The organism is Roseixanthobacter finlandensis (genome assembly GCF_043195105.2).
In the GTDB taxonomy this organism is placed as follows: Bacteria; Pseudomonadota; Alphaproteobacteria; order Rhizobiales; family Xanthobacteraceae; genus NCEH01.
The window spans coordinates 684386-799728 of sequence record NZ_CM195536.1; the positions used below are offsets into that span (position 1 = coordinate 684386).

Consider the following 115343-nt stretch of genomic DNA (forward strand, 5'->3'; position numbering starts at 1 on the left):
ACCGCCTTGTCCTGGTCGGCATCGGCGAAGACGATTTGGGGCGATTTTCCGCCCAGTTCGAGTACGCAGGGCACATGATTTTCCGCTGCCGCCCGCTGCACCAGCGTGCCCACTTCCGGTGAACCGGTGAACGATAGGAAATCGATGCCCGGATGGCGCGCAAGCGCCGCTCCGGCTTCCTCGCCGAGGCCCGTCACCACGTTGATGACGCCTGCCGGAAAGCCGATTTGGCGGGCCAATTCGGTCAGCCGCACGCAGGAAAGCGAAGCTTCCTCGGCGGGCTTGAGGATCGTGGTATTGCCCGCCGCCAGCGAGGCGGCGAGCGTGCGGCCGAACATGGAGGCGGGATAATTCCAGGGAATGATGTGGCCCGTGACGCCGCGCGGTTCGCGCAGCACCATCACCTGATAACCGGCCAGGAACGGAATCGCCTCGCCGTGGATCTTGTCGGCCGCGCCTCCGTAATATTCGAAATAACGGGCGGTCACGCGGATATCATTGCGCGCCAGCTTCATGGGCTTTCCGGTGTCGGCAGCCTCGATTTCCGCCAATTCTTCCAGATTATCGAGGATCAGCAGGCCGAGCCGGCTGAGCAGACGCCCGCGTTCCAGCGCCGGCGTGGCGCCCCACACCGTTTGGAAGGCATTGCGGGCGGCTTTGACCGCCAAGTCGATATCCGCTTCCCCGCCACGCGCGATGTGCCCGATGGTCGCCCCGGTGCTGGGGTCCAGCACCGGCAGAACTTCCCCCGAAACAGGGGCGATCCACCGGCCGTCGATAAAGACCTGTTCGTGGTCCATACGCATCCTCCCGAATTATCATTCTTTCGTTTTGCGGATGCTCCTACGCGGGTGGTGTATTCGACAATCCTGAAAAACAAGAAGGACCATTCAGAAAAGCTGAATGATGCGTATCCTTCGCGAGTTGGCAGGTCTTCATCGGGCTACGGCGCGCCATACCGGCGCAAAACGGCACGACTGCGGTGCGCCGAGCGCTCGCGGGCTCAGAAATTGGACCTCGGGGGCGCTCTCATCCGTCGGAACCTATCCCGGCGCGTGCGCAGGAGCGTCCCCGCGGCCTTCGCCTCAGTTACCCTGAAAGTGCGGCGGGCGCTTTTCCGCGAAGGCGGCCATGCCTTCCTTCTGGTCCTGCGTCGTGAAAGCGTGGCGGATCGCCCGGCGCTCGACCTGCAATCCGGCCGCGAGCGGCGTGTCGTAAGCGGCGAGAACGGCTTCCTTCAAAAGGCGCGCGGCAATCGGCGGCTTGCTGGCGATGATGCGGGCAAGTTCGCATGCCCGCTCAAGGGCTCGGCCTGCCGGAACGACTTCCGCCACGAGCCCGGCCGTGAGCGCGGCCGCCGCGTCGATGGGCTCGCCGGTCAGCATCAGCTTCATGGCGAGCGACTTGCCGGCCACGCGCGTCACGCGCTGGGTTGCGCCGTCGCCGGGCAGGATGCCGATGTTGATCTCGGGCTGGCCGAAACGGGCGGTCTGCGAGGCAATGATCATATCGGCCAGCATCGCGAGTTCATGGCCGCCGCCGAAGCAGATCCCCTCGACCGCCGCGATCAGGGGCTTCGGGAAGGCCGCGACCGCATCCCACGCCGCCTGACGGCCGGCGTGTTCCAACGCGGCAAAGCCCCAGGCCTGCATCTCGGTGATGTCGGCGCCGGCGCAGAAGAATGTCGGCCCGCCAGTTAGCACCAAGCAGCGGACTTGCGGGTCGCTAGCGGCCTGCGCGCAGAGGCCGGCGAGTTCGATCAGCAGCGCGCGGCTGAGGGCGTTGCGCTTCTGCGGACGGTTGAGCGTGACCACCATCACCCCGTCGCGCGGCGGCTCTGCCAGCACCAGCGGGTCGGACTGAGTTGATGGTCGGGTAAGCGTCTGGGGCATGGCCGGCCTCCGGAATCGATTTCATGAAAACGTTTTCTGAATCGCTATACCAGAACAGCCGGGCCGAGGTACAGCCTCGTCATGCGCGGGTGAGGCGCCTCGGATTGGTGGTGCGGGCCTTGGCGGTGGTCCCGCGGATCACGATCCGGAACGGCAGATCGGTGACGAGGGGTATGGGCAGGCCGGCGATGGCATTGATGAGATGATCGGCAGCGCCCCGGCCAATCTCCGCGGCCGGAATGCTCACCGTCGTCAGCGGTGGCTCGAGCTGGGAGGAGAGTTCGATATCGTCGAAGCCGGTGATGGACAAGGCGGCGGGAACGGGGATGCCCATGGCCCGTGCCTCGGTCATCGCACCCACCGCCAATGTGTCGGTGGTGCAGATGATCGCAGTGATCTGCGGATGCGATTTCATCAATTGCTGCAAGCCCATGCGCCCCTGCACGAGGGAATGTTCGGCCTTGATGAGGCGGCTCTTCGGCAATGTGACGCCGGCTTCTTCCAGGGTCTTCAGGATGCCGGAGAGGCGGGCGCGGGAGCGGTCGTTGGCGGCGGGGACATTGGCGATGATCCCCACCTCGCGATGCCCGAGGCCGATGAGGTAGCGCGTCATCTCTCGCGTCGCCCCCTCATTGTCGATGCCGATGGCGGGGGTGCCCCGCTTGGAATGGGAGACGTAGGTAATGACGACGGGGATACCGTGCTTCTTGATGAGGGCATGAACCTCGTTGGAAGATGAATCGCCGACAAGGACAATGGCGTCCACGCCGCGCTCGATAAGCGCCCGGACTTCCTGCAATTCCTTCTTCAGATCATACTGAGAATTGGCCAGAAGCAAAGTATAGCCGTGTTCGCTGAGGCGATTTTGCAAAGCCTCGACCCCCTCGGCGAAGATGCTGATGCCGAGTGTGGGCACGACAGCGCCGATGGTATGGGTGCGGCCGGACTTGAGGGCCCGCGCGGCGGCGTCCCGGGTGTAGGACAGGCTGGCCACCGCTTGCGACACCTTATCGCGCAGTTCCGGGCGGACGATGCTCGGATGGTTGAGCACCCGCGAGACGGTTGCGAGCGAAACTCCGGCGAGCTTTGCGACGTCTTCCAGCTTCGTCTTATGTTTAATCAAGGAATACGCCCCTTAAAATCGCAGTTTCCGCCGAAGTTTCAAAACCTTTCGAGATTCGATTATGCCGGGATCTTCGTCTCGAGGTCCATAAGGGTTGACAGCCCCTCAACCCATTTCTATCCTGAAATCGTTTTCAGAGACAGCCCCGCCGCGAGGGCTCGAAAAAATCAAATGGGAGCGAGGCGTTGGACCACCTCAAAGGCATTCGAATCCTCAGCTTCAACCATTTCCTGATGGGGCCGGTGGGCATCCAGCAGCTTGCCGACCTCGGCGCTGACGTGATCGCTGTGGAATCCACCGAAGGCGCCTTTCAGCGCAAATGGGGCGGTGCCAACAAGGACGTGGCCGGACAGACCATGCTGCTGCTCGCCGGCAACCGGAACAAGCGCAGTCTCGCCTTGAACCTGAAGGACAAAAGAGGCCTCGCCATCGCCCGCGAGCTGATCGCCACGGCCGATGTGGTGGCGGAAAATTTCCGCCCGGGCGTCATGGACAAGCTGGGTCTCGGCTATGAAGCTGCCAAGCAGATCAAGCCCGATATCATCTATGCCTCCGCCTCCGGCTATGGCGCGGACGGGCCTTATGTGAACAAGCCGGGGCAGGACCTCATCATCCAGGCCATGTCGGGCCTCGCCACCATCACCGGAACTCGCGAGCACGGCCCGCGGGCGGTTGGCGTCTCGGCGGTGGACCATCACGGCGCGGCCCTGTTTGCCAGCGGCATCATGGCGGCGCTGCTGGGCCGCATGCGCACCGGCAAGGGCTGCAAGGTGGATGTCAGCCTGCTCTCCGCCGCCATCGACCTGCAGCTTGAATCCTTCACCTGCTATCTCAATGGCGTGCGGCCGGATGATGTGCGTCAGCCGGGCAATATCTCCGGTTGGTATTACGGCGCGCCCTACGGCATTTATCCGGCCCGGGACGGCCATATCGCCATCTCGCTCGGATCGCTCGAGGCCCTCAGCGCGGCGCTGGACATTCCCGCCGACCAGCGGGTCGCTGATGCCCAATGCTATACGCATCGCGACGAGGCGACGCCGGCGATCGCAGCGGCGGTCGCCGCCCGCACCCTTGCGGAGCTTGTGGCCGCCTTCGATGCCGCGGGCATCTGGCATGCGCCGGTGAACGATTATCCGGCGGTGGTGGATGACCCCCAGGTGCGCCACAACCAGAGCTTCCAGACCATTATCGGCGCCACGGGCGATCCCATCACGCTGGTCACGCACCCGGTGCGATACGACGGCCAGGCGCCGCAGATCAAGCTTCCGCCGCAGCCGCTGGGCGCGCAGACCGCCGATATCCTGGAAGAGATCGGATACGACGCCGCGGCGATCGAGGATCTGCTGGCGCAGGGCATCGTCGGCGCGCCGGCGAAAGCCGAAGCAGCGGAGCCGGCCTGCGCCTGAACCGCCGCGCATCGTTTCACAATAACGACGTCACACGACCGGGAACCCGGCGAGACACCTTGGCTTCGGGGAGGAGCAAACATGAGTAAATGCAAATCGTTGCGCCTATTGGCCGGACTCGGGCTGGCGGCGGGCCTTTCAGCCCTCGCCCCCAGCGCGGCTTCGGCCACGACGGATCTGACCATCTGCTACATGAACCATCCGGTTCAGACGGCAAACCTGGCGATTCTGGAAAAATGGGCCAAGAAACAGGATATCAACCTGACCAAGACGCCCATGTCTTATTCCATCTATCTGCCCAAGATAACGCAGATGTTGGCAAGCAACTCCACCGGCCAATGCGACATCATCTGGCACAATGACGATTGGGGCCAGGACTGGGCGCAATACCTGGTCTCCACCGCCGATATTCCTGAAATCAAGAACGTGGCCGAAGGCCAGCTCGAACCCTTCTTCAACGAGAAGGGGCAGCCGACCACCGTGCCGATGGCCACCACCGCCGGCATCTTCTTCTACCGCACGGATCTTGTCTCCGAAGCGGAGGTGCCCAAGACCTGGGATGATCTGGTGAAGATTTCCCAGAAGCTCCAGAAAGAAGGCAAGGTGAAATGGGGGTATGTGGGCGGCATGACGTTCACGAACACCTTCTTCAGCTTCTGGTGGTCGCTCTGGAACAACAATTGCGACGTCTACGCCCCCGCCTATGAGCGCGACAATGCCGTGCTCTCCAAGAACGGCTGGAAGCCCATGACGGCCGATGCCTGCCAGGTGCAGACCGCCGAATTTTGGTGGGATGCCCTGCACAAGAACAATATCAGCCCGCCCGGCATGTCGACCTATTCGCGCGATGAGGCGAACGCCATTTTCCAGGCGGGCGATGCCGCTTTCACTGTGGCCGATTCCACCTTGCTCGGCACTTACAACGACCCGAAGAAATCGAAGGCCGCCGGCCATGTCGGCATGGCGCGCTTCCCCCAGGGACCCATGTCGAAGGAACATCGCTCCTGGATCGACATCTGGGGCTGGTCGATCCCCAAGAGCGTGACGCCGGAGAAGCAGAAGGCCGCGAAAGCCCTGCTCGGCGCCATGATGACCGATTACGACGGCCAGATCGCCCAATGGGAACAGACCGGCGGCCCCCCGCCCAACAACAAGGTGTGGGCCATGCTCGACAAGTCCGACCCGGTGTGGCGGCAGGTCAAGGGCATCCTGTTCGACTCCGCCCATGTGCATGACGCTTATTACTTCCGCAATTGGGCGGTGGTGCATAAAACTTACTCGGATATACTGATAAAGGCCGTCACGGGCGCGCGCGAAGACATTCCCAAAGTGCTGACGGAAGGCGCGCCAGCGATCCACCAAGGGGCCATGCGATGAGCATGGCGCCGGTCAGCGCGGCCCACCGGCCGCGCCTGCTCGGGGAGAGGGAGCGCTTCATGCTCCTTCTCATCGCGCCTGCCGCCTTGGTGCTGCTGTCGTTCGAGGTGGTGCCGATCCTCATCGGCATGAATGCCTCGTTCCGCGACTGGTCGCTGGTCAATCCGCAGAAGACCTGGGTGGGGCTGCGCCATTATGTCGAGGTCTTCACCGACCCCGTGTTCCTGAAGATCGTGCTGCCGAACACATTCATCTTGATGGTGTCTTCGGTCACACTGTCGCTGGTGTTCGGCCTTGCGCTCGCACACCTGCTGAAGCGCCAGTTCTTCGGCCGCATCCTGATCCAGACCGTGGTGCTGCTGCCGCTGACCATCGCGCCGGTGATCACGGCGACCATGATGCGCTGGTCGTTCAACGATCAGTTCGGCATCCTCACCAATCTGCTGGCGGTGATCGGCGTGCCGCAGGTGGGCTGGCTCTCCGAGCGCTGGCCGAGCTTCATCATCATCATCCTCACGGATGTCTGGATCTGGACTCCGTGGTTCACCATCATCCTGCTCGCGGCGCTCCAGGGCCTGCCCAAGGAGCCCTATGAGGCGGCGCAGATCGATGCCGCCAGCAAATGGGGCATCTTCACCCATGTCACCTTGCCCCTGCTGCGCCCGGTGATCGCCGTGTGCGTGCTGATCCGCGCCATCGATGCGTTCCGCACCTTCGACCAGGTGTGGGTGCTCACCGGCGGCGGCCCTGCGCGCAGCACCGAAGTGTTCTCCGTCTATGCCTATGTGGAGGCGTTCGTGAATCTCGATCTCGGCCGCGGCGCCGCGGCGGCGGGCGCCGGTGCCATCATCATGCTGGCGGTGGGCCTCGGCCTCTATGCCATCGTCAACCGCGCCATGGAGGTTTCCCGATGAGCCTGTCGCTCGCCGTCTCCTCCGCCGGCTCGCGCGCCCAGGCGGGCGGATTTCTGGGCCTGCTCGGCGTCGCCGGCCGGCGGGTGTTCTTCGCGCTGGTGGTGGTCGCCATCCTGCTGATCTTCATCGGTCCGGTGGCGATCCTGCTGCTGACCTCGGTGCGCCCGCCCTCTGGTGTCTATTACATCTGGCGCGGCTGGGAATTCACGCTCGACAATTTCGCCGAGGTGCTGGCGCAGCCGGTGGTGCTGCATTCCATGTGGAACAGCTTCGTCCTGTCCTCCATCGCGACGGTGGCTTCGCTCGGTGTGACGGTGGGCAGCGGCTACATGCTGTCGCGCTTCACCGGACCTATTCAACGCAGCTGGTTCGGCATCATCTATGTCTTCCGCACCGTGCCCTACATCTCCTGGGTGCTGCCGCTGTACCTGGTGACGACCAATCTCGGCATCTACGATACTTATCTCGGCCTGCTGCTGCCCCACGTGGCGGTGCATGTGTGCTTCTTCTCCTGGATCATGAAGGGCTTCTTCGACAGCATCAGCCCCTCCATGGAGCATGCGGCGCTGATCGACGGCTGCACCCGCTGGGGGGCGTTCCGACGGGTGGCGCTGCCCTCGGCCATGCCGGGCATCGCCGCGCTCGCCATCCTGTCCTGGCTGTGGACCTGGAACGAGTTTCTGTTCGGCCTCATCCTCACGGCGCAGCGCACGCCGGTGATCACCGTCACCATGGCGCAGTTCGTCACCGAGACCGGCACCGAATGGCACCTCATGAGCGCGACCGCCGTGCTCGCCATGCTGCCGGCGCTGCTCATCACGATCTTCGGACAGAAATACGTCGTCCGCGGCCTGCGCATGTAGCCGAACGGACGCATCAGGGAGGATTTTCCAAATGGCCGAAGTCATACTGAAAGATCTCTGCAAGACCTACGGCTCGCTGCATGTGGTGAAGGACGTCAACCTGCACATCCAGGATCGCGAATTCCTGGTGCTGGTCGGCCCGTCCGGCTGCGGCAAGTCCACCACGCTGCGCATGGTGGCGGGGCTGGAAGGGATCAGCACCGGCACCATCCAGATCGGCAGCACGGTGGTGAACGACCTGCCGCCGAAGGACCGGGACATCGCCATGGTGTTCCAGAATTACGCGCTCTACCAGCACATGACGGTCTACGACAATCTCGCCTTCGGCCTACGCAACCGCAAGGTTTCCGAAGACAAGATCAAGCAGGAGGTGATGCGGGCCACCGAGATTCTCGGCCTCGGCCCGCTGCTGGCGCGCAAGCCGCAGCAATTGTCCGGCGGCCAGCAGCAGCGGGTGGCGCTCGGGCGCTGCATCGTGCGCCATCCCCAGGTGTTCCTGTTCGACGAGCCGCTGTCCAACCTCGACGCCAAGCTGCGGGCGCAGATGCGGGTGGAGCTGAAGCGCCTGCGCGAGCGGGTGGAGACCACCTCCATCTATGTCACCCACGACCAGGTGGAGGCGATGACGCTCGGCGACCGGGTGGTGGTGATGAAGGACGGCTGCATCCAGCAGGTGGGTACGCCGCTCGACATCTACAACCGGCCGAAGAACCGCTTCGTCGCGAGCTTCATCGGCGCGCCTGCCATGAACTTCGTGCCGGTGGACATCGTCCAGAAGGGCGATTTCTTTCACGCCGAGGCGCAAGATTTCTCGATCCGCCTGCCGCCGCAGCGCGCCGAGATGTTCGCGCGCACCGCGCGGCGCCCGGTGACGCTCGGGGTGCGCCCGGAGCAGGTGTGCTTCGGCCCGTGCCCGGCCGGGCACGAGACGGCCTTCTCCGCGCCGGTGGAAGTCACCGAGCAGCTCGGCGCGGAAATGGTGATCGGCGTGCGGGCCGGCGACACGCTGATGATGGCCTCGCGCATCGCGCCCGAGGCGGCCATCGCCGTGCACGACCATGTGCCGCTCTGGCTCGACCCGCGTGGCCTGCATTTTTTCGATCGCGAGAGCGAGGAAGCCATCAACTGACGGGCGGTTCCGCGCGACCCGTCCCGCCGCTTTTCTTCTGATTGAGGACCAAGACATGACTGTGATGCACGCAAAGGTCGGCGACAAGGTGAAGTTCTCTAAGACCGTCGGCGAAAGCGACGTCTATCTGTTCGCCGGTCTCACGGGAGATCTTTCCGGCAATCACGTGGACAGCGAGTTCATGAAGAACTCCATGTTCGGCCAGCGCATCGCCCATGGCGCGCTGCTGGTGGGCTACATGTCCACCGCCTCCACACGCATGATCGAGAAGAGCCTGGAGCAGGGCATCGATTCAACCCCGGTCTCCCTCGGCTATGACGGCATTCGCTTCGTGAAGCCGGTGTTTTTCGGCGATACGATCCTCGTCACCTACACCATCGCCGAAGTGGATGCCGAGCGCCGGCGCACGCTCGCCCAGGTGGATGTCACCAACCAGCGCGGCGAGACCGTCGCGGTCGGCAAGCACCACATGAAATGGACAAAGAACGCGCAGACCGCAGAGCGGGCCGCGTGATGGCCGAGGGTGAACAGGCAAGGCCGCTCGAAGGCCGGGCCGCCATCATCACCGGCGGCGGCGCGGGCATTGGGCGCGCCATCGCGCTGCGTCTCGCCGCCGACGGCGCGCGCATCGGCGTGATCGATCTCGATGCGCAGGCGGCGGCGCAGACGCGCGATCTGATCGCCGCCGCCGGTGGCGAGGCGGTGTGCGCGCGCGCCGATGTCGCCGATGCGCAGGACATCGGCGATGCGATCCACGCCCTGCGCGATAGCCTCGGGGGGCTCGACGTGCTGGTGAACAATGCCGGCATCATGCGCCTCGGCGCCATCGCGGATCTGCCCAAGGCCGAATGGGAGGCCATGTTCCGCATCAATGTGGACGGCATCTTCCACGCCTGTCAGGCGGCGGTGCCGCTGCTCACACAGGAGGGAACGGGCCGCATCATCAACATGTCGTCCTGGCTCGGAAAATCCGGCAAGGCGTTCTACGGCGGCTATTGCGCCACCAAGTTCGCCATCCTCGGCCTCACCGAGAGCCTGGCGCTGGAACTGGCGCCGCGCCGCATCACGGTGAACGCCATCTGTCCCGGCATCATCACCGACACCGCCATGCGGGCGCGCGGCGAGGAAGACGCGCTCCAGCTCGGTCTTGAAGGGTCCGACAAGCGCGTCGCGGCGATCCCGCTCGGCCGGCTCGGCGTGCCGCAGGACGTGGCGAACGTCGCCGCGTTCCTGGCCTCGGACACCGGCGCCTACATGACCGGCCAGGCCCTCACCGTCGCCGGCGGCCTCTGGCGCCACTGAATTTCGCTCGAACCTCCATAGGAGTGCTGACCATGCCCCGTTTCAAGGATTATGTGCCCCACGGCGTCATTCCCGCCACGCTGCTGGCGGTGAACGAGGATTTTTCCATCAATGAGGGCGAGACCCGCCGCCACCTGCGCGATGTCGCGGCGGTGGATGGGCTGTCCGCCATCACGGTGAACGGCCATGCCTCCGAAGTGCATGCGTGCACGTTCGAGGAGCAGAAACGCATCCTGGCCGTTTCGCTGGACGAGATCGGCGCGCGCCTGCCGCTGATTTCCGGGGTCTATGCGGACGGCACGGCGGAAGCCGCGCGTCTTGCCCGCATGGCGGCGCAAGAAGGCGCCTCCGCCCTGCTAGTGTTCCCGTCGAACACGCTCTCCATGGGCGGTCACCTGCGGCCGGAAATGGCGATCGCGCATTACAGCGCCATCGCAGACGCCGCGCCCGACCTGCCGATCATCTGCTTCGCCTATCCGGAAGCCTCGGGCGTTCACTACCCGTTCGACACTTTGCTGAAGCTGTTCGAAAAGGTGCCGAGCATCCGCGCCATCAAGGATTGGTCCAACAATCCCATGCTCCACGAGCGCCACATCCGCACCTTCCAGACGCTGGCGAAGCCGGTGAACGTGCTGACCACGCACTCCTCCTGGCTGATGGCCTCGCTGACCATGGGCTGCAACGGCCTGCTCTCCGGCGCCGGCAGCGTGATCCCGGATCTTCAGGTGGCCCTGTGGCGGGCGGTGCAGGACGACGATCTCGCGCTCGCGCAGCAGATCAACGACCGCATCTATCCGCTCGCCCAGGCCTTCTATGCGCCGCCGTTCCTCGACATGCACAACCGCATGAAAGAATGCCTCGTCATGCTCGGCCGGCAGGAGCGCGCGGTGGTGCGCGCGCCGCTGATGAAGCTGCCGCAAGCCGAACTCGATCGCCTGCGCCGGGCGCTCACTGAGGCGGGTGTCACCCGCGACGGTGCCCTTGACAGAGCTGCGTGAGCGCATGCGACCTTGCCGGCCAGGGCGCTCCCCCCGCGCCTTGGCCGGCAAGACCATTTTTGGATGAGGAAACCCATGGGTCGCTTGAACAACAAGATCGCCGTTATCACCGGCGGCGGGTCCGGCATCGGCGCGCGGGCGTGCCTGCTGTTCGCGCAAGAAGGCGCCCATGTGACGGTGGTGGATCGCGACGAAGCGGCGGCCTTCGCGACGGCGACACGGATCATGCAGGAAGGCGGCACGGCCCATGCGGTGCGGGCCGATGTCTCGAACGCCTCCGACATGCGCGCCGCCATCGACGGCATCGTGAGCGCGCGTGGCCGCATCGACATTCTGGTGAACAATGCCGGCTACGGCATTCCCGGCAGCGTGGTCGAAACCGAGGTGGAGGATTTCGACGCGCTCATGGCGGTGAACGTGCGCGGGGTGTTCCTCGGCTGCAAGTACGCCATTCCCCACATGGTGCGGCAGGGCGGCGGGGTGATCGTGAACACCGCTTCGGCGGTCTCCACCGTCGGCATCCGCGACCGGGCGGCCTATGTCACCTCCAAGGGGGCCGTGGCGGCCATGACGCGGGCCATGGCGCTCGACCATGTGGACCAGGGGCTGCGCATCAATGCGGTGGCGCCGGGCACGATCGAATCCCCCTTCTTCGACGAGATGTTCCGCACCAGCCCGGATGCCGCGGCACTGCGGGCTGGCCTTGAAGGGCGCCAGGCCATGAAGCGGCTCGGGCGGCCGGACGAGATCGCCAATGCGATGTTGTTCCTCGCCAGCGACGACTCCAGCTTCTGCACCGGCACCCTGCTGGCGGCGGATGGCGGCTGGACCGCCCAATAGGCGCAGGCGGCGGTCGCGGACGGCCGTTCGCCCCGCCCCACGGCAGCCGATGAATGATCACCTCTGTGTGATCGCCCGGCCGGCCTTGTCTCCCAAATGGCGTCCACCGTCTCCGCCGCCCCCAGCCGGCACAAGGGCTGCTGCGGCATGGGTCGCCGGGCAGAACCCAGGGCAGGGCGCCCCGCGCAAGCCATGCAAAAATGTGCCTTGTGCGTGACGGGATGCAAGGGCTCTTTTGCGCCTGCCGCAGGCTCAGCGCCGGCGCCACATCCATAAGCCTTTGAATTGAAGCGCCCGTTTCCTGCGTTCGATGGTCGCGTCCGAGCCGTTGCGTGGCGGCGACATTCCCCGTTTTCGAACCGGGTTCGGGCGCCCTGATTTCGCGAGCCCAGATCGCCGATGTCCGTCCAAGTTCCCCAGAGCCACCGCGTCTATCTCGTTGCGTCCATCCTGCTCAGCACGTTCATGGTGGCCATCGAATCGACCATCATCGCCACAGCCATGCCGAGCATCGTCGGGCAGTTCGGCGGGTTTGGCCATTACAGCTGGGTGTTCTCCGCCTTCCTGCTGGCGCAGACCACGACGACGGTGATTTACGGGAAGCTCGCCGACATTTTCGGCCGCAAGCCGGTGCTGATCGGCGGGACGCTGCTGTTTCTCGTCGGTTCGCTGCTGTGCGGCTTTGCCTGGTCCATGTTTTCGCTGGTGGCGTTCCGCCTGCTGCAAGGCATTGGCGCGGGTGCGATCCAGCCGCTGACCATCACCCTGGTCGGCGATCTCTATCGCCTGGAGGAACGTGGCCGAGTGCAGGGGATGCTTGCCAGCGTGTGGGCCGGCTCGGCGGTGGTGGGTCCGCTCGTCGGCGGCCTGCTGGTAGATTATGTCTCCTGGGCCTGGATCTTCTGGATGAACGTGCCCATCGGCCTTCTCTCGGTCGCGGGTTTCGTCTTTTTCCTGCACGAAAAGGTCGAGGCCCGGACCACGAAGATCGATTATCTCGGCGCCGGCCTGTTCAGCGTGTCCATCGCCTCCCTGCTGATCGTCCTGAGCGAGACCGACGGCGCGCTCTCGATCATGGCGGGCTTCGGAGCGCTGTTCGTCGTGTTCGGCCTGCTGTTCCTGTGGCAGGAGCGGCGCGCGGCCGAGCCGATCATCTCCTTCGATCTGTGGAAGCGGCGGCTGATCGCCACCTGCAACATTACCGCGCTGCTGGTAGGCATCCTGCTGATCGGCCTCACCACCATTCTGCCGCTCTATGTCCAGGGCGTGCTCGGCTATTCGCCGATCGTCGCGGGGCTGGCGCTCACCATGCTGATCCTCGGCTGGCCGCTGGCGGTGAGCCAGTCGATGCGCCTTTACCGCGTGTTCGGTCTGCGCCGGGCGCTGCGGGGGGTGAGCCTGATGCTGCCCGGCGGGTGCGCGATCCTGCTGTTCCTCACTCCGACGAGCCATCCCGTGCTGGCGGGCATCGGTTCCTTCGTGGTCGGCATCGGCATGGGCACCACGAGCTTCACCTGCATCGTGCTGATCCAGGAAAGCGTGGAATGGTCCATGCGCGGCAGCGCCACCGCCTCGAACATCTTTGCGCGCAGCCTCGGCAGCGTGCTCGGCGCCACCGTTGTGGGCGCCATGGTCAACCTCGGCCTGCTGCATTTCTCAAGCACCGAACTGGCGCAGCGGGTCCACGAAGTGCTCGGCCAGACCACCGGACTGCTGGCGGTGCATGACGATGCCGCGGTCATGGCGGTGTTCGAGCGGGCCTTGCATGCGACCTTCTGGGGCGTCTTCCTGGTCGCGCTCCTGACCGCGGCCGTGACGTGGCTCATCCCCGTCCAAGTGGCGGCGGGAGACGCGCCGGAGCCGCATTCCGCCGCCGCTTCCCTGGGCGACATGGCGGGCGAATGAGCGGATGGCCACGGCGAGGCTTCGCCGCCGTGGCCTGACTGCGATGGCAGGATCAGTGAATGACCATCGCGGTGAAGGGCCACACATAGGCCTGTAGCATGATCAGCCCGCCCACCAGCGCCGCCAGCACGATCGAGTGCCAGAACACGAAGCGCAGGATCTTGCCTTCGTTGCCGGTATAATTGGTGGCCGTTGCCGCCACCACGATGGACTGCGCGTCGATCATCTTGCCCATGACGCCGCCGGAAGTGTTGGCCGCGCCCATCAGGATCGGCGAGAGGCCGAGTTGCTGGGCGGCGATCTTCTGCAGTCCGCCGAACAGGACGTTGGAGGCGGTGTCGGAGCCGGTCAGCGCGACGCCGAGCCAGCCGAGCAAGGTGCCGAAGAAGGGGTAGAGCACCCCGCTGCCGGCGAACGCGAGGCCGAGTGTGGCATCGACCCCGCAATATTTGGTCAGCGTGCCGAGCGCCAGCATCGCCGCCACGGTGATGAGCGAATAGCGCAGCACCCAGAGCGTTTCGCCATAGGCGGAAAGCAGCCGGCGCGGCGAATAGCGCATCACCAGGCCCGCGACCAAAGCCGCGAGGAAGATGCCGGTGCCGGTCATGGTGAGGATGTTGAAGCTGAAGACCGCGCCTTCCAGGCCCGCCTTGGGCACCACCGGCGGCACCTTCTGGATCAGGTTATGCAGCCCGTCGATCGGCCATTTGGGGGCGAACAGGGGATTGACCAGATCCTTGAAGGTCTGCGTGCCCCAGAGGAATACGAACAAGCACAGGATGATCCACGGCACCCACGAGCGCAGCACCTCGCCCGAGGTCTTGCCCAAGGTCTTGCCCGCAAGCTCGCCCGCCGGGGTGGCGGCGGCGCCGAGCGCCACCGGGGCCGCGACCCGAACGGGTTCATCGTCGGGCCGGTTGCGCAGGCTCGGGCTTTCCCAGATCTGCCGGGGGCGCCACACCTTCAGGAATCCGACGAGGCAGGCCATGGAAACCAGGGCGCCCACCACATCCACCAGCCAGGGCCCGTGGAAGTTCGAGACCAGGAATTGCATGCCGGCGAACGAGCCGCCGCACACCAGGATCGCCGGCCAGATCTGCATCATGCCGCGGAAGCCGGCGAACGCCCAGATCAGCCAGAACGGCACGATGAGCGAGAAGAACGGCAATTGCCGCCCCACCATGGCGCCGAGCTGGAAGGCGTCGTGCTCGTTATTGCCGGTCAGCTGCATGACCGAGGCGAGGGTGATGATGGGCGTGCCCAGGGCGCCGAATGCCACCGGTGCGGTATTGGCGATCAGCGCGAGGCCGGAGGCCGCCAGGGGCGAGAAGCCGAGCCCGATGAGGATCGCCCCCGTCACCGCCACCGGCGTGCCGAAGCCTGCCGCGCCCTCGAAGAAGGCGCCGAAGCAGAAGGCGATCAGCAGCAATTGCAGGCGCCTGTCTGGGACGATGCCGGCGATGGATTCCTGCAAGGTCTTGAACGATCCGTTCTCCACCGTCAGGCGGTAGAGGAAGATTACGTTGACGATGATCCAGCCGATGGGGAACAGGCCGTTCAACATGCCCAGAAAGGCCGCCTTGCCGGCCATGGCCGGGGGCATGGTGAAGCCGAACACGCATACCGCGAACGCGGCGGCGAGCGCGATCAGCGCCGCCATATGGGCTTGCACATGGCCGAAGGCGATGAGCCCCAGCAACAGGACGACCGGAATGGCCGCAATCAAGGTCGACAGCAGGGCGCTGCCGAACGGGTCGTAGACCTGGGTCCAGATTTCCATCGGGAAGGCTTCCTTTTTATGAACAAAGGGGTGTGGCGCCGCGTGGGCAGCTGCCGCGCGTGGGGCGCGGGCTATCAGCCGGCGCGGCGCGACGGCGCGGCCGCCGCAATCCATGGGCTTCAGGCGCCGGTCCGCGTTCGCAGCCAATGGCGGCGGCGGGCGGTCCTGGTGTGATCCTGGCGTTAATCGATCCGCTGCCGGGACGAGGCCCGGCGATGGTCAGCCGGCGGCGGCAGGCTGAGCGGACGATCTGCGTCGGCTCTGACGCAGGTCTGGAGGTCGCAGGGTGCGGACGTGGCTTGACGCCCTGGTAAAACGAACTTTCAGTCGCATGTGCATGATCTGTCCCCGCGGATTCAAATCCGTCTGGTTAGGTCATTCATCCTGCGGCCGACTCGCGCCGTTGTGTATTGTCGTCCACGCGCCACTTAATTGCGCTCAGACTAATAGAGGCGCGTATGGAGATCCGCCAATTCCGTTACTTCGTCGCCGTGGCGGAGCATCTCCATTTCAGCAGGGCGGCCGAGCAACTCGGCATCAGTCCCCCCTCCATGACCAAGCAGATCCAGGAGATCGAGCGCGAGCTGGGGGTACGATTGTTCCAGCGCACCAAGCGCTCGGTGCACCTGACGAGCGCGGGCGAGATCTTCCTCGACGACGCGCGCCGGGTCATCCAGCAGGCGGAGCGGGCGGAGGAGACGGCCCGGCGGGCCGGGCGCGGAGAACTCGGCCGCATCGAATTGGGCTATGTCGCGTCCACCGCCTATGCCGGGGTGTTGCAGCAGCAGGTGGCGAGCTTCCGCGCCGCCCATCCGAGCGTGGAGGTGAATTGCCGTGAGGTCGCCATGGACCTGCTGCCGGAGATGCTGGACGATGGGCGCATCGACGTGGCGTTCCTGCGCCCGCCCATAGCCTATCCGCCGGGGATTCTCTCGGTGACGCTTCTGCGCGACCCTTTCGTGGTCGCGCTTCCCGAGGCGAACCCCCTGGCCGCCCATGACCAGATCGCGCCGGAGGCATTGCGGGGCGAGACCTTCATCCTGCCGGAGCAGGATGCCGGCACGCTGGAAGTGGCGCGGCGCGGCGGCTTTGAACCGAAGCTCGGTCCGCGGCCCGGAAGCCTCACCGCCGTGGTGGTGCTGGTGTCGCTTGAGGTTGGCGTCGCGGTCATTCCCAATTCGCTGCTGCGCGCGGTGACCATCGAGCGCGTCACCTATCGCCCGCTGGCGGCGCCGCAGATCCTCTCCGAGATCGCGGTCGCCTTTCGGCGCAGCGAATGGGCACCGGCCACCCAGGCGTTCATCGCGCAGATCCGCGGCGTCGCGCGCACCCTGCCGGCGCAGGGAAAGCCGGTCTGAATTAGCTGTAGGGCAATTATTTTACGCGTTATTTTCAATTCACAGTAAAAAACGGCAATGGGATAGTTCCTTCAAGGTTCGCCGAACCGATCGCAAAACAGGGCCGAATGGCCGGCGACAGGCGTGCCACGGCGCCCCACGGGCGAATGGAGGAACCATGCTCACTCTCGATTTCCATCCCTCGGGCCGCCACTTCCTTCAGATTCCTGGCCCGAGCCCGGTGCCGGATCGTCTGTTGCGGGCCATGAGCTATCCCACCATCGATCATCGCGGGCCGGAGTTCGGCGCGCTGGGGCTCAAGATCCTCGAAGGCATCAAGCGCATCTTCAAAACCGCGCACCCGGTCATCATTTATGGCGCGTCGGGCACCGGCGCCTGGGAAGCGGCGCTCGTGAACACGCTGAGCGCCGGCGACACGGTGCTGATGTACGAGACCGGCCATTTCGCCACCCTCTGGCACGAGATGGCGCTGAACCTTGGCCTGAAGCCTGAATTCATCGGCCTTCCCGGCATCGAGGGATGGCGGCGCGGGGTGCAGGCGGCGATGATCGGCGAGCGGCTGCGGGCGGACAGCGAGCATCGCATCAAGGCGGTGTGCGTGGTGCACAACGAAACTTCCACGGGCGTCACGTCCGACATTTCCGCGGTGCGCCGCGCCATCGATGCGGAGGGCCACCCCGCATTGTTGATGGTGGACACCATCTCCGGCCTCGCCTCGGCCGATTATCGGCATGACGAATGGGGCGTGGACGTCACCATCTCCGGCTCCCAGAAGGGCCTGATGCTGCCGCCGGGCATCGGTTTCAACGCCCTTTCGCCGAAAGCGCTGGCTGCCAGCAAGGCGGCCACCTTGCCGCGCGCCTATTGGGATTGGGCCCCGATCCTTGCGGCCAATACCACCGGTTACTGGCCTTATACCCCCAACACCAACCTGCTCTATGCCCTCAGCGAAGCCATCGAGATGATCGAGGTCGAGGGGCTGGATACGGTGTTCGCGCGGCATCAGCGCCTGGCCGAGGCGTGCCGCGCCGCCGTCCAGGCCTGGGGGCTGGAGATTCAATGCGCCGACCCGAGCGTCTATTCGCCCGTGCTCACCGGCGTGATGACGCCGCCGGGCGTCGACGCCAATGCGGTGCGCCAGATCATCTACGAGGCGTTCGATCTCTCGCTCGGCACCGGCCTCGGGAAGATGCGGGGCCGCATGTTCCGCATCGGCCATCTCGGCGATTGCAACGACCTCTCGCTCCTGGCGGCCCTCGGCGGCTGCGAGATGGGGCTGAAACTCTCCGGTGTGCCGCTCGCCGGCAGCGGCGTGGTGGCCGCCATGGATCGCCTGGCCCGTCCCGTGCCGCGCCCCGCCGCCAAGGTCGCCTGATGCCGTGACCCTGGATCCGGCTCCCCCATCGCCGGGTCCTCCTTCCCTCGCGGGCGGCGGTTGAACGTCGGCCGCGAGGGCTTTTCAGATCGTCGCGGAATCGCCGCCGCCCGGCCTTGCGGGCGCCTGCGACCGCGCCCCAGCCCCGACAGAGCGCGAACATGACACAGGTTTTCCCCGCGCCCGCAAAAACGGCCTCCGCTGCCACGGCGATGCGCGCCGGCGCCGATGCGCTTTCCCCCTTCGTCCGGCATCTTGCCGCCGAGGTGCGCGGCGATGTGATGTTCGACGCCGCGAGCCGGGGGCGCTATTCCACCGACGCGTCCATCTATCAGATCATGCCCCTCGGCGTGGTTGTGCCGAAGGACCAGGACGACCTGCGGCGCGCGCTCGACATTGCCCGCGATCACGGCGCGCCGGTGCTGGCGCGGGGCGCGGGCTCCAGCCAGTGCGGGCAGACGATCGGCGAGGCGCTGATCCTCGACACCACCAAGTGGCTGAACAAAATCATCGATTTCGACGCCGGCCGGCGCACCGTGACGGTCGAGCCGGGCATCGTCCTCGATCATCTGAACGCATTCCTGAAGCCGCACGGCCTCTGGTACCCGGTGGATGTCTCCACCAGCGCCCAGGCCACCATCGGCGGCATGGCGGGCAATAATTCCTGCGGCTCGCGCTCGCTGCGCTACGGCAACATGGTCCACAATGTGGAGGCCATCGACGCGGTCATGCCCGATGGACGGCAGCTCTGGTTCGGCCCGCTGTCGCAGATGGAGGCGAGCGCGCAGACCCGGCATCTCGTGGGCGAGATCCAGTCCATCGCCCGGCGCGCGGATGCCGAACTTGTCGCGCGCACACCCAAGGTTCTGCGGCGCGTCGCGGGCTACAATCTCGACCTGTTCAACTGCCAGAACCCCAAACCCTATTCGCCCGGCGGGGAGCCCAATCTGTCCCATCTCCTCGTGGGGTCGGAAGGCACGCTGGCCGTCACCCGGCAGATCACCTTGCGACTTTCCCCGCTGCCCACGCAAAGGGTGTTGGGCGTGGTGAATTTTCCCACCTTCTACCAGGCCATGGAGCTGACGCAGCACATCGTGAAGCTCGACCCCATGGCGGTGGAACTGGTGGATCGCACCATGATCGATCTCGCGCTCACCAATCCCGCATTTCGCAAGGTGGTCGAGACGGCGCTGGTGGGCGCACCGGAAGCGCTGCTGCTGGTTGAGTTTTCCGGCGAGGACCTGGAGACGGAGACGCGCAATTTGCGCCGCCTCGTGGCGCTCATGGGCGATCTCGGCTTGCCGGGCGTCGTGGTGGAACTGATGGACCCCGCCCAGCAGAAGGCGCTGTGGGACGTGCGCAAGGCCGGCCTCAACATCATGATGAGCATGAAGGGTGACGGGAAGCCCGTCTCCTTCATCGAGGATTGCGCGGTTCCGCTGGAACATCTGGCCGAATACACGCAGACCCTGACCGAAACCTTCCGCAAATACGGCACGGAGGGCACGTGGTACGCCCATGCCGGCGTCGGGCTGCTGCATGTGCGGCCGATCCTCGACATGCGCCGCGACGGGGCGAAGAAGATGCGTGCCCTTGCGGAAGAAGCCGCCGCCTGGGTGCGGCACTTCAAGGGCTCCTATTCCGGCGAGCACGGCGACGGCCTGTGCCGGGGCGAATGGGTGGCCTGGCAATATGGGCCGAAGATCAACCGGGCGTTCCAGCAGATCAAGGCCCTGTTCGATCCCGAAAATCGCTTCAGCCCGGATCGCATCGTCAACCCGCCGAAGATGGATGATGCGGGCCTGTTCCGCTTCGCGCCCGGCTACCGCGAACTGCCGCTGTCGCCGAAGCTGGACTGGTCCGCGTGGAACGTCACGCGCGATCCGCAGACCGGCGTTGAGACCGCGCCCGGCACCGGCGGCGATCTCTCCGGCGGCTTGGCCAAGGCCGTGGAGATGTGCAACAACAACGGCCATTGCCGCAAATTCGACGCGGGCACCATGTGCCCCTCCTATCGCGTCACGAAGGACGAACGCCACGTCACGCGCGGCCGCGCGAATACGTTGCGCCTCGCGCTTTCCGGGCAGATCGGCCGCGGTGGCCTTGCCAGCGCCGAGGTGAAGGAGGTCCTGGACCTCTGCGTCTCCTGCAAGGGCTGCAAGCGCGATTGCCCCACCGGCGTGGACATGGCCAAGGTGAAGATCGAGGCGCGCGCCGCCTGGGTCGCTGAAAACGGGCTGCGCCTGCGCGAGCGCATGGTCGCCTACATGCCGCATTATGCCCCCTTCGCCGGCCGCGTCTCCTGGCTGCTGGCGCTCGGGGAAAGGCTGCCGGTTCTCGCGCCCTGGCTGAAGCGACGCCTCGGGCTAGCGCCCGCGCGCGCGTTCCCCCGCTTCCGCCGCTCCTTCCTTGGCCGTCGGCCAAGCGCGACGAATGGCGCTGCGAACGGTGTGGTGGAAAAGGAAGTGTTCCTGTTCGTGGACACCTTCAACAATCACATGGAGCCGGAGAATGCCGCCGCCGCCCGCGACGTGCTGGAAGCCGCCGGCTATCGGGTGCATCTGCATGCCGGCGGGGGCGGACGGCCCTTGTGCTGCGGCCGCACCCTGCTTGCCGCCGGCCTCGTGGATGCGGCGAAGGCGGAGGCGCGGCGCCTGCTTGATGCCGTCCTGCCATTCGTGGAGCGTGGCGTTTCCATCGTCGGCCTGGAGCCCTCGTGCCTGCTGAGCCTGCGGGACGAATTCCTCAGCTATGGCTATGGCGAGGAGGCGCGCAGGCTCGCCAAGGCGGCGTTCCTGTTCGAGGAATTCCTGGTGCGCGAGCATGCCGCCGGGCGCTTTGCCCCGCGCTTTCACCCGCTCGGCGCATCGCAGGCGCTGCTGCACGGCCATTGCCACCAGAAGGCGTTCGATGCTGTGCGCCCCATCCACACCGTGCTCTCCTGGATCCCTGGGTTGAAGGTCACCGAGGTGGAGGGCTCGTGCTGCGGCATGGCCGGCAGCTTCGGTTATGAGGCGGAGCATTATGAGGCTTCCCTCGCCATGGCCGAACTCACTTTGCTGCCGGCGGTCCGCAAGGCCGCGCCGGGGGCGCTGGTGATCGCCGACGGCACGAGCTGCCGTCACCAGATTTTCGACGGGGCGAGGGTGGACGCCCTCCATGTCGCCCGCGTGCTTGCCTCGGCCCTGCAGCCTGCCGGTTCCTGAAGGGTCATTTCAGAGGATGTTCAAGAAGATGCTCCAGAGCATGTCGCCCTCCGCCCCCCGCATCGTTCGTGTCACGGCCCGCCCGGTGAGTGCGCCCCTCTCGCGACCGCTGCGCACGGCGAGCGGGGTGATGGAAAGCGCGCCGCTGGTGCTGGTCGATCTTGAGACCGACACCGGCCTCGCCGGCCATGCCTATGCGTTTGCCTATACGCCGGTGCTTCTGGGAGCCCTGACGCAGGCGACGCGGGACGTGGGCCGCCTGCTGGAGGGGCAGGAACTGCTGCCCCATGCGCTGACCCAGGTGCTGCGCGCGCGCTTTCGCCTCGCCGGCACGCCGGGCCTGTTGGATATGGCGCTTGGTGCGCTCGATATCGCCGCCTGGGATGCCCATGCCAAAAGCGCCGGCCTGCCGCTGGTGCGGCTGCTGGGCGGGCAGGCCATGGACCTGCCGGCCTATGCCAGCTTCGGCATGGATGGCGCGGACGATCTCTCCCGCGCCTGCGCCATGGCGGTGCAGCAGGGGTTCGGCGCGGTGAAGATCAAGATCGGCTATCCGACGGTTGCGGAAGATCTCGCGGTGGTGCGGGCAGTGAAGCGCGCGATCGGCGCCGATGTGGCGCTGCTGATCGACTATAATCAAAGCCTCTCCGTGCCGGACGCGGTGCATCGCTGCGGCCTGCTGGATGGCGAGGGGCTCGGCTGGATCGAGGAGCCGACGCGCTACGACGACACCGCCGGCCATGCCCGCATCGCGGCCGAGACGAAGACCGCGCTCCAGCTCGGGGAAAACCTGTGGGGCCCCTGCGCCATCGCCGAAAGCGTCGCCGCTGGCGCCTCGGACCTGATGATGCCGGACCTGATCAAGGTGGGCGGGGTCAGCGGCTGGCTCGCGGCCTCGGCGATCTGCCAGGCGGCGCGCATGCCGGTGAGCAATCATTTCTTCCAGGAGGCGAGCGCCCACCTCATGGCGGTGACGCCCACCGCCCATTTCGTCGAATATTTCGACCTCGCCGGGCCGGTGCTGCGCACGCCGCTGATGCTTCGGGACGGCAAGGTGCGCGCCAGCGACGAGCCGGGCCTCGGCATCGCCTGGAACGAAGAGGCGATCGCCCGCTACGCGGTCTGAGACCGACGTAGTTTTCCGTTCAAGAGACGTCTTCCAGAAAGGACCCGAGATGAAAACCTATCCGCGCTTCAAAGCCGCCGCGTGCCACGCCGCGCCGGTCTATTTCGATACCGAGGCGACGCTCGACAAGGCCTGCGCCTGGATCGAGGAGGCCGCGCGCAACGGCGCCGAGCTGATCGCATTCCCGGAAGCCTTCATCGCCTCCTTCCCGGTGTGGTCCGGCGTCTGGGCGCCGGTGGATACCCATGAATTCTTCAAGGGCCTCGTCGGCTCGGCGGTGGAGATCGACGGGCCGGAAATGGCGCGGCTGCGGGGCGTCGCCAAGCGCCTCGGGGTGTTCGTCTCCATGGGCATCAACGAAGCCTCCCCCATCTCCGACGGCTGCGTGTGGGACACGAACGTCCTCATCGGCGACGATGGCGCGCTGCTGAACGTGCATCGCAAACTGGTGCCGACCTATTGGGAAAAGCTCACCTGGGCCAATGGCGACGGCAGCGGCCTGCGGGTCGCGAATACGCGCATCGGCCGCATCGGCGCCCTGGTCTGCGGCGAGAATACCAATGGCCTTGCCCGCTTCACCTTGCTGGCGCAGGGCGAGAATGTGCACATCTCGTCCTTCTCGCCGCGCTGGCCGACCCATCCGCCGGGCGAGCCGGCCTATGATCTGGAAGCCGCCATCCGCCTGCGCGCCGGCGCCCATGCGTTCGAGGGCAAGCTGTTCAACATCGTCGCCTCCGGCTTCCTGCCACCCGAGGCCATCGACCTCATCAGCCGCGACAATACCCGCGTCCGCCAGCTTCTGGAGGAGGCATCCAAGAGCGTATCCATGATCATCGGCCCGGATGGGCAGCCCATGGGCGCGACGCTCAAGGACGAGGAAGGCATCGTCTATGGCGACATTGATCTGGAGCGCTGCGTGGTGCCCAAGCAGTTCCAGGACGTGGTGGGCTATTACAATCGCTTCGACGTGTTCCAGCTGACGGTGAACCGGCGCGCCCTGACGCCGGTGGAATTCACCCAGGCCGCCCCGCCAGCCGCCGACGCCGGGGCGGACATCGTCCTGCCGCTGCATCCGGCGGACGAACGCCTGCAATAACGCTCTTCGCCCGCAGCCGCGCGCTGTGGTGAAAGGGTCCGGGCGGCGTCTCCTCAGGAGCCGCACGTCCGGGCCCGCACGCCTTGGGGATTTCCGCGGCCGGGGCCTCAGCCGGCCTGCGGCCGCGTCATGAGGGCGGGATTCACGAGCCGGTCGTAATCCTCGCCCGTCAGATGGCCGAGGGAGATGGCGGCTTCGCGTGGCGTCATCCCCGCATCCAGCGCCTTGGTGGTGATCTGGGCCACCTTGTCGTAGCCGATCACCGGATTGAGCACGGTGACGACCAGCAAGGCGTTCGCGACGTTTTCCGCGAGCCGCGCACGGTCCACGTCGAGATCGGCGATCAGGCGGGAGGCGAAGATGTGCGCGCTGTCGGCCAGGATCCGGATCGACTGAAGCACATTGTAGATCAGCACCGGCTTGGCGACGTTCAGCTCGAAATTGCCGGAGGCGCCTGCGGCGGTGACCGTGGCGTGGTTTCCCATCACCTGGAACGCCGCCTGTACCACGACTTCGCCGATGGTCGGGTTGCGCTTGCCGGGCATGATGGAGGAGGTCAGCCCGTCATTGGGGATGATCAGTTCCCCGAGCCCGCAGCGCGGCCCCGAGCCCAGCAGGCGGATGTCGTTGGCGATCTTCATCATGGAGACCGCTACCACGTTCAGCGCGCCCGAGGCCTCCACCAGCGCGTCATGGGCGGCCATGCCCTCGAACTTGCTGGGGTTGGGGGAAAAGGTCACGCCGGCGAGCGCGCCGGCTTGCGCGCAGAAGGCTGCATCGAAGCCGACCGGGGCATTGAGCCCGGTGCCCACCGCCGTGCCGCCCTGGGGCAGCACGCACAGGCGGGGCATGGCGCTTTCGAGGCGCGCCATGCCGTTGGCGATCTGCCGGGCGAAGGCATCGAACGCCTGGCCCATGGTCATGGGCACGGCATCCATCAGATGGGTGCGGCCGATCTTGAGCACGTCGGCGAACGCCGACGCCTTGATGGCGAGTTGGCCATGTAATTCGGCCAGAGCGGGGAGCAACCGTGCGCGCAATTCCTGCACCGTGGCGATGTGCATCACGGTCGGAAAGCTGTCGTTGGAGGATTGCGAGCGGTTCACATGGTCGTTCGGGTGCACCGGCGCCTTGGTGCCGAGCGGCTGGCCCAGCAACTCATTGGCGCGGTTGGCGATCACCTCGTTGGCATTCATGTTGGTCTGGGTGCCGGAGCCGGTCTGCCAGATGCGCAACGGGAAGTGATCGTCGAAGCGGCCCGCCAGCACCTCGCCCGCCGCCGCCTCGATCGCGTCCGCGAGCGCGGGGTCCAGCACGCCGAGCTGGCGATTGGCGCGGGCGGCGGCGATCTTCTGAAGGCCGAAGGCGTGGATGAGCCCGGCGGGAAAGCGTTCCTCGCCCACGTCGAACACGGCGCTGGCGCGCTGGGTCTGCGCCCCCCAATAGCGGCCGGCGGGAATCTCCACCGGGCCGAAGGCGTCGTTCTCGATACGGGCAGGCTGGGACATGGCACAAGGATTCCGAAAAGGGGCGGGGAGGCGCGCGGCCTCCCCGGGCGTTCAGAGGGTTGCTTCGGCGGCGTCGAGGCGGCTGCGCGCCGTCTCGTCGAACTCGCCGGCGAGCTTGGCCACCACCACGGTCGCGACCGCATTGCCGATCACATTGCAGGTTGCGAGCGCGATGGACAGGAAGCGGTAGACGCCGAAGATCAGCGCCAGCCCGTCCACCGGCAGGATCCCCGTCGCCGTCACGGTTGCCGCGAACACCACGAATGAGCCGCCGGAAACCGTCGCCGCGCCCTTCGAGGTCAGCAGCATGATGGCGAGGATGCCCAGTTCCTGCTCCCAGCTCAGCGGCACGTTGTAGGCATTGGCGAGGAACACGATGCCCATGGACATGAACAGCGACGTGCCGTCCAGGTTGAAGGCATAGCCGGTGGGCAAGACGAGGCCGACCGTCTGCTTGGAGGCGCCATAGAGCGGCAGCTTTTCCAGCAGGCGCGGCAGCACGCTTTCCGACGACGCGGTGCCGAGCATGATGATGATTTCATCGCGGATGAAGCGCAGCAAATGGAATAGGTTGATGCGGAACAGCGCGCACACCGCACCGAACACGACGATGATGAAGCCGATGATCAGGACGTAGAAGGCCGCCACGAAATAGGCGAGCGAGATCAGCACCGCCGTGCCGTTGGCGCCCACCGCATAGGCCACCGCGCCGAACGTGCCGATGGGGGCGAGCCGCATGATGATGTGGATGAACTCGAAGAAGGCGGTGGAGATGGTATTGAGCCCGGCTTCGATGGGCGCCCGCTTCTCCGGCTTCAATGCCATCAGGCCGAAGCCGAAGATCAGCGCGATCACCAGCACCTGGAGCAGTTCGCCCCGGGCGAAGGCGCCGATGAAATTATCCGGGAAAATATTGAGCAGGAAGGTGTTGAAGGTGGTGTGCGAGCCTTCTGCCGCCTTTGCGGCCGCCGCCGCGCCCTTGGCCGCCGCTGCCGGCGCCGCGATGTGGCCGAGGTTTTTTCCGACGCCGGAAAGGTTGCCGAAGATCAGCCCGGCGGCGAGGGCTATGGTGGAGACGATCTCGAAATAGATCATCGCCAGCAGCCCCACCTTGCCGACCCGCTTGATGTCGCCCGCGGCGACGATGCCCACCACCACCGTGAGGAACACCAGGGGGGCGACGGCGGTCTTGATGAGGCGTAGGAAGATGTCGCCCAGCACCTTCAGCGAGGCGCCGAATTCCGGCCAGATGAGGCCGACCCCGATGCCAAGCACCATGGAGATGGCAACCTGGAAGCCGAGGTTGCCCCAGATCGATTTCTTCGCCTTCGCTGCGGTTCCGGGGGGCGGCGAAACCGTGCCGTCAGTGGTTGCCATCGTGGCCATTGGCGTCTCCCTGAAGATCTGAATTTTACGGTGCGTGGCGTTCTTGCGAGGCCTTGGCGAAATCCGCGCGCATCGCCTCAGGCGGCGTCGCGCTTCGCGGGTATGGGGGCGGGGCCGGCGAGAACCCGGTCCACCATGGCGCCGGACAGGCCGAGATAATTGGCCGGGTCGCAATGCGCCCGGATGGCCTCCACGCCGCCCAGCGCCTCGACGATCTCGGGCACCTGGGCCAGCAGATCGGCGAGGTCCTGTCCCCCTTCGATCGCCGTGCGGCAGGCGTCATAGACCACATCATGGGCATGTTGACGGCCGAGCTTGGGCGCCGCCGCCATCATCACCGCCTCGGCGACGATGAGGCCGTGGGTCAGGCCGAGATTGTGCCGCATGCGGTCTTCATGCACCACGAGGCCCGCGAGCATGAATTTCGCGTTCGACAGCGCGGAAGCGGTCAGCAGGAAGCTTTCCGGCAGCGACACCCATTCCAGGTGCCAGGGCCCGGTGGCGCGCTCGAAATCGTGGATCATGCCGTCGAGCATGGTCGCCACATGCTGGCGCACCGCTTTGGCGGCCGCGAGCATCAGTTCGCTGGAGATGGGGTTGCGCTTCTGCGGCATGGTAGAGGAGGCGCCGCGCCCCGGCACGAAGGGTTCAGAGACCTCGCCGAACTCGGTCGCCGCCATGAGCATCACGTCGGTGGCGATCTTGCCCAGCGTACCGGTGATCAGGCCGAGCAAGCTCACCGCCTCGGCGATGCCGTCGCGCGCCACGTGCCAGGTGATGGAAGGCTGAGCGAGGCCCAGTTCCTCGCAATACAGGCGCTGCATCTCAAGCCCGCCCTCGCCGATGGAGGCAAGGGTACCGGCGGCGCCGGAGAATTCGCCGAGCAGGATACGCGGGCGCGCCTGGGCGACGCGTTCGATGTGCCGGTCGATCGAGGAGAGCCACACCGCCGCCTTGTAGCCGAACGTCACCGGCAGGGCCTGCTGGAGATGGGTGCGGCCGGCCATGGGGGTATCGCGGTATTTCTTGGCCATGTCCGCCAGGATCTCGCGGACCGCCTTCAGGTCGCGGTCGACGATGTCGAGCGCGGCGCGGATTTGCAGGACATTGGCGGTGTCCATGATGTCCTGCGTGGTGGCGCCCCAATGGACGAACCCGCCCGCCGAACCCGCCGCCGCCGCGAGCTGGTGCACCAGCGGCAGGATGGGATAGCCGACGATCTCGGTCTCTTCCCGCAGCTTCTCGAAGTCGATCTGGATGGTCCGGCAGGCGGCGTCGATGGCCTGGGCGGCGTCCTTGGGGATGGTGCCGGTGCGCGCCTGGGCGCGGGCGAGCGCGGCTTCCGCCTCCAGATAGCGCCCGACCAGCGCCTCGTCGGTGAATACCGCCCGCATCTCGGCCGTGCCGAACATGTCGCGGAACAAGGCGGAATCGAAGACCGTGCTGGCCAAGGGGCATCCTCCGAAGGATTTATGTTCGTACATAATTTATTGTACCAACATAAAACCGGTGTCAATCGTCTGGCTTGACGAAGGCGGCGCCGGTCGGGCTTTCATGAGGTCCCGGAGTCATAAGGAGATTCTCCACCTTGGAGACGCGATACGCCTACGTCGCCCGTGCCCTCGCGGAAGCGATATCCAGCGGTCGCCATCCCGTGGGGTCCTTCCTGCCGAACGAATTCGAGCTTGCGGACCAGTTCTCGGTCAGCCGGTCCACGGTGCGCGCCGCCATGCGCGAACTGGAGGCCTCCGGTCTCGTCAGCCGCCGCAAGAGCGCCGGCACGCGCGTGGAAGCGGCGGTTCCAGTCAGTCGCAGCGGCGGCTTCGTGCAGACCCTCGCGACGGTCGAGGCGGTGCAGCAGTTCGGCGTGGAGACGGAGCGTCACACCCAGGACGTGGCGGATGTGGTGGCGGACGCGGAACTGGCCCAGAAGCTCGGCTGCAAGCCGGGCCAGCGCTGGCTGCGCATCTCCAGCCTGCGCATCGTGCCGGGGGATGTGCTGCCGATCTGCTGGACCGACGTCTATATCGACGGCGCCTTTTCCGCCGAGGTCCGCGCCAAGATGGCGGGCCACGCGGGCATCTACAGCACGCTGGTGGAAGAGATTTCCGGCCGGCGGATGCGTGAGATCCGGCAGGACATCAAGGCCGGGGGTATTCCCGAGCGGGTCGCCGGTCCCCTGAAGGCGCAGGCCGGCGCCCATGCGCTCGAAATCCGCAGGCAATATATTCTCAGCCCGCAGGACATGGTGGAAATCTCGATCAGCGTTCACCCCGCCGACCGCTACAGCTATTCCACCCGTCTCACGCGGCAGGAGGCGGGGCCGGCCTGACGGCTTTGTGTTCGGGGCGTTGCACGAAGCGGTCTACAAGTCCGCGCACCAATCCCCACACGATCAGGCATGCGCCATGACAGCACTTTCCATGTACCAGGCCTCGGTTCCGGTTTTCCTGCGCGGGCTCAACGCCCTGGTGGTCGAGCTGGAGAAGGGCGCCGCCTTCGCCGAAGAGCGCGGCTTCAAGCCCGACGCCCTGCCGGGCACCCGCCTCTATCCCGACATGCTCACCCTCGCCGGTCAGGTCCAGCGCGTGAGCGACACCTCGAAAGCCTCGGGCGAGCGGCTATCCGGCACGCCCGCGCCGAAGTTCGACGACACGGAAACCACCATTCCGGAGTTGCTGGAGCGTACCCGCAACACCATCGCCTATCTGGAAAGCCTTGATCCGGCCGCGTTCGTCGGCAGCGAGGCAAAGCCGATCACGGTGCGCACCACCACCTTTGCCGGCGGCGACCGCTATCTGCTGGATTTCGCCTTGCCGAACTTCTTCTTCCACCTCGCCACCGCCCATGCCCTGCTGCGGCATACCGGCGTGGCGGTGGGCAAGCTGGACTATCTCGGCCCGCTTCCGGCGTGAGCTTGCAGGTTCCGGGCGCCGCTCCGGTGGCGCTCAGAGCCTGTAGGCGGTGCGGAAACCGCCCCAATGGCGCCCGGCCACATGGATCGGCACATCCACTTCCCGCATCACGACCACCGCGTGGCCGAGGTCGCGGGCATAGACCTGGATCAGCTGCGGGTCGGTGTTGCGGGCCGCCAGCAGGCCGGCGCGATCATCGAAGATGCGGCGGTTTCGGGCGTGCGCCATGTTCCAGGCCCGGTCGCCGCGCCGCTGCGGCTGGGCATATTGAGCATTATGCACCGGCAGATAGCCGTTGATATCGACCGCCGCTGCGAAGGAGAGGCTTGCGTCTTCCTTGAGGATCGGCTCCTGGATCGCCGGCAGGATCTGGTCGAGCATCCGCAGGGCGCGCACCTCATATTGCACGGGATCGCTGCCTTCGATCACGCGGTAATCGGTGTCGAACAACTCATCCAATGTCATCCGGCCCGTCTTCACGCTCTCTTCCAGCGCGGCCGAGATTGCCGCGGCGCCGCGCTGGGCGCGGGCGATGATGGTTTCGTAGGATTTCGCCACCAGAGCGAGCTGGGCCACGACGGCGGGCGCGCCGACCTCATCGAACGCCAGATGGCAGCCGAGCGGGCTCAGGGCTGCCACACGGCAGGCGAGGGGCGAGAGCCCGGTCAGTTCCAGCGTGCACGCCTGCCCCGCGCGCAAGGTGCCGTCCTGCAACGCCACGAGGGCGCCGCCGAGGGAGAGGTCCACGGTCTTCATGCGCAAATTCGTGGTGCCGGCGATGATACGGCCGGGGATATCCACCGGCCAGCGCGGATGCCGGCGGCGGTTGCCCATGGGGGTCTGCCGCAGCACCGTGAGAAGATGGCGCGACATGTCCTCGGCGCCGTGGCCCATGGCGGCGCTCGCGGCCTCGATGGTCGCGCCGGTGGCGGCGGCTTCGGTTGTGGCGGCGCGGATGGAGCGGGCGCCGGCATCGACGTCGTCGGCGAAGCTGCGCGCCAGGGCGGCGGCGCGGCCGATATCGGCGATGCTGTCGGCCTGTCCCGCGACGGCATCGGCGACGGCCGAGGCGACGGGGCGGATTTCTCCCACTGCCTCAATCACCTGGCTCACCGCGCCGGTGCTGGTTTCGGCGGCCCGCATGAGACGGTCGATCTTGGCGCCGATCTCGCCGGTGGCGCGGTGGGTGGCGGAGGCGAGGCCCTTCACTTCGCTCGCCACCACGGCGAAGCCGGCGCCTGCCGCTCCGGCCCGGGCGGCCTCGATGGAGGCGTTGAGGGCGAGCAGGTTGGTTTGCCCGGCGATGTCGGCGATCAGCGACACCACGGCCTTGATCTCGCCGATGGCGGAGCGCAATTCAACAATGGCGCCAGAGGCTTGGGATGCGGCCTCGCCGGCGCGGGCGGCGAGCGTGTCCGAGGTGTGCGCCTGTCGGCCGATCTGGTCATTGGTTGTGGCGAGGGCGGTCAGGGCGCCGGTGAGCTCCGCCGCGCTGGTCCTGGCCTGTTCGGTCTTTCCGGCGAGATGGTCGCTGTCGTGGCGGATCGCCTCGGTGCCGCGGACGCCGTCGGCGCAGGCGCCGGCCATCTGCGCGGCGGTCTCGGCGAGGCGGGTGCGGGCGCGATGAATATCAGCCTCGACCAAGCAGATGAGCGGATCGGAGGTCGCGGTCGCAGGGGCCGGATCGGGGGGAGGGGGGGCGATGTCGAGCGGGCGGACGGGTTCGTCCGCGTCCGGTGAACGCTTACGGAGCAAGGCCCCAAACATCGCATGCCCCTTCTGCGCCAGGATACGCCGGTACCGGGGAGCGGGCTGGGCTCACGGGATGGCCGACGGTGATCGTCCGGATTGTTCCGGTGTCGGCTTGCGTGGACATTGCATGGCGGCGTCGGGCGCCCGAAGTTTCCATAAGTCCTTGTTTTTGCGCGATCTAAGATGCGAAAATGGTTCGCGCTTCCGCGCAGCTGCCCCAAGCCGCCCTAGCCGAAGCGGCCGGTGATGTAGCGGCGGGTGCGCTCGTCCTCGGGGTTTGTGAAGATCTGTTGCGCCGGACCAAACTCGATGATCTCGCCGAGATACATGAAGGCCACGTATTCGGACACGCGCGCCGCCTGCTGCATGTTGTGGGTGACGATGACGATGGTATAATCTATTTTCAGTTCGTCGATTGTCTCCTCGATCTTCGCCGTCGTCAGCGGATCGAGCGCGGAACACGGTTCGTCCAGAAGGATCACCTCCGGCTTTACCGCGATGGTCCGTGCGATGCACAGGCGTTGCTGCTGGCCGCCCGAGAGGCTGAGCCCGCTTTGGGGGAGGATGTCCTTGACCTCCTCCCACAGCGCGGCCCGCCGCAAGGCGTCTTCGACCCGGCCATCTAATTGAGATGGCGAGAGTTCTTCGTTCAGCCGCATGCCCAGGGCGACGTTGTCATAGATCGACATGGGGAACGGTGTCGGCTTTTGGAACACCATGCCGATCTTCGCCCGCAACGCGATGGGATCGACCGCATGGGACAAGATATCCTCGCCGTCCATAAAGACGGAACCGGTGACATGCTGGTCCGGATAAAGATCATACATGCGGTTCAGGATGCGCAGCAGCGTGGATTTTCCGCAACCCGACGGGCCAATGAAGGCCGTTCCCTTGTGTTTATAGATGGGAATGCTGATGTCCTTCAGCGCCAAGTCCTTCCCATAGCGGAAATTGACATGACTGATCTGAAGCTTTGCCTCCAATTCAGCGCTCGGTTCGGGCGCTGGAGGCATCGACCTCGCCATGGCTTCGAGCGAGGACAGGGGTCCGGGGAGCGCGGTCGGGAAAACCGGGGGGCGGGCGTGTGAGGACATGATTTAAATACCATAAATGGTTCTATCGCAAAGATTATCCCGCGTTTCGCTCCGATGTCTTTGCGCCATGTCACGTCATAAAAATGCAATATAATGACGTTGCTTCATCGCTTCTCACTTGAATTTCAGATGCATGAAGCCTCTTCACCGCGCGATTTCGCCCAATATTCGGCGCACAAGATTTCGGCAAGCCGAAGTTTACGGAAATCCGCGGTCATGTTGCCGATTTCGGCGCGAGGCACGCGATCGCCGCGTCCCAGGCCGCGAGCCGGGCGGCGCGGGCCGCTTCGCTCATCTGCGGGGTGAAGCGCCGGTCCAGCCGCCAGCGCGCGGCGAACGCCTCCGGGGCGGGGAAGAGGCCGCAGCCGAGGCCGGCGAGATAGGCGGCGCCCAGCGCCGTGGTCTCCTGCACCACCGGCCGGTCCACCGGCGCGCCCAGCAGATCGGCGAGCCGCTGCATGGTGTAGTCCGAGGCGCTCATGCCGCCGTCCACCCGCAACACGGTTGCTTCGCCTTGCCCGGTCCAGTCGGCGCGCATGGCGGTGAGGAGGTCCACGGTCTGGAAGCACACGCTCTCCAGTGCCGCGCGGGCGAGCTCCTTCGGCCCGGTGGCGCGGGTGAGGCCGAACAGGGCGCCGCGCACATCCGGCCGCCAGTGGGGCGCGCCGAGCCCGACGAAGGCCGGCACCAAAATCACGTCCTGCTCGGGATCGGCCGCGGCCGCGAGCGCGCCGGTCTCATGGGCATGGGCGATCACCCCGAGCCCGTCGCGCAGCCATTGCACCGCCGCCCCGGCGACGAAGATCGCGCCCTCCAGCGCATAGGTGCGCCGCCCCTCCAGCTGATAGGCGATGGTGGTCAGCAGGCGGTTGCGCGAGGCGACCGGCGTTTCCCCGGTATTGAGCAAGGCGAAGCAGCCGGTGCCATAGGTGGATTTCACCATGCCCGGCGAAAAGCAAGCCTGCCCCACCATGGCCGCCTGCTGGTCTCCCGCCACGCCGCAGATGGGGATGGCGCCGCCGAACAAAGCGGGGTCCGTGGTGCCGAACAGGCCGGAGCTGTCGCGCACCTGCGGCAGCAAGGCGGCGGGCACGCCGAACAGGGCGAGGAGGTCTTCGTCCCAGGCGCCGGCGTGGATGTCGAACAGCAGGGTACGGGCGGCATTTGTGGCGTCGGTGGCGTGCACGCGGCCGCCGGTGAGGCGGTGCAGAAGGAAGCTGTCCACCGTGCCGAAGGCCAGTTCCCCGCGCTCCGCCCGCGCCCGCGCGCCGGGCACCGCATCGAGCATCCAGGCGATCTTGGTGGCGGAGAAATAGGGATCGATCAGCAGGCCGGTCCTCGCGCTCACCATGGGTCCGTGGCCCTCGGCCTCCAGCCGGGCGCACAAAGGGGCGGTGCGGCGGTCCTGCCAGACGATGGCGCGATGGATGGCCTCGCCGGTCGCGCGGTCCCAGATCAGGGTGGTCTCGCGCTGGTTGGTGATGCCGATGGCGGCGATATCGCCCGCCCCGGCGCCGGCCCGCGCGAGCGCCGCGCGGCACACCTTGAGCGTGGTGCGCCAGATGTCCTCGGCCTCCTGCTCCACCCAGCCGGAAGCGGGATAATGCTGCGGCACTTCCTCTTGCGCCATGGCGGCGATGGAGGTGTCGGGACGGAACAGGATCGCCCGCGAGGAGGTGGTGCCCTGGTCGATGGCGAGGATGTAGGTAGCCATGTGCGCTCCCCCCGGTGTCTTCTGGTTCTCGCGAAACTAGGCGACTCGGGGCGCCGGAGCCACCGCGCTTCCCGGCACGCATTGCGCGTCGGGCCGCCGCTGCTCAGCTTTCTCCCTCCCCCCTTGCGGGGGAGGGGTGGGGGGGTGGGTATGGTGCCGCGAACACCCCCATCGCCAGGACAGGCGGAGCGACACCCCCCTCCCTGACCTCCCCCGCAAGGGGGGAGGGGCGCGGCGCGTGTTGGATGTCTTCAGCGTGCGAGGCGCTGCCGCTGCCGTGCACCAGAAGGTCACGCACCACGCCGGGCCACCACATAATCCTCCAATGCCGCCGCCTGCTCGGCCGAGACCCGCAGGCCGAGCTTGGAGCGGCGCCAGAGGATGTCGGCGGCGCAGCGCGCCCATTCCGCGTCCATGAGATAATCCACCTCGCGGGCGTAGAGGTTCGCGCCGAAGCATCGGCCGAGGTCAGCCGGCGCCGCTACGCCCTCCAGCAGGCGATCAACGCGGGTGCCATAGGCGCGGGCGAGGCGGCGCAGCAGGGCGCGGTCGAGGGCGGGATGGCGCCGCGCGAACTCCCCCACCAGGGCATCGAAGCGCGTCTTCTCGAAATTGCCGCCGGGCAAAGGCGCGGTTGCGGTCCACGGGCGCGCGTCGCGCAGGGGGGCGGGCAGATGGGCGTGCAGCTTGTCCAGCGCGCTTTCCGCGAGCCGGCGATAGGTGGTGATCTTGCCGCCGAACACGCTCAGCACCGGCGCGGCGCCGTGCGGGGCATCGAGCACCAGCACATAGTCGCGGGTGGCCTCCTGCGCCTTGCTCGCGCCGTCGTCATAGAGCGGGCGCACGCCGCTATAGCTCCACACCACGTCGCCGGGCGCGACGGGCGTGGCGAAATATTCGCTCGCCGCCGCGCACAGATAGGCGATCTCGGCTTGGCTCGCGCGCACGTCCTCGGGCGCGCCGGAATAATCCTGGTCCGTGGTGCCGATCAGGGTGAAATCGCCCTCGTAGGGGATGGCGAAGATGATGCGGCCGTCGGCATTCTGGAAGATGTAGCAGCGGTCGTGATCGAACAGGCGCGGCACCACGATGTGGCTGCCCTGGACCAGCCGCACATGGGCGCGCTCGTGCAGGTTCAGGGTGTCGAGCACATGGGACACCCACGGCCCGCCGGCATTCACCAGCGCCCGCGCGCGCACGCTCTCGCGCATGCCGTCACGCTCGGTCTCGATCACCCAGAGCCCGTCGGCGCGCACCGCGCCCACCACCCGCGTGCCCGGGCGGATGTCGGCGCCGCGCTCCTGCGCATCGAGGGCGTTCAGCACCACGAGGCGGGAATCCTCCACCCAGCAGTCGGAATATTCGAACGCGCGGGTGAGAGTTGCCTGCAGCGGCGCGCCGGCCGGGTCACGCGCGAGGTTCAGCATGCGCGACGGCGGCAGCAGCTTGCGCCCGCCGAGATGGTCGTAGAGGAACAGGCCGAGCCGCAGCATCCAGGCCGGGCGCAGGCCGGGCAGATAGGGCAGCACGAAGCGCAGTGGCCAGATGATGTGGGGCGCGAGGCCCCACAGGATCTCGCGCTCCATCAGCGCCTCGCGCACCAGGCGGAATTCGTAATGCTCCAGATAGCGCAGCCCGCCGTGGATCAGCTTGGTGGAGGCGCAGGAGGTGCCGCAGGCGAGGTCGCCCTGTTCGAACAGCACCACGGATGCGCCCCGCCCCGCCGCGTCGCGGGCGATGCCGCAGCCATTGACCCCGCCGCCGATGACGGCGAGGTCGAAGGGGGGAGCGGCCGTGTCCATGGCTGGGCGGCGATCAGCGGGCGACGTCGATGACGATGCGTCCGCGCACCTGTCCGGCCAGGATCTCCTGCGCCAGCTCGGGCAGGCGCGACATGGGTTCCACCCGCGTCATGGCGGCGAGTTTGTCCCGGTCGAGGTCGCGGGCAAGGCGCGCCCAGGCGTTCGCGCGCCGGGCGGTGGGCGCCATGACGCTATCGACGCCCAGCAGCGCGACGCTGCGCAGGATGTGGGGCAGCACCGTGCCCGGCAGGTCGGCGCCGCCGGCAAGGCCGCACGCCGCCACCGCGCCGCCATAGACGGTCTGCGCGATCACGTTCACCAGGGTCGTGGAGCCGACCGAATCCACCGCGCCCGCCCAGCGCTCCTTCTGCAGCGGCGCGCCCTTCTCGGCGAGGCTCGCCCGGTCGATGAAGGCGCTGGCGCCGAGGTCGGCGAGATACGCATGGGTATCGGGCCGCCCGGTCGAGGCGGTGACATTGTAGCCCACATGCGCCAGCAGCGCGATGGCAATGGAGCCGACACCGCCGGCGGCCCCGGTCACCAGCACTTCCTTGCCGCCGGGCTGGATGGCGCCCCAGGCCACGAGCGAATCCACGCACAGCGCGGCGGTATAGCCGGCGGTGCCGATGGCCATCGCATCCTGGAGGCTGAAGGCGTCCGGCAGGCGGACCAGCCATTGGCTCTTTACGCGCTGGAACCGGGAATAGCCGCCCCATTCGGTTTCCGAGAGGCCCCAGCCGTTCACCACCACCTTGTCGCCGGTGCGCCATTCGGGCGAACGCGATTCCACCACCGTGCCGGCAAGGTCGATGCCGCCGACCAAAGGCGGCTTGCGGGCGATGCGGCTCTTGCCGGAGACCGCGAGGCCGTCCTTGTAATTGAGCGTGGAGAAGGCGATTTCCACCAGCACGTCATGATCCGGCAGGTCGGAAAAGGTGAGCTGCTTGAAGCTGGCCTTGGGCTTGCCCGCCTCATCCTCGATCACAAGGGCGGTGAAGGTGTCGGTCATGGCGCTCTCTCGGCTTCTTCCGGGTCGGGGATTTATGAGCGGGCGGAGGGGCGGACGCCATCCCCTTTTTTCGCATCCCGAAACGCGGGCGCGATTTTTCCCTCCTTGTGGCGTGCGCGAACGATGGCACGCGAACGAAAGCACCTCCGGCAGCGGGAGCGGCCGGAGGCGAAGGCAGATGCGGCGTGCGTCGATCAGGGCAGAACGGCGCCCGCCGCGCCGGGCGCGGTCAGCGGCGATCGATCTTCTTGCGCTCCACCTCCGGGAATACCCACATGGCGACCACCATGAAGAGGCCCAGGAACGCGACCGCGTATTTCGGCGTGGTCTGCCCGAGATGGGCTTGCAGGGCATAGCCCGCAGCCGTCACAAGCAGAACGATGATCGAGAGGCCGAATTTGATGTGAAAGGGCATGGCCTTGGTCCTTGGAAGAAAAGTCTTGGTTTTGCGGCGCACACATCGCCGTCAGACCAGCGGGGCACCGGCCAGCTGGGCGCCGACAAACTGGGCGCCGGCCTGACTGACCGCGAGCCACACCGCGAGCCCCGCCGCCTGCACGACGAGCAGGGCGGCGAGCCCGCGCCGCCCGTCACGCCATATGGCCGGCATGGCCTCGAACGGGGCGGGGGCGAACAGCATCACAAGGCCGCCGACGACGATCAGCGTCGTGAGGCGCAATTCGCCATAGCCGAAGGCCAGCGTGCCGGCGGCGAGCGCCAGCCACAGGACGCTGTTCAGCACGATGAGAGCAAGCGCCCCCGACGCGCGGGCGGCCTGCGGGCGGGTGTGCATGGGATACATGCCGCACAGGATCAGGAAGCCGAGGCAGGTGGTGGTCCACAGCAAGGCGAACCACAAAAGCGCGGCGACATTGGGCTCGATGGCGCTCATTCGGCGGCGACCGAACGGGAGGAGGCCTGCGGGCGCGGGGTGCGCGCGGTGCGGCGCATGTTGGTCTTCACCCGGCTGGTGTCATAGCCGTTGAAGATGTGGCCGATCAGGCCGCGATCGAGGTCGGACGTTCCGAACAGCCAGTCCATGATGGGGAAGGTGAGGTTCATGTTGCGCTCCATCATGATCGACTGATCATGATGGGCGGTGTGGTGGCGGCGGATCGTATTCACGAACGGCATGTTGCGCACGAACCAGCTTTCTTCCACATGGCAGCAGAAGTGCATGAATTCATACACAAGATAAATCGAGGTCGTGGTGGTGATGAACAGCCAGCCCACGTTCGGCGAGATCAGCCACGACAGGATCACCGCGCCCGGAATGGACATCAGGGTGAAGGTGACGAGCGCATAGGGCGGGAAGAAGGTGACGCGCCAGTCGTGATGATCGGCGAAGCGCATTTCCTCTTCGGTGAAGAATTGGTGATGCATCAGCGTGTGGCGGTTATAGACCGCGCGAAACAACGGGATGCGCGAGGGCCGGTGCATGATGTAGCGATGCAGCGCCCATTCGAAGAAATTGCAGAACAGGAAAACCACCGGAACGGTGAACCATTCCCACCATTTCACCGCATGGATATTGGCCGCATACACATAAAGCGCGGTGAAGCCGATGGTGTAGATGATCAGCATGTGCAGCCAGCCATTGTACCAGCCGGTGACCCGCTCGCGATAGGTTTCGCGATATTTGCGCTGCCGGTCCGACATAACGCTTTGCGTCAGTTCCATCGGAATCTTCCTTCTCTCGGCTGCGGGATCATCCCTGGCGTGACCGCCGCACCTGGGCTGTTGGACTAACTAATATATAACTAACATATCAGATGCAAGGGGCGCGTTGAACCCCTGGTGCGCCAGGGTTTCCCGCCGCGCGCGACGCTTCAGGCGGCGACCGCCATCAGCGCCGCGTCGATGTCGTCGGAGGTCATTTCCCATTCATTGGCGAAATTGGCGACCACCTCGCGCATGAAGCCGCGGTGCAGGGCGAGCGCCCGCTTGGGATCGCACAGATGATCGGCCAGAAGCGCGAGCGCGAGCTGGGCCGGCGCCTCGCCTTCATAGCTCCATTCGAAGCCGTCGCGGCTCAATACCGCGATGTCCTCGCGCACTGGCAGGGGCGCGTCGTCCACGGTAACCTGGACGCCGTCTATGGTGCGATCTCCCCTATATGTTTTCATTGGCGGATCCCCTGGATGCAATTGATATCGAACTAATATGTTATAGACTCATCAGGGTTCCCGCAAGGTGCGGGCCCTTGTCGAACCACAGCAAAGGCGCGCTAGCGCACGGGGCAGACAGCATGTTCGCGGTGATTTTCGAAGTCCGGCCCCGCCCCGACCAATGGGAGGCCTATCTCGCCCTCGCGCAGGAGCTGCGGCCGCGCCTCATCGAGATGGATGGCTTCCTCTCCGTGGAGCGTTTTTCCGCGCGCCGCACCCCCGGCCTGCTGCTTTCCTTCTCCCTGTGGCGGGATGAAAAGGCGCTGGTGCGCTGGCGCACCGAGGGGCGTCACCACGCGGTGCAGGAATTGGGGCGCACCAAGACCTTCGAGGATTATCACCTGCGCATCGGCGAGGCGGTCAGCGACAGTGCGCACGACACGCCGCCGACGCAGCAGCGCTTCGACGCGACGCAGGTGGGCAGCGCCACGGGTGTCGGCATCCTGGAAGTGGCGCGCACCGCCTCCGCTGGGGCGTTCCTCGGGGAGGAGGCGCTGTCCGCGTTGCTGGCCGGTTCCGGCATCGGCCTTGCGGATTGCGAGATCTACGACAGCATCTACGCGCCCGGCAAAAGCCTGCTTCTGTTCCCGCTAGAGGAGGCAGCCCCGCTTCCGGCCTGGGCGCCGGCGGAGGGGGAGGAGCGCCGCGCTCTGCGGGTCCGCATCATCCGCGATTACGGCATGTTCGACCGCCGCGAGGCGCCGCAATATTATCCCGACGCGCCTGCGGGCTGAAGAACATTTCCCGGCCCAGCGACGGCGCGCCGGAGCGCCGAGCCGGGATCCAGGGAGGAAGGCGGCGCAGCCGCGAACGCGCCGCGCGCTTTTTCGGGCGAAGCGCCGCGCATCTGGAGTGAAGCGGTTATTGAAGCGCCTGCGGCGGCTTTTTGCGCTGGGTCCCGGCTCGCGCTCCGCGCTTTCGGCGCTGCGATTGGCGGGGATGCGCTCCGCGCCTTCGGCGCTGCGCTTGGCCGGGACGCGGGAAGGCCCCCGGCTACATCTCGATCACGCTGCGGATGGTCTCGCCGCGCTTCAATGCGGCGAAGCCTTCGTTGATGTCGCCGAGCGCAATGCGCCGCGAGATCAGGCCCTTGAGATCCAGCCGCCCGTCCAGCGCCGCGCGGGCGAGGAAGGGGAAATCGCTGTGCGGGCGCGCGCCGCCATAAGAGGAGCGGCGGATGCGCTTTTCCCCCATCAGCGACCCCCAGCGGAACGCCACGTCGTTCGCCACATCGATCTTGCCGAGCCAGATCACCTCGCCACCCGGCCGCACCGCCTCCAGCGTGGTGCGGAAGGCGATCGGTGCCCCGGCGGATTCCAGCACCACGTCGGCGCCGCGCCCGTTCGTGAGGGCGCGCGCGGTGTCCACCACGTCGCCGGTGCGGGCGTTGACGCCATGGGTCGCGCCCATGCTTTTGGCGAGGGCGAGCTTTTCCTCGCTGAGGTCGGCGGCGAGGATCTGCTCGGCCCCCGCGAGCCGCGCGCCCTGCACCGCGGCGAGCCCCACCGCGCCGCAGCCGAGCACCAGCACCGTGTCGCGCGGTGAGATGCGCGCGACGTTGAGCGCCGCGCCCACCCCGGTCATCACTCCGCAGCCGATGAGGCAGGCTTCATCGAACGGCAGGTCGCGCGGCACCGGGATCGCCTGCTGGTCCGGCACGATGCAATAGTCGCCGAACGCGCCGAGGAACATGAGCGCGCCCAGCTCCCGCCCGTCGGCGAGATGGGCCTTGGCGGTGCCGTCGAAGGCGCGGGCTTTCGGCCCCTCGGCGAGATAGCTCTCGCACAGGATCGGCAGCGAACGGTCGCAATAGAAGCAGGTGCCGCACCAGGGATTCCAGGAGAGCACCACATGGTCGCCCACCTTCACCCCGTGCGCCTCCCGCCCGACCGCCTCCACGATGCCGGCCGCCTCATGGCCCAGCACCAAGGGCGGGGGATAGCGCAGGCCGCCTTCGATCACCTCAAGATCGGTGTGGCACAGGCCGGCGGCCTTCACCCGCACCAGCACGTCGCGCGGGGCGAGGGCACGCGCTTCGACGGTTTCGATGGACAGGGGCGCATGGGGCGCGTGGAGCACAGCCACGCGATAGCGCAGCGGGAAGGTGGGGGAAGGGGACATCAAACGGGATCCAGCTCCACCTCGCCGGCGATCACCCGCATCACCGCCTTGTCGCGATGCGCGGCGGCCACCGAGCCGGAGAAGATCAGTTCGCCGCGCTCGATCACATAGAGGCGGTCCACATCCTCCGGCAGGTGGTGGACGTTGGATTCCGCCATCAGCACCGCTTGCCCCATGGCACGGATGGCGGCGATGCCGGCGCCGATGACCGGGATGATGGCGGGGGAGAGCCCCTCGAACGGCTCATCCAGCAGCAGCAATTTGGGATCGAGCGCCAGCGCGCGGGCGACCGACACCATCTTGCGTTCGCCGCCGGACAATTGCATGCCGCCGCGATGCAGATATTGCCGCAGCTTGGGGAAGACGGTCAGCGCCCGCTCGATGCGCGCTTCGCTGCCGTCGCCGCCGGGGCGGGTCCAGGTGGGCAGCGCAATATTCTCGGCCACCGTGAGATCGCCGAACACTTCGGATTCCTCGGGCGAGAAGCCGATGCCCATCTGGGCGATCCGATGCGTCGGGAGGCGGGTCAATTCCTCCCCCAGGAAGGCGATGGAGCCGGCCACGGGCTTGCGATAGCCCATGATCGCGCGCAGGGTCGTGGTCTTCCCCGCGCCGTTGCGGCCGATGAGGCACACCAGCTCGCCCGGCGCAACGGTGAGGTCGATGCCATTGAGGATGCGGCTGCCGCCGATATCCACCTTCAGCCCGGACAGGGTCAGCATGGGCGGGCCTCCGCTGCGGATTTATGAGGAACGGTGGGCGGGCGCGTGCCCACCACGGCGGCGATCAGCGCGGGATCGCGGAAGAAGGTGGCCGGTGGCTCGTTCGCCAGCACCGCGCCGCCTTGAAGCGCGATGATGCGGTCGGAATAGCGCGCCACCAAATCCATGTCGTGTTCCACCTGGATGATGCCGCGCACCCCGGCCTTGCGCGCCGCCGTGACCAGCAATTCCATGATCGAATGCTTGTCGCCGGTGGAAACGCCGGAGGTGGGCTCGTCGATCAGGATCAACTGCGGCTTGAGGGCGAAGGCGCTCGCCACATCCAGCAATTTCTTCTCGCCCTGGGAGAGGGCGGAAGCCGGCTGATCGAGCCGGTGGCGCAGGTTGAAGATGTCCGCCACCTCCTCCACGTCGGCGCGCACCTCGCGGTCGCGGGTGAGCGAGCGGAACGGGTTGGCGATGCGCTTCAGGCGCGAGGCCGCGGCCACCGCCAGGGTCTCGCGCACCGTCAGCGCGGGGAAGATGTTCACCAATTGGAACCCCCGCGCCATGCCGCGCCGGGCCAGCTCCACCGGGCCGATGCCGGCGATGTTGGCGCCGTGGAAATGCACATGGCCGGCGGTGGGCTTCAGCAGGCCGGTGAGCACATGCACCAGCGTGCTCTTGCCGGCGCCGTTCGGCCCGACGATGGAGATGAATTCCCCGTCCGAGATGGAGAGGGACACATCGCGCAGCGCCTGGAACGCGCCATAGCTCTTGGAAACGCAATGGGCGGCGAGAAGGGCGGCCATGGGTCAGTTCCCCTTCCTGAAGCGGGCGACGACGTCTCCGGCGATGCCCGCGATGCCGCGCGGAAAGAAGATCACCAGCAGCACCAGGATCGCGCCCATGACGAAGCGCCAATATTGGGTCGCCGCCATCACGCTGTCCTGGAGCAGAACGAAGGCGAGCCCGCCGATCACCGGCCCGACGAACGAGCCGGAGCCGCCCAGCACCGCCATGAAGACGAGATTGCCGGACTGGGTCCAATAGACCATCTCCGGGTCGGCAAGGCCGATGGACACCGCCAGGATCGCCCCGCCCACCGCGCCATAGATGGCGGAGATGACGAAGGCGGCCAGGCGCGTGCGGGAGACCTGCACGCCGAGATAGGAGGCCTTCTGCGCATTCTCGCGGATCGCCTGCAGATGCAGGCCGAACGGCGAGCGCACGATGCGCCACATGACGAAGCCGAGCACCGCCAGCAGGCCGAGCGCGTAATAATAAAACGGCCCGGTGAGAAAAGCTGTCTTGCCGCCCGCGCTGTCCATGCCGAACAGCAGGGGCCGCACCACGCGCATGCCCTGGTCGCCGCCGGTGAGGCCGTAGAATTTGAACAGGACGGAATGGAACAGCATGCCGAACGCCAGCGTCAGCATGCCAAAGAAGATGCGCGTATAGCGCACGCACAAATAGCCCACCGGCAGGGCGATGAGCGTCGATGCCGCGATGGCGGTCAGCAAGACCAGCTCGAACGAGCGCACGCCGAATTTGCTCGTCAGCACCGCCGCGGCATAGGCCCCGACGCCGAGGAACATGGCGTGGCCGAACGACAGCAGCCCGGTGTAGCCGAACAGCAGGTTGAAGCCGAGCAAGGCGATGGCGAAGCCGAAGAAGGGCACCATCAAGGTGAGGGTATAGGTGGAGGCCATGAACGGCAGTGCCGCCATGGCCACCACGATCACCAGAAGCGCCCACAGGCCCTTGGGGCGGGAGATCGGCGGGGCGGCGGGGGGCGCCACGGCGCGCACCGAAGTTTCAATTCTCACGCGACCGCCCTCCCGAAAAGCCCGGCCGGACGCAGGATCAGCACCGCGATCACGACCACATAGATGGACAGGATTTCCGCCTCCGGCAGCACCATGATGGCCGCCGCGCGGATCAGCCCGACGATGAGCGCGCCGGCGAGCGCGCCGCGCATGGAGCCGAGGCCGCCGATGACCACCACGGCGAACGCCTCCACCACCAGTTCCACCGCCATGTCGAGCGAGGAGGCGGACGCCGGCACCACCAGCGCCCCGCCCACCGTGCCGAGCATGCAGCCCACCGTGAAGACGGCGGCGAAGATGCGGTTGGAATCCACGCCCATGGCTTCGGTCATGTTCCGGTTTTCCGCCGTGGCGCGGATGATGCGGCCCATGCGGGTGCGCTGGAGGAACAGGCCGAGGCCGAGCGCGATGGCGATGCTCGCGGCGATCACCAGAAGATTATAGGTCGGCACCTGCACGCCCAGGAATTCGGCGGTGCCATAGACCAGATAGGCGTTGTCCAAGGTGCGCGGCGTCGCGCCCCAGAAGAAGCGAAATACGTCCTGGAACATCAGCAGGAAGCCGAAGGTGATCAGCAGCTGGTAGCTTTCATCCCGATTGTAGATCGTGCGCAGAACCCGTTCCACCGGCAGGCCGACCAGGCCGATGGCGAGGCCCGCGAGGATCAGCACCGGCAGCACCAGGACGCTCGGCAGGCCGAGCTGGGCGGCAAATCCCACCGCCGTGATGCCGAAATAGGCCCCGAGCGCATAGAAGGAGCCGCACGCGAGATTGACGATTTTCTGGACGCCGAAGACCAGTTGAAGGCCCGCGGCCACGAGGAAAAGGATGGCGGCGTGAAACACGCCGCCGAGAAGCACGTCGAGGAAGACGGTCATGTCGCTCGGCCCTCAGACCGGCAGCTTGGAGGTCTTGATCCAGTCCCAGAAATCCACGCCCGGCGGCTTCTGGAGCTGGTCGGCCGTGAAGCTGTCGACGGTGGAGAGGGTCGGGAAGTCGTAAGTATTCTTGTTGGTGGAGAGGCCCTGGTAGAAGGTCTGCTCGGCGATCTTGTCCTTGCGGAACTGGCCCGGCCCGCCGAGGCTCTGCACCTTCTGCTCGGGAATGGCGGCGATGATCTCGTCGAGCTTGGGCCAGCGCCCCGTCGCCTTGTTGGCGGCTTCCACGCCGGCCTTGTAGGCGGCGAGGGCGAAATAGGCCCGGTCCGCCTCCCAATGGGGGGCCTCCTTGTAGCGGCCCATGTAATCGTCCACGAACGCCTTCTGCAGCGGCGAGGCGGTGGGGAGGGCGAAATACAGCGTATTGTGCCCGAACACCACATTCTCGGGCATGAATTCCTTCTTCAACTGATTGATCTGCCAGCCGGCGGCGGGAAGCGCGATGTTGACGCCCTCGAACAGGCCGGCCGCCGAGCCCTGCTTCATGAACACCGGCAGATCGGCGAACAGCATGGACGAGAAGATGAAATCCGGCTTCGCCGCCTTCAGCGCGGCGACATGGGAGGTGAGATCCATGGTGCCGACCTTGGGCCATTGCTCGGCCACCACCTCGGCTTCCACGCCGGCCCGGCGCAAGATCTGCTGGAATGCTTCCCAATTGTTGCGGCCGTAGGAATAGTCCGGATTGATGCCGGCGATGCGCTTGATCTTGCCCTTGAAATATTTGATCGACAGCAGCGAGGCCATCACCGCTTCGCACTCATTGTCGGTGGAGCGGAAGACATAGTTGGACTTCGGCATCGCCTCCTTCACGCCGTCCTGGGTGGTGCCGTCCCACATGATGAGGAGCGCCTGTTCCTCTTCCGCCGTGGGCGCGACGCCGAGGCTGACGCCGGTGGAAATCAGCCCCTGCACGCAATCCACCTTTTCCTGAAGCACCAGGCGGCGGAAGCGCTCGATCGTGTCCTTGGGCGAGGTTTCCTCCTCGATCACCAGCTCGATCGGCCGGCCGGCGATGCCGCCGTCCTTGTTCATGCGCTCGGCTGCCCATTGCACGGCGCGGATGCCGCATTCGCCCACCGTGCCCATGGCCCCGGAGCGGGGCGCGAGGATGCCGATGCGCACGGGTTTCGCCTGGGCGATGGCGGGCGCGAAAATGCCGGGAGCGGTGGCGGCAAGGCCGGCGACCGCGATCCCACCCATCAGGGTGCGGCGGGTGATGTTCATTTGGCGTTTCTCCCCTGCGGGCTATGCCCGTCTTTCATTCTGACATATCATAAGTATATGATTTGAATGTCTGCAAGAGACAATTTCGCATATTGCGAAAGGAGGGCTTGCCTTGACCATTGATGGCGTCCGTGATGACACAGGGCACGTGCATCACGGAGTTGAGTCCATGGCGAAAAAGGCGACGCATCGCACGCCCCTCCCCTCGCAGGATGAACCCGTGGGCACGCCGCCCCGTGCGGGCGCGCGGCGCGTCAAGGCGGCGCCGGCGCCGGAACCCGAGGCGCCGCTCGCGGCCGCCGCGCCGCCCCCGGTCGATCCCGAGGCGGGGGACGATACCAGCCTCACCGATCGCGCCTATCGCATGCTGGAGGAATTGATTTCCACGCTTCAGCTCCCGCCCGGCTCGGCGCTGTCGGAACTCGCCTTGTCACAAAAGCTCGGCATCGGCCGCACGCCGATCCGCGAGGCCTTGCAGCGCCTGGTGCGCGACGGGCTTGTGGTGGTGCTGCCGCGGCGCGGCGTGCTGGTTTCGGAAATCAATCTGCGCACCCAATTGCGCCTGCTGGAAGTGCGTCGGGTGCTGGAAAAGCTGATGGCGGGCCTCGCCGCCGAGCGCGCCACCGAGGGCGAGCGGCGCGAATTCGCCCAGATCGCCGCCGCCATGCGCCAAGCCGCCGAGCAGGAGGACGATATTTCCTTCATGCGCCTCGATGGCCGCTTCAACCAATTGATCGCCCAGGCCGCGCGCAATGAATTCGCGATGCGCTCCATGGGCCTGATGCACGGGCTCTCGCGCCGCTTCTGGTATCTGCATTACAAGCAGGTGGCGGACCTGCCGCTGGCCGCGCGCCTGCATGCGGACGTGGCCGACGCCATTGCCCGCCGCGACGCCGCCGGTGCGGAAGCCGCGGCCGCGGACCTCGTGGATTATATCGAGAGCTTCGCCCGCAAAACGCTGGACGCGTGAGGCGCGCAGGATTCGTCGCGCACCGCAGGGCGCTTGATGCGCGCCGGACGCCGGGATTCGCGTGCCAGAGCTCGCGTGTCAGAGCTCGCGTGCCAGGGTCCGCGCGCAGGGCCGGCCCGCGCGGGGCCGCTCCGGCGCCATCCGGCTTCAGACCATGGCGCGCGAGGCTTCCCGCACCTGCCGCGCGGCGGCGTCGACGAGCTTGGTGGAATTCGCGATGGCGAGCATGTTGTTCATCACGCCCTGCACACTGCCCGCCGCCACCTGCATGTTCTGCGACATTTCCCGCGTCACCGAGGATTGCTCCTCCACGGCGGTCGCGATGTGGGCCGAGATTTCGTTGATCTGCGCGATGGTGGCGGAGGTCAAGTTGATCGCGCTCGCCGCTTCCTGCGTCGCCGCCTGCACGGCGGAGATCTGAACGCTGATTTCGTCCGTCGCCTTGGATGTCTGCGATGCGAGGCTCTTCACCTCGGTGGCCACGACAGAGAAGCCGCGGCCGGATTCCCCGGCGCGCGCCGCCTCGATCGTGGCGTTCAAGGCGAGGAGATTGGTCTGTTCCGCGATTGTCGTGATGATGCGCGTGACCTCGCCGATCTTCTGAACCGCGCCCACAAGTCCGGCCACGATGCCGGTGGTGGTCTCGCTATGCTGCACCGCCTGCGCCGACATCCTGTGGGCCTCGGTCACGCGCGTTCCAATCTCGCGCACCGAGGCGGCCATCTCCTCCGCGCCCGTGGCGACGGCCTGAACATTGCTGGACGTCTGCGTGGAGGCTGCGGCGGCGATCGTCGCCTGGTCGTTGGTTTCGGAAATGGCGGTGGAAATGCGCGCAAGGTCCGCGTCGATGCTGACCACGAGGCTGCCGCGGCGCAGCCGCTCGTCCACCTGAGGGGTGACGTCGGTCGCGAACTTCACCACCTTGAACGGCCTGCCGCTGGCGTCGAGGATGGGATTATAGGACGCCTGGATCCAGACCACCTTTCCGCCCTTGCCGATGCGCTTGTATTCGGCGCTCTGGAATTCCCCGCGGGCGAGCGCGTCCCAAAAGGTGCGGTATTCGGGTTTGGCATGATCGGCGGGGTCCACGAACATGCTGTGGTGCTTGCCGACGATCTCCTCGAGCCGGTAGCCGAGCGCATTGAGGAAGTTGGGGTTCGCGGTGATGATCTTTCCGTCGAGCTCGAACTCGATCATGGCCTGCGACTTGGAGATCGCATCAATCTGCCCGCGATAGTCCGCATTCTTCATCGTTTCTGCGGTGATGTCGGTCGCGACCTTGACGATTTTGGCCGGGCGGCCCGAGCGGTCGACCACCGGATTATAGCTGGCCTGAAGCCAGATTTCCCGCCCGCCCTTGGCGAGCCGCTTGAATTCGGTCGCCTGGAATTCGCCACGGCCGAGCGCCGCCCAGAATTCCCGGTATTGCGGCGTGGTAACGTAAGCGGGGTCCACGAACATCGAATGATGCTTGCCGACGATTTCGCTCTCGGAATAGCCGATGACCTTCAGGAAATTGGCATTGGCGCGAAGAATTTTGCCATCCATGGAAAACTCGATCATGGCCTGCGAGTTTTCTATCGCATCAAGGATGCTCTGGGCATTGCCCCTTCCAACCGCAAACATGGATTTACCCTCACTTCGCACACCGAAGAAGCCGCACCGTGACGAGGAGCGCTTGTGCCAAGCTTGCAGCAGGTGTTCGGGGATGGAGAGCGGTTTCCCGTGCGGCATCGCACCGCGTCGCCGCGTATCGGCGGGTGCATGTGGCACCCGGCTCCCATATGGCGCGAACATCGCACCCTGTGCGATACCTAGCGCAATAGGCGCGTCGCGTGCCGTTCTGGGGGAAGTTCGTGAACCAACAAGCGCTGTCCAGCTTCATCTGGTCCGTGGCGGACCTCTTGCGCGGGGATTTCAAGCAGTCGGAATATGGCAAGATCATCCTGCCCTTCACCGTGTTGCGGCGGCTGGACTGCGTGCTGGCGCCCACCAAGGCGGACGTGCTTGCGGAATTCGAGCTGCGCAGCAAGGCGGGGCTGAACCCGTCGCCGTTCCTGCTTCGAAAGGCGGGGCAGGGCTTCTACAATACCTCGCCGTTCGACATGAAGCGCCTGATGGGCGACCAGGATCATATCGCCGCGAACCTCTACGCCTATGTCCAGGGCTTCTCGCCCACGGTGCGGGACATATTCGAGCATTTCAGCTTTCAGCAGCAGATCGACCGGCTTGCCAAGGCGGGGCTGCTCTATCAGGTGGCGGAGAAATTCGCCCATATCGACCTGCACCCGGACAAGGTGAGCAACAGCCAGATGGGGCTGGTGTTCGAAGAGCTGATCCGCAAGTTCGCGGAAATCTCCAATGAGACGGCGGGCGAGCACTTCACCCCGCGTGAGGTCATCCGCCTGATGGTGAACCTGCTGTTCGTGGAGGATGATGCCGTCCTCTCCAAGCCCGGCGTGGTGCGCTCCATCTATGATCCCACGGCCGGCACCGGCGGCATGCTCTCGGTTGCCGGCGAGCATCTGGCGGAGCTGAACCCACAGGCCCGCCTCACCATGTGGGGGCAGGAGCTGAACCCGGAATCCTACGCCATCTGCAAGGCGGATATGCTCATCAAGGGGCAGGATGCCGACCGCATCGCCTTCGGCAACACCTTTTCGGACGATGGCCACCCCCACGCGACCTTCGACTACATGCTCTCCAATCCGCCGTTCGGCGTGGAATGGAAGAAGGTGGAAAAGGAGATTCGCAAGGAGCATGAGACGCAGGGCCATAACGGGCGGTTCGGCCCCGGCCTGCCGCGCGTGTCCGATGGCTCGCTCTTGTTCCTGCTGCACCTCATTTCGAAGATGCGCCCGCTGAAGGATGGCGGCAGCCGCTTCGCCATCGTGCTGAACGGCTCGCCCTTGTTCACCGGCGGGGCGGGGAGCGGGGAAAGCGAGATCCGCCGCCATGTGCTGGAAAATGACCTGGTGGAGGCCATCATCGGTCTGCCCACGGACATGTTCTACAACACCGGCATCTCCACTTATGTGTGGGTGCTCACAAACCGCAAGCCGGCGCATCGCAAGGGCAAGGTGCAGCTGATCGATGCTTCCGGCTTCTGGCAGAAAATGCGCAAGAGCCTTGGCTCCAAGCGCAAGGAACTGAGCGACGACCATATCGCCACCATCACCCATCTGTTCGGCGATTTCGCCGAGGCGCGCCTCGCCATTGTGCTGGATGCGCACGGCAAGGAGCTGTCCCGCGCCGTGCTCACCGGAGACGATGCCGCCCCCGTGGCGCCGGAGGGCGGCAAGGTGAAGCTGGCGCCGCTCTCGCGCCTCTTCGCCAACGAGGATTTCGGCTATCGCACCATCACGGTGGAGCGGCCGTTGCGGGATGCGGCGGGCAAGATCGTGCTGGGCGAGCGCGGCAAGCAGAAGGGCAAGCCCCAGCCGGACAGCGCCTTGCGCGATACGGAGAATGTGCCGCTCGCCGAGGATGAGCAGAGCTATTTCGAACGCGAGGTGCTGCCCCACGCGGGCGATGCCTGGATCGACCCCGAGAAGACCAAGGTGGGGTATGAAATCCCCTTCAACCGGCACTTCTACGTGTTCGAGCCGCCGCGCCCGCTGGCCGAGATCGACGCCGACCTGAAGGCGGTGACGGACCGCATCAAGGCCATGATCGAGGGGCTGGCGGCATGAGCGTTCCGCGCTACGACAGCTATAGGGACAGCGGCGTGGAATGGCTGGGCGAGGTGCCGAGCCATTGGGCGGTGGTTCCACTCAAGGCTGCAACATCCTGCAACGATGAAGTATTGGGCGAAGCCTCTGATCCTTCTATCGAGATCGAGTATATTGAGATTTCGGACGTCAGCCCAGAGCTTGGCGTGACGGGGAGCAGCGTCTATGCGTTTTCCGAAGCTCCATCCCGTGCCCGCCGGATAGTCAGGGACGGAGACGTGATCGTTTCGACAGTTCGCACCTACCTCCGGGCTATTGCACCCATCGTACGACCTCCCGCCAATCTTATCGCTTCAACTGGCTTCGCAGTAATTCGTCCGCGCCGAATTGCTCAGAGCTATCTGGGGTATCTGTTCTTCGCTGAGTACCTGATTGCGGAGATCATCAGCAGGTCCGCAGGAGTTAGCTATCCCGCTATCAATGCAAGCGAAATCATGCGCCTAACGGTGCCCCTTCCCCCTCTCCCTGAGCAAGCCGCCATCGCCGCCTTCCTCGACCGCGAGACGGCGAAGATTGATGCGCTGGTGGAGGAGCAGCGGCGGCTGATCGCCTTGCTGGCGGAGAAGCGGCAAGCCGTCATCTCCCATGCGGTCACCAAAGGCCTCGACCCCACCGTTCCGATGAAGGATTCCGGCGTGGAATGGCTGGGCGAGGTGCCGGCGCATTGGGAGGTGAAGCGGCTGAAGCACTTGGGCTGCTTTTCCGCCGGGGCTGGATTTCCAGACCGTGAGCAGGGCCTTGAGGGGGAAGCTCTCTCTTTTCATAAAGTCAATGCTTTGGGAAAGGCGGGGTCAGATGGCTATTTGCTACCCAGTGAAAATACCATATCGATCGAAACGGCACTTCGGTTAAGAGCCTTCGTGTTTCCGCCTGACGCTATCGTTTTCGCTAAGATTGGCGCTGCTCTTCTGCTCGGAAGATTGAGAGTGTTGCGAGTACCGGCTTGTCTGGACAATAATATGATGGGATTTGTCGTGCAAACCCCAAACAAAAGTAGTTACATCCGGTATTTGATGAGTCAAATTCGTTTTGATCTCATAGCTAACCCTGGGGCAGTTCCATCGCTTAATGAATCACAGATTGCAAATTTGGCTTTTGCGATTCCATGCTCAGCTGAGCAAGAGAAAATCACCACTTATCTCGACAACGAAATTCTCCGATCAGACGCCCTGACGGCCGAAGCCCAATCCGCCATAACCCTCCTCCAAGAGCGTCGCGCCGCTCTCATCTCCGCCGCCGTCACCGGCAAGATCGATGTGCGTGGCCTCGGGCCCGCCGTGGAGGAGGCCGCATGAGCGCCATCGGCGAGGGGCGATCCCTGGAGCTGTATTTCATCGACGGGCGGCCGGACGGCATGCTGACGGCGGAGGTGTTCAACTGGACCGGCCATGTCCTCATGGCGCCCCGCACCCAGATCACGGCCGCGCTGGCCCGCAAGGAGGCCCGCTATACCGGCGTCTATCTCCTGCTGGGGGAGAAGGAGGGCGAGCCCTGCGCCTATATCGGCGAGGGCGAGGACATTTCGGACCGCATCCGCAACCACGACACCCGCAAGGACTGGTGGACCACCGCCATCCTCGTCACCTCCGCCGCCAACAACCTCCACAAAGCCCATGTGAAATATCTGGAAGCGCGGCTGGTGGAAGAGGCCCGCTCCGTGGGTCGGGTCATCCTCGACAACGGCAACACGCCGCCCCGGCCGGGCCTGTCGGAAGCCGCGCAGTCCAATATGGAAGCCTTCCTCAATTATCTCTTCCTGGTGCTGCCCGCTTTGCGCATCGACATGTTCATCCGCTCCACCCGCCCGGCGCCCCGTGCCGTCGCCGTGCCGGGAGAGCCTGTCGCGCCCCGCTTCGAGCTGATCAGCCGCAGGCACGCCCTGACGGCAAATGCCGTCCTCGAAGACGGCGAGTTCGTGGTTGAGGCCGGTTCCCGCGCCCGCGCGAAATGGGAGGGGCTGGGGACGCAGAACAGCGGCTATGCCCAGCTTCACGACGAACTGAAGCGCATGGGCGTGCTCCATGAGCAGAATGGCCATTGCGTCTTCACCCAGAACTACGCCTTCAAGAGCCCCAGCGCCGCCGCCGCCGTGGTCCACGGCCGTCCCTCCAACGGCACCGTCGAATGGAAGCTGAAAGGCAGCGTGGGCGTCACCTACAAGGATTGGGAAGCCAGCCAACTGGCGCGGGAGCCTCTATCATGACCCTCCACAAGGAGATCAGCTTCGAGGACGAGATCTGCGCCTTCCTCGCCGCCCATGGCTGGCTCCATGCGGAGGGCGATGCCGCCCGCTATGACCGCGCCCGTGCGCTTTTTCCGCCGGACCTCATCGCCTGGGTGCAGGAGACGCAGCCACAAGCCTGGGAGGCCCTCGCCAAGACCAACGGCGCGGCCACCCAAACCCTGCTGCTGGACCGGGTGCGCCAGCAGATGAATACGCGCGGAACCCTGGACGTGCTGCGCCACGGGGTGGAATTGATCGGCCTGCGGCAGCCTCTGATGCTGGCGCAATTCAAGCCCGCGCTGGCGCTGAATCAAGAGATCCTCGCCCGTTACGCTGCCAACCGCCTGCGGGTGGTGCGGCAGGTGCGCTATTCCCTCGCCAATGAGAACGCCATCGATCTGGTGCTGTTTCTCAACGGCATTCCCGTGGCGACGGTGGAGCTGAAGACCGATTTTACCCAGTCCATCACGGACGCCATCGACCAATATCGCTACGACCGCGACCCCAAGCCCAAGGGTTCGGCGAGCGAGCCTTTGCTGAGCTTTCCCAGCGGGGCGCTGGTGCATTTCGCCGTCAGCAACAGCGAAGTGCACATGGCGACCCATCTCAAGGGCCTCGCCACGGTCTTCCTGCCCTTCAACAAGGGCAATGGCACCGGCGCCGGCAATCCGCCGAACCTGCAGGGCCACCGCACCGCTTATCTCTGGGAGGAGATCTGGGCACGGGACAGCTGGCTGGAGATCCTCGGCCGCTACATGGTGCCCCAGCGCGACACGAAAAAGCAGATTACCAGGGTCCTGTTCCCGCGCTACCACCAGCTCGACGCCACGCGCAAACTGCAAGCCGCCGTGCTGGCGGACGGGCCGGGCGCGAAATATCTGATCCAGCACTCCGCCGGCTCCGGCAAGACCAACTCCATCGCCTGGTCCGCGCACTTTCTCGCCGACCTGCACGATGGCGAACACCGCAAGATTTTCGACACGGTGCTGGTGGTGTCCGACCGCAGCGTGATCGACAGCCAGTTGCAGGACGCCATCTTCGCCTTCGAGCGCACCACGGGGGTTGTGGCCACCATCAAGGGCGAGAGCGCCAGCAAGAGCGACGAACTGGCGAAGGCGCTGGAAGGCGGCAAGAAGATCGTCGTCTGTACCATCCAGACCTTTCCGTTTGCCCTTCAGGCGGTGCGGGAGCTGGCGGCGACCAAGGGCAAGCGCTTCGCCGTCATCGCCGACGAGGCGCACAGCTCGCAGACCGGAGAAGCGGCGGCCAAGCTCAAGGAAGTGCTGTCGGCGGAGGAGATTGCCAGTCTGGGCGACGGCGGTGAGGTGAGCGCGGAAGACATTCTGGCGGCGCAGATGGCAGCCCGTGCGAGCGATGCCGGCATCACCTATGTGGCCTTCACCGCGACGCCCAAGGGCAAGACGATGGAGTTGTTCGGCCGTCGCCCGCGCCCGGATGAACCGGCGAGCGACACCAACAAGCCGGAGGCATTCCACGTCTATTCCATGCGTCAGGCCATCGAGGAGGGCTTCATCCTCGACGTTCTGAAGAACTACACCCCCTATCGGCTGGCGTTCCGCCTCGCCAGCGCGGGCGAGGAATGGGACGAAACGCAGGTCGAGCGCAGCGCGGCGCTGAAAGGGATCATGGGGTGGGTGAAGCTCCACCCCTACAACATCTCCCAGAAGGTCCAGGTGGTGGTGGAGCACTTCCGGGGCATGGTGGCGCCCCTGCTGGAGGGCAAGGCCAAGGCCATGGTGGTGGTGGCCAGCCGCAAGGAGGCGGTGCGCTGGCAATTCGCGATCCAGACATACATCAAGGACCAGGGCTACAAAATCGGAACCCTGGTGGCGTTCTCCGGCGAGGTGGAGGACCCCGCGTCAGGTGACGAGCCGTTCACGGAAACGAGCCGTCTTCTGAACCCCGGCCTCAACGGGCGCGACATTCGCGACGCCTTCAACACGCCGGATTTCCAGATCCTGCTGGTGGCCAACAAATTCCAGACCGGCTTTGATCAGCCCTTGCTGTGCGGAATGTATGTGGACCGCCGCCTTGCAGGCATCCAGGCCGTGCAAACCCTGTCGCGGCTGAACCGCGCCCATCCCGGCAAGGACACCACCTATGTGGTGGACTTCGTCAACAGCGCCGACGACATACTGGCGGCCTTCAAAACCTATTACGAGACGGCTGAACTGGCGGCCGTCACCGACCCCAATCTGGTGTTTAACCTGCGGGCCAAGCTTGATGGCGCCGGGCATTACGATGACTATGAGGTGGAACGGGTGGTGCGGGTGGAGATGGACCCCGCATCGCGACAGAGCGACCTTGTGGCTGCGCTGGAACCTGTCGTGGATCGCATCCAGAGGCGCTATCGGGATGCGCTGGAGGCGTTCAAGGCTGCTCAGGCGCAGGGCGTGAAGGAGGCCATTTCCGAGGCCAAGGACGAACTCGACGCCCTGGTTCTGTTCAAGGGCGACATGGCCGCTTTCCTGCGCCTATACGCCTTCCTGTCGCAGATTTTCGACTACGGCAACACCGAGATCGAAAAGCGCGCCATCTTCTTCCGCCGCCTCCTGCCGCTGCTGGATTTCGGGCGTGAGCGCGAAGGCATCGACCTGTCGAAGGTCACCCTGACTCATCATAGCCTGAGGGGGCAAGGTGCCCGGACGCTTGCGCTCGGCACCGGCGACAGGCCGCAGCTCCAGCCCATCACTGACACCGGCTCCGGTTCTGTGCAGGAGAAGGAGCGGGCACGCCTCGCCGAAATCATCGCGAAGGTGAATGACCTGTTCGAGGGCGACATCACGGACAACGATCAGCTCGTGTACGTGAACAATGTGCTAATGGGCAAGTTGCTGGAATCACAGACGCTCGTGCAACAGGCGTCCAACAACACGAAGGAACAATTCTCCAACTCGCCCGACCTCTCCAACGCGATCCTGAACGCGGTCATGGACGCCCTTGACGCACACAGCACGATGAGCCGGCAAGCACTGGACTCTGAGCGCGTGAGGGCGGGTCTCAAGGATGTGCTGCTGGGGCCCGCGCAGCTTTACGAGACTTTGCGCCAGCAGGCCGGCGAAGGGCGAATGCCAGCGGCTTGATTGCCGAGGCAAACGCCATTACCCGTCGCGCGTGAGCATGAATCTGTGACGCGATGAGCCTCATCCACAACGAGCGCACCAAGCTCACCGCCAATGCGCTGGATCGCGCATCCACCGCCTGCTTGACAGTGGGGGCCTTGGGTCCAGCGGTGGCGTCCCTATATGGCCTGGGGAGCGCGATGGCGCCGTCCCATGGCGTTCTCATCGCCGTCGGCAGCATCTTTTGGCTGATCGCGGCTGCCGTGCTACATTTCATGGCGCGAAGCGTGCTTGGACGACTGATATGACCGGCCTTTGGCTCTATGCCTATGTGGTGCTTCCCGTCGTGGTGATCGCGATGGGCTATGCCGCCGTGCGCCTGACCGAGCCCAAGCATCCTCACGCCGGCCCGGCCGAATAGGCTCGCTCCACCGCGAACGCTGGGATTTTAGTCAGCTCCCGATAGAGGAATGCCGGCGAGGCATCGCCACAGCACTGTCAGACCTCGCGGGCCGTGTGTACCCGGCCATGAAATAGCGGGCTTTTTCCTGGACGTCGTGTTTATGGACGTCGTGTTTCCGGACGTCGTGCGTTCGGTATAGGGTCATGAAAGTCAACGCTTTGAGATGGTGCTGCGAGAGAGGATTGAACTCTCGACCTCTCCATTACCAATGGAGTGCTCTACCACTGAGCTACCGCAGCATCCTGAGGGTTCCGGCCGAAGCGACCTCGGAGAGAGGAGGCTTGGGAAACATGCGTGCATGGTGCGCGCAGGTGACAGAACCGAACCGGCGGCGGAGTGGTCCGCCGCGAGTGGGGGGTTCCTTGCCACAAGCCGGCTGAGGGTGCAAGCCCATGGGCGATCGGATCTGTGGTCAACCTTGCAACCGGGGCACAAACCGGCCGAAAAGCCCCATCGGGCCGCCCTCCATCGCTTCCTGCGGGGCCGACAGGTGGTGAAAGGCACCGGGCGTTAAGCCTCCCGGTCCATTTGCCGCTTCTTTGGGCGCCGTTCTTCTGTTTTTTGCGCGTGCACAAGACTTGAGCGGCGCCGGATTGATGCTAGCCTTGCCGCAGGCATAGGCGGACCGGGGGAGCCGATGGCAACCGAAAAGGCGCGCACGCAAACCATCGGAGCCGTGAGACGCTCCTTCGCGCCATGGACCGATCCGGCGGCAACGCCGCTGATCCGGTTCGACAATGTGGTCAAGCGCTTCGGCGAATTCACCGCCGTCGACCATGTAAGCATCGACATCTACGAACGCGAGTTCTTCGCGCTGCTCGGCCCCTCCGGCTGCGGCAAGACCACTTTGATGCGCATGCTCGCCGGCTTCGAGGAGCCGACCGAGGGGCGCGTCCTGCTTGCCGGGCAGGATCTTGCCGGCGTGCCGCCCTATAAGCGGCCGGTAAACATGATGTTCCAGTCCTACGCGCTGTTTCCCCACATGAGCGTCGCTGAGAATATCGCCTTCGGGCCCAAGCAATTGGGCATGCCCAAGGGCGAGATCGCCGGGCGCGTCGCCGAAATGCTGAAGCTGGTGAAGCTGGAGAAATTCGCCCAGCGCAAGCCGCACCAATTGTCCGGCGGCCAGCGCCAGCGCGTCGCGCTCGCCCGCTCGCTCGCCACCCGCCCGAAAGTGCTGCTGCTGGACGAGCCGCTGGGCGCGCTCGACAAGAAATTGCGCGAGGAGACCCAGTTCGAGCTCATGGACCTGCAGATGGACCTGGGCATGACCTTCCTGATCGTGACCCACGACCAGGAAGAGGCCATGACGGTGGCCGACCGCATCGCCGTGATGAACAACGGCGTGCTGGTGCAGGTGGCGCCGCCCTCCACCATCTATGAAGCCCCCGCCACGCGCTATGTGGCGGACTTCATCGGCGACGTGAACATGCTTGAATGCAAGGTGGAGAGCTGCGCCAACGGCGACGTGCATCTGAGCAGCAGCCTCACCCCGGCGCCGATCGAGATTGCCCAGAGTGTCGAGGCCGCGGCCGGCGACACCGCCTGGCTCGCCATCCGCCCCGAGAAGATGCGCATCTCGCTCGACGCCCCGGCGGACATGAGCCGCAATTGCTTCTCCGGCGAGATCTGGGACATCGGCTATCTCGGCGATCTCTCAATCTATCACGTGGAACTGCCGTGCGGCACGCGCATCAAGGTGTCGCTGCCCAACCAGTCGCGCGTGGTGGAGCGGCCGATTTCCTGGGAAGACAAGGTTTTCGTCACCTTCGCGCCGAGCGCCGGCGTGGTCCTGACCCGCTGAAGGAGACGCACCATGCCCATGGCCGGCGAAAAGGGACGCGGACGGCTCTTCGTCATCGCCATCCCGTATCTGTGGTTGCTCGCGCTGTTCCTGGTGCCATTCCTGATCGTCGTGAAGATCAGCCTGTCCCAGGATATCCTCGCCTCGCCCCCCTATACGCCGCTGCTGGATCTTTCCCAGGGCTGGGCGGGGCTGAAGGACTATGTCTCCCAGCTGTCCTTCGCCAATTACTTTTATGTGCTGAGCTTCGATAACGAATTCATCAGCGCCTATGGCTCCAGCCTGGTCATCGCCTCCATCTCCACCGTGCTGCTGCTTCTGGTGGGCTATCCCATCGCCTATGCCATGGCGCGGGCGCCGCGCTCCATCCAGCCGACACTGCTGATGCTGGTGATCCTGCCGTTCTGGACCTCGTTCCTGATCCGCGTCTATGCCTGGATCGGCATCCTCTCGCCGGAAGGGCTGCTGAACCAGGCGCTGATGGGCATGGGCGTCATCGATACGCCGCTGGAGATCCTCAACACCGATCTCGCGGTCTATATCGGCATCGTCTATTCCTATCTGCCCTTCATGGTGCTGCCGCTCTATTCGGCGCTGGAAAAGCTCGATCCCACCTTGCTGGAGGCGGCGGAGGACCTCGGCTGTCCCTCGGCGCGGGCATTCTGGCTCATCACCTTCCCGCTCTCCTTGCCCGGCGTCGCGGCGGGGGCGCTTTTGTGCTTCATTCCGGCGGTGGGCGAGTTCGTCATTCCCGATCTTCTCGGCGGCTCCGACACCATGATGATCGGCAAGTCGCTCTGGACCGAATTCACGGTCAACCGCTCCTGGACCTCGTCCTCGGCGGTGGCGGTGCTGCTGCTGCTGTTGCTGGTGGTGCCGATCGTGATCTACCAGAACATCCAGGCGCGCCAATTGGAGGCGGGGAAATGAACAAGAACCTCTCCTGGTTCAACGTCACCTCGCTGGTGCTGGGGTTTGCGTTTCTCTACATCCCCATCCTGCTGTTGGTGATTTATTCCTTCAACGCCTCGCGCCTGGTCACCGTGTGGGCGGGCTTTTCCTTCCAATGGTACGTGTCGCTGTTCCAGAACGAGCAGCTCATCGATGCCGCCTGGGTCACGCTGCGCGTGGCCTTCATCTCCTCCCTGGCGGCGACCGTGCTCGGCACCATGGCGGCGCTGACGCTCACGCGCTATGGCCGGTTCTTCGGGCGCACGCTGTTTTCCGGCATGACCTATGCGCCGCTGGTGATGCCGGAAGTCATCACCGGCCTGTCGCTGCTGCTGTTGTTCGTGGCGGTCGGCTTCGAACGCGGCTTCTGGACCATCACGCTCGCCCACATCACCTTCACCATGTGCTTCGTGGCGGTGGTGGTGCAATCGCGCCTCGTCACCTTCGACCGCTCGCTGGAGGAAGCCGCGCTGGATCTCGGCTGCCCGCCGTTCAAGACCTTCTTCACCATCACCCTGCCGCTGATCCTGCCGGCGGTGCTCTCCGGCTTCATGCTGGCGTTCACGCTCTCGCTGGATGATCTGGTCATCGCCAGCTTCACCACCGGGCCGGGCGCGACCACCTTGCCCATGCGCATCTATTCCCAGGTGCGCCTCGGCGTGACGCCGGAGATCAACGCCGCCTGCTCGATCCTGATCGGCGTGGTAACGGTCGCGGTCATCATCGCCTCCATCGCCACCAAAAGGGCGGAAAAGTTGCGCGCATCGGAAGAACGGGCGGCCGCGCGGGGGTGACAGGGGCGGTGGCTGTTCATTAAAAGGGGCGCGGGTGGGAGGCGGTTAGAAGCCTCGGGGTGGGCCGAGCAGCGGTTCGTGCGCCGAGGGCTGTGCTTGGCCTGCCGCCCGCATGTTCCGCCGCGACGGCCCTCAAAGCCTGGGCGGCCGCCCAGGATTTAGCATTCGCATGCAGTACAGAGCAGACATCAGCGGCCTGCGCGCGCTCGCAGTGGTGCCGGTGGTCCTCTATCACGCGCACGCCGCCCTGGTGCCGGGCGGCTTTGTGGGCGTAGACGTCTTTTTCGTCATCTCCGGTTATCTGATCACATCGATCATTGCGGCGGATCTCGACAGGGACCGCTTCAGTTTCATCACCTTCTATGATCGACGGGTTCGGCGCATCGTGCCCGCGTACGCGCTCGTGGCTCTGGTCACGACACTTGCGGCTGTCGCGACCCTGCCGCCAGCAATGCTCGTCGCTTTTGGGCAGTCGTTGGAATATGCATCGGTCTTCATGGCCAACCGCTATTTCGTGGCGGTCTCTGGCTATTTCACGCCGGGTGCAGAAGAACAGTTTTTTCTGCACATGTGGTCGTTGGCTGTGGAGGAGCAGTTCTATCTGTTCTTCCCACTGGCCCTGATCGTCCTCTCACATCCCCGCTTGAAACGCTTTCGCGGTCTTTTCATCTGGGGGATTCTGCTGGCCTCGCTCTATCAAGCGACCAAGAACACCTTCGTTCGGCCAAATAGCGCCTTCTTCAATTTCACCTCTCGGGCCTGGGAGCTCTTGCTGGGTTCCGTGCTTGCTTTGAGGCTTGTGCCGCCGCTGCGGGGGCGTCTGGTGCCCGAGGTGATGGCGGGGGTGGGACTGGCGATGATCGTCGCCGCCATGGCGCTGTTCGATCATAATACCTTGTTCCCCGGTCTCTCCGCGCTGCTCCCGACAGGCGGCGCGCTCTTGGTGATCTGGGCCGGGGAGCACGGCCGAACGACGCGGATCGGGCGGCTGCTGGCGTTGCGACCGATTGCCGGCGTCGGGCTTATCTCCTATTCGCTTTATCTTTGGCACTGGCCGATCTTCGGCTTCTTTAAGTTTCACACCGGTAACGATCCAGGGCTGGTGTCCGGCGTCCTTCTTGTGGGCGCGGCTGTTGGCGTGTCCTTCCTCTCTTGGCGATATGTGGAGAGCCGGTTCCGCCGCCGTGGCCCCGCCGGGCGGCGTTCGCAATGGGCCAGCATTGGCGCGGGGCTGCTCGCGCTGGCCTGCCTGGCGGGTGCGGGATTTGGGCTGGCGGCTTCGGGCGGATTGCCCGGCCGCGCAAGCCCGGCGTTCCTCAAGGCGCAGGCCGCGTTGGACGACATGTGGCGCGGCACCCGCACCTGCCTTCAAGGGGCGGGGCTCGCGCCGCCGGGCGTCCAATGCCGATTCGGCGACCTAGCGCCCGACGCACCCCTGATCGCCCTATGGGGGGATTCGTTTGCCAATCACCATGCGCCTGCGCTCGATGCCATCGCTCGCGACAGCGGCTACGGCTTGCTTCAGGTGACCAAGGCGAGCGCTTTCCAGCGGGGGGAGGGGGGCAATCGGTTTGCCGCGCGTGAAGTGGCGGATCGGGCAGCCTTTCGCACCCAAAGCATGGCGGCGCTGGTCGCGGATCCACGGGTGCGGGTTGTCGTGATCGCCGGCAATTGGGCGAATGACGAAACTCTGCCGGCGTCCATCGCCTCCGTGAAGGACGCAGTGCTGCAACTGACCACCGCCGGCAAACGGGTGATATTGGTGGGGCCGCCGGCAGGCTTCGCCCGGGAGGCGGGAGCGCGTTGCGTCATACGCAAACGCTTCCTGGGCCTGGACGAAGGCAGTTGCAACGCCGAGTCCGTCCAAGTCGCCGAGGCTGCGGCGCCCGTCGAGGCGGGCTTGAGGGGAATCGCGGAGGAGACCAAAGGCGTCGAACTGGTGCTGCCGCGACCCGCGTTCTGCGACGCGAGCGTTTGTCGCCCGACCCTGCCAAATGGCGACCTTGGGTATGTCGACACGGGTCATCTGAATGTCGCCGGTTCCATTCATCTGCTGCCAACGCTCCGGGCAGCGGTGGAGCGGGCAGTACAAACGGAGACGAAGCCGCAGCCCTGAGGGCGTCTCAATGAGACATTTTTCATTGCACTATGGTCGGAGTTTTGTCCTGCCATATACATGCTTCGGAAAGATACGCGGCGTGCTTATCCGGAGGCCACTTCCTCCACTGAGCTATTGAGGTTTTGAATGATCGCGACTCGCACACTTATGCTTACATTGCAAGATCGCGAAGTCGAAGTCCCAATACGTATCTATGCGCCGGAATTCTCGGGCGTCGCTTGGACCTGTCGCTATGAGACGGATTGGCCAGAGGGTCGGCAAACAATGGTGGCCCACGGCTTCGATTCCGTTCAGGCGCTCGTGATCGCCATGCAGATGATCGCAGCTGATATCTACACCAGCAGCTATCATGAGGCGGGACAGCTTCTTTTTCGGCCCGACTGGAAAGGCTATGGATTTCCCGTCACTCACAACATGCGAGATATGTTGATTGGAGATGATGCAAAGTATCTTTGAATAAAATTAAGCTCTGCACACTCTGCGCACGGTCCTCCTTGCTCACCGCCCCTCCCGCACCCAAGTCGCGGCAATAAACCCGAGCATCAGCAGCAGCCCGGAAAGCCCCGCGAACAGCGGGAACAGGCCGATGCCGCGCACAACGGAGACGTCGCGGGTGCGAAGCCCCATCCAGTCCTCGCCGGCGAGGCGCTCGCCGGTGCTCATGGTGACGACGCGGGGCACGCCGCCATTGAGATCGGCGAGGCGCCAGATGCCGCCGCCGGTGGCGGTGGAGATCGGCGCAACCACCTCGCGGGTCGAGGTGACCTCTGCGAATTCCTTCGGGTTCAGCGGGCCGATGTTCACCAAAGCGTTGAGATTGCCGTTGGCGGCGCGCCACAGGCCCAAACGGTCGGCCGGCGTGGTGGCGCGCCACAGGCCCGGCTCCACCTGCGAGAGGGTGAGCGTGCGCGGGGCGCCGGTGGGCGGGGTGATGACGGCCGGCGGCACGGTGTCGCCCATGGTCTGGCGCTCCACCACCAGGTCGCGGCCGGAGGTGGAGAGCTTCAGGCGCTCCTCCTCCAGGTCCGGCTCCTTCATCAGCCAATGGGAGAGGCGGCGCAGCAGGTCGATATAGGGGCCGCCGCCCTCATAGCCGCGCGCCCACAGCCAGATATGGTCGGAGAGCAGCAGCGCCACGCGCCCTTCGCCCACCCGGTCCAGGATCAGCACCGGCTTGTCGCCGGGCGCGCCCAACACCGCCGTGCCCGAGCGCACGCTGGAATCGATCACGCGGAAGAAACGGCTCCATTGCGGCGGCTCGGTCTGCGAACCGGGCAAAGCGCGCGTCACCGGGTGACGCTTGCCCGCATCGGTGAGCGCGGCGCGGAACGGCGCTTCCGTGGTGTTGCCGGTGGGAATGCCGGGCAGGATCGCTTCGAGCGGCGTGTTGTAGAGCGAGCCGGGATCCACATAATCGGTTCCCGCCGCCACCAGCACCGCGCCGCCGCCGCGCACATAGCGCACGATATTGTCGAAATAGATCTGCGGCAGCACACCCTGCTGGGAATAGCGGTCGAAGATGATCAGGTCGAAGTCGCGGATCTTGGTCTGGAACAATTCACGCGTCGGGAAGGCGATCAGCGAGAGTTCGTTGATGGGCGTGCCGTCCTGCTTCTCCGGCGGGCGCAGGATGGTGAAGTGGACGAGGTCCACATTGGCGTCGCTCTTCAGCAGGTTGCGCCAGGTGCGCTCGCCCACGTTGGGCTCGCCGGACACCAGCAGCACCCGCAGCTTGTCGCGCACGCCGTCGATGGAAACGGCGGTGCGGTTGTTCACCTGCGTCAGCTCGTCCGCAAGCGGGGGAACCTCGATCTCGATGATGTTCGCCCCCGCATGGGTGATTTCCACATCCATGCTGGCGGTGCGGCCGGCGGTGACGATGGGCGTACCGATCACCTCGCCGTCGCGCCGCACGGTGGCGGGAACGCGGGCACCGGCGGGCGCGCCCTCGTCGGTGACGCGAAAGGTGATGGTCTGCTTCTGGCCGACGATGCCGAAGCGCGGCGCCTTGTCGAACGCCACGCGCCGGTCGCGCTCGCCGGCCTTGCCGGTGATCAGCGCATGCACGGGCGCGGAAAAGCCGAGCGCGGCGACATCCGCCGGCACGTCGTGCACGCGCCCGTCGGTGATGAGGACGGCGCCGGCCACACGCTCCGGCGGCACGTCCGCCAGGCCCGCGGAGAGGGCGGAGAACAGGCGTGTGCCGTCGGTCTCGCCATTGCGGGCATCGGCCTCGATGGTGCGGACTTCCAGATTGGGAATGCGGGCGAGGCGCTCGGCGAGCGCGGCGCGGGCCGCTTCGGTCTGGGCGTTGCGGTCGCCGAAATCCTGGCTGGCGCTCTTGTCCACCACCATGGCGACCACGGAGGAGAGCGGCTCGCGCTCCTCGCGCGTCAGCGAGGGATTGGCGAGCGCGAGCAGCCCCACCAGCAGCGCGAGCGCACGGAACGCCGCGCCGCGCGTGCGCGAGGCCAGCAGCAACCCCGCGAGCACCACCGCCGCCGCCGCGAGGGCGAGCAGGATCGGCAGCGACACGAAGGGTTCGAAGGCGAGGCCGTAATTCATGCGGCGTCCTTAAACTGGCCCGCCAAAGGCAGGCCGGTCTCACGGATGCGTCTGTTGGGTTCCACCTCTCCCCGAGGGGGAGAGGTCGGCTGCGCAGCAGTCGGGTGAGGGGGCTCCGGCGCTTCAATATGGAGAGGGCGGTGCGCCCTCACCCCAATCCTCTCCCCCTCGGGGAGAGGGAGCGGACGGCAGGTGCGCGGAAGATCATCCATCACGTTCTTCCTCATTGCCCCAGCCGTTCCAGCAGGGCCGGCACATGCACCTGGTCGGCCTTGTAGTTTCCGGTCAGCACATACATGGCGATATTGGCCCCGGTGCGGAAGGCGAACTCGCGCTGGCGTGGCTCGCCCGGCGTGAGCGGCAGCAGCGGATCGCCGTCCGGCCCCACGGCCCAGGCGCCGGCCAGATCGTTGGAGGTGATGATGACGGGGGACACCCCGTCGCCCGCCCGCGCGGGGCGGTCCTCGCCCTCCTGCGCGGGCGGCAGCGCTTCCACCCAGGTGGTGCCTCCGGTGAAGCGGCCGGGGAACTCCTTGAGCAAATAGAAGGCCTTGGTGAGCACGTGATCGCGTGGCACCGGCTCCAGTTCGGGAATATCGAGGCCGGAGAGCAGTTCGCGCAGGCGCGCGGCGGCGGGCGAGAGCGGCGCGCCCGGCCCTTGCGGGCTTTCCAGCGCGTCGCGGGTGTCGAAAATCACCGTGCCGCCCTGTTTCATATAGGCATCCACGCGCGCGAGCACGGCGGCCGGGGGCACCGGGGCATTGGGGAGAATGGGCCAATAGAGCAGGGGGAAGAAGGCCAGCTCGTCCTTGGCGATGTCCACGCCCATGGTCGGCCCGGCCTGGAGCGCGGTGCGCGCGCTGAGGAAATTGGTCAGCCCCTCAAGCCCGGCGCGGCTGATTTCATCGGTTTCCGCATCGCCCGTCAGCACATAGGCGAGGCGGGTCTGGGAGGTCGCCTTCAGGGCGAAATCCTCGTCGGCGGCCAAGACGCGGCTGGGCTGGGCGACCAGGGCGAGGCTGCCGAATGCGGCCAGGAACGCGAGCAGCGCCGCCGTTCCCGCCTTCGCGGGCGTCTTTCCCGCGCCCGCGCTCCCGCCCGCGCCTTGGCGGGGACCGAGCCGGCTCAGGCCCCGGCCGAGCATCAGCACGGCCAGCGCATCAAGCAGCAGCAGAACCATCGCGGCGATCAGGATCGGACCGCGCAGATCGTGCGGCGCGTTTTCCCGCAAGGGCTCCACCGCCGCTCCGAGGGCGGAGAGGTCCAGCGGCGCGAGGCGGTCGGCCGGCAGCAAGGCATTCACGGCGATCAGCCCGTCCGGCGGGCCGTAGAAGCCCGGGGGATGGTCGGCGGAGGCGCGGCCGGAGAAATTCGCAGGGATGGGCCGCGACGTCGCGCCGGGGGGATGGAAGGTGCCGAAGCCGTCCAGCACCCGGCTGGGCGGCACCACGGTGGGCGCGGGCGCGGCGCTGGCGAGGCCGACCGGCGCGCCGGCTGCCGCGTTGGCCGCCGCCGGCTCGGCGGGCAGGGCATTGGTATCGGCGAGCGCGAGCACCCGGCGCAGCATTTCCACGAACGTGCCGGAGAGAGGAAGATTGGACCAGGAGGTATCCGCGGTGACGTGGAACAGCACGATTTCTCCCTTGCCCCATCGGGCACCGGTGACCAGGGGCGTCCCGTCCTTCAGCGCCGCCCAGGTGCGCTCGCCGAGCGCGCCGTCGGGCTCGGCGAGAACCTGGCGCGTCACCACCACGTCGTTGGGCAAGGCGAGGTCGCGGAACGGCCCGTCCGGGCTGAGGCTGCCGAGCGCCTGCGGCGTCTCCCACGACAACGAGCCGCCGAGCACCCGTCCGCCGCGCCGCAGATGGACCGGCAAGAGATCGTCCTGGGCATTGGCGAGGCGCGGACCGGCGAAGCGCACCAGCACGCCGCCATCTTCCACGAAGCGGGCGAGCCGCGTGCGGGTGGCGGGCGGCACCGTGCCCACGTCGGTCAGCACGATCACCGGCAGGCGCTGGTCGAGGAAGCGGTTGATCGCCTCGGCCGGCGCGCCGCTGTCGGCGAGCCGCACGTCGGCGAACGGGCCGAGCGCGCGGGACAGATAATAAGTCGGCGCCAGCAGCGGCTGGCTGGTGTCGGTGCTCGCGCCGGAGACCACGCCCACGGTGCGGCGGCGCCAGCGCTTGTCGAGCAATTGCACCGCGCCCGCCGAATGCTGGCCGACGATCTCCAGTCGCGCGATGTCGTTGCGCATCTCCACCGGAAGTTCGAAGCGCGCCTCGGTCTCGGTTGCGTCGGGCGCAAAGGCGAAATTCGCCTCGCCGAGGCTCAAGCCCTTGAGGTCGCGCGCCTCCACCCGCCCCGCGCGGCCCGTGCCGGCGGTGGGGCGCAGCACCTTAACCGTCAGGGCGCCGGCGGCATTCTCCGGCGCGGCAAGGGCGAGCGGGGCATCCACGCCGCCGGAAATCACCAGCGGCGGATGCGCCGGCTTCAGCGCCGCGAGATCGGCGGCGAGGGTATCGTCGGCCTTCAAATCCACGCCGTCGCTGATGAAGATCAGCCCCGCTTCGGGCTCGGCGGCGAGATGCCGTCCGGCCAGCGCCAGCGCCTCCTTGCGCGGCGGGGCATAGGGCACGGGTTCCAGCGAGCGCAGCTTGTCGCGCGCTTGGCCCGGGCGCAGCAAGGTCACGTCCTTGGGCACGTCGGCGGTGGGGATGAGCGCGACCCCGCGCCCGCCGCTTTCCGCCTCGTCGATGAAGCCGGCGGCGGCGGCCTTGCGCGCCTCCCAACTCGCGGCGGCGGGCCAGCCCTGGTCGAGCAGCAGCACCATGGGCCCGCTGGCGGAAGGGGTGGCGGCCGGCGGATTCCAGATCGGACCAGCAGCGGCGAAGATCACCAGCGCCGCCAGCAGCAGCCGCAGCGCGGTGAGCCACCAGGGGGTGCGGGCCGCCGTCTCCTCCTTCGGCTTGATGTCGAACAGCAGCCGGATCGGCGGAAACACGATTTCGCGTGGCTTCGGCGGCACCACGCGCAGCACGAACCACAGCAGCGGCAGCGCCAGGAACGCGGTCAGGATCAGCGGAGCGGAAAAGGCGAGCGGCAGCCCCATCATGGCGCAGGGCTCCTCGCGCTGTCGGCCTGCGTGGCGGCGGGGCTGAGAATTTCCCCGCTGCCCATGCGCGAATGCAAGGTCAGCAGCATCTCGCTCGCCGGACGATCGGTGCGGTGGACGGCGAACGCCCAGCCCATGCCTTCCGCCGCCGCGCGGATGGCGGCGCGATGGGCGGCAAGGCGGGTCTCATAATCGGCCCGCCAGGTTTCCGCGCGCCCGACCGTGAGCGAGAGTGCCTCGTCCGGGCCGTGGAATTCCACCCGGCCGGAGAACGGGAAGGTCTCCTCTGCCGGATCGACCACTTGCACCACATGGCCGTGCGCCCCGGTGCCCGCGAGATCGCGGATGCGCGTCGTCACCGCTTCCGTAGGGCTCCAGAAATCGCCCAGCAGCACGAGTTCCGACAAGGGCGAGGGATTGAAGGCGGGCGGCAGGGCCGGGTGCTCGGGCGCATGCAGCACCGCTTCCGCCATGCGCTCGACGATGCGGCGATTGGCGGAGGGACGCATCAGATTGGGCATGCCCACCCGCTCGCCGCCCTTTACCAACAGATCGGCGAGGGCGAAGGCGAGCACCAGCGCGCGCTCGCGCTTGGGCGGCAGGCGGGGCGAGGCATAATCCATGGAGGGCGAGAGATTGGGCCAGATCCACACCGTATGGGCGGCTTCCCATTCGCGCTCGCGCACATACAAATGGTCGTCGCGGGCCGAGCGGCGCCAGTCCACCCGCGCTGCCGGCTCGCCATCCGCGAAACGGCGATATTGCCAGAAATTCTCCCCCGTGCCGACGCGCCGCCGCCCGTGCAACCCATGCTGCACGCTGGAGGCGATGCGTCGGGCCTCTAGGACCAGCCGCGGCATGGCGGCGGCCAGCGCGGCGGAATCCTGCGAGGCACGGGCGACCGAGCGCTGGGTGGTGTCCTCCACGCGCCGCGCCTCAGCCGAGCCGGCCGGCGAGCCGCTTTACGATGCGCGGCACGGTTTCACCTTCGGCGCGGGCGGAGAAGGTGAGCGCCATGCGGTGCTTCAGCACCGGTTCGGCGAGCGCCAACACATCGTCCACCGAGGGGGCATAGCGCCCGTCCAGCAGCGCGCGGGCGCGCACCGCCAGCATCAGCGCCTGGCTGGCGCGCGGACCGGGCCCCCAGGCGATCAATTTCTGCTCCGGGCCTTCCGCATTGGGCCGGGCCGAGCGCACCAGGGTGAGAATGGCTTCCACCACCGAATCGCCCACCGGCAGGCGGCGCACGAGGCGCTGGGCGGTGAGCAGGTCTTCCACGCTCATGGCGGCGCGCGGCTTGGTTTCTTCCGCGCCCGTGGTATCGAACAGGATGCGCCGCTCGGCATCGCGATCGGGATAATCCACGTCGATTTCCATCAGGAAGCGGTCGAGCTGGGCTTCCGGCAGGGGATAGGTGCCTTCCTGCTCCAGCGGATTCTGGGTCGCGAGCACATGGAAGGGCTTGGGCAGATCGTGCCGCTCGCCGGCGACGGTGACGTGATATTCCTGCATCGCCTGCAACAAGGCGGACTGGGTGCGCGGGCTGGCGCGATTGATCTCGTCGGCCATCAGAAGCTGGGCGAAGATCGGCCCGCGGATGAAGCGGAACGCCCGCTTGCCGCCGGCGCTTTCTTCCAGGACCTCGGCGCCGAGGATGTCGGAGGGCATGAGGTCCGGGGTGAATTGCACGCGGCGGGCATCGAGGCCGAGCACCGTGCCCATGGTTTCCACGAGCTTGGTCTTGGCAAGACCGGGCACGCCCACCAGAAGCCCGTGGCCGCCGGCGAGAATGGTAATGAGGGCATGGTCGATCACGGCTTCCTGGCCGAAAATCACCGAGGCAATGGCGGCGCGCGCGGTGCGCACGCTGGCGGCGGCCGCCTCCGCATTGCGGATGATCATCTGGTCCAGATCGAACGTCTCGCTTGGTGCCGACATCCACGCTTCTCCTTTGGCGAGGCATCTTCCCGCCCAAAGACGGCAAGACGAGGCCCGCAAATCCACCTTCCCGACGCTAAAGTTCGCGGAGGCCGGAACGACCAGCTTACGATATGTTTGCGCCGCGTCGAACCACAGCTTCGCATACGCACAAGTTCGCATGCTCAACTCATCGCGAGGAGCCCATGACAGACAGCCGCGATGCAGCGCCAAAAGTGCCCGCGCAGGCAGCGCCCGGCGGAACGGGGCGGCTCGATGCCCTGATGGCGGCGGCCTCCGCTGCCGGCGGGCGCGGCCCGGCGCCGCTGGAGCGCTGGAATCCGCCCGATTGCGGCGACATCGATATGCGCATCGCTGCCGACGGCACCTGGTTCTATGCCGGTACCCCGATCGGCCGGCCCGCCCTCGTGCGGCTGTTCGCCTCCGTGCTGACGCGGGAGGACGGGCGCTTCATGCTGAAGACGCCGGCGGAAAAGGTGGGGCTCATTGTCGAGGATGCCCCGTTCCTCGCGGTGGATTTCGCGGAAGAAGAGACGCAGGCGGGCAAGGTACTGGTGTTCCGCACCAATCTGGACGACATCGTGCGCTGCGGCCCCGGCCATGATTTGCGCTTCGCACCGGGGGCAGGGGTTGGCGAAGTGCGGCCCTACCTCCATGTACGCCACGGGCTGGAGGCGCGCCTCACCCGCGCCGCGTTCGTGGATCTGGTGGAGCGGGGCGAGGTGCGGGAGCTTGAGGGCGTGCCCATGTTCGGGATCGCCTCCGGCGGCTGCTTCTATCCCATGATGGCGGCGGACGAATTGGACCGGGCCTCGACATGACGGAGCTGCTGAAGACGCGCATGGACACGTTCGACGATTTCGCCGCCCGGGCCCGGACCCGACTGCGAGCGGCACCGCCGCCGCCCTTTTCCCCCGAAAGCGCGGCCGGCCTCAATGGGGATCACGCGCTCGCCACCGATCCGGCCACCCTGCTGCCGCAGCGCGCGCCGCGCCATGCCGCCGTGCTGGTGCCCATCGTCGCCCGCGCCGAGCCGACGGTATTGCTGACCTTGCGCTCGTCTCACCTCTCCCACCACCCCGGCCAGATCGCCTTTCCCGGCGGGCGGGTGGACCCCGAGGACAAGGACGAGGTGGCGGCCGCCCTGCGCGAAGCCAATGAGGAAGTGGGCATCGCGGCGCATTTCATCGAGCCTTTGGGCTTTCTCGACGGCTATCTCTCCAGCACCGGATTCTGGATCGCGCCCGTGGTGGCGCGTCTCGATCCCGATTATGGGATGAGGCTCAATCCCGGCGAGGTGCAGGAGGCGTTCGAAGTGCCGCTCGCCTTCCTCATGACGCCCGCGAACCATCTGCGGCAGTCCGGCGAGCGCAACGGCGTGCTGCGCCATTTCTACGCCATGCCCTATCGCGAGCGCTTCATCTGGGGCGCCACGGCGGGAATCCTGCGCAATCTCTACGATCGGGTTTATGGTTGATGCTGCGCACCCTCCTCATCGAAGGCGGCCTGTTCCTCACGCCGTTCGTTCTTTACGCCTTGCTGCTGCTGGTGACGCGGGGGTCCATTCTGCCGGCGGAATGGTCGCCGCGCATGATGGGGGTGCTGTCGGTGATCGCGATCGTGCTGATGGCGCTCGGCCTGCTGGCCTTCGAGCACGGGCGCGGCGCGCCGCCGGGCACCCGCTATATTCCCGCCGAGGTGAAGGATGGGGTGCTCGTTCCGGGCCGCTTCGAATGAGCGCGCCTTCGCTCGCTGATGCTCCCTGGTTCACGGCCGCGCCGCTGCGCCGGGTACTCGGCGCCCTGGATGGCGCGGGCGAGGAGACGCGGGTCGTCGGCGGGGCGGTGCGCAATGCCCTGCTGGGGCGGCCGGTGAGCGAAGTGGATCTCGCCACCACCGCCGTGCCGGAAGAGACCATGCGGCGCGCACGCGCGGCCGGGCTGAAGGCGGTGCCCACCGGCCTTGCCCACGGCACGGTGACCGTGATCGCTGACGGCACGCCGTTCGAGGTGACCACACTGCGCGAGGACATCGAGACCGACGGGCGCCACGCGCAGGTGCGTTTCGGCCGCGACTGGATGGCGGATGCCGCGCGGCGCGACTTCACCATGAACGCGCTTTATGCCGACGCGCAGGGCCGGGTGATCGACCTCGTGGGCGGCCTTGCCGATCTGCGTGCCGGGCGGGTGCGCTTCATCGGGGATGCGCAAACGCGCATTCGCGAAGACCATCTGCGCATCATGCGCCTGTTCCGCTTCCATGCCGCCTATGGGCGCGGCCCAATGGATGCAGCCGCGCTTTCCGCCGCCATCTGCCTGCGGGCCGGCATCCTGCGCCTGTCGCGCGAGCGGGTGGGGAGTGAATTGCTCAAGCTCCTGGTCGTGCAAGGCGCCGCGCCCACCGTGCGGCTGATGGGCGAGACCGGATTTTTGCCCACAATCCTGGGCGGCGTGCCGGATCTGATCTCCTTCGAACGCCTCGCTGCATTGGACGTTGCCCTTGGCCTGCCGCCCGATGCCGTGCGCCGGCTCGGCGTTTTGGCCGTGCGCATCCTGGAAGATGCGGAGCGGTTGCGCGAGGGGCTGCGCCTGTCCAACGCGGCGTTCAAGCGGCTCCAGGGCATGGCGGGCGCGGGGCGCGGGGCGATGGATGCGCGGCAGGCCCGCGCGGCGATCTATCGGTTCGGGCGCGCGGCGTTCGAGGATCGGCTTCTGGTTGGCGCGGCGCGCGGCGCTCGGGGAGGCGACGAGGTGGCGCGGCTGCTGGCGCTGGCCCGCGCCTGGCCGGTGCCGGCCGCGCCGTTCTGCGCCGCCGATCTCATCGCCGAGGGGCTCAAGCCGGGCCCGGCGCTCGGGGCTGCGCTGGCGCGCATGGAGGAGGCCTGGATCGCAGCGGATTTTCCAGCCGACGCGCAGAGCCTGCGTGCGATCGCGGCGCTGGCGCGACCCTGAAACGCAAAAGGCCCTTCCGGGGAAGGGCCTTCGATGTCGAACAGGTCGAGATGTCCAATACGCCTAGATGTCGAACGCCGCGCCGTGTTGAAACGCGCGACGTCTCGCAACGGGCGCGCGACGCGACCTGCCGGGCGGAGAGCCCGAGGCGAAGATCAGTCTTCCTCGTCTTCTTCTTCGTCTTCGTCGAGGTCGAATTCCTCGATCTCCAGCGCGTCGAGGGCGATAGCCGGAAGCTTCTGGGTGCGGAATTCGACCACTTCCTCGGCGAACCACAACACTTCGACGATCTCGCCTTCAACGGCGATAACGGTCAAGGCCGGGCTGCCGGACTTGAGTTGAACGATTTCACCGGGCGCGAAGGCCATTGCAGCATCTCCTCAACAGATGCTTCCGCCTAAACGGCTTCTATGACAGTGCCATCACACGGCTGGGGCGAAGCGGTACAAAGCGCAATTTAGGGCCATTTTACCTCCGGCGGCATGGAGGAGAGGATGGAGGCGACATTGCCGCCGGTCTTCAGGCCGAAGATGGTGCCCCGGTCATAAAGCAGGTTGAATTCCACATAGCGCCCGCGCCGCACCAACTGTTCCTCGCGGTCGTCCTTGGTCCAGGGCGTTTGGAAATTGGCGCGCACGAGGCGGGGATAGATGTCCAGGAAGGCGCGGCCGACATCCTGCGTGAAGGCGAAATCGGCATTGAAATCGCCGCTGTCCAGCCAATCGTAGAAAATGCCGCCGATCCCGCGCGGCTCGTTGCGGTGCTTGAGGAAGAAATACTCCTCGCACCACGCCTTCAGCCGGGCGTAGTCCGCCACGGCATGCGGCGCGCACGCGGCCTCCATCGCCGCATGGAAGGCGACGGTATCGGGATCGTCCTGGGTGCGGCGGCGGTCCAGCACCGGGGTGAGGTCCGCGCCGCCGCCGAACCAGCTCTTGGTGGTGACGACGAAGCGCGTGTTCATGTGCACGGCCGGCACATGGGGGTTCGTCATGTGCGCGATCAGCGAGATGCCCGAGGCCCAGAAGCGCGGGTCTTCCGCCGCGCCGGGGATCTGGGCGCGGAACTCGGGGGCGAATTCCCCGAACACGGTGGAGGTGTGCACGCCGACCTTTTCGAACAGGCGCCCGCGCATCATCGCCATGGTGCCGCCGCCGCCCGGCGCGCCGCTATGGTCGGTGCGGTTCCAGGGCGAGCGCTCGAAGGTCGCGGCTGGGCCGGCATAGAGCGCGGCGGGCGCCTCGTTCTCCAACGCCTCGAAGGCGGAGATGATGCGGCCCTGCAAATCTTCGAACCAAGCGCGGGCGCGGGCTTTGCGGTCCTCGATATCGGATGGGAGCATGAATGATCCTTACGCGGCGACGCCCCGTTCTGCGCCACCGCCGCCGCAAGTTCAACGCGCTGCCGCAGGTCCAGGCCGCGGGGGAGCGGTTTTGCCGCGTTGGCGCTTATGGTATCTGCCTTACTCGGAAGGCGGGGCGACCATGCGAGTGTATCCGGGGCCGGCCGCGATGATGCGGTCGTTGCAGCGTGTGGACGTGGGCGATGTTCCTGTGTTTTTTGGAACAGCGTTCATTTTTTTCATCATCATGCTTTTCAGGATCAATATCTATTTGGCCCAGCCCAGTTTTTGGGCCGAGGATTTGCCGATTTTCTGGTTTCATGCTTATCGGGACCCGTTTTACGAGCCTTTCCTCATTCCATATTCCGGCTATCTCAATTTCGCTCCTCGGTTGATTGCCGCCCTGGCGGAATTTTTTTCCTATAAGGTTCATCCGGCCTTTTATGTTTATGCCAGCGTCCTGATGTCGGCATGGACGGCGGCCGTCCTTTCTGTGTCGTCGGGGGCGCGCGCGCAGGGCGTCATCTTCGGCTTGCTTCTGGCCTTGGTCCCCCATTCCGGGGAGGTGTGGGCGACCCCGGCCAATCTGCAATGGGTCATGGCGTGTGCCTTGCCGGTGCTGGCGCTCGGACCCGTCCCGTCATCGCGGTTCGCCAGGGGCAACCAGCTCGCTTTTGTGCTTGCGACAGCGCTGACTGGCCCGTTCATGATCGTGTCCGCGCCGCTCTGGGTTTATCGCGCCGCGCGCGCCTTTCGCACCCGCGACGGGTTCGGCGCAATCTTGGTGGCGATCGCCTTGTGCGGCGCCTTGGTTCAACTTCATTTCATCGCAAATCAGGTCGTAACCGTCTCTTCGGCTGGGGAGAGTCATCTTGTCAGAACCTTCATCCAGATTTTATTGCGCTGGATTGAGCCGGTTTCCCGTGAAATTGGCGCTTTGAGCATTGCTTTTTGCGCTCTCATGATTTTGGGATTGTTTTACGGCCATCAAAGGGTGCTTCGAGCAGGATTCATTTTCCTGATATTTGCTATTTTTACATCTGTTTTATACAAATTCAAAAATACGTATGATGCGTTCATCGGATTGAATGGGGATCGTTATTTTTATATTCCAGCGGTGCTTGCGGCTTTCTGTCTTTCGTCCCTGATATTCGATGATGTAAATCGCTGGGTGAAGGCGATTGCCGCGATGCTGCTTGTGCGCATGCTGTTTTTGGCAGCGGAGATACCCATTCTCCCGCGCGAGCCTGTTTCCTTCGCCCGCGACTGGCGCGGCTATGCCCATCTCATCGGCCGCCAGGACATATTGGTGACGTTCCCGCCGCAATGGCAGTTTCTCATCAAGGCGAAATAGCGGGCGGCGCCTGCGTCGGTCCCGTCACCGCCGTCCACAAGGCTTCGACGGCAGCATTCTGGCGCGCGCGGGGGCGGAACAGGCGGATGTCCATGGCCACCTGATCGTCCGCGCTGCCGGCGCGGGCGAGGCGCTCGGCTTCCAGATCGGCGGCGACGAGGCTGAGCGGAACCCAGGCGATGCCGCGCCCATCCCGCGCGAGGGTGGCGAGCACGCCCGCCAGATGGGAGGTGAAGGCGGGTTCCCTGCCATCGCCGCGCGCAACGCCAGAGGCGGCAAGAATGCGTCCCATGCCCGACGTCGGGGCATAGGCGAGATAGGGCCCGCCCACTCGCACCCGCGCCGGCGTGCCCACGGGCACCAGCCGATCTTCGCCGATGGTCGTGGAGAGAAACGCCGGCTCTTCCAGCCGCGTGCGCGCGGCGGGATGATGGTGGCACAACAGCAGATGGGCCTTGCCCTCCACCATCAGGTTTTCGCAGGCGACCATATGGTCGGCGGTGAGTTCGAACGTGGCCGGGGAATCAAGCCGCGCTTCCAGGTCGCGCAGCCAGGGTGGGAAAAAGGTGAGCGAAAGCACGTGGGTGGCGGCGAAGCGGATGGTCGCGCCGCTCGCCTGGGCGGCGAGGAGCGCCTCATGCCGGCCTTGGTGGAGCCGCCGCAGCGTTTCTTCCGCCACCGGGCGCAGACGCTCCCCCGCCGCCGTCAGGCGTACCGAATGGGTGGTGCGCTCGATCAGCGGCACGCCCACCCAGTCCTCCAGCGCGCGGATGCGCCGGCTGAAGGCGGATTGGCTGACGGCGCGCTTGTGCGCCGCGCGGGAAAAGCCGCCTTCGTCCAGCAGCGCCAGGAAATCTTCGAGCCAGATCGTGTCCATGCCGCACCGGGGTCACTCAGAGGTCACCCTAGCGATGAGGACGCCGCTGCTCAATCAGGCCGGCTCACCCCTTTGCGTCGGCCTTGATGAGGTCGGCGGCCTTTTCCGCGATCATCATCACGGCCGCCTGGGTATTGGCCGAGACGATGGTGGGCATGATGGCGGCATCCACCACCCGAAGGCCGTCGAGCCCGTGCACCTTGAGGCGCGGATCCACCACGGCGGCGGGGCCGGTGCCCATCGCGCAGGTGCCGATGGGGTGATAGATGGTCTGCCCCGTGGCTCGGGCGAAATCCAGCCATTGCGCGTCGCTCTGCACGTCCGGGCCGGGGTTCATCTCATAGGCGCGATACGGGTCCATGGCCGTCTGCCCGATGATGGCGCGGGCGATCTTCATGCCGCCGACGAGGCTGTCGCAATCCTCCTGCACCGCCAGGAAGTTCGGGCGGATGGAGGGCTGGGCGAACGGGTCGGCCGATTTCACATGGATCGAGCCGATGGATTGCGGGCGCAATTGGGTGACGCCGATGGTCATGCCCGGCAGATGGTCCAGCGCCCGGTCGGCGGCGTTGGCATAGCTCGCGTGCATGAAGAAATACTGGATGTCGGGGGTTTCCAGCTCCGGCCGGGTCTTCACGAAGCCATGGGCGAGCCCGGTGCCGAGGGTGAGGATGCCGGTGCGGGTGAGGAAATATTGCGCCACCGCGCGGGCCAGCTTCAGGCCGCGCGTCTGCTCGTTGAGGGTGATGGGCAACTTCACCCGCCAGTTCATGCGGGTGGCGAAATGGTCGCGGTAATTATTGCCGACGCCGTTCAGCGCATGAAACACCGGCAGGCCAGCGGCGGCGAGCGTGTCGGGATGGCCGATGCCGGACAATTCCAGCAATTGCGGCGATTGTACCGCGCCGGCGGTGAGGAGGATTTCGCCGCGCGCCCGTGCCACTAGATCCTTGCCGCCGCGCCGATAGCGCACGCCGCTGGCGCGGCGGCCCTCGAATTCCAGCTTTAGCGCATGGGCGTGGGTGATGACCTTCAGGTTCGGCCGGCCCAGCGCCGGGCGCAGATAGGCGTCCACCACGGTCCAGCGTCGGCCGTCCTTCTGGTTGACCTGATAATAGCCGAAGCCGGCCTGGTCGGGGCCGTTATAGTCCGGGTTTCGGGCATATCCGGCTTCCTCGGCGGCGGCGATGAAGGCTTCCGAGAGCACCGGCCGCTCCGCCACCCGCACCACGTTCAGCGGACCGGAGGTGCCGCGCGAGGGGTCGGCGTCCGGCGCGACGAAGGTCTCCATTTTCTGGAAATAGGGCAGTACGTCGGCGGCGCTCCAGCCGGTCGCGCCGCGCTGGGCCCAGCCGTCGTAATCCTGCGGCTGGCCGCGCACATAGATCATGCCGTTGATGAGCGTGGAGCCGCCGAGACCCTTGCCGCGCGGCACCACGATCTCGCGATTTCCGGTGTTCTCTTCCTTCTCGGTGGTGAAGCGCCAGTTGAACGCGGCACCGCTGAGAAGCTTGGAGAACCCGGCGGGGATGGGGATCCAGAAGCCGTTGTCCGGCCCTCCCGCCTCAAGCAGCAGCACGCTGTGCCTGGGGTCTTCCGAGAGGCGCGCGGCGAGGATGCACCCGGCGGTGCCGCCTCCGACGATGATATAGTCGAACGTTTCCATGCCATCCCCCCTTCGGGGTCTCTTCTTGCTGGCCGACCCGTCCGCGCTCAGGGCGCGCGGACGGGCAGGACCTTTCCGGGATTGAGCCGCTGATGCGGATCGAGGGCGGCCTTGAGGGTCGCGCAGAGCGCCGTCTCTTCCGCCGAGCGGCGGCGCAACAGCTCCTCCACCCGATATTGGCCGATGCCGTGCTCGGCCGAAATGGAGCCGCCGAAGCTGGCCACCACGTCGTGCACGAGGCGGTTGATGGCGGCGCCGTCGTGGCTTGAATCCACCAGCACGTTGTAGTGCAGGTTGCCGTCGCCCACATGGCCGAACACGTTCGCCCGCGCCCCCGGCGCCCCTGCCGCCAGCGCGGCGTCGGCGGCATGGAGAAAGGCGGGAATGTCGGTGGTGGGCACGCTCACGTCGTGCTTCAGGCTCTTACCCTCGCGCGCCTCGCCTTCGGAGATGTGCTCGCGCAGGGCCCAGAGCTGGGCCGCCTGGGCGCCGGATTCTGCCACCACCCCGTCGAGCGCGATCTCCTGTTCTAGGGCCGCGGAAAGCGCAGCCTCCGCCGCTTCGCGCAGGCCGGTCAGGCTCGCGCCGGCATCGATCAGCACGAACCAGTCGCCGGCGGCGATCGGCGGCGTCAGCCCGGCGTGGCGGCGCACCAGATCGAACGATTGGGCGGAGATCAGCTCGAAGGCGGAGATGGAATCGCCCAGTTCGTCCTGCGCCAGTTTCAACAAGTGCAAAGCGGCGGCGGGGGAGGGGACGCTCAGCAGCGCCGTCACGGTGTGCCTCGGGCGCGGCACGAGGCGCAGGATGGCGGCGGTGACGATGCCGAGCGTGCCTTCGCTGCCGATGAAGATCTGCTTCCAGTCGTAGCCGGCATTGTCCTTGCGCAGGCGCCGCATGCCGTTGACGATGGTGCCGTCTGCCAACACCACTTCCAGGCCCAGCACCAGCGCGCGCGTCATGCCGTAGCGCAGCACGTTCACCCCGCCGGCATTGGTGGAGACGATGCCGCCGATGGTGGCGGAGCCCTCCGCCGCGAGGCTCACCGGCAGCAGGCGGCCGGCATCAGCGGCGGCGTCCTGCGCCACCTTGAGGATGCAGCCGGCTTCCGCCTCGATCGTCATGCCGATGGGGTCGAGGGTGCGCACGGCAGTCATGCGGGTGAGCGACAGCACGACTTGCGCGCCCGAATTGTCGGGCACTGCGCCGGCCGCAAGGCCGGTATTGCCGCCCTGGGGCACGATCGCCGCCCCCGCCTCGGCGCAGGCGCGCACGATCTGGGAGACCTCGGCGGTGGACGCGGGGCGGACCACGCATAACGGCTTGCCCGGGAATTGCCGGCGCCAGTCGATGGCGTAGAGTTCCATGTCGGCTTCGCCGGTGATGAGCCCGGCGGGGCCGACGATCTGCGAAAGGCGCGTCAGCAGCGCGGCGTGGGTGTCGTTCGCGTTGCTCATGATGCGGCCTGCGCCAATGTTGCGGAGGCTAGCGGCGTGCCGCGCGCGGCCATGGTCACGGCCAGCCCGTCCATCACTTCCGGCGTACCCGCATAGGCGGCGCGCTCCAGCACCTTGGAGATGGTGGGCGAGGCCTCCTTGCCGGTGACGCGCTGGATCGGCTGGTCGAGCCAATCCATGAAGCGGCGCTGGATCTCATCGGCGAGGAAGCTGCCGTAGGAGGTGCCCACCGCGCCCTGCTCGACGATCAGCACATTATTGGTCTTGCGGATGCTCTCGCCGATCGTGTCCCAATCCAGCGAGGCGCGGTCGAGGGTGCGCAGGTCGATGATCTCGGCATCGACGCCGAGCTGCTCGACCGCTTCCTGGCTGCGCGCCACCATGGCCGAATAGGTGAGGATGGTGAGGTCGTTGCCGGCCCGCACCACCCGTGCCGAGCCGAGCGGGATGATGTAGTCGAGGTCATCGGCCGGGATCGTGCCCATGGTTTGGTAGAGGTCCACATGCTCGATGACGAGCACGGGATCGTTGCAGGCCAGCGCCGCATTCATCAGGCCCACATAGTCGAACGGGGTCGAGGGGGCGACGATGCGCCAGCCGGGCGAGGTGGCGAACACGCCCGCCGGGTCCAGCGAATGCTGGGAGCCGTAGCCGGTGCCCATGGCGATCTTGGTGCGCAGCACCAGCGGCACGTCCACGTCGGCGCCGAACATGTGGCGCGCCTTGCCGATCTGGTTGAACACCTGGTCGGCGGCGACCCACATGAAGTCGGGATACATGAATTCGATGATCGGCCGGTAGCGTCCGTCCATGGCAAGCCCTCCTGCGAGGCCGGCGAATGCGCCCTCGCTGATGGGGGTGCCGAATACACGGCCGGGAAAGGCGGCGGCAAGGCCGCGTGTGGCGCCATTGGTGCCGCCCTTCAGGCGATGGATGTCCTCACCCATGATCACCAGCTTCTCGTCGGTCTCGAAACGGCGGTGGAGCACGTCGGCGATGGCGTCCACGAACTTGCGCGCGGTGGTGACGCCGGTGAAGGTCGAAGCCTCTTCCGTGCGCTTGCCCTTCAGCTCGGACAGGTCGCCGCGAATGCCGGTATCCACGAAGCCGACATCCGGCCAAAGCGCGGGCCGTATCCGGCGCCGGTTGCCGTCGGGCTCCACCAAGCGGGCAGCGATCTCGCCCATCAGTGCCTTGCAGCGCTCACGCAGCGACTCCAGATCGCCTTGGCTCAGGGCCCCCTGCTTCACAAGCGCGCGGCCGGTGCGGTCGATGGGATCGCGGGCCCGCCAGGAGGCTTCCTCCTCCTTGGTGCGATAGCCGAAGGCCGAGCCGGGCAGCGGGCCGTTCTGGTGGAAATAGCGATAGACCTCGGCCTCGATCACGGTGGGACCTTGGCCCGAGCGCATGACGGCAAGGGCTTCCTGGGTCGCGAGATGGACCGCCAGCGGGTCCATGCCGTCCACCCGCCAGGAGGGAATGCCGAAGCCCGGGCCGCGGCCGGAGAGACGCGGGTCGCGCGTCGCTTCCGCAACCGTGGTCGCGACCGCATAGCCGTTGTTCTCGATGAAGAACATCAGCGGCAAATTCCAGGCGGCGGCGAGGTTCATGGTCTCCAGCACGGCGCCGATGTTCACCGCGCCGTCGCCGAAATAGGTGATGGCGACGTCGCCCGTGCCGGCGAGCTTATGGGCCATGGCCGCGCCCGCCGCGAGCGGCACGCCGCCGCCGACGATGGCATTGGTGCCGATGGCGCCGGCTTCCCCCCAGCGCAGGTGCATGGAGCCGCCGCGCCCGTGGCCGAAGCCGGGCTCAAGCCCGAGGATCTCCGCCAGCGATTGGTAGAGCAGCGGCTCGGTGCCGTCGGGGAAATCCGCCTTCGGGTCGATGCCGGGGGCGATATAAGCGAGGGCTTTCGCGAGGAATTGGTGATGGCCGCGATGGGAGCCGTTCACCTGGTCGCCCGGCCGCAGCCCGACGATGGAGCCGGCGGCGCCGCCTTCCTGGCCGACCGAGGAATGGGCGGGACCGTGCACGAGGCCTTCGCCCGCCAGCTCCAGAACCGTTTCCTCGAAGGCGCGGATGAGGTTCATCTGGGTGAGGAGTTCGCCCAGAAGCTTCGGGTCCGCCTGCTGCCAGTCGGCTTCCGTGGTGCGCAGCTCGATCCAGGGTGCCGCTGCCTGCAGCGCGATGCGGTCCGCCATAATCATTCTCCCAAAGACCGGCGGGTCAGGCCGCTCTTTTCGTGCAAATCTTCAGAGATAGCCGTAGGCCGCCCAGCCGCCATCGACGCCGAGCACCTGCCCGGTGATGGCGCTTGCGTGGTCGCTGGCGAGGAACACCGCCGCCTGCGCCACTTCCTCGGGCGTGATCAGCCGGCCGATGGGGGTGCGCTTTTCCAGGCGCTCGAGGTCGAGCCGGCCGCGCGCGGCGAGATCGTCCAGGAACGGCGTGCGCACATAGCCGGGGGCGATGGCGTTCACGCGCACGCCGCGCGCCGCCCATTCCACCGCCAGCGCCTTGGCCATCATCACCACGCCCGCCTTGGAGACGCAGTAGCCGATGCGTTCCGGCGCGGCGACGACACCATACATGGAGGCCATGAGCAGGATCGCGCCGCGCCCGCGCTCCAGCATTCGTCGGCCGGCTTCCTGCGCGGTGAGGAAGACGCCGGTGAGATTGATGTCCATCACCCGCTGCCAGTCGGCGTCGGTGACGTCCAGCGTCGGTTGGTTCGACGAGATGCCGGCATTGGCGAGCGCAATGTCGAGCCCGCCGAAATCCTCCGCCGCATCACAGGCGCGGGCCACGTCGGCGCGGCTGGTGACGGAGCCGGAAACCGCGATGGTCTCGCCAAGCTCGGCCGCGACGTCGGCGGACTTCGGATCGGGATCGAGCAGCACGAGGCGCGCGCCCTGGGCCCGCAGTGCCCGGCTGATCGCAAGGCCGATGCCCGAGGCGCCGCCGGTCACCAGGGCGCAGCGGTCCTTCAGCAGGCCGGCGGCGGGAAGCGTGGGGGAGGGGAGTGCTCTCACGGCTCCATTCCGACGAATTTCGCCATCAGCGCGAGCTGGCAATCCAGCATGGGCTGGCCCGGCTGAATGCGGCAGCCGCGCGCCTGTGCCGCCGCCAGCAGCGCGGTGGTGACGGGCTGCATGATGATCTCGGCGACGATCTGGTCGGCGCTGAGACACGCCACGTCCAGGGGCAGCGGGTCACCCTCCTTCAGGCCCAGCGAAGTGGCGTTCACCACCAGGTCATGGCCGGAGGGATCGGGCGTGCCGATGTCCACCTGCAGGTTCGGGAACGGGCCGGCGAGCCGTCCCGCGAGATCTTCCGCCTTGGCGCGCGTGCGGTTGGCGATGGTCAGGCGCGAGATGCCGGCCTGCGCCAGCGCGAAGGCGATGGCATTGGCGGCACCGCCGGCACCGGCCAAATAGGCGCTACGCCCTTCGGGTTCGATGCCGTTCTGCCGGAGGCCGGCGACGAAGCCGTGGCCGTCCAGCATCTCGCCCACCAACCGCCCGTCCGCCTCGCGACGGATGGTGTTGACGGCGCCGATGAGGCGTGCGCTTTCGCTCACCTCGTCGCACAGATCCACCATGGCGGTTTTGTGCGGCACGGTGACGATGAGCCCGCCGAGATTGCGCAGCAGCTTGAGCCCGCCGACCACGGCGGCAAGGTCTTCGGCGCGCGCGTGCAGGGGCACCAGCACGCCGTCATAGCCGACCCGCCGCATCAGGGCGTTGAGCGCCTGGGGGGTTTTCACCTGCTGGATGGGGTCGGCCAGGATGCCGAAAAGGCGCGTGTATCCGGTGATTTGCGTCATCTCATCCCGCCAGCGTGTAGGCGGTCTTCACCGCGGTATAGAATTCGCGGGCATAGGCGCCCTGCTCGCGCGGACCGTAGGACGAGCCCTTCCGGCCGCCGAACGGGGCGTGATAATCCACGCCCGCCGTGGCGAGGTTCACCATCACCATGCCGGCCTGGGAGCGGCGGCGGAAATCGCTCGCATGCTTGAGCGAGGTGGTGCAGATGCCGGAGGAGAGGCCGAATTCGGTGTCGTTCGCGACGGCCAGCGCTTCCTCATAGTCGCGCACGCGGATCACGCTCGCGACCGGGCCAAAGATCTCCTCGCGGTTGATGCGCATGGCATTGTCGGTCTCGGTCATCAGCGCCGGGGCCATGTAATAGCCCGGCGTGCCGCGCTCCAGGCGTTCGCCGCCGATCACCTTGGCGCCTTCCTGTTTGCCGATGCCGATATAGTCGAGATCCTGGTCGAGCTGGTCCTGGCTCACCACCGGGCCGATGTCGGTGCCGGCTTTCAGCGCATCGTCCACCTTCAGGCCGGCGAGGCGCTCGGACAAAGCGGCGACGAAGCGGTCGTGGATCTCGCTCTCAACGATCAGGCGCGAAGAGGCGGTGCAGCGCTGGCCGGTGGAATAGAAGGCGCCGTTCACCGCGGCTTCCACGGCGGTCTTCAGGTCCGCGTCGTCCAACACCACGAGCGGGTTCTTGCCGCCCATCTCCAGCTGGAACTTGGCGCCGCGCGCGACCAGATCGCCGGCGATGCGCCGCCCCACCGGCACCGAGCCGGTGAAGGAGACCGCGCGCACCTTGGGCGAATTCACCAGCGCGTTGCCCACCTGCGAGCCCGGCCCCATCACCAGGTTGAACACGCCTTCCGGCAGGCCGGAGCGGGCGATGATTTCCGCAAGCGCCCAGGCCGAACCGGGCACGAGTTCCGCCGGCTTGAACACCACGCAATTGCCGTAGGCGAGCGCGGGCGCGATCTTCCAGGCGGGAATGGCGATGGGGAAGTTCCAGGGCGTGATCAGCCCGACCACGCCTTCCGGCTCGCGGGTGATCTCCACTTCCACGCCCGGCCGCACCGAGGCGAGCTTGTCGCCGGTGAGGCGCAGGGCCTCGCCGGAGAAGAATTTGAATACGCGGCCCGCGCGCGTGGCTTCGCCGATGCCTTCGGCCAGCGTCTTGCCTTCCTCGCGCGACAGCAGGGTGCCGAGTTCTTCCTTGCGGGCGAGGATTTCCGTGCCGATGCGATCGAGCGCGTCGGCACGCAGTTCGGGGCTCGCGGCCGCCCAAGCCGGGAAGGCGGTGAAGGCGGCGTCGATCGCCGCCTGCGCCTGCGCGGCGTCGGCGAGCGCGTATTCGCCCACGAGGTCGTCGAGATTGGAGGGGTTGATGTTGCGGTTGACCCGCGTGCCTTCGACCCAGTCGCCGGCGATGAAGTTCTTATGCAGCATGGCAAAGATTCCGAAGGTTCAAATACCGAGATAGACGGTCTTGATGTGCGGATCGGCGAGCAGGCCGGGGCCGGTGTTCTCGATGGCGATATGGCCGTTCTCGATCACATAGGCGCGGTCGGCGATCTTCAGCGCGTGGAACGCCTTCTGCTCCACCAGCAGCACGGTCGTGCCCATCTTGCAGATGCGGTCGAGCACATCGAACATCTGCTGCACGATAATGGGGGCAAGGCCGAGCGAGGGCTCATCCAGCATCAGGAGCTTCGGCGCCGCCATCAGGCCGCGCGCGATCGCCACCATCTGCTGCTCGCCGCCCGAGAGCGAGCCGGCCATCTGGCTGAGGCGCTCGCGCACGCGGGGGAAGATGTCGAGCACCTCCTCGAACCGCTGGGCGGCGCCGGCACGGGCTTTTGGGTGGTAGCAGCCCATGAGGACATTGTCCTTCACGGTCATCACCGGGAACAGCTGGCGCGCCTCGGGCACCATGACGAGCCCGCGCCCGACGATCTCGGCCGGGTCCAGCTTGTCGATGCGCTGGCCGTCGAAGGTGATCTCGCCGCGTCCCGGCTTCACCAGCCCGGAGATGGCGCGCAGCAAGGTCGTCTTGCCGGCGCCATTGGCACCGATGATGGTGACCACCTCGCCGCGCCCGACGCGGATCGACACGTCTTCGAGGATGATGGTGCGGCCGTAGCCGGCCGAAATCTCAGAGACCTTGAGCATCGGCATAATCCTCCCCGAGATAGGCTTCGATCACGCGGCGGTCGCGCACCACCTCTTGCGGCGGGCCCTCCGCGATCAGCTTGCCGGAATCGATCACCGCGATCCGGTCGGACAGGCTCATGATGGCCTGCATGTTGTGTTCGATGGCGACCACGGTGACGCCATGGTCGCGGATGGTGCGGATGAGCTCGACCATGCGCTGGGTATCGGCCTGGCTCTGGCCCGCCATCACTTCGTCCAGCAGCAGGATGTTGGGCTCGGTGGCCAGTGTGCGCGCCACTTCCAGGCGCTTGAGGCCGCCGATGGGCAAGGTGCCGGCTTCGACGTCCTTTACATCGTCGAGCCCCACCACCTTCGCCACGCGCAGGGCGGCGGCGCGGGCGTCCTCCACCTTGGGATGGCGCAGGAAGGCGCCGATCATGATGTTCTCCAGCACGGTGAGCTTGCCGAACGGCTGGACGATCTGGAACGTGCGGCCGATGCCGCGTCGGGCAAAGCCGTCGGCGCTGGTCGGCGTCACGCCCACGCCGTCCGCGCCGATGATCGACACGGTGCCGAAATTGGGATGCAGGAAGCCCGAGAGTTGGTTGAAGAAAGTCGTCTTGCCGGCGCCGTTGGGGCCGATGATGCCGAGGATTTCGCCGCGCTTCAGCGTGAGCGAAATATTGTCGGTGGCAACAAGGCCGCCGAAGGTTTTCGTCAGGTTCTTGGCGATCAGGATCGGCTCGCCGGGCGTGCCGGTGATGGCGGTGAGCGCCGGCGCCTCGCGCACCGGGGCGACGCGTCCGCCGCCGGGCAAAGCATCGATCCAGCGCCCGACGCGCTTGCCGAACGTGCCCACCAGCCCGCCGGGCAAGGTGAGGGTGATGATCACCAGCACCGTGCCGTAGACAAAGCCGTGCAGGCCGTTGGCCGAGGCGCCGAGCCAGCCGCGCGCCAGTTCCGCCAGCGGTACCACCAGCACCGTGCCGAGCAGCGGCCCCGCCACCGTGCCGAGCCCGCCGATCAGCGAGAACATGGCGATCTCGATGGAGGTGGCGAGCGAGAACATGGTCGCCGGTTCGAGGAACGTCATGTACATGGCGTGGAACGCGCCGACGAGCGCCGTCAGCGCCGCCGAGACGGCGATCGCCTGCAGCTTCACCGCCGTATTGTTGACGCCCGCCGCCAGGGCCGCCGGATCGCGCTCGCGCACCGCCGTGAGATAGAAGCCGAGGCGCGAATTGCGGATCAGATAGGACACCGCGATGCACAGCAGCAGCAGGCCGAAGGCGATGTAGAGATAATTCATCTTCTCGCGGAAGATCATCCACGTCCAGCCGAGCTTCAGCGGCACGATCAGGCCCGCCGAGCCGCCGGTGACCTCGTGGAAATGGATCGACAGCAGACGCACCACTTCCAGGAACGCGATGGTGGCAAGCGAGAAGAACGGGCCGCGCAGGCGGAAGCAGGGATAGCCGATGGCGAGCCCGACGATTGCCGCCAGCGCCGCGCCCACCAGCATGCCGAGCCAGGGCGTGAGGCCGAAATGGGTGATCAGCAGCGCGGTGGTGTAGCCGCCGATGCCGTAGAACACCATGTGGCCGAGCGAGAGCTGGCCGGCATAGCCGCCGACGATGTTCCAGGCGGTGGAGAGTGCGGCGAACACGCAGATGGTGACGAACACATGCACCACGAACGGCGAGCCGGAGACCATAGGGATGATCAGCAGCAAGGCGAGCGCGATCAGCGCGCAATAGACGCGCGGGTTGGTCAGGCCGGCGAGCAGGCCGGGGCCCTTCTGGTGGGCGGCGGGGGCGGAGGTGGCTTTGACGGTCATGGGATCACTCCGTCCCGCGGCCGAGGCCGAACAGGCCGGTCGGCTTGAAGATCAAGATCAGGATGAAGATCACGAAATAGACGACCTCCTTGAGGTCGGGCGCGATGTAATATCCCGAAAGACTATCCACGATTCCGATGATCATGGCGCCAAAGAACGCGCCATACATGGAGCGCATGCCGCCGAGCACCACCACCACGAAGGCGGTGAGCACGAAATAGGTGCCGATGGTGGGCGTCACGGGATAGAGCGGCATCACCAGCGCGCTGGCGAGCCCCACGCAGGCGGCGCCGAGGCCGAAGGCGATGACATAGATGCGGTCCACCCGCACGCCCATCAGCAGGGCGGCGTTGCGGTTCTGCGCCGTGGCGCGGATGGCGCGGCCGAGCGGGGTGGATTGCATGAACAGATGCAGGCCCGCCACCAGGGCCAGGGCGCACACGAACATCACGATCTGGCCGATCACCAAAGTGAAGCCGCCGATATTGACGGAGTGCTGCACCACCGAGGGGGGCACCGAATACAGGTCCGCGCCGAAGATCATCAGCGCGAGATTCATCAAGGCCGTGGACAGCCCGACGGTGGCGAAGATCTGGATATGCTCTTCGGCGGACAGCAGCGGCTGGATGATGAAGCGCTGCACCAGGGCGCCGAACGCGAACAGCAGCAGCACGATGGGAATGGCCGAAACATAAGGATGCAGGCCGAATTTCGCGGCGAGCAGATAGGCGCCGTACATGCCGACCATCAGGAACTCGCCATGGGCGAAGTTCACCACCCGGACGATGCCGAAGATGAGGGTCAGGCCAACGCTGATGATCGCGTACATGCTGCCGAGCAGGATGCCGTTGATCAGGAGCTGAATGAAAACGTCCATCGCGCGGACTCCAGGCGGACGGGGCGGGCGGAAAGCGCCGTGGGCAACGGCACGGCGAGCATCAGCCATCCCTGAGGGTGGGCTGGCGGCGTCTTGTTGGAAAAACGGCCGCCGCTTTGGGGCGGCGGCCGCAAGGTGCAAGCCGGGAGGCTCAGTTGGTGCCGACGCCGACCTTCATCTTGGCGACCGCGGCGTCTGCCGGGAACACGGTGACGAGCTCGCCGCCCTGCCACTGCATCAGGAAGGGGAGGGCGCGGGTGTTCTGGCCCTGCTCGGAGAATTTCGCGCCCCAGCCGGTGGCGGTGCTGCCGACGGGCAGGTCCACCTTCAACACCTGGGCGCGGATGTTGTCCGCCGTCAGGTCCTTGGAGGCGGCGATGGCGTCGAAGAACACCTTGGCGCCCATGTAATTGGCAAGGCTATGGCCCGAGCGCGGATCGGTGCCGTACTTGGCCTTGTACTTGGTCACGAACTGCTCGATGCCCGGCGCCGCCTTGGGATTGGTGCGATACTGGGTGAAATCCACGTCCAGCGCGCCTTCCATATTCTCGGGGCCGACCGCCGCCATGGTATCGCGTAGCGAATAGCCGCCGCCGGCGCCGATCACCGCCTTGGGCTTGAAGCCCTGGTCCTTCATCTGGCGGAAGAACAGCACGGTGTCGTTCTGGTAGGAGGTCTGGAGCACCACGTCCACGCCGGCGCTCTTCAGGCGCAGGATGACGGGGGTCAGGTCAACGGACTTTGCCGAATAGGCCAGGGCTTCGACGACGTTCAGCTTCTTCTCGGCGGCGCGGGACTTCTGGTAGCCCGACATGGTCTGCCCATAGAGCGAGTCTTCGTAGATGATGCCGATCTTCAATTCTTCCGGCTTCTTGCCGAGGGCGGGCGCGATGGCGTCGGGGATCGAATCGACCATGCGAACCGAGAAGTCCTTGGCCGTCGCATTGGTGCGGAACACATTCTTGAACCCGCGTTCGGTGATCGGGTCGGAGACCGCGCCGAGTTCGAAATAGGGCACGCCGGCAAGCTCGGCCACCTGGGTCGCCGCGAGCGACAGGGACGAGGAATACGTGCCGAAAATGGCGGAGACATTGTCCACCGAGGTCAGGCGGCGGGCTTCGCCCACGGCCTGGTTGGGGTCCACGGCATCGCCCTTGATGAGGGTGATGGTCTTGCCATTGATGCCGCCGGCGGCGTTGCGCTCCTCGACGGCGATTTCCAGGCCGCGGAAGCTCTCGTCGCCGAGCAGGGCGAGGCCGCCCGAGAACGGATAGAGGGCGCCGAACTTGATGCTTTGCTGAGCGGCAGCGGGTGCGAGGCCGGCAAGCGGCGCCGCTGTCAGAACCATAGCGGCAGCCAGCGCTGCCCGCGCAATCTTCCTCATCATTTCCTCCAGTAACGCGCCGTAGGCCGACGACATCAGCGGCCGCTCGGGAGCGACCTTCTCGCTAACTTTGCAGATAACCAAGTTGCCTGACAAGTGGGAAATTGCTAGCTTGATGTCCGAGTTGCGGCCCACCATTGACAAGAGCTGCACAGAGGAATTCGCCCATGCCAGATTTGCCCACAACCATGCGCCAGATCCGTTTCGAGGGGTCGGGCGGGCCGGACGTGATTCGCATCGAGACCGCGCCGGTGCCGGCGCCGGGTCCCGGCCAGGTGCTCGTGGAAGTGGTGGCCGCGGGGGTCAATCGTCCCGATTGCCTCCAGCGCGCGGGTGGCTATCCGCCGCCGCCGGGCGCGACCGATATCCCCGGCCTTGAGATCGGCGGGCGCGTGGTGGCGCTCGGCGAAGGTGTCACCTCCCCGAAGATCGGCGATGAGGTGTGCGCGCTCGTGATCAGCGGCGGCTATGCGGAATATTGCCTCGCCGAGGCGCCCTTGTGCCTGCCGGTGCCGAAGCCGCTTTCTCTTCTGGAAGCCGCAGGCCTGCCGGAGAATTATTACACCGTCTATGACAACATCTTCACCCGCGGACGCCTGATCGCCGGGGAAACCATCCTGGTCCATGGCGGCTCGAGCGGCATCGGCTCCACCGCGATCCAGCTCGCCAAGCATGCCGGCGCCACCGTGTTCGCCACCGCCGGTTCGCCGGACAAGTGCGATTTCTGTCTCTCGCTGGGCGCGGATGCGGCGATCGATTATCGCACCGCCGATTTCGTCGCCGAGGTGAAGCGCCTCACCGACGGCAAGGGCGTGGACGTGATCCTCGACATGGTCGGCGGCCCCTATATTGCCCGCAATCTCTCGGCGCTCGCGCTGGAAGGCCGGCTGGTGCAGATCGCGTTCCTGCAGCCGAGCCGGGTGGATATCGACTTGATGCCCATCATGCTGCGGCGCCTGACGCTGACCGGCTCCACATTGCGCGCCCGCTCGGTGACGCTGAAGGCGGCGATCGCGGACCATCTGCGGCGCGATGTGTGGCCGCTGCTGGAGAGCGGCGCGGTACGTCCCGTCATCCATGCCACCTTCCCGCTGGAACAGGCTGAGGCCGCCCATGCGCTGATGGAATCGAGCGCCCATTCCGGCAAGATCATGCTGGAGACGGGCAAGTGAGTGCATCGGCCTGCAGCCATTCCGGCCGCGTCGTTCTCGTCACCGGGTCCGGGCGCGGCATCGGCCGGGCCATGGCCGATTCCCATGCCGATGCCGGCGCGGCAATCGCTTATCTCGACCATGATGCCGCCCTCGCCCAGGAAGCCGCCGCGGCGGCCATCGCGCGCGGGGTGAAGGCGGTCGCGGTCTCGGCCGATGTGGCGGATTATGATTCGGTCGCCGCCGCCATCGAGATCGCGACGGCGGCGCTCGGGCCCATCGACGTGCTGGTGAACAATGCCGGCATCTCGCCCAAGAGCGGTGCCGACAAGCGCCGGGTGGATGCCTTCGCCATGGATCCCGCCGAATGGCGGCGGGTGATCGATGTGAACCTCACCGGCGCGTTCAACTGCACCCGCGTGGTGCTGCCGGGCATGCGGGACTTGGGACGCGGGCGCATCGTCAATGTCTCCTCGGTGGCGGGGCGCACCTATTGCGACATCGTGGCGGTGCATTATGCCGCCTCGAAGGCCGCGCTCATTGGCTTCACCAAGCATCTGGCGGGTGAACTCGGCCCGCTCGGCATCACGGTGAATGCGCTGGCGCCGGGCCGCATCGACACGCCGCTGATGCGCGGCACGGCGCCCGAGGCCAATGAGGCCGCCCGCATGGCGACGCCGCTGCGCCGTCTCGGCACGCCGGAGGATGTGGCGGACACCTGCCTGTTCCTCACCTCCGATCAGGCGGGCTTCGTCACCGGGCAGGTGGTGGACGTGGCCGGCGGCTGGCTTCTCACCTGATCCCAATCGTCAGGAAGCGGTTGATTCCATGTTCGATTTTACCGGCAAGACCCTGTTTCTCACCGGCGCCAATGGCGGGATTTCGCGCGCGGTGGCGCAGACCTTCTTTGAATGCGGCGCCAATTGCGTGCTGACCGACCTTGATGCGGAGGGAATGGAGGCCTTCGCCCGCACGCTCGATCCGAGTGGCGCGCGGGTCGTCGCCACCCGTCAGGATGCCGCCGACCCGGACGATGCCGACCGCGCGCTCGCGCTGGTCAAGGCGCGGTTCGGCGCGCTGGATTTTCTCGTCACCTCCGCCGGGCTCTACCGGGCGCGGCAGGTGGCGGAGATGGACGACGCTTATTGGCGCCAGGGCATCGCGGTCAATCTGGACGGGGTGTTCTACACCTGCCGGCGGGCGATCCCGCTGCTTGCGGACGGCGCGGCCATCGTCAATCTCGCCTCCATGGCGGGCCATCGCGGCAGCTTTGCCCATGCGGATTATTCCGCCGCCAAGGGGGCGGTGCTCGCCTTCTCGCGCTCGCTCGCCATCGAGCTTGCCCCGCGCGTGCGGGTGAATGCCGTGTCGCCGGGCCTGATCGATACGCCCATGGTGCGGGGCCTGATGGACGCGAAGGGCGCGGCGCTGCTGGACCAGACGCCCATGAAGCGCCTCGGCACGGTGGAGGAAGTCGCCCGCGTCGTAGCGTTCCTGTGCTCGGACTGGGCAAGTTTCGTCACCGGCGAGACGGTGCATGTGAATGGCGGGCTTTATATTGCAAGTTGAGGCGGTGGCGCGCGCCATCTACACAGGCCGGAGCATTGAAATCGGCGTGGTCGCTCAGCGGGCGCAAGATTTTCGATCTCTCCGTTTTTGGCGAAGAAGACCGAACGTTGTGAAGCAATCGTGCGTGCGATTGCTTCACAGCCGGTCCGAAGGCGCGGGGCGCACAGGGCAGCTGGAGTGAAGAGGATGAGCCGGACCCACGACATCATCGGACGCGGTCCCTCGCTGGCGGATACCCTGGCGCAGCGTTTGCGCGAAGAAATCTCCTCGGGCCGCCTGCGCCCCGGCGAGCGGCTGCCGACCGAGCAGCAACTCGCCGGCACTTACGGCGTCTCCCGCCCTATCGTGCGCGAGGCGGTGGGACGGCTGAAGCATGACGGCCTGGTGCTGACCCGGCAGGGCGCGGGCGCCTTCGTGGCCGAGCCGGGCGCGGTCTCCACGTTTCGCATCGACATTTCCGACTTCCACAATGCGGACGAGATCCGCCACATCGTGGAATTGCTGATGGCGGTTGAATCCACCGCCACGGCCCATGCCGCAGTGCGCCGCACCGCGCACGACCTGGAGCAGATCCAGGCCCAGCTCGACGCCATGCAGGCCGCCATCGACCGCGGCGATCCCGGCGTCGACGAGGATGTCGCCTTCCACCGCGCCATCGTCGAGGCGACCGGCAATCCGTTCTTCCGCGACCTCTCGGATTTTCTCGACCGGCGGGTGCGCACCTTCATCCGCGCCGCGCGATCGAACACCGCCCGCATGCAGGGCCTGACCGAGGCGGTTCAGCGCGAGCACCAGGCGATCTTCGATGCGGTTGCAGCTGGCGAGCCGGACCGCGCCCAGGCGGCCGCCATCACGCACCTGGAGAATGCCGCCGCGCGGCTCACGCTCTATCTGGCACCGAGGGGCGCAAAGTCCGCGGGCTGACGCCCCTAGCTTCGCGCGCCGAGCAAGGCATGAAGGGGGCCGGTGATGCTTTCATGGTCGAACGCATCGCCCCACACAGGAATATCGGCGAGCGACGGCGGCACGCGCGCGACGCCGAGGGTCGCCACGAACAGCAGCGGCACCTTCTCCGCGCGCAGGTGCGCGGCGACCGGCTCCAGCAGCGGCTGGTGGAGATGAATATCGATCACCGCGCAATCGGCATGTGAACCGTCGCGGATGAAGTTCTGCGCCGCCGCGAAGGTCAGAGGGCCAATGACGTCGAAGGCGTGACGCCTGAGAATGGCGGCGATATCGCTCGACAGCACATATTCGTCGCCGATCAGCAGCACCCGATGCCGAAGCTCGCTCAAAACCCGCCCCATGTCCTGCGTGATCTGTGTTTCCATGCGCTGGTGTGACAGAGGCGCGGGCGAGGCGAGATAACGCAGGTTAACTTGGCGGGAAAAATACCGTTCCACTGCCCGCGGCGGCGGGTTCAGCGCGGCTCCTTCGACAGGCTGAGATAGGTCGGGTCGAAATTGGCGAAGGCGGAAATCGCGTCCCAATCGGGAATGGTCAGGCGATCCTCTTCCCAGGTGATGAGACCCTTTGCGCGCAGTTCCTTCATGGTGCGGCTCATATGCACCTTGGAAATACTCAGCGCGTCCCCGAGGTCCACTTGCGTGATCGGCAAGTAATAGCTGTCGCCCATGGCGAGGCCGACCGTGCGCTTGCGCACCAGCAGTTCGCAGAACAGATGCGCCGCCCGCTTGGCGGCGGAGGCGTGCGAGATGGCGAGCCATTGCCGGTGCACCGCCGCATCCACCAGCGTGCTGAGCCAGAACAGGCGCGTGATATGGGGATGGCTGCGCGTGATCTCCTTGACGACGGCATGATTGACGCAGGCGAACGCGCAATCGGTCAGGGCGCCCACGCTATGGTCCATCTTGCGCAGCACGAAGCCGTGCAGATCCACGAAATCGCCCGCGATATGCAGGGCCGTGATGCGGCGATGCCCGTCCTCGGTGAGGTTGTAGCGCGCACAATGGCCATCCAGCAGGAGCGTGCTGACGCCCGGCCGCTGGCCCTCTTTCACCGCGTCCGTGCCGGCGGGAATCGAGATGACGTGCGTGGTGATGCTTTCGAGGAGCTGGCGTTCCTCGCTTGAAACCTGATCGTAATGCTCAAGCCTGCGGACGAGGGGATTGGTCATCGAGCGCCCTTCATCTTCGCGTTCTAGCGGTGAAAGGCGAGGGCCACAAGGCGAGGCTTCCGGTCTCCTGGCCGCGGGCGTTCCCAAGTGTTGCGTCATTCTCGCCCGCATAAGGAACTTGCCGCCCCAGCTCCCGTTTCTCTCCGGGATACGCAAGGAGCGAACCATGACCGAGACTACGCTAAAGGGCGCGGCCACCGAGGCGGGCGGGCGCATCAAGGAAGCCGCCGGAGCCGTTACCGGCAACGGATCGTTGAAGGCTGAGGGTGTCTATGATCAGGTAGCCGGCTCCGCCCAGCGCGCCTTGGGCGATACCGCCGACGCGGTGCGCGCGGGTGGCCGCAAGATCACGCGGCAGGTGGAGGATCAGCCGTTCCCCGCCTTGCTGGTGGCCGGCGCCGTCGGCTTCGTGCTCGGATATCTCGCAGCGCGTTGAACCTTCGCGCCCGGCCGGAGTGGGCCGGGCGCTTTTTATTTCGCCGGCTTTATTTGCCGCCGAGCTGGAACGGCCCGGACGTCCGTCGGTTGATGAGGCAGGAGGCTTTCCCCTCAACCACAAGGAAACGTCCCATGGGCAATCCCAACGACCGCAATCCCCAAGATCGTAATCCCCAAGATCGCAATCGGACGGACCAGGAGCGCCAGCGCGCTCAGGACGAGCACAATCGCCAGCAGGGCGGGCAGAAGCCCGGCTCCGGCCAGCAGAGCCAGACCGGAGGCGGCCAAGGCCAGCCGGGCCAAGGCCAGCATGGGTCAGACCCGCAGCGGCCCGACCAGAAGCGCAATCCGGATCAGCGCTGAACCCCGCGATTCTGCCGTTTCATGGAGCCCCGCCCCTCGTTTGAGAGGCGGGGCTTTTTCTTGGCCGGAACCGCAGCGGAAATGGTGCGTTTACCAATCGGCCGGCGCATGGCGCGCGGCGATCGGAATGGAAGGAACCACGATGGGCTCGTTTTCCCGTACCACCCCTGCTCCCGCGTCCCTGCGCCTCGTCATCGGCACCGAGGATCGCGAAGTCGCCTCGCTCGATGAAGCCATGGGGTTCCTGCACGAGAAGGATGCGGACGCCCTGGGCGAGTTCCTGCTCTCGGGCCTGGATGCGGACGCGCCCGAGGCGCTGGTCGCCTTCCGCAATCGATTGGAAATGATGCGCGCCGCGCTGTGAGGCTGTCCGCGCGGCGCCTGCGTCAGGCGCGCGCGCAATCGTGGTGCAACCAATGGGCATCGGCCGCGTTCCTCTGGCATGGCCAATTGGAATCGAAAGCTGCCGCTCCCGGTTTCCGTGCAAGGCGATGAGGGCGAGACTCTCGTCACGCTGCACGAGGCGGCTTTGTTCATGATCCGCACCTTTCAGGGGCGGCAATCCAACGGCATCCGCCGAACCATCGAACGCTTGATCTGGGCTGCCGAACAAGACACTGCCGATGCTTCCGAGGAAGCCGCCCGGCAGCTTTCTAATTTTCTGAAATCCTCCGGCCTGTGAGCGGCCCGTGGTCGCCTCGCATGGTCTGGCGGCTTCCGCCGGCGCAATCCTGGCCGCAGCGCTGATTCGCCGAAACGAGGCATCGCAGGGGCGTATCGACCCGTCGTGCGACGGGGACCAGTCCCTGTGGGAAGGCGGCATGCCGATTCGACCCGATTTTGAATCTGGTGGCATGAGCCGAGCTCAGCGGAAGTTTATCCGAACGGTATTAAGATGCCAGATTGGCGTGGCCGAAGCGTCTGAAAAATAACGAAGCATTGCGGCGTGGATGAATTTGCCGATGGAGTCTTTTTGCTAATTCTATAAGAGTGATGAGGTCGATCCCGCTGGTAGCGGGACGCGAGGTCTCGCCGGCTATCGCGCTGGCGAGGATGACTTGTGAAGTGTGCTTCGGCCCTGGCCGGGGGAAGATACCGGGGTTGGGGAACGCTGTATGGGTCGGACTGCGGATCCCTGGACCACAGCCTTGCCGAAGGGCGCGCATACGCGCGCGTCCCACGCGAACGCGCCTCACCTGCGCGCGCTGTTGAGTACGTGCGCGACCGGGGCACTGTGTCTCGCGCCGATGGCCATCTGCCTTGGCGTCTCGCTGCCTGGCCCTGCCTTCGCACAGACCACCACGCTGACCACCACCACGACGGGCGTCGATCTCGCCCTTGATCCCGCCCAGAACACCAGCTTCCTCATCACGTATTCGACCAGCATCGGCAACACCTCGGGCATCGCCGTGCTGGGCAATGCGACACATGTCTGGACGTTGGCCAACCAGGGGTCCGTCACCGGAAGCGGCGGGGCCGGCGTTTATTTCGCCAATGGAGGCAGCGTTACCAATACGGGCACGGCCTCCTCGATCAGCGGGACCTATGGTATCGCCGTAAACAATGGTGATCTGATCATTGTCAACGACGGGGCGATACACGGAACCTCCACCGATGGCGTCTATGTGTCCTACGGCGCCGGCAGCGTCACCAACGCCGCGACCGGCGTCATATCGGGGACCTCTTCCGGCGTGAATTTCGCAGGAACCCTTGGGGGTACTGCGACCGTGACCAATAGCGGTCACATCACCGGTGCCGGTGCCTGGGGCGTCAATCTCGACAAGGGCATTGTGACCAATAATGCTGGGGCGGTGATCTCCGGCGTCGGGGGCGTGCAGATCAATGGCTCGGTGACCAATAGCGGAGAGATCACCGGGACCGGCTCGGGAACGGGAAATTATGATAGCGCCGGCATCCGCGCGAACGACACCAGCACCATAACCAACAATGCCACCGGTACGATTACCGGCGGCTTCGTTGGCATTTTCCTGAATGCCGATGGTTCGATCGAGAACAGCGGGACCATCGGCGCGCGGGATGCTGATGGTCAGGGGATACGTGTAACTTCGTCCTTACAAATCCTCAACACGGGGACGATCTATTCCGGTGCGTCCGGCACCGGCATCGCCATGACCAACGGCGGGACGGTTCTCAATACCGTGCCCGCCGCGACGATCCTCGGCGGTGCATTCGGTGTCAGCATGACGGGGCAAAGCGGCTCCGTTAACAACAGTGGCAACATCACCAGCGCCTCCGGCGTCGGTGTGTCCCTGGCGGCGGGCGGCCGAGTGACCAACACCGGGACTGCCTCTTATATCTCCGGCGTGACCGGTGTGCGGATTTCCGGCGGTGTGGGAACCGTGGTGAATGACGGCGCCATAATCGGCACCGGCCTTTATCCGCAAGCGGCGGTGGTGCTTTCCAATGGCGGCGCCATCACCAATTCCTCTTCCGCCAGTCTGATCTCGGGCGCGCAGTTCGGCGTCATCAGCCGTGGGGCGGGCACCCTGCTGAACCGGGGCATGATCACCTCGACCTCCGGTGTCGGTGCCTGGTTCACCAGCGGCGGCGCGGTTGCAACCGTGACCAATTACGGCACGATCCTCGGTCCGACCAACCAAGGCCTCTATCTGCAAAGCGGCGGCACGCTCACCAATGCCACGGGCGGGACGATCAGCGGCCGCAACATCGGTGCTCATGTTCTGAACACATATGGCACTGGCACGACCATCATCAACGCCGGCACCATCATCGGCACCGATACCGCGACCGGCGTCGGGGTCGTGGTGAATATGATGGGCGTCACCAATACGCTGATCAATAGCGGCACCATCATCGGAAATGGCGGCACCGCAGTGTGGTTCGACCGCACCAGCAACGATCTGGTGCGCCTCTTGCCAGGCGGCGTCTTCAGCGGTGTGGTGGATGCCGGTGCCGGCACCGACACGCTGGAATTCGGCGGCACCTCAGCTGCCAGCTTCACGGGGCTGGGCGGTTCGGGATTCATCAATTTCGAGCTGGCGAGCGTCGTCGCGGGCGCCAACTGGACCTTTACCGGCACAAATACGGTTGCCTCCACGCTGTCCATGACCAACAGCGGCACCATGACCATCGGCGCCGGCGGCACGTTCACCAATTCCGGCACCTTCATCAATGCGGGCACGTTGAACGCCACCGGCCAGCTGATCAACGGCGCCGTGATGAGCAATTCCGGCAGCATCACGGGTGAAGTGACGCTGTCGGGCACCGGCGTGTTGACCAATCTCGCCGGAGGCGTGCTGACCGGCTCGACGACCGGCGTCGGCGTCCTGGCTTTGGCGGGCGCGACGGGTGAAGTTATCAACGCGGGCACGATCTCGGGCCGGATTGCGCTGTTCCTGCTGCAGGGCGGCACCGTCACCAACCAGGGCACGGCCGCGAAAATCCTGAGCGATTATACTCCCGTCGCCATCACGGGTGGCGCGGGAACGGTGACCAATGCCGGCACCATCAGCGGAGGTTCCGCTTACGGCGTCTATCTGGGCAATGGCGGGACCATCACCAATTCGGGTAGCGCATCGCTGATTTCCTCCAGCGGCAGCGGCATCACAATCGTTAGCGGCGCTGCCAGTGTGAGCAACGCCGGACAGATCGTGGGCGGGACGACCGGCATCCAGTTTGCCGCGGGCACCTACAACAATACACTGACCAATAGCGGCACCATCTCCGGCATCACCAAGGCGGTTGCTTTCGGCGCCGGCGACGATCTGCTGACGCTCCAGGCCGGTGCCACCTTCATCGGCGCGGTGGATGGCGGGACCGGGACCAATACGCTTGCCTTCGACGGCACCGGCGGCAGCTTCACGGGCCTTGGCAGCGCCAGCTTCGTCAATTTCGGCCAGGTGGCGGTCAACAGCGGGGCGAGCTGGATTTTCACCGGCGCGAATACGATTGCGTCCGGCGTGTCCCTCACCAACAGCGGCACGCTGGCCAATAGCGGGACGCTCATCAACGCGGGCCTGCTGACGACCACGTCCGGGGTCCTCAACAATTCCGGCCTTTTGACCAATTCCGGAAGCGTCGCCGGCACGGTGACGTTGTCTGGCAGCGGCACCCTGGATAACCAATTGGGCGGCACGCTCACCGCCAGCGGCGATGGCGTGAGCGGGGCTGGCGCGGTCGCCGTCACCAATGCGGGAAGCATCTCGGCGGGTGGCACGGGCGTGAACCTGTCCGCCGGTGGGAGCGTCGCCAACACCGGCACGGCCTCCTCCATCGGCGGCTCGTATGGCATCGCCATCCGCAATGACAATGGAACGGTGACCAATTCCGGGACGATCACCGGCACGTCCGGCGTCGGGGTTCTGATCGACGACGGCGCCGGAAGCGTGACCAATGCGGCCACCGGCACCATCACCGGCGCTGCGGGTGGCGTCAATTTCGCCTGGACCGAAGGTGCCCTCGCCACGGTGACCAATTATGGCCTGATCTCCAGCTCTGGCGGATACGGCGTCAATATCGACAACGGCACGGTGACCAACCATGCCGGCGCGACCATTTCCGGCGCTTCCGGCATTCAGCTTGGAACCGGCACGATCACCAACGCCGGAACCATCACCGGCACGTCCGTGAACGGCATTCGCTCGAACGGCGGCGCCAACATCATCGACAATGCCGCCACCGGCACGATCTCGGGTGTCAGCTACGGCATCATGATGTTCGGCGGGACGCTGACCAATCTCGGCATCATCAGGGCCACCGGCCCCGGCGGCGTCGGCGTCTACAGCTTCAATACCGACACCGTGACCAATGTCGGCACCAGCGCGCGGATCGAAGGCACGCTGGCGGGTGTCCAATTGCGCAATGCCGGTTCGCTGCTGCGCAACGAGGGCACCATCATCGCCAGCGTCGGGGTCGGCGCGGACCAGACCACCAACGGCGACATCATCAATTTCGGCACCCGTTCGCTCATCAGCGGGGCGCTGGCGGGGATTCTGATCTCCAACGGCACCACCACCAATGAGATGTCGGTGTCGATCTCCAACCAGGGCACCATCGAGGGGACCGGCGCCGCAGGCATCGGCATCAACACCCAGGATGGCCTCGGCACCATCACCAATTCCGGCAGCATCCTCGGGGCGGCGTTAGGGGTGGGCATTCGCCTGGATGCCGGCGGATCCGTCACCAATTTCGCGTCCGGCTTCATCTCCGGCGGTATGGCCGCAATCTCTGCCCAGGGCGCGGCCGGCACGGTGATCAATTACGGCTCCGTCACCAGCGACGACGGCATCGGCGTGGCGCTGATGGATGGCGGCAGCGTGAGCAATTACGGCTCCGGGTCCCGCATCTCCGGCGACGTTGCCGGCGTGTATGTTCAGTCCGCCGCCGGCACCGTCACCAACGAGGGTTCAATCTCCGGCGGATTGGGCGACGGCATCATGCTGCTGTTCGGCGGCACTGTCACCAATGCGCTCTCCGGCGTGATCGAGGGCGGCTGCAGCGGCATCACCGGGATCAACGGCGCGGTTGCCGTCAACAATTCCGGTATTGTTCGCGGCACCTGCGCCACCGCCGACGGCATCTATCTGGTGTCCGGCGGGGTAGTCACCAACAGCGGCACCTTTGCGTCCATCACCGGCGGCGAAATCGGCGTCCTGATGTCCCTCGCGCCGGGCGCGGTGAGCAATGAAGGCATTATTGCCGGCACCTATGATGGCGGCGGGGTTCTGCCGGCGGACGCGGAGATTCTCGGCGTGCTGCTGCGGGCCGGCGGCAGCGTCACCAACACCGGGTCCACAGCCCTGATTTCAGGCTATACGGGCCTTGCCATCGAAGACCTATATGACCTCGGCGTGCCTGGCACGGTGACCAATTCCGGCACCATCCTCGGCACCCGGATGAGCGGCGTGCGCCTGGATTCGGGCGGCACGGTCTCCAATAGCGGGACATTGGCCACCATTTCCGGCGTGCAATACGGCATCGAGATCGCCGGTGCCGCGGGCACCGTGACCAATTCCAGCACCATCACGGCAACCGGTACCGCCGGCATCGGCGTGAGGTTCGACCCCGGCACGTTCAGCAACACCTTGGCCAATTCCGGCACGATCATCGGCACCGGCGGCACGGCGGTGCGATTCGGCGCCGGCGACGACCTGCTGCAGATCCTGTCCGGTTCGCTCTTCACTGGCAGCGTCCAGGGCGGCGCGGGGACGGATACGGTCGAGATCGTGTCCGGGAGCGGGTCGGCCGGCGGCTTCGTTGATTTCGAGATCCTCCAGATCGACGCGGGCGCCAACTGGACGGTCACGGGAACCGAGACGTTCGCCACCATTACGAACTCCGGCACCCTCATCAATTCGGGCACCCTCAGCAATCTCAATACCATCGTCAATGACGGCACCGTGCTCAATAGCGGGACGGTGCTGAGCACCGTCACCCTGGCGGGCGCGGGTGTGCTGGCCAATGCCGCAGGCGCGTTGATCCAGGGAGCGAGCGACGGCGTGATGGGCACCGGCGGCGCGGCGCGCACGCTGACCAATGCCGGAACCATCATCGGCACCAGCGGCAGCGGCCTCTATCTGTCCGCCGGCGGCAGCATCACCAACCAGGGCAGCGCCTCCAGCATCCACGGCGGCATGCACGGCATTCGCGTGGCCGGCGGCGGCGGCACAGTGAGCAATGACGGGCAGATTTCGGGCGGTGTGCGCGGCATCTCGCTGCTGGCCGGCGGCAGCATTACGAACACCAATTCGGGGCTGATTTCCGGCACGCTCACCGGCGCCTATATTGCCGGCGGTCCGGCGAACGTGACCAATGCGGGCACCATTACCGGCGCCACCGGCCTTGCCTTCTCCGGCGCCTTCAATGCCACCGTGACCAACAGCGGCACGATTATCGGCACGGGCGGCACCGCGGTGCAGTTCGCCGGCGGCGACGACGTGCTGAACCTGCTTTTGGGCGCGGCCTTCTCAGGAGCGGTGGACGGCGGCGCGGGGACCAACACGCTGGCCTTCGTCTCCGGCACCGGGACGCTGAGCTTCACCAATTTCCAGATCGTGACAGTGGACGCCGGGGCATCCTGGACCAACAACGACACCCATGCGCTCACCAGCCTGTCCAATAGCGGCACGCTGACCAACACCGGCACCTTGCTCACCGCGTCCGGCACGTTTGCGAATTCCGGACGGCTGAACAATTCCGGCAGCATTTCCGGCACCGTGACCCTCGCCGGGGCCGGGGTCGTGGACAATCAGGCCGGCGGCAGGATCAGCGGCCTGATGGCGGCGATCAGCGGCAGCGGCGCAAGCGTCACCAACGCCGGCACCATTGTCGCGAGCGACACGGCGGGTATCGGCATCCAGCTGACATCGGCGGCGAGCGTCAATAATTCCACCAGCGGCGCGCTGATCTCGGGCGGCACGACCGGCGTCTCGCTCGGCGGGCTTGGAGCGGTGCTCAATCTCGGCAGCATCGTCGGGGTGCTCGGCTATGGCGTGGCGCTGGCCCTTGGTGGCTCGGTCTCGAACAGCGGCACCATCAGCGGCGGGGCGGCGGGCATCGCGGTCACCGGCGGCACCGCGACCATCACCAATACCGGCACCATCCTGGGCACCGGCACGGCCGGCGTGGGCGTGCTGTTCAGCGGCAGCGGCTCAGGCACCATCGACAATTACGGGGTGATCTCCGGGGCCGGCGGCACCGCGGTCGCCTTCGCGGGCGGCACCAACCTCCTGATCCTGGAGGGCGGCAGCACGCTCGTCGGGACGGCGGACGGGCGCCTCGGCACCAACACGCTGATCGTGCGCGACAACGCGATGCTGAGCAGCGTCAACGCCCTCGGCTTCCAATATGTCGGCTTCATCGATGCCACGCAGGTGATCGACGCGGGCTCGACCATCACCAATCCCACGGTGATCGCCGGCACCCTGACAAATGAGGGCCTGCTGAACGGCGCGGTCAATGTCGCCCTCGGCGCGACGCTGATCACCAGCGGCGAGGTGTCGGTGGATGCCGCCTCCACCAACGCCGGGTCGATCTCCAATTCCGGCACCTTCACTATTGGTGCCGCCTTGACCAATACCGGCACGCTCACCAGCAGCGGCACGCTGTCCAACGAGGGCAGCCTGGTCAATTCGGGCGTCTTGACCAATCTCGGGGATCTGCTGAACAGCGGACATCTCGCCAACGCGGCCGTGCTGTCGAACAGCGGCACCATCAGCGGCGCCGGAAGCCTCACCAATAGCGGCAGTTTCACCAACAGCGGCAGCGTCCTCGCCAGTGTGGCCCTCGGCGGCTCGGGTTCGGTGAACAACCAGGCCAGCGGACAGATCGTCGGTGCGCTCGCCGGCATTTCCGGCGGCAGCGGCGGCAATATCGTTACCAATGCCGGCACCATCCGCGCGACCGACAGCACCGGCACCGCAATCAGCCTGGCGGGCGGCACCATTGCCAACACAGGTGCCACGTCCCTGATCCGTGGCGGCAAGGACGGTGTTGTTTTCTCCGGCGCCGGCACGCTGACAAATTCCGGCACCATCCAGGGCGTCGGCGGAACCGGCGTGTCTCTGGCGGCCGGCGGCCTTGTCACCAACAGCGGTCTCCTGAGTGGCTTTGAGGCCGGCATCGCGGTTACCGGCGGCACCGCGCACATCACCAATACCGGCACCATCGAGGCCACCGGCGTGGTGGGCGTGGGGGTGCAATTCTCCGGCGGCGCCACCGGGACGATCGACAATTTCGGCACCATCTCCGGCGCCGGCGGCACCGCGGTGGCGTTCGCGGGCGGCACCAACCTCCTGATCCTGGAGAGCGGCAGCCTGCTGATCGGCATCGCCGACGGCACGCTCGGCGTGAATACGCTGGCGGTCCAAAGCGGTGCGCAATTGTCCGACGTTGAGGCCATCGGCTTCAGCGCCGTGGCGTTCCTCGACGCCGATCAGACCCTGGATGCCACCACCACCATCACCAATGCGGTGATCATTTCCGGCACCTTGACCAGCCTGGGCACCCTGAACGGCAGGCTGCAGGTGGATGCCGGCGCGACCCTCAACACGTCCGGCCTGGTCTCGGTGGATGCCGCCTCAACCATCGGCGGGCACGTGGCGAACAGCGGAAGCTTCGTCAATTCCGGCACGCTCACCAGCAGCGGATCGATCGGCAACAGCGGCACGCTGATCAACACGGGCGCGTTCATCAACAACGGCACGCTGGTGAATTCCGGCGGCATGGCCAATTTCGGCTCCATCACTGGCGCGGGCAGCTTCACCAATAGCGGCAGCTTCACCAATGGCGGGATGCTGGTCGGTCTCATCGACGGCGTGAGTGGCAGTGGCACCATCGCCAACAGCGGCACCATCATCGGTATCGCCGACACCGGCGTCGATCTCGGCCCCGGCGGCAGATTGACCAATACCGGCTTCATTGAGGGCGGCACCTATGGCGTCGTGGTGGGCACCGGCGGAACCGTGGTCAATTCCGGCACGATTCTGGATGATGCCATCGCCGGCCTCGCCCTCGGCAGCGCTGCGAGCCTGACCAATTCCGGCACGATCGGCGGCACGATCGGTCTGCTGTTCACCGGCACCGGGGCCAGCGTCACCAACAGCGGCACCATCACCGGTACTGGCGGCATTGCGGTGCAGTTCGGCAGCGGCGTGAACGACCTGACCCTGACCACCGGCTCGGTGCTGAACGGCGCCATTGACGGCGGCGCGGGCGCAGGGCGCATTGCCCTCGCCGGCACCGGCTCCCTATCCAGCACCATCGCGAATTTCGGTGCCGGCAGCGCGCTCACCATCGCCAGCGGCGCGTCCTGGACCGCCTCGGGCAATTGGAGCATCGGCGCGGTGACCAATTCCGGCACGTTGCAGCCGGGCGGCGCGGGCGGCACGCTGCAACTCAACGGAACGTTCGTGCAGACCGCCGGCGGGAACTTGCAGGTGGCGGTCAACCCCGCCGGCCAAAGCTCACGCCTGTTGGTGACGGGCGCGGCGACGCTGGGCGGAACGCTCTCGGTGCTGGCGGCCACGGGGTCCTATCAACCCTCCACCAGCTATTCGATCCTGACCAGCACGACCCTGAGCGGGCAGTTCGACAGCGTGACCACCGATCTCGCCTTCCTCATCCCGCAAGTCAACTACGGGCCAACGGCGGTCACGCTGACGCTCTCGACCGGCGCGCAGCCGGTGCGCTTCTCCAGCGTGGCGATGACGCGGAACCAGTTCAACACCGCCAATGCCGTGGAGGCCGGGGGATCGGGCTCGGCGCTTTATCAGGCGGTGGTGGGGCAGAGCGTCGCCGGCGCCCGCACCGCCTTCACCCTGCTGTCGGGCGAGGCCTATGCGAGCGTCAGCTCAGCGCTGCTGGACGATGCCCGGGTGGTGCCACAAACCCTGCTCAACCGGCTGCGGCAGGACGCCTATAAGGATGCGGGCGGCGCGATGGCGGCGTTGGGTGCGGGCGGCCCGGTCACCGCCAGCTCCGGCTCAAACGTCACGCGCGGCACGGCTTCGAACCCGGCAACCACGGCCGATGCAGGCGCCTCGCGTCTCATGGCCTGGGGCGAAGCGTTCGGCGGCTGGGGCGACATCAACGGCAACGGCAATGCGGCGGCTGTCAGCCATGATCGCTCGGGCTTCCTCACCGGCCTCGATGCGCGCGTCGGCGAGGACTGGCGGGTTGGCCTCGGCGGCGGCTATGCCACCACGGATATCTCCATTCCCGACCGTGCCAGTTCGGCGCAGGTCGGCACCTACAGCCTCGGCCTTTATGCCGGCCGGGCCTTCGGGCAGCTCAATGTGCGGTTCGGCGGCGCTTATAATTGGAGCGACGTGGACATGGACCGGCAGGTGCTGTTCCCCGGCTTCAGCAACACGCTCAGTTCTAGCTATAGCGCTCAGACCGCGCAGATGTTCGGCGAATTGGGCTATGGCTTCAGCTGGAACGCCTTCGCGCTGGAGCCGTTTGCCGGCCTCTCCTATGTGCATCTGAATACCGGGAGCGCGAACGAGATCGGCGGCGCGGCGGCGCTCAGGCTGAATAGCGCCTCCGCCGACCTGACCTATTCGACGCTCGGACTGCGGATCGGCACCACATGGGCGCTCGACAACGGCATCATCTTGGTGCCGCGCATGATGCTCGCCTGGCAGCACGCCTATGGCGATCTCGACCCGGCGGCAAATCTCGCCTTCAGCACCACCGGAATTGATTTCAGCGTGACCGGAGCGGCGTTGGCGCGCGATGCGGCGCTGGTGGAGCTTGGCGCCGATTGGAAGCTCAGCGACAGCGTGAAGCTGGGAGTCTCATACCGTGGCACCGTGTCCAACGTGGTGCAGGACAATGCGGTGACGGGCGTGTTCTCCTGGTCGTTCTGAAAAGGACGCGCGCCGCCAGCGGCGTTGACACCCCGCCAGGATTCAGGACATTCGGCCCATGAACGCCTTGCATCCCAATCTCTGTGTCTGCGGCAGCGGCTTACGGCCAGTGCGCTGCTGCCAGCTGGACCTGCGCACGCTCGGGCCGGCGGCGGCGAGCCGGCATCTGCTGCCGGTGGTGGACCAGGCGATCGCCAGCCACGCGCGCGGCGCGATCGTGGAGGCGGAACGGCTCTGCCTGGAGGTGCTGGAGCTGGCGCCGGGGCAGGGCGGTGCACTCGCCATCCTCTATCAGATCCGCAAGGCGCAGGGCGCGCTGCCGGCGGCCGAGGCGCTGGTGCGGCGGCTGGTGATGCTGGACCCGAACAATGTCTGGGCGACCCAGGAACTGGCCCTGCTGCTGTTCGGCAAGGGTGACCTTGCCGAGGCGGAGGTTCACGCCCGCAACGCGGTGCGCATCGCGCCGGCCGATCCGCAGTCGCACAATCTCATGGGCATGGTCACGACCGAGGCCAACCGGCCCCAGGTCGGCGAATTTCATTATCGGCGCGCGCTGGACCTGCTTGGACACCGCCCGCCGATCCTCCTCGCCAATCTCGCCTGGAATCTGAAGAACCAGGGCAAGATGGCCGAGGCCCGTGCGCTTTATCAAGAATCCGCGGCCGCCGCCCCGGCGGTGCTCCAAACCCTGCTGGGCTGGGCGCGCATGGAGGAGACCGACCGCGACTTCGCCCGTGCCGACGCTTTGCTGGACCAGGCGGGGGCGATCGCGCCCGACCATCCGAGCATCCTCCTGAACCGCGCCATCGTGCGCGGCCGCGCCAAGGATTATGACGGGGCGCTGGCGATCCTCGATCGGATCGAGCAGCGCAGCCCTGGCGGCGGGCTCGGCACCAATGAGATGCTGGAGAAAGGCCGCCTGCTCGACAAGATGGGCCGCTACGACGAGGCCTTTGCGGCTTTCGATGCCGGCAAGCGCCAGAATGTGGCGGTGAGCGGCACAATCTATATGGCCGAGCATGCCGCCGATCTCGCCGCCCGGCTGAAGGCCTATTTCACCGCCGGCCGCCTGCGCATCGTGCCCCGGGCAAAGCCGGTGGAGAGTGGGCCGCGCCCCGTGTTCATCCTTGGCTTCCCGCGTTCCGGCACCACCATGGTGGAGCAGACGCTTTCCGCCCATCCCAAGGTATCCGCGGGTGATGAGCTGACCTTCGTCCACGACATCGCCAATCTGATGCCGCGCATGCTCAACAGCCCGCTGGCCTATCCCGAGGCGCTGGCCGATCTGTGGATGGGCGATCAATGCGAGGGACTGGACAATCTGCGCGATTATTATCTTCAGCGCGCGCGCCAATCGGGCATCATGGAGCCGGGCGCCACCCGCTTCACCGACAAGATGCCGCTGAACGAGACCCATATGGGCCTCATCGCCCTGATGTTCCCGGATGCGCCGCTGATCCATGTGCTGCGCCACCCGCTGGATATTGTCCTGTCGGTCTATTCCAATCATCTCACCCATGGCTTTTACTGCGCCAATGCGCTGGAAACCATTGCGCAGCACTATCTGCTGGTGATGGATCTCGTGGATCACTATCGGCGCGAGATGACGTTGAAATATCTGGCGGTCCGCTATGAGGACATCGTCGACGACCAGGAGGCGCATGTGCGCCGCATGCTCGCTTTCGCCGACCTTCCGTTCGACAAAAGGTGCCTGCAATTCCACGAGAACAGGCGTTATGCGCGCACCGCCAGCTATGCCCAGGTGACCGAGAAGCTCTATGACCATTCGCGCTATCGCTATCGCTTCTATCTCAAGCATCTGGCGCCGGTGATTGCGATGCTGGAGCCGGTGATCGCGCGCCTCGGCTATACGATCGATGGCTAGCGGGGGGCCGGCTCATCCAGCGGGATCCGGCACGGCCGGCCTGGTGCGGGGTCCTGAGGGCGTCTTTGGCCCGCAGGTGCTGGCGAGCGGTCCGCAGGGGATCACCCGCACCGTCGACGGCTGGCTGGCGGAGGCTGAGGCCCACGAGCAGGCCGGACGACTGGAGGAGGCCGAGCGGATACTCGCCCAGGTGCTTCAGGCCATGCCGCATTATGCTCCAGCGCTGCACCAGGGCGCCATTTTGTCCCATCGGCGCCAGCGGCCCCAGGAGGCCCTCGACCGGCTCGAACGGGCGCTTGCCGTGGCTCCGGACCACCCTTTGTTTCACCGCAACATCTGCGAGATTTATCGCGGCCTATGCCGCCTCGACGAGGCCGTGTTTCACGGCCGCCGGGCGGTGGAGCTGACGCCGGACGACGCGGGCGCCAATTACAATCTCGGCGTCATCCATTACGACCGCATGGAAATCGACGCCGCCATCCATTATGCGCGCCGCGCGTTGGAACTGGACCCGGCCATGGCGGCGGCGCATTTCGAGCTGGCGGAAGCCCTGCTGGTGGATGGGCAGTTCGCCGAGGGCTGGCGCGAATATGAATGGCGGTTCGACCTGCCCAGCTCGCAGCCGCTGCTGCCGCTCAAGGACAAGCCGCAATGGGATGGCCAGCCCATGCCCGAGGGCACCTTGCTGCTGATCGGCGACCAGGGCTTCGGCGATACCATCCAGTTCTGCCGTTATGTCAGCGATGTGGCCCGGCTCTGTCCCAATCTCATCATGGCGTGCAGTTCGGAGATGAAGCCGATCGTGCTGCAGCAAGGCGGCATCACCCAATATTTCGACCGGTGGGAGCATGCGCCGGCCTTCGACGCCTATTGCCCGCTGTCGGGCCTTCCCCGGCTGTTCGGCACGGCGTTGGAGAGCATTCCGGCGCCGGTGCCCTATGTCCGCGCCGATCCGGCCAAAGTGGAACACTGGCGCGCCCGGCTCGCCGAGCTAGTTCCGCAGGACTTCCAGAGCGTGGGTGTGGTGTGGGCCGGACGGCCGACCCATGGCAATGACTTCAACCGCTCCATGAGCCTTCGGACCTTGGCCCCGCTCGGCCGCCTGCCACGGACCGCGTTGGTGTCGCTTCAGATGGGGCCGGCGATGGCGCAGGTTGCGGAATATTATGGCGCGGCGCCGCTGATCAACCTCGCCGCCGAAATCGTCGATTTCACCGATACCATGGCGATCCTGGAGATCCTCGACGACATCGTCGCCGTGGATACGTCCATCGTGCATCTGGCGGGCGCGATGGGCCGGCCGGTCTCGGTGCTGTTGCCGTTCGCGCCGGACTGGCGCTGGCTGCGGGAACGCGCCGACACCCCCTGGTATCCCAGCGTCCGTCTGTTCCGCCAGCCGCGCAGCGCCGCCTGGGCGGAGCCGGTCGCGGCGGTGACCGCCCACCTGGCGCGCCAAGCAGGGACCCGCGGTCGTGGCCCGCGCAGCTAAGCGCCTTTCCCCGCTTCAGGGGTGGAGAGAGCATTTCATCGTCTCACGGAAACGTTGAAATGCTCTAACTCATTGCGGTGTCACATTTTTTCACCTGAACCGGTGCCCACTTCGCTCGAAAATGCTCTGCCGCGCGCTGACGGCGGGGCATAACCTGGAGATATCCGCCGCCGCGCCAAACTGTATCGCAAGGGGCGGAAAGAAGCGGCTAAGGTCGGCCCGGATTTCGCGCATCGCGCCCCACGCCCTTGCATCTGACCTTCCAGGAGCCGTCCCATGCCGCTTCGCACGATGCTTTTCGCGCCGGGCAATCACGCCCGCCGAGTCGAAAAGGCCTTCGAAGTGGGGGCGGACGCGGTCATCCTCGATCTGGAGGATGCGGTGGCCGTCAGCGAGAAGAGCGCCACGCGCCCGCTGGTGGTGGAGGCCCTCGCCCGGCCGCGCCGCTGCGCCGGCTATGTGCGCGTCAACGCCATGGACACGCCGTTCTGCTTCGGCGACCTTGCCGCCGTGGTGCGCCCCGGGGTCGACGGCATCATGCTGCCGAAAATCGAATCGGCGCGGCACCTGTTCGCGGCCGATTGGATCCTCACCCAGTTGGAGCGCCAGCACGGCCTGCCCGAACGCGGCATCGACCTGCTGCCCATCGTCGAGACCGCCAAGGGCTTCGCCAATCTTGCGGAAATCGTCACTGCCGGCACCCGCGTGCGGCGCTTCGCGTTCGGTGCGGGAGACTTCGCCCTCGACACCAACATGAACTGGACCGCCCATGAGGGCGAGCTGGCCCACGCCCGCGCCAGCCTCGTAGCCGCCTGCCGCGCCGCCGATCTGGAGCCGCCCATCGACAGCGTCTGGGTTCGGCTCGACGATGCGGAGGGGCTGAAGCGCTCCGCCGCGTTTGTGGCCGGCACGGGCTTCCAGGGCAAGATGTGCATCCATCCGGCGCAGATTCCCGTGGTCAACGCGGTGTTCACGCCCGGCGACGCCGAAATCGCCATGGCGCGGCGCATCGTCGAGGCATTCGCGCAAGCCGAGGCGCGGGGTGAGGCCGCGTTCCAGCTCGACGGCAAGTTCGTGGATTATCCCATCGTCTTCCGGGCCCAGCGCGTGCTCGCCACGGTCCAGGCGATCCGCGACCGGGAGCAGGCGGCCTGATGCGCGCGCCGGGGCGAGGCGGGCGTAGGGATAGGCGCGGCCATCGCAAGTAAAGCGGGAATAACCCTCGCCCAATTCAGCGGTCGGCCCGCCGGTATATTTGCCCACCGCGGTCTATATTTCGCCCGGCTGAAGTGGACGAGGGGGCTCGGTCTGGCCAAAGGCTCGGGAGGCAAATACCTGGCGACGCTTCGTTGGGGCGGCCGAGCCGGGACGCCTCGCGCGCCCGTGTCGGGGACGCGAGAGCGATGCGCACGCCGAGATTTTCGGGTATAAGATCATGTTCAGACAGACAATCGGTTTGTATTCGCGGGTTCTGGACAGGCGCCACCAGTGACGCCAATATTTGATTCATCGGGCCGTGGTGCCGGGTTGGTCCAGTGCTTCGGCGTGAGACAAGAGAAAAGTACGGCGGATGAGTGAAGCAAGGGAATTTGACAAGGAATTCTTGGTCGCGCGGCCGGCGGCGCTGCTGCGGCACAGCGTGACTGAAAGCATCCGCCAGGCCATCGCCGCGGGCCGGTTCCGTCCCGGCGAGCGCATGCCCGAGCGCGACCTGTGCGAGATGACCGGCGTGAGCCGGACCTTGGTGCGCGAGGCGCTGCGCCAGCTGGAATCCGAGGGCCTGATCGAGGTGGTCGCCCACAAGGGACCGGTGGTGGCCCGCATCACCGCCGCCCAGGCGATCGGGGTCTATCAGGTGCGCGAGGTGCTGGAAGGGCTCGCCGCGCAATTGTTCGCCGCCCACGCCTCGGAAGAGCAGTATCGCGACCTGCATGCCGCCTTCGAGGAGGTGAAGAGCGAGGAACTGGCGGTCAAGCGCGTGACCTTGAAGAACAAATTCTATCAATGCCTCATCGCCGGTTCGGGCAATGATGCCCTCGGCAAGGCCCTGTTCATGCTGAATTCGCGCACCATGTTGCTGCGCGCCCAATCGCTCCAGGCGCCCAACCGCTGGAACCAGAGCTTGAGCGAGCTTCAGGCGCTGATGGACGCCCTCGACGAGCGTGACCCCGTAAAGGCGCGCGCCATCGCCATGGACCATGTCCGCCGGGCGGCTGCCGCCGCCATGCACACGTTCTCCATGGACGGGCGCGAGGACAAGCGCCGCCGCCGCACACCCGCCGCTTATGCGTGAGCGCGCCGCCGCTGGCATCGCCCGCGCTGTGCGGGTCGGTGCGCGACGGGGCAAGGTGTAAGGGCGAGATTAGAATAATATTGTATGATTGTAATATTAAAACGCCGGCTCCGCGCAGGGTGGCCCCCGGGGCGCGCGACCGGCCGGCGTGGATGGCCGGGACAAGCCCGGCCACGACGATGCGAAAGACGACGCGCCTTTGGTCGAAAACTCTCTAAGACCGATCGACATTCCCGGTTCGACGCCGTTGCGGGAGACATCGTCATGCATGGGTTTGTCCCGTGCATCCACGCGGCACCGCTGGCACCGGCTTTTTCGGCGAACCGGTGTTCGCCGAACGTGCTCTAGGAGGCGCTGCGCACCTTCACGCCCGCCTCGTCTTCCACCAAGGTGACGATCTTCGTGAAGTCGGATTCAAAGCCGAGCTTGCGCACCGCCTCCGCCCAGAGCTTGGCCACCACGTCGCAGGCCTCCAGGGACAGGCCCATGGCCTTGGCCTCTTGCATGAACAATTGCACGTCCTTGTTCATAAGCCCGGTGGAGAAGCCGTAGTCGAACGTGCCCGGCAGGATGGACTGGGGAAATTTCTGGAGCGTGGCGGTGTTGCGGCCGCTGCCCACATTGATCACGTTGACCATCACCGTGGGGTCGATGCCGGCCTTCGCGCCCATCACCAGGGCCTCCGAGCTCAGCGCCATGGCGGCCGCCGAAAGCAGGTTGTTCACCAGCTTCATGGTCTGGGCGAGCCCCTGCTTCTCGCTGATATAGAAGGGTTTTCCGATCACCGTCAGCTCGGGCATCAAATCGTCGTAATCCGTCTTGGGGCCGGAGAACATGACCGCGAGCGTGCCCGCCTTGGCCCCCCCGACGCCGCCGCTGACCGGGGAATCCATCCACACAATGTTTTTCGCCTTCATCCGCTCGGCGAGGCTCGCGGCCATGTCCGGGCCGGTGGTGGAGAGGTCCACGATGCGCTTGACCCGGGTGCCGGCGGCAAGGCCGTTTTCCCCTATGGCGACCGCCTCGATGATCGGTGGCGTCGGCAGGGAGAGAAAGATGGTTTCGGCCTTGGAGGCGACGTCCGCCGGCGATGTGGCGCGCACGGCGCCGCGGTCGACGAAGGCTTGAACCGCGTCCTCGCGCGTGTCGAAGACGACGAGCGTGCAGCCAGCGTCCAGAAGGCGTCCCGCCATCTGCATGCCCATGTTGCCGAGACCGATGAAGCCGAATGTTTTGCTCAAGATTTCCTCCAACCCGATGGTGGCCGCACGCCGCCTTCTGGCGGTCGCTGTCGCACGGGGAAGAATGCTCCGCCGGGGCGAGGGACCGGCCGCCGGTGCGGAGCTGTGTGTGACGCAGGCACAATATCGACCTTATTTCAGTAATACAATCATATTGACATCGCCGGGGAGACGTGTTGAGTTTTCGTCAGTTCCGTGAGGGGGCGCACCATTTCGCGCGGCTTTTTTGTCCGTGCAGTGGAGCGCCTCAACGCCTTCGACCGAAGCGCTTACCTGTCGCAATTGGTTCGCCCCGTCGCGGTTCCATTCTCATATCCGCGCCGGCCCCGGCGGTGTTCAGGGCCTGTGCGCGGCAATGAACAGGCGGACGCCCGAACCGGCGCCACGTCCAAAAAAACAAATCGCGTGAAGATATTCACGAGGAGGAAACATGAAGCCGATCGTCTTGGCCGCAGTCGCGGCAACACTGCTGTGCGGCAGTGCCATGGCGCAGGAACAGTGCCAGCCCGGCGAGACCGTGATCAAATACAGTCACGTCAGCGCGCCCACCGGAAATCCAAAGGGAGAGATGGCGGTCGCCCTGGCCAAGCGCATCAATGCCGAGATGAACGGCAAGCTGTGCATGCAGGTCTATCCGAGTTCCCAGCTCTACAATGACGACGAGGTGATGGAGGCGCTGGCCATCGGCGACGTCCAGCTGGCCTCGCCCGATATCGGCAAGCTTGGCGCCTACACCAAGAAGTTCGACGTCTTCAACCTGCCGTTCCTGTTCAAGGACACCGATGCGGTTTCCCGCTTCACCCACGGCCCGGTGGGTCAGAAGCTGCTGGAGTCCATGCAGAGCAACGGCTTCGTCGGCGTGACCTATCTCTATAACGGCCTGCGCGCGTGGTCGGCCAATCGCCCCTTGCTGGAACCGAAGGACCTCAAGGGTCTGAAGATCCGCGCCACCACCTCCGACGTTTCCATCGCCATGATCAGCGCCCTCGGTGCCACCGCGCAACCGCTGGCCTGGAGCGAGGTGTTCGGCGCCTTGCAGACCGGCGTCGTCGATGGCCAGGAAAACACTTGGTCCAACATCTATACCGGAAAACTTTATGAAGTTCAGGACGGCATCACCGAGACAAATCACCAGTTCCTGACCTACATCCTTGTGACGTCGAAAAAGTTCATGGACAAGCTTTCTCCGGATGTGCGCGCTCAGTTCCTGAAAATCTCCAACGAGGTCGCGGAGGAATACAATAAGAAAGCAACCGCGATCAATGACCAGAGCAAGCAGCGCATCATCGATGCCGGCGTGAAGGTGCGTCATCTTTCGCCCGAGCAGCGCCAGCGGTGGGTCGATGTCGTCAAGCCGGTCTGGAAGCAGTTCGAGAGCGGCATCGGGGCCGATGTGATCCAGGCGGCCGTGGCCTCCAACACCCCCTGAACCGAGGCGGTGCGCGCCGCCCCCGTGGCGGCGCGCGGCGCGGCTGCCCACAGGCGCCCGGAGGCAGCCTGGCCGTGCCTGCCCACGCGTTGCGGGCCTGCCGCCTCGAACGCCGACATCGCTTGAAGAGTCCCGCCTGCCGGTCATGGAGACTTGCCAGTCCCTGGGACTTGGCGGTGCGGGCGGCGCTATCTGTATTCCTAAGGATACGACAAATGGGCAGGTTCGGTCAGAGTGTCGATCGCGTGGAACGCATAATCATCGCGTTCCTGATGGGCGCCATGGTGCTCACCTCGTTCGCGCAAGTCGTCGCCCGCTATGTGTTCAACACCGGCTGGCTCGGGGCTCTTGAGTTCACCCGCATCCTGTTCGCCTGGCTCATCCTGTTCGGGATGTCCTATGGCGTGAAGATCGGGTCGCATCTTGGCGTGGATACGTTCGTGCGGGCTTTTCCCAAGCCGATATTCCGGGCGTTCGCCATCTTCGGCGCGCTATGCGGCGTGCTTTATGCCGCCATCTTCTTCGCCGCCGACTGGCTCCAGCTGTTCGGCCTTCCCACCAGCGGCGGGGCCTACAGCTATTGGCTGCGGACCTTCAACACCGGGATCGGCCTGCATGAATTGCGCTATCCCGAATGGGCGCAGCATGCCTTCGGCATGCAGGCCCGCGTCCACC

General features: G+C 66.2%; 92 protein-coding genes and 1 tRNA gene (2 of these 93 running past the window's edge). 49 read left to right on the plus strand and 44 right to left on the minus strand.

Annotated elements, in window-relative coordinates; translation table 11 throughout:
- The 3 genes from V5G24_RS03210 to V5G24_RS03220 all read right to left on the minus strand — a co-directional run.
- Positions 1–800 carry the 5' portion of an aldehyde dehydrogenase family protein gene (locus V5G24_RS03210; protein WP_394079486.1) on the minus strand. The gene continues 643 nt to the left of window position 1, outside the view, so the window shows 800 of its 1443 coding nt (coding positions 1–800); its start codon is at positions 798–800; the stop codon falls past the left edge of the window.
- Positions 801–1085: 285 nt separating this feature from the next.
- Positions 1086–1892, minus strand: a complete 807-nt coding sequence (locus V5G24_RS03215; protein WP_394079488.1) for an enoyl-CoA hydratase-related protein — start codon at positions 1890–1892, stop codon at positions 1086–1088.
- Positions 1893–1971: 79 nt separating this feature from the next.
- Positions 1972–3015 (minus strand): LacI family DNA-binding transcriptional regulator, encoded by a 1044-nt coding sequence (locus V5G24_RS03220; protein ID WP_394079490.1) that lies wholly within the window; start codon positions 3013–3015, stop codon positions 1972–1974.
- Between the two features lie 185 nt (positions 3016–3200).
- Between V5G24_RS03220 and V5G24_RS03225 the strand changes: the two genes are divergently transcribed.
- From V5G24_RS03225 to V5G24_RS03270, 10 genes are all read left to right on the plus strand, one after another.
- Positions 3201–4421 carry a CaiB/BaiF CoA transferase family protein gene (locus tag V5G24_RS03225; protein WP_394079492.1) on the plus strand — a complete coding sequence of 407 codons (1221 nt, stop codon included), beginning with the start codon at positions 3201–3203 and terminating at the stop codon, positions 4419–4421.
- A gap of 81 nt (positions 4422–4502) precedes the next feature.
- Entirely contained in the window at positions 4503–5798 is a 1296-nt protein-coding gene (locus tag V5G24_RS03230; RefSeq protein WP_394079494.1) for an extracellular solute-binding protein, read from the plus strand.
- A gap of 59 nt (positions 5799–5857) precedes the next feature.
- Complete coding sequence (locus V5G24_RS03235; RefSeq protein ID WP_394079496.1) at positions 5858–6712, plus strand: carbohydrate ABC transporter permease; 855 nt, start codon at positions 5858–5860, stop codon at positions 6710–6712.
- Positions 6709–7575, plus strand: a complete 867-nt coding sequence (locus tag V5G24_RS03240) for a carbohydrate ABC transporter permease (RefSeq protein ID WP_394079498.1) — start codon at positions 6709–6711, stop codon at positions 7573–7575. The genes V5G24_RS03235 and V5G24_RS03240 overlap by 4 nt, the downstream gene beginning before the upstream one ends.
- 31 nt (positions 7576–7606) lie before the next feature.
- Positions 7607–8704 (plus strand): ABC transporter ATP-binding protein, encoded by a 1098-nt coding sequence (locus V5G24_RS03245; RefSeq protein WP_394079500.1) that lies wholly within the window; start codon positions 7607–7609, stop codon positions 8702–8704.
- Positions 8705–8759: 55 nt separating this feature from the next.
- Positions 8760–9218, plus strand: a complete 459-nt coding sequence (locus V5G24_RS03250) for a MaoC family dehydratase (RefSeq protein ID WP_394079502.1) — start codon at positions 8760–8762, stop codon at positions 9216–9218.
- Positions 9218–10006 (plus strand): SDR family NAD(P)-dependent oxidoreductase, encoded by a 789-nt coding sequence (locus V5G24_RS03255; RefSeq protein WP_394079504.1) that lies wholly within the window; start codon positions 9218–9220, stop codon positions 10004–10006. Before V5G24_RS03250 ends, V5G24_RS03255 begins: the two co-directional genes overlap by 1 nt.
- 32 nt (positions 10007–10038) lie before the next feature.
- On the plus strand, positions 10039–11004 hold the full coding sequence (locus V5G24_RS03260; RefSeq protein ID WP_394079506.1) for a dihydrodipicolinate synthase family protein: 966 nt from the start codon (positions 10039–10041) through the stop codon (positions 11002–11004).
- Positions 11005–11079: 75 nt separating this feature from the next.
- Positions 11080–11844 (plus strand): SDR family oxidoreductase, encoded by a 765-nt coding sequence (locus V5G24_RS03265; protein ID WP_394079508.1) that lies wholly within the window; start codon positions 11080–11082, stop codon positions 11842–11844.
- 399 nt (positions 11845–12243) lie between these two features.
- Entirely contained in the window at positions 12244–13749 is a 1506-nt protein-coding gene (locus V5G24_RS03270) for an MFS transporter (protein WP_394079510.1), read from the plus strand.
- 52 nt (positions 13750–13801) lie between these two features.
- Here V5G24_RS03270 and V5G24_RS03275 read toward each other — a convergent pair whose 3' ends face one another.
- On the minus strand, positions 13802–15529 hold the full coding sequence (locus tag V5G24_RS03275; RefSeq protein WP_394079512.1) for an L-lactate permease: 1728 nt from the start codon (positions 15527–15529) through the stop codon (positions 13802–13804).
- Positions 15530–15987: 458 nt separating this feature from the next.
- On the opposite strand from V5G24_RS03275, the gene V5G24_RS03280 reads away from it, so the two are divergent.
- From V5G24_RS03280 to V5G24_RS03300, 5 genes are all read left to right on the plus strand, one after another.
- Entirely contained in the window at positions 15988–16887 is a 900-nt protein-coding gene (locus V5G24_RS03280) for a LysR family transcriptional regulator (RefSeq protein WP_394079514.1), read from the plus strand.
- Positions 16888–17044: 157 nt separating this feature from the next.
- Positions 17045–18262 (plus strand): pyridoxal-phosphate-dependent aminotransferase family protein, encoded by a 1218-nt coding sequence (locus tag V5G24_RS03285; RefSeq protein ID WP_394079516.1) that lies wholly within the window; start codon positions 17045–17047, stop codon positions 18260–18262.
- 161 nt (positions 18263–18423) lie between these two features.
- Positions 18424–21468, plus strand: coding sequence for an FAD-binding and (Fe-S)-binding domain-containing protein (locus V5G24_RS03290; RefSeq protein ID WP_394079518.1), 3045 nt, complete (start codon positions 18424–18426; stop codon positions 21466–21468).
- A 28-nt stretch (positions 21469–21496) separates the two neighbouring features.
- Entirely contained in the window at positions 21497–22594 is a 1098-nt protein-coding gene (locus tag V5G24_RS03295) for an enolase C-terminal domain-like protein (RefSeq protein ID WP_394079520.1), read from the plus strand.
- A gap of 49 nt (positions 22595–22643) precedes the next feature.
- Positions 22644–23690 (plus strand): carbon-nitrogen hydrolase family protein, encoded by a 1047-nt coding sequence (locus V5G24_RS03300; protein WP_394079522.1) that lies wholly within the window; start codon positions 22644–22646, stop codon positions 23688–23690.
- A gap of 107 nt (positions 23691–23797) precedes the next feature.
- Here V5G24_RS03300 and V5G24_RS03305 read toward each other — a convergent pair whose 3' ends face one another.
- The 3 genes from V5G24_RS03305 to V5G24_RS03315 form a co-directional block, all read right to left on the minus strand.
- Positions 23798–25198 carry a class II fumarate hydratase gene (locus tag V5G24_RS03305; protein ID WP_394079524.1) on the minus strand — a complete coding sequence of 467 codons (1401 nt, stop codon included), beginning with the start codon at positions 25196–25198 and terminating at the stop codon, positions 23798–23800.
- Positions 25199–25249: 51 nt separating this feature from the next.
- Positions 25250–26584: a cation:dicarboxylate symporter family transporter gene (locus tag V5G24_RS03310; RefSeq protein WP_394079526.1), complete on the minus strand. Its 1335-nt coding sequence runs from the start codon at positions 26582–26584 to the stop codon at positions 25250–25252.
- A gap of 77 nt (positions 26585–26661) precedes the next feature.
- Positions 26662–28068, minus strand: coding sequence for a class-II fumarase/aspartase family protein (locus V5G24_RS03315; RefSeq protein WP_394079528.1), 1407 nt, complete (start codon positions 28066–28068; stop codon positions 26662–26664).
- Positions 28069–28172: 104 nt separating this feature from the next.
- Here V5G24_RS03315 and V5G24_RS03320 point away from each other — a divergent pair, with 104 nt between their 5' ends.
- Both V5G24_RS03320 and V5G24_RS03325 read left to right on the plus strand, forming a co-directional pair.
- Positions 28173–28916, plus strand: coding sequence for a GntR family transcriptional regulator (locus V5G24_RS03320; protein WP_394079530.1), 744 nt, complete (start codon positions 28173–28175; stop codon positions 28914–28916).
- A 76-nt stretch (positions 28917–28992) separates the two neighbouring features.
- Positions 28993–29499 (plus strand): DUF1993 domain-containing protein, encoded by a 507-nt coding sequence (locus V5G24_RS03325; RefSeq protein ID WP_394079532.1) that lies wholly within the window; start codon positions 28993–28995, stop codon positions 29497–29499.
- Positions 29500–29532: 33 nt separating this feature from the next.
- Here the strand turns inward: V5G24_RS03325 and V5G24_RS03330 are convergent, their stop codons facing one another.
- From V5G24_RS03330 to V5G24_RS03370, 9 genes are all read right to left on the minus strand, one after another.
- Complete coding sequence (locus V5G24_RS03330; RefSeq protein WP_394079534.1) at positions 29533–31254, minus strand: methyl-accepting chemotaxis protein; 1722 nt, start codon at positions 31252–31254, stop codon at positions 29533–29535.
- A 224-nt stretch (positions 31255–31478) separates the two neighbouring features.
- Positions 31479–32264: a phosphate ABC transporter ATP-binding protein PstB gene (gene pstB / locus V5G24_RS03335; protein WP_394079536.1), complete on the minus strand. Its 786-nt coding sequence runs from the start codon at positions 32262–32264 to the stop codon at positions 31479–31481.
- 295 nt (positions 32265–32559) lie between these two features.
- Positions 32560–34059, minus strand: coding sequence for a glycerol kinase GlpK (glpK, locus tag V5G24_RS03340; RefSeq protein ID WP_394079538.1), 1500 nt, complete (start codon positions 34057–34059; stop codon positions 32560–32562).
- A 290-nt stretch (positions 34060–34349) separates the two neighbouring features.
- Positions 34350–35861: a glycerol-3-phosphate dehydrogenase gene (gene glpD, locus V5G24_RS03345; RefSeq protein ID WP_394079540.1), complete on the minus strand. Its 1512-nt coding sequence runs from the start codon at positions 35859–35861 to the stop codon at positions 34350–34352.
- 13 nt (positions 35862–35874) lie between these two features.
- A complete protein-coding gene (locus tag V5G24_RS03350; protein ID WP_394079542.1) occupies positions 35875–36870 on the minus strand; it encodes an MDR family oxidoreductase in 996 nt (331 codons plus the stop codon).
- A 229-nt stretch (positions 36871–37099) separates the two neighbouring features.
- On the minus strand, positions 37100–37285 hold the full coding sequence (locus tag V5G24_RS03355; RefSeq protein WP_394067120.1) for a hypothetical protein: 186 nt from the start codon (positions 37283–37285) through the stop codon (positions 37100–37102).
- A 51-nt stretch (positions 37286–37336) separates the two neighbouring features.
- On the minus strand, positions 37337–37762 hold the full coding sequence (locus V5G24_RS03360) for a hypothetical protein (protein WP_394079544.1): 426 nt from the start codon (positions 37760–37762) through the stop codon (positions 37337–37339).
- Positions 37759–38550 (minus strand): sterol desaturase family protein, encoded by a 792-nt coding sequence (locus tag V5G24_RS03365; protein ID WP_394079546.1) that lies wholly within the window; start codon positions 38548–38550, stop codon positions 37759–37761. The genes V5G24_RS03360 and V5G24_RS03365 overlap by 4 nt, the downstream gene beginning before the upstream one ends.
- A 149-nt stretch (positions 38551–38699) precedes the next feature.
- Complete coding sequence (locus V5G24_RS03370; protein ID WP_394079548.1) at positions 38700–38996, minus strand: DUF6166 domain-containing protein; 297 nt, start codon at positions 38994–38996, stop codon at positions 38700–38702.
- Between the two features lie 122 nt (positions 38997–39118).
- Here V5G24_RS03370 and V5G24_RS03375 point away from each other — a divergent pair, with 122 nt between their 5' ends.
- Positions 39119–39772, plus strand: a complete 654-nt coding sequence (locus V5G24_RS03375; RefSeq protein WP_394079550.1) for an antibiotic biosynthesis monooxygenase family protein — start codon at positions 39119–39121, stop codon at positions 39770–39772.
- 259 nt (positions 39773–40031) lie between these two features.
- Here V5G24_RS03375 and V5G24_RS03380 read toward each other — a convergent pair whose 3' ends face one another.
- Genes V5G24_RS03380 through V5G24_RS03405 form a run of 6 tightly spaced genes read right to left on the minus strand, consistent with a single transcriptional unit; the run spans position 40032 to position 45854 of the window.
- Positions 40032–41159 carry a Zn-dependent alcohol dehydrogenase gene (locus V5G24_RS03380; protein ID WP_394079552.1) on the minus strand — a complete coding sequence of 376 codons (1128 nt, stop codon included), beginning with the start codon at positions 41157–41159 and terminating at the stop codon, positions 40032–40034.
- Positions 41159–41881: an ABC transporter ATP-binding protein gene (locus V5G24_RS03385; protein ID WP_394079554.1), complete on the minus strand. Its 723-nt coding sequence runs from the start codon at positions 41879–41881 to the stop codon at positions 41159–41161. Before V5G24_RS03385 ends, V5G24_RS03380 begins: the two co-directional genes overlap by 1 nt.
- Positions 41875–42672, minus strand: coding sequence for an ABC transporter ATP-binding protein (locus V5G24_RS03390; RefSeq protein ID WP_394079556.1), 798 nt, complete (start codon positions 42670–42672; stop codon positions 41875–41877). The genes V5G24_RS03385 and V5G24_RS03390 overlap by 7 nt, the downstream gene beginning before the upstream one ends.
- A 3-nt stretch (positions 42673–42675) precedes the next feature.
- Positions 42676–43689 (minus strand): branched-chain amino acid ABC transporter permease, encoded by a 1014-nt coding sequence (locus V5G24_RS03395; protein ID WP_394079558.1) that lies wholly within the window; start codon positions 43687–43689, stop codon positions 42676–42678.
- Positions 43686–44567, minus strand: a complete 882-nt coding sequence (locus V5G24_RS03400) for a branched-chain amino acid ABC transporter permease (protein WP_394079560.1) — start codon at positions 44565–44567, stop codon at positions 43686–43688. The genes V5G24_RS03395 and V5G24_RS03400 overlap by 4 nt, the downstream gene beginning before the upstream one ends.
- A 12-nt stretch (positions 44568–44579) precedes the next feature.
- Positions 44580–45854: an ABC transporter substrate-binding protein gene (locus V5G24_RS03405; protein WP_394079562.1), complete on the minus strand. Its 1275-nt coding sequence runs from the start codon at positions 45852–45854 to the stop codon at positions 44580–44582.
- Between the two features lie 169 nt (positions 45855–46023).
- Here V5G24_RS03405 and V5G24_RS03410 point away from each other — a divergent pair, with 169 nt between their 5' ends.
- Positions 46024–46824 (plus strand): GntR family transcriptional regulator, encoded by an 801-nt coding sequence (locus V5G24_RS03410; protein WP_394079564.1) that lies wholly within the window; start codon positions 46024–46026, stop codon positions 46822–46824.
- A gap of 147 nt (positions 46825–46971) precedes the next feature.
- Here the strand turns inward: V5G24_RS03410 and V5G24_RS03415 are convergent, their stop codons facing one another.
- Positions 46972–48387, minus strand: coding sequence for a PAS domain-containing protein (locus V5G24_RS03415; RefSeq protein WP_509292282.1), 1416 nt, complete (start codon positions 48385–48387; stop codon positions 46972–46974).
- 293 nt (positions 48388–48680) lie between these two features.
- On the opposite strand from V5G24_RS03415, the gene V5G24_RS03420 reads away from it, so the two are divergent.
- From V5G24_RS03420 to V5G24_RS03440, 5 genes are read left to right on the plus strand one after another with little or no spacing between them, the layout of a single operon-like run.
- Positions 48681–50516 carry a type I restriction-modification system subunit M gene (locus tag V5G24_RS03420; RefSeq protein WP_394079568.1) on the plus strand — a complete coding sequence of 612 codons (1836 nt, stop codon included), beginning with the start codon at positions 48681–48683 and terminating at the stop codon, positions 50514–50516.
- Positions 50513–51850, plus strand: a complete 1338-nt coding sequence (locus tag V5G24_RS03425; RefSeq protein WP_394079570.1) for a restriction endonuclease subunit S — start codon at positions 50513–50515, stop codon at positions 51848–51850. Before V5G24_RS03420 ends, V5G24_RS03425 begins: the two co-directional genes overlap by 4 nt.
- On the plus strand, positions 51847–52758 hold the full coding sequence (locus tag V5G24_RS03430) for a GIY-YIG nuclease family protein (RefSeq protein ID WP_394079572.1): 912 nt from the start codon (positions 51847–51849) through the stop codon (positions 52756–52758). The genes V5G24_RS03425 and V5G24_RS03430 overlap by 4 nt, the downstream gene beginning before the upstream one ends.
- On the plus strand, positions 52755–55883 hold the full coding sequence (locus V5G24_RS03435) for a type I restriction endonuclease subunit R (protein ID WP_394079574.1): 3129 nt from the start codon (positions 52755–52757) through the stop codon (positions 55881–55883). The genes V5G24_RS03430 and V5G24_RS03435 overlap by 4 nt, the downstream gene beginning before the upstream one ends.
- A gap of 53 nt (positions 55884–55936) precedes the next feature.
- The gene (locus V5G24_RS03440) at positions 55937–56170 is read left to right on the plus strand and encodes a hypothetical protein (RefSeq protein ID WP_394079576.1); all 234 of its coding nucleotides are present in this window, start codon (positions 55937–55939) and stop codon (positions 56168–56170) included.
- A gap of 319 nt (positions 56171–56489) precedes the next feature.
- Here V5G24_RS03440 and V5G24_RS03445 read toward each other — a convergent pair.
- A tRNA-Thr gene (locus tag V5G24_RS03445) sits at positions 56490–56564 on the minus strand.
- Positions 56565–56962: 398 nt separating this feature from the next.
- Here V5G24_RS03445 and V5G24_RS03450 point away from each other — a divergent pair.
- From V5G24_RS03450 to V5G24_RS03470, 5 genes are all read left to right on the plus strand, one after another.
- Positions 56963–58129 (plus strand): ABC transporter ATP-binding protein, encoded by a 1167-nt coding sequence (locus V5G24_RS03450; RefSeq protein ID WP_394079578.1) that lies wholly within the window; start codon positions 56963–56965, stop codon positions 58127–58129.
- Between the two features lie 12 nt (positions 58130–58141).
- The gene (locus V5G24_RS03455; RefSeq protein WP_394079580.1) at positions 58142–59059 is read left to right on the plus strand and encodes an ABC transporter permease; all 918 of its coding nucleotides are present in this window, start codon (positions 58142–58144) and stop codon (positions 59057–59059) included.
- Positions 59056–59874 (plus strand): ABC transporter permease, encoded by an 819-nt coding sequence (locus V5G24_RS03460; RefSeq protein ID WP_394079582.1) that lies wholly within the window; start codon positions 59056–59058, stop codon positions 59872–59874. Before V5G24_RS03455 ends, V5G24_RS03460 begins: the two co-directional genes overlap by 4 nt.
- A 169-nt stretch (positions 59875–60043) precedes the next feature.
- On the plus strand, positions 60044–61990 hold the full coding sequence (locus tag V5G24_RS03465) for an acyltransferase family protein (RefSeq protein ID WP_394079584.1): 1947 nt from the start codon (positions 60044–60046) through the stop codon (positions 61988–61990).
- Between the two features lie 129 nt (positions 61991–62119).
- The gene (locus V5G24_RS03470; RefSeq protein ID WP_394079586.1) at positions 62120–62449 is read left to right on the plus strand and encodes a DUF6968 family protein; all 330 of its coding nucleotides are present in this window, start codon (positions 62120–62122) and stop codon (positions 62447–62449) included.
- Positions 62450–62491: 42 nt separating this feature from the next.
- Here the strand turns inward: V5G24_RS03470 and V5G24_RS03475 are convergent, their stop codons facing one another.
- From V5G24_RS03475 to V5G24_RS03490, 4 genes are all read right to left on the minus strand, one after another.
- Positions 62492–64558: a hypothetical protein gene (locus V5G24_RS03475; protein ID WP_394079588.1), complete on the minus strand. Its 2067-nt coding sequence runs from the start codon at positions 64556–64558 to the stop codon at positions 62492–62494.
- Positions 64559–64781: 223 nt separating this feature from the next.
- Positions 64782–67670 (minus strand): DUF4159 domain-containing protein, encoded by a 2889-nt coding sequence (locus tag V5G24_RS03480; protein ID WP_394079590.1) that lies wholly within the window; start codon positions 67668–67670, stop codon positions 64782–64784.
- On the minus strand, positions 67667–68596 hold the full coding sequence (locus tag V5G24_RS03485) for a DUF58 domain-containing protein (RefSeq protein ID WP_394079592.1): 930 nt from the start codon (positions 68594–68596) through the stop codon (positions 67667–67669). Before V5G24_RS03485 ends, V5G24_RS03480 begins: the two co-directional genes overlap by 4 nt.
- A 10-nt stretch (positions 68597–68606) precedes the next feature.
- A complete protein-coding gene (locus V5G24_RS03490) occupies positions 68607–69608 on the minus strand; it encodes an AAA family ATPase (RefSeq protein WP_394079594.1) in 1002 nt (333 codons plus the stop codon).
- A gap of 185 nt (positions 69609–69793) precedes the next feature.
- On the opposite strand from V5G24_RS03490, the gene V5G24_RS03495 reads away from it, so the two are divergent.
- The 4 genes from V5G24_RS03495 to V5G24_RS03510 are packed head-to-tail and all read left to right on the plus strand — an operon-like array spanning position 69794 to position 72559.
- Positions 69794–70429: a DUF1285 domain-containing protein gene (locus tag V5G24_RS03495; RefSeq protein WP_394079596.1), complete on the plus strand. Its 636-nt coding sequence runs from the start codon at positions 69794–69796 to the stop codon at positions 70427–70429.
- Positions 70426–71085, plus strand: coding sequence for a CoA pyrophosphatase (locus V5G24_RS03500; protein WP_394079598.1), 660 nt, complete (start codon positions 70426–70428; stop codon positions 71083–71085). The genes V5G24_RS03495 and V5G24_RS03500 overlap by 4 nt, the downstream gene beginning before the upstream one ends.
- Positions 71085–71345 (plus strand): DUF6111 family protein, encoded by a 261-nt coding sequence (locus V5G24_RS03505; RefSeq protein ID WP_394079600.1) that lies wholly within the window; start codon positions 71085–71087, stop codon positions 71343–71345. Before V5G24_RS03500 ends, V5G24_RS03505 begins: the two co-directional genes overlap by 1 nt.
- Entirely contained in the window at positions 71342–72559 is a 1218-nt protein-coding gene (locus V5G24_RS03510) for a CCA tRNA nucleotidyltransferase (RefSeq protein ID WP_394079602.1), read from the plus strand. The genes V5G24_RS03505 and V5G24_RS03510 overlap by 4 nt, the downstream gene beginning before the upstream one ends.
- A 155-nt stretch (positions 72560–72714) precedes the next feature.
- Here the strand turns inward: V5G24_RS03510 and V5G24_RS03515 are convergent, their stop codons facing one another.
- Together V5G24_RS03515 and hemF are read right to left on the minus strand one after the other, a co-directional pair.
- Positions 72715–72927 carry a DUF2158 domain-containing protein gene (locus tag V5G24_RS03515; protein ID WP_394079604.1) on the minus strand — a complete coding sequence of 71 codons (213 nt, stop codon included), beginning with the start codon at positions 72925–72927 and terminating at the stop codon, positions 72715–72717.
- A gap of 89 nt (positions 72928–73016) precedes the next feature.
- Positions 73017–73901, minus strand: a complete 885-nt coding sequence (gene hemF, locus V5G24_RS03520; protein ID WP_394079606.1) for an oxygen-dependent coproporphyrinogen oxidase — start codon at positions 73899–73901, stop codon at positions 73017–73019.
- Between hemF and V5G24_RS03525 the strand changes: the two genes are divergently transcribed.
- On the plus strand, positions 73900–75255 hold the full coding sequence (locus tag V5G24_RS03525; protein ID WP_394079608.1) for a hypothetical protein: 1356 nt from the start codon (positions 73900–73902) through the stop codon (positions 75253–75255). The genes hemF and V5G24_RS03525 overlap by 2 nt on opposite strands.
- Here V5G24_RS03525 and V5G24_RS03530 read toward each other — a convergent pair.
- The 11 genes from V5G24_RS03530 to V5G24_RS03580 all read right to left on the minus strand — a co-directional run bounded on the left by V5G24_RS03530 (position 75242) and on the right by V5G24_RS03580 (position 89286).
- The gene (locus V5G24_RS03530) at positions 75242–76132 is read right to left on the minus strand and encodes a LysR family transcriptional regulator (protein ID WP_394079610.1); all 891 of its coding nucleotides are present in this window, start codon (positions 76130–76132) and stop codon (positions 75242–75244) included. The genes V5G24_RS03525 and V5G24_RS03530 overlap by 14 nt on opposite strands.
- A gap of 64 nt (positions 76133–76196) precedes the next feature.
- On the minus strand, positions 76197–77798 hold the full coding sequence (locus V5G24_RS03535; RefSeq protein ID WP_394079612.1) for a GMC family oxidoreductase: 1602 nt from the start codon (positions 77796–77798) through the stop codon (positions 76197–76199).
- A 47-nt stretch (positions 77799–77845) separates the two neighbouring features.
- A complete protein-coding gene (locus tag V5G24_RS03540; protein WP_394079614.1) occupies positions 77846–79255 on the minus strand; it encodes an FAD-binding oxidoreductase in 1410 nt (469 codons plus the stop codon).
- Positions 79252–81459, minus strand: a complete 2208-nt coding sequence (locus V5G24_RS03545; protein ID WP_394079616.1) for an alpha-ketoacid dehydrogenase subunit alpha/beta — start codon at positions 81457–81459, stop codon at positions 79252–79254. The genes V5G24_RS03540 and V5G24_RS03545 overlap by 4 nt, the downstream gene beginning before the upstream one ends.
- A gap of 51 nt (positions 81460–81510) precedes the next feature.
- On the minus strand, positions 81511–82290 hold the full coding sequence (locus V5G24_RS03550) for an SDR family NAD(P)-dependent oxidoreductase (protein WP_394079618.1): 780 nt from the start codon (positions 82288–82290) through the stop codon (positions 81511–81513).
- On the minus strand, positions 82287–83084 hold the full coding sequence (locus tag V5G24_RS03555) for a shikimate dehydrogenase family protein (protein WP_394079620.1): 798 nt from the start codon (positions 83082–83084) through the stop codon (positions 82287–82289). The genes V5G24_RS03550 and V5G24_RS03555 overlap by 4 nt, the downstream gene beginning before the upstream one ends.
- A 1-nt stretch (position 83085) precedes the next feature.
- Complete coding sequence (locus V5G24_RS03560) at positions 83086–84519, minus strand: aldehyde dehydrogenase family protein (RefSeq protein ID WP_394079622.1); 1434 nt, start codon at positions 84517–84519, stop codon at positions 83086–83088.
- Between the two features lie 18 nt (positions 84520–84537).
- The gene (locus V5G24_RS03565) at positions 84538–85242 is read right to left on the minus strand and encodes an ABC transporter ATP-binding protein (protein WP_394079624.1); all 705 of its coding nucleotides are present in this window, start codon (positions 85240–85242) and stop codon (positions 84538–84540) included.
- Complete coding sequence (locus V5G24_RS03570; protein WP_394079626.1) at positions 85226–87061, minus strand: branched-chain amino acid ABC transporter ATP-binding protein/permease; 1836 nt, start codon at positions 87059–87061, stop codon at positions 85226–85228. The genes V5G24_RS03565 and V5G24_RS03570 overlap by 17 nt, the downstream gene beginning before the upstream one ends.
- A gap of 4 nt (positions 87062–87065) precedes the next feature.
- Positions 87066–87938, minus strand: a complete 873-nt coding sequence (locus V5G24_RS03575) for a branched-chain amino acid ABC transporter permease (RefSeq protein ID WP_348846640.1) — start codon at positions 87936–87938, stop codon at positions 87066–87068.
- A gap of 151 nt (positions 87939–88089) precedes the next feature.
- On the minus strand, positions 88090–89286 hold the full coding sequence (locus tag V5G24_RS03580) for an ABC transporter substrate-binding protein (RefSeq protein WP_394079628.1): 1197 nt from the start codon (positions 89284–89286) through the stop codon (positions 88090–88092).
- A gap of 203 nt (positions 89287–89489) precedes the next feature.
- Between V5G24_RS03580 and V5G24_RS03585 the strand changes: the two genes are divergently transcribed.
- The 4 genes from V5G24_RS03585 (at position 89490) to V5G24_RS03600 (ending at position 92966) form a co-directional block, all read left to right on the plus strand.
- On the plus strand, positions 89490–90494 hold the full coding sequence (locus tag V5G24_RS03585; protein WP_394079630.1) for an NAD(P)H-quinone oxidoreductase: 1005 nt from the start codon (positions 89490–89492) through the stop codon (positions 90492–90494).
- Between the two features lie 71 nt (positions 90495–90565).
- Positions 90566–91273, plus strand: coding sequence for a 3-oxoacyl-ACP reductase FabG (locus V5G24_RS03590; protein WP_509292315.1), 708 nt, complete (start codon positions 90566–90568; stop codon positions 91271–91273).
- A gap of 28 nt (positions 91274–91301) precedes the next feature.
- Positions 91302–92042, plus strand: a complete 741-nt coding sequence (locus tag V5G24_RS03595) for an SDR family NAD(P)-dependent oxidoreductase (RefSeq protein WP_394079634.1) — start codon at positions 91302–91304, stop codon at positions 92040–92042.
- A gap of 186 nt (positions 92043–92228) precedes the next feature.
- Positions 92229–92966 (plus strand): FadR/GntR family transcriptional regulator, encoded by a 738-nt coding sequence (locus V5G24_RS03600; RefSeq protein WP_394079636.1) that lies wholly within the window; start codon positions 92229–92231, stop codon positions 92964–92966.
- Positions 92967–92971: 5 nt separating this feature from the next.
- Here the strand turns inward: V5G24_RS03600 and V5G24_RS03605 are convergent, their stop codons facing one another.
- The gene (locus V5G24_RS03605; RefSeq protein ID WP_509292283.1) at positions 92972–93445 is read right to left on the minus strand and encodes a hypothetical protein; all 474 of its coding nucleotides are present in this window, start codon (positions 93443–93445) and stop codon (positions 92972–92974) included.
- A 17-nt stretch (positions 93446–93462) separates the two neighbouring features.
- Positions 93463–94179 (minus strand): Crp/Fnr family transcriptional regulator, encoded by a 717-nt coding sequence (locus V5G24_RS03610; protein ID WP_394079638.1) that lies wholly within the window; start codon positions 94177–94179, stop codon positions 93463–93465.
- A 166-nt stretch (positions 94180–94345) separates the two neighbouring features.
- Between V5G24_RS03610 and V5G24_RS03615 the strand changes: the two genes are divergently transcribed.
- From V5G24_RS03615 to V5G24_RS03655, 9 genes are all read left to right on the plus strand, one after another.
- Complete coding sequence (locus V5G24_RS03615) at positions 94346–94615, plus strand: CsbD family protein (protein WP_394079640.1); 270 nt, start codon at positions 94346–94348, stop codon at positions 94613–94615.
- A gap of 134 nt (positions 94616–94749) precedes the next feature.
- On the plus strand, positions 94750–94980 hold the full coding sequence (locus V5G24_RS03620) for a hypothetical protein (protein WP_394079642.1): 231 nt from the start codon (positions 94750–94752) through the stop codon (positions 94978–94980).
- A gap of 127 nt (positions 94981–95107) precedes the next feature.
- The gene (locus tag V5G24_RS03625) at positions 95108–95344 is read left to right on the plus strand and encodes a hypothetical protein (RefSeq protein ID WP_394079644.1); all 237 of its coding nucleotides are present in this window, start codon (positions 95108–95110) and stop codon (positions 95342–95344) included.
- A gap of 171 nt (positions 95345–95515) precedes the next feature.
- Positions 95516–95662: a hypothetical protein gene (locus V5G24_RS03630; RefSeq protein ID WP_394079646.1), complete on the plus strand. Its 147-nt coding sequence runs from the start codon at positions 95516–95518 to the stop codon at positions 95660–95662.
- A 565-nt stretch (positions 95663–96227) separates the two neighbouring features.
- A complete protein-coding gene (locus V5G24_RS03635; RefSeq protein ID WP_394079648.1) occupies positions 96228–106331 on the plus strand; it encodes a hypothetical protein in 10104 nt (3367 codons plus the stop codon).
- Positions 106332–106389: 58 nt separating this feature from the next.
- Positions 106390–108216 carry a tetratricopeptide repeat-containing sulfotransferase family protein gene (locus V5G24_RS03640; RefSeq protein ID WP_394079650.1) on the plus strand — a complete coding sequence of 609 codons (1827 nt, stop codon included), beginning with the start codon at positions 106390–106392 and terminating at the stop codon, positions 108214–108216.
- 43 nt (positions 108217–108259) lie between these two features.
- Positions 108260–109705 (plus strand): tetratricopeptide repeat protein, encoded by a 1446-nt coding sequence (locus V5G24_RS03645; protein ID WP_394079652.1) that lies wholly within the window; start codon positions 108260–108262, stop codon positions 109703–109705.
- 276 nt (positions 109706–109981) lie between these two features.
- Positions 109982–110860: an HpcH/HpaI aldolase/citrate lyase family protein gene (locus V5G24_RS03650; RefSeq protein WP_394079654.1), complete on the plus strand. Its 879-nt coding sequence runs from the start codon at positions 109982–109984 to the stop codon at positions 110858–110860.
- A 415-nt stretch (positions 110861–111275) separates the two neighbouring features.
- Positions 111276–111998 (plus strand): GntR family transcriptional regulator, encoded by a 723-nt coding sequence (locus V5G24_RS03655; RefSeq protein WP_394079656.1) that lies wholly within the window; start codon positions 111276–111278, stop codon positions 111996–111998.
- Positions 111999–112342: 344 nt separating this feature from the next.
- Here V5G24_RS03655 and V5G24_RS03660 read toward each other — a convergent pair whose 3' ends face one another.
- Entirely contained in the window at positions 112343–113242 is a 900-nt protein-coding gene (locus tag V5G24_RS03660) for an NAD(P)-binding domain-containing protein (protein WP_509292316.1), read from the minus strand.
- A 427-nt stretch (positions 113243–113669) separates the two neighbouring features.
- Between V5G24_RS03660 and V5G24_RS03665 the strand changes: the two genes are divergently transcribed.
- Positions 113670–114668 carry a DctP family TRAP transporter solute-binding subunit gene (locus tag V5G24_RS03665; protein ID WP_394079658.1) on the plus strand — a complete coding sequence of 333 codons (999 nt, stop codon included), beginning with the start codon at positions 113670–113672 and terminating at the stop codon, positions 114666–114668.
- Positions 114669–114883: 215 nt separating this feature from the next.
- Positions 114884–115343: the 5' portion of a TRAP transporter small permease gene (locus V5G24_RS03670; RefSeq protein WP_394079660.1), read on the plus strand. The gene runs 212 nt beyond the window's last position; only the first 460 of its 672 coding nucleotides appear in the window; its start codon is at positions 114884–114886; its stop codon lies off the right edge, out of view.

Excerpts from the sequence above, each read along its gene's own strand:
- V5G24_RS03435 (WP_394079574.1), top strand. The coding sequence starts at position 52,755 with ATGACCCTCCACAAGGAGATCAGCTTCGAGGACGAGATCTGCGCCTTC.
- V5G24_RS03370 (WP_394079548.1), bottom strand. The coding sequence starts at position 38,996 with ATGAAAACATATAGGGGAGATCGCACCATAGACGGCGTCCAGGTTACC.
- V5G24_RS03390 (WP_394079556.1), bottom strand. The coding sequence starts at position 42,672 with ATGGCCGCCCTTCTCGCCGCCCATTGCGTTTCCAAGAGCTATGGCGCG.
- V5G24_RS03585 (WP_394079630.1), top strand. The coding sequence starts at position 89,490 with ATGCCAGATTTGCCCACAACCATGCGCCAGATCCGTTTCGAGGGGTCG.
- hemF (WP_394079606.1), bottom strand. The coding sequence starts at position 73,901 with ATGCTCCCATCCGATATCGAGGACCGCAAAGCCCGCGCCCGCGCTTGG.
- V5G24_RS03510 (WP_394079602.1), top strand. The coding sequence starts at position 71,342 with ATGAGCGCGCCTTCGCTCGCTGATGCTCCCTGGTTCACGGCCGCGCCG.
- V5G24_RS03655 (WP_394079656.1), top strand. The coding sequence starts at position 111,276 with ATGAGTGAAGCAAGGGAATTTGACAAGGAATTCTTGGTCGCGCGGCCG.
- V5G24_RS03270 (WP_394079510.1), top strand. The coding sequence starts at position 12,244 with ATGTCCGTCCAAGTTCCCCAGAGCCACCGCGTCTATCTCGTTGCGTCC.
- V5G24_RS03430 (WP_394079572.1), top strand. The coding sequence starts at position 51,847 with ATGAGCGCCATCGGCGAGGGGCGATCCCTGGAGCTGTATTTCATCGAC.
- V5G24_RS03265 (WP_394079508.1), top strand. The coding sequence starts at position 11,080 with ATGGGTCGCTTGAACAACAAGATCGCCGTTATCACCGGCGGCGGGTCC.
- V5G24_RS03295 (WP_394079520.1), top strand. The coding sequence starts at position 21,497 with ATGCTCCAGAGCATGTCGCCCTCCGCCCCCCGCATCGTTCGTGTCACG.
- V5G24_RS03480 (WP_394079590.1), bottom strand. The coding sequence starts at position 67,670 with ATGATGGGGCTGCCGCTCGCCTTTTCCGCTCCGCTGATCCTGACCGCG.
- V5G24_RS03470 (WP_394079586.1), top strand. The coding sequence starts at position 62,120 with ATGATCGCGACTCGCACACTTATGCTTACATTGCAAGATCGCGAAGTC.
- V5G24_RS03465 (WP_394079584.1), top strand. The coding sequence starts at position 60,044 with ATGCAGTACAGAGCAGACATCAGCGGCCTGCGCGCGCTCGCAGTGGTG.
- V5G24_RS03360 (WP_394079544.1), bottom strand. The coding sequence starts at position 37,762 with ATGAGCGCCATCGAGCCCAATGTCGCCGCGCTTTTGTGGTTCGCCTTG.
- V5G24_RS03505 (WP_394079600.1), top strand. The coding sequence starts at position 71,085 with ATGCTGCGCACCCTCCTCATCGAAGGCGGCCTGTTCCTCACGCCGTTC.
- V5G24_RS03380 (WP_394079552.1), bottom strand. The coding sequence starts at position 41,159 with ATGTCCCCTTCCCCCACCTTCCCGCTGCGCTATCGCGTGGCTGTGCTC.
- V5G24_RS03540 (WP_394079614.1), bottom strand. The coding sequence starts at position 79,255 with ATGAGCAACGCGAACGACACCCACGCCGCGCTGCTGACGCGCCTTTCG.
- V5G24_RS03490 (WP_394079594.1), bottom strand. The coding sequence starts at position 69,608 with ATGTCGGCACCAAGCGAGACGTTCGATCTGGACCAGATGATCATCCGC.
- V5G24_RS03615 (WP_394079640.1), top strand. The coding sequence starts at position 94,346 with ATGACCGAGACTACGCTAAAGGGCGCGGCCACCGAGGCGGGCGGGCGC.
- V5G24_RS03415 (WP_509292282.1), bottom strand. The coding sequence starts at position 48,387 with ATGATCGAGTTTTCCATGGATGGCAAAATTCTTCGCGCCAATGCCAAT.
- V5G24_RS03545 (WP_394079616.1), bottom strand. The coding sequence starts at position 81,459 with ATGGCGGACCGCATCGCGCTGCAGGCAGCGGCACCCTGGATCGAGCTG.
- V5G24_RS03375 (WP_394079550.1), top strand. The coding sequence starts at position 39,119 with ATGTTCGCGGTGATTTTCGAAGTCCGGCCCCGCCCCGACCAATGGGAG.
- V5G24_RS03515 (WP_394079604.1), bottom strand. The coding sequence starts at position 72,927 with ATGGCCTTCGCGCCCGGTGAAATCGTTCAACTCAAGTCCGGCAGCCCG.
- V5G24_RS03255 (WP_394079504.1), top strand. The coding sequence starts at position 9,218 with ATGGCCGAGGGTGAACAGGCAAGGCCGCTCGAAGGCCGGGCCGCCATC.
- V5G24_RS03450 (WP_394079578.1), top strand. The coding sequence starts at position 56,963 with ATGGCAACCGAAAAGGCGCGCACGCAAACCATCGGAGCCGTGAGACGC.
- V5G24_RS03620 (WP_394079642.1), top strand. The coding sequence starts at position 94,750 with ATGGGCAATCCCAACGACCGCAATCCCCAAGATCGTAATCCCCAAGAT.
- V5G24_RS03280 (WP_394079514.1), top strand. The coding sequence starts at position 15,988 with ATGGAGATCCGCCAATTCCGTTACTTCGTCGCCGTGGCGGAGCATCTC.
- V5G24_RS03455 (WP_394079580.1), top strand. The coding sequence starts at position 58,142 with ATGCCCATGGCCGGCGAAAAGGGACGCGGACGGCTCTTCGTCATCGCC.
- V5G24_RS03570 (WP_394079626.1), bottom strand. The coding sequence starts at position 87,061 with ATGACCGTCAAAGCCACCTCCGCCCCCGCCGCCCACCAGAAGGGCCCC.
- V5G24_RS03475 (WP_394079588.1), bottom strand. The coding sequence starts at position 64,558 with ATGAATTACGGCCTCGCCTTCGAACCCTTCGTGTCGCTGCCGATCCTG.
- V5G24_RS03350 (WP_394079542.1), bottom strand. The coding sequence starts at position 36,870 with ATGACCGACACCTTCACCGCCCTTGTGATCGAGGATGAGGCGGGCAAG.
- V5G24_RS03600 (WP_394079636.1), top strand. The coding sequence starts at position 92,229 with ATGAGCCGGACCCACGACATCATCGGACGCGGTCCCTCGCTGGCGGAT.
- V5G24_RS03650 (WP_394079654.1), top strand. The coding sequence starts at position 109,982 with ATGCCGCTTCGCACGATGCTTTTCGCGCCGGGCAATCACGCCCGCCGA.
- V5G24_RS03580 (WP_394079628.1), bottom strand. The coding sequence starts at position 89,286 with ATGGTTCTGACAGCGGCGCCGCTTGCCGGCCTCGCACCCGCTGCCGCT.
- pstB (WP_394079536.1), bottom strand. The coding sequence starts at position 32,264 with ATGCCTCCAGCGCCCGAACCGAGCGCTGAATTGGAGGCAAAGCTTCAG.
- V5G24_RS03560 (WP_394079622.1), bottom strand. The coding sequence starts at position 84,519 with ATGCTGCATAAGAACTTCATCGCCGGCGACTGGGTCGAAGGCACGCGG.
- V5G24_RS03440 (WP_394079576.1), top strand. The coding sequence starts at position 55,937 with ATGAGCCTCATCCACAACGAGCGCACCAAGCTCACCGCCAATGCGCTG.
- V5G24_RS03565 (WP_394079624.1), bottom strand. The coding sequence starts at position 85,242 with ATGCTCAAGGTCTCTGAGATTTCGGCCGGCTACGGCCGCACCATCATC.
- V5G24_RS03575 (WP_348846640.1), bottom strand. The coding sequence starts at position 87,938 with ATGGACGTTTTCATTCAGCTCCTGATCAACGGCATCCTGCTCGGCAGC.
- V5G24_RS03355 (WP_394067120.1), bottom strand. The coding sequence starts at position 37,285 with ATGCCCTTTCACATCAAATTCGGCCTCTCGATCATCGTTCTGCTTGTG.
- V5G24_RS03230 (WP_394079494.1), top strand. The coding sequence starts at position 4,503 with ATGAGTAAATGCAAATCGTTGCGCCTATTGGCCGGACTCGGGCTGGCG.
- V5G24_RS03240 (WP_394079498.1), top strand. The coding sequence starts at position 6,709 with ATGAGCCTGTCGCTCGCCGTCTCCTCCGCCGGCTCGCGCGCCCAGGCG.
- V5G24_RS03535 (WP_394079612.1), bottom strand. The coding sequence starts at position 77,798 with ATGGAAACGTTCGACTATATCATCGTCGGAGGCGGCACCGCCGGGTGC.
- V5G24_RS03315 (WP_394079528.1), bottom strand. The coding sequence starts at position 28,068 with ATGTACGAACATAAATCCTTCGGAGGATGCCCCTTGGCCAGCACGGTC.
- V5G24_RS03425 (WP_394079570.1), top strand. The coding sequence starts at position 50,513 with ATGAGCGTTCCGCGCTACGACAGCTATAGGGACAGCGGCGTGGAATGG.
- V5G24_RS03530 (WP_394079610.1), bottom strand. The coding sequence starts at position 76,132 with ATGGACACGATCTGGCTCGAAGATTTCCTGGCGCTGCTGGACGAAGGC.
- V5G24_RS03640 (WP_394079650.1), top strand. The coding sequence starts at position 106,390 with ATGAACGCCTTGCATCCCAATCTCTGTGTCTGCGGCAGCGGCTTACGG.
- V5G24_RS03260 (WP_394079506.1), top strand. The coding sequence starts at position 10,039 with ATGCCCCGTTTCAAGGATTATGTGCCCCACGGCGTCATTCCCGCCACG.
- V5G24_RS03410 (WP_394079564.1), top strand. The coding sequence starts at position 46,024 with ATGGCGAAAAAGGCGACGCATCGCACGCCCCTCCCCTCGCAGGATGAA.
- V5G24_RS03630 (WP_394079646.1), top strand. The coding sequence starts at position 95,516 with ATGATCCGCACCTTTCAGGGGCGGCAATCCAACGGCATCCGCCGAACC.
- V5G24_RS03635 (WP_394079648.1), top strand. The coding sequence starts at position 96,228 with ATGGCCATCTGCCTTGGCGTCTCGCTGCCTGGCCCTGCCTTCGCACAG.
- V5G24_RS03365 (WP_394079546.1), bottom strand. The coding sequence starts at position 38,550 with ATGGAACTGACGCAAAGCGTTATGTCGGACCGGCAGCGCAAATATCGC.
- V5G24_RS03300 (WP_394079522.1), top strand. The coding sequence starts at position 22,644 with ATGAAAACCTATCCGCGCTTCAAAGCCGCCGCGTGCCACGCCGCGCCG.
- V5G24_RS03250 (WP_394079502.1), top strand. The coding sequence starts at position 8,760 with ATGACTGTGATGCACGCAAAGGTCGGCGACAAGGTGAAGTTCTCTAAG.
- V5G24_RS03245 (WP_394079500.1), top strand. The coding sequence starts at position 7,607 with ATGGCCGAAGTCATACTGAAAGATCTCTGCAAGACCTACGGCTCGCTG.
- V5G24_RS03610 (WP_394079638.1), bottom strand. The coding sequence starts at position 94,179 with ATGACCAATCCCCTCGTCCGCAGGCTTGAGCATTACGATCAGGTTTCA.
- V5G24_RS03325 (WP_394079532.1), top strand. The coding sequence starts at position 28,993 with ATGACAGCACTTTCCATGTACCAGGCCTCGGTTCCGGTTTTCCTGCGC.
- V5G24_RS03525 (WP_394079608.1), top strand. The coding sequence starts at position 73,900 with ATGAATGATCCTTACGCGGCGACGCCCCGTTCTGCGCCACCGCCGCCG.
- V5G24_RS03285 (WP_394079516.1), top strand. The coding sequence starts at position 17,045 with ATGCTCACTCTCGATTTCCATCCCTCGGGCCGCCACTTCCTTCAGATT.
- V5G24_RS03595 (WP_394079634.1), top strand. The coding sequence starts at position 91,302 with ATGTTCGATTTTACCGGCAAGACCCTGTTTCTCACCGGCGCCAATGGC.
- V5G24_RS03215 (WP_394079488.1), bottom strand. The coding sequence starts at position 1,892 with ATGCCCCAGACGCTTACCCGACCATCAACTCAGTCCGACCCGCTGGTG.
- V5G24_RS03405 (WP_394079562.1), bottom strand. The coding sequence starts at position 45,854 with ATGAACATCACCCGCCGCACCCTGATGGGTGGGATCGCGGTCGCCGGC.
- glpK (WP_394079538.1), bottom strand. The coding sequence starts at position 34,059 with ATGGCTACCTACATCCTCGCCATCGACCAGGGCACCACCTCCTCGCGG.
- V5G24_RS03590 (WP_509292315.1), top strand. The coding sequence starts at position 90,566 with ATGGCCGATTCCCATGCCGATGCCGGCGCGGCAATCGCTTATCTCGAC.
- V5G24_RS03400 (WP_394079560.1), bottom strand. The coding sequence starts at position 44,567 with ATGACCGTCTTCCTCGACGTGCTTCTCGGCGGCGTGTTTCACGCCGCC.
- V5G24_RS03290 (WP_394079518.1), top strand. The coding sequence starts at position 18,424 with ATGACACAGGTTTTCCCCGCGCCCGCAAAAACGGCCTCCGCTGCCACG.
- V5G24_RS03460 (WP_394079582.1), top strand. The coding sequence starts at position 59,056 with ATGAACAAGAACCTCTCCTGGTTCAACGTCACCTCGCTGGTGCTGGGG.
- V5G24_RS03495 (WP_394079596.1), top strand. The coding sequence starts at position 69,794 with ATGACAGACAGCCGCGATGCAGCGCCAAAAGTGCCCGCGCAGGCAGCG.
- V5G24_RS03275 (WP_394079512.1), bottom strand. The coding sequence starts at position 15,529 with ATGGAAATCTGGACCCAGGTCTACGACCCGTTCGGCAGCGCCCTGCTG.
- V5G24_RS03500 (WP_394079598.1), top strand. The coding sequence starts at position 70,426 with ATGACGGAGCTGCTGAAGACGCGCATGGACACGTTCGACGATTTCGCC.
- glpD (WP_394079540.1), bottom strand. The coding sequence starts at position 35,861 with ATGGACACGGCCGCTCCCCCCTTCGACCTCGCCGTCATCGGCGGCGGG.
- V5G24_RS03555 (WP_394079620.1), bottom strand. The coding sequence starts at position 83,084 with ATGACGCAAATCACCGGATACACGCGCCTTTTCGGCATCCTGGCCGAC.
- V5G24_RS03305 (WP_394079524.1), bottom strand. The coding sequence starts at position 25,198 with ATGTCCCAGCCTGCCCGTATCGAGAACGACGCCTTCGGCCCGGTGGAG.
- V5G24_RS03235 (WP_394079496.1), top strand. The coding sequence starts at position 5,858 with ATGCTCCTTCTCATCGCGCCTGCCGCCTTGGTGCTGCTGTCGTTCGAG.
- V5G24_RS03385 (WP_394079554.1), bottom strand. The coding sequence starts at position 41,881 with ATGCTGACCCTGTCCGGGCTGAAGGTGGATATCGGCGGCAGCCGCATC.
- V5G24_RS03310 (WP_394079526.1), bottom strand. The coding sequence starts at position 26,584 with ATGGCCACGATGGCAACCACTGACGGCACGGTTTCGCCGCCCCCCGGA.
- V5G24_RS03625 (WP_394079644.1), top strand. The coding sequence starts at position 95,108 with ATGGAAGGAACCACGATGGGCTCGTTTTCCCGTACCACCCCTGCTCCC.
- V5G24_RS03665 (WP_394079658.1), top strand. The coding sequence starts at position 113,670 with ATGAAGCCGATCGTCTTGGCCGCAGTCGCGGCAACACTGCTGTGCGGC.